At 50.0% G+C, this 115,343-nt stretch carries 93 protein-coding genes, 2 tRNA genes and 1 other RNA gene (1 of these 96 running past the window's edge); 45 read left to right on the top strand and 51 right to left on the bottom strand.

Going from position 1 to position 115,343, the window contains the following annotated elements; translation table 11 throughout:
• Positions 1 to 816: the end of a translocation/assembly module TamB domain-containing protein gene (locus AC3WQT_RS25765; RefSeq protein WP_492708382.1), read on the top strand. 3,396 nt of this gene lie to the left of the window's left edge; only the last 816 of its 4,212 coding nucleotides appear in the window; its start codon lies beyond the left edge, outside the window; its stop codon occupies positions 814 to 816.
• Between the two features lie 98 nt (positions 817 to 914).
• Here the strand turns inward: AC3WQT_RS25765 and AC3WQT_RS25760 are convergent, their stop codons facing one another.
• The gene (locus AC3WQT_RS25760) at positions 915 to 3,776 is read right to left on the bottom strand and encodes a M16 family metallopeptidase (protein WP_492708380.1); all 2,862 of its coding nucleotides are present in this window, start codon (positions 3,774 to 3,776) and stop codon (positions 915 to 917) included.
• A gap of 128 nt (positions 3,777 to 3,904) precedes the next feature.
• Positions 3,905 to 4,324, bottom strand: coding sequence for a hypothetical protein (locus AC3WQT_RS25755; RefSeq protein WP_492708378.1), 420 nt, complete (start codon positions 4,322 to 4,324; stop codon positions 3,905 to 3,907).
• 170 nt (positions 4,325 to 4,494) lie between these two features.
• Here AC3WQT_RS25755 and AC3WQT_RS25750 point away from each other — a divergent pair, with 170 nt between their 5' ends.
• Complete coding sequence (locus AC3WQT_RS25750) at positions 4,495 to 5,250, top strand: ATP-grasp domain-containing protein (protein ID WP_492708377.1); 756 nt, start codon at positions 4,495 to 4,497, stop codon at positions 5,248 to 5,250.
• Between the two features lie 23 nt (positions 5,251 to 5,273).
• On the opposite strand, the gene AC3WQT_RS25745 is transcribed toward AC3WQT_RS25750, so the two are convergent.
• The 7 genes from AC3WQT_RS25745 to AC3WQT_RS25715 all read right to left on the bottom strand — a co-directional run bounded on the left by AC3WQT_RS25745 (position 5,274) and on the right by AC3WQT_RS25715 (position 13,407).
• Positions 5,274 to 6,068 carry a UCP032817 domain-containing protein gene (locus AC3WQT_RS25745; RefSeq protein ID WP_492708375.1) on the bottom strand — a complete coding sequence of 265 codons (795 nt, stop codon included), beginning with the start codon at positions 6,066 to 6,068 and terminating at the stop codon, positions 5,274 to 5,276.
• Between the two features lie 130 nt (positions 6,069 to 6,198).
• Positions 6,199 to 6,708: a DUF2867 domain-containing protein gene (locus tag AC3WQT_RS25740; protein WP_492708373.1), complete on the bottom strand. Its 510-nt coding sequence runs from the start codon at positions 6,706 to 6,708 to the stop codon at positions 6,199 to 6,201.
• Complete coding sequence (locus AC3WQT_RS25735) at positions 6,705 to 7,094, bottom strand: DUF6463 family protein (RefSeq protein ID WP_492708371.1); 390 nt, start codon at positions 7,092 to 7,094, stop codon at positions 6,705 to 6,707. Before AC3WQT_RS25735 ends, AC3WQT_RS25740 begins: the two co-directional genes overlap by 4 nt.
• Positions 7,078 to 8,430 carry an ABC1 kinase family protein gene (locus tag AC3WQT_RS25730; RefSeq protein WP_492708369.1) on the bottom strand — a complete coding sequence of 451 codons (1,353 nt, stop codon included), beginning with the start codon at positions 8,428 to 8,430 and terminating at the stop codon, positions 7,078 to 7,080. Before AC3WQT_RS25730 ends, AC3WQT_RS25735 begins: the two co-directional genes overlap by 17 nt.
• Entirely contained in the window at positions 8,427 to 9,170 is a 744-nt protein-coding gene (locus AC3WQT_RS25725; RefSeq protein WP_492708367.1) for a TetR/AcrR family transcriptional regulator, read from the bottom strand. The genes AC3WQT_RS25730 and AC3WQT_RS25725 overlap by 4 nt, the downstream gene beginning before the upstream one ends.
• Positions 9,171 to 9,445: 275 nt before the next feature.
• Entirely contained in the window at positions 9,446 to 11,704 is a 2,259-nt protein-coding gene (locus tag AC3WQT_RS25720; RefSeq protein WP_492708365.1) for an ATP-dependent DNA helicase, read from the bottom strand.
• On the bottom strand, positions 11,701 to 13,407 hold the full coding sequence (locus AC3WQT_RS25715; RefSeq protein WP_492708363.1) for a VRR-NUC domain-containing protein: 1,707 nt from the start codon (positions 13,405 to 13,407) through the stop codon (positions 11,701 to 11,703). Before AC3WQT_RS25715 ends, AC3WQT_RS25720 begins: the two co-directional genes overlap by 4 nt.
• 268 nt (positions 13,408 to 13,675) lie before the next feature.
• Between AC3WQT_RS25715 and AC3WQT_RS25710 the strand changes: the two genes are divergently transcribed.
• Positions 13,676 to 14,041 (top strand): hypothetical protein, encoded by a 366-nt coding sequence (locus AC3WQT_RS25710; RefSeq protein WP_110257271.1) that lies wholly within the window; start codon positions 13,676 to 13,678, stop codon positions 14,039 to 14,041.
• A 60-nt stretch (positions 14,042 to 14,101) separates the two neighbouring features.
• On the top strand, positions 14,102 to 15,040 hold the full coding sequence (locus AC3WQT_RS25705; protein ID WP_492708361.1) for a DUF5655 domain-containing protein: 939 nt from the start codon (positions 14,102 to 14,104) through the stop codon (positions 15,038 to 15,040).
• A gap of 49 nt (positions 15,041 to 15,089) precedes the next feature.
• On the opposite strand, the gene AC3WQT_RS25700 is transcribed toward AC3WQT_RS25705, so the two are convergent.
• From AC3WQT_RS25700 to AC3WQT_RS25685, 4 genes are read right to left on the bottom strand one after another with little or no spacing between them, the layout of a single operon-like run.
• Positions 15,090 to 18,407 (bottom strand): type I restriction endonuclease subunit R, encoded by a 3,318-nt coding sequence (locus tag AC3WQT_RS25700; protein WP_492708359.1) that lies wholly within the window; start codon positions 18,405 to 18,407, stop codon positions 15,090 to 15,092.
• A 41-nt stretch (positions 18,408 to 18,448) separates the two neighbouring features.
• The gene (locus tag AC3WQT_RS25695; RefSeq protein ID WP_492708358.1) at positions 18,449 to 19,786 is read right to left on the bottom strand and encodes a restriction endonuclease subunit S; all 1,338 of its coding nucleotides are present in this window, start codon (positions 19,784 to 19,786) and stop codon (positions 18,449 to 18,451) included.
• Entirely contained in the window at positions 19,783 to 20,802 is a 1,020-nt protein-coding gene (locus tag AC3WQT_RS25690) for a PDDEXK nuclease domain-containing protein (RefSeq protein ID WP_492708356.1), read from the bottom strand. The genes AC3WQT_RS25695 and AC3WQT_RS25690 overlap by 4 nt, the downstream gene beginning before the upstream one ends.
• Positions 20,799 to 23,132 carry a type I restriction-modification system subunit M gene (locus tag AC3WQT_RS25685; protein WP_492708354.1) on the bottom strand — a complete coding sequence of 778 codons (2,334 nt, stop codon included), beginning with the start codon at positions 23,130 to 23,132 and terminating at the stop codon, positions 20,799 to 20,801. Before AC3WQT_RS25685 ends, AC3WQT_RS25690 begins: the two co-directional genes overlap by 4 nt.
• Between AC3WQT_RS25685 and AC3WQT_RS25680 the strand changes: the two genes are divergently transcribed.
• Complete coding sequence (locus AC3WQT_RS25680; protein ID WP_492708352.1) at positions 23,131 to 23,367, top strand: hypothetical protein; 237 nt, start codon at positions 23,131 to 23,133, stop codon at positions 23,365 to 23,367. The two genes, AC3WQT_RS25685 and AC3WQT_RS25680, sit on opposite strands and share 2 nt — an antisense overlap.
• Positions 23,368 to 23,391: 24 nt before the next feature.
• Here the strand turns inward: AC3WQT_RS25680 and AC3WQT_RS25675 are convergent.
• The 4 genes from AC3WQT_RS25675 to AC3WQT_RS25660 form a co-directional block, all read right to left on the bottom strand.
• A tRNA-Leu gene (locus AC3WQT_RS25675) sits at positions 23,392 to 23,476 on the bottom strand.
• A 93-nt stretch (positions 23,477 to 23,569) separates the two neighbouring features.
• Entirely contained in the window at positions 23,570 to 24,994 is a 1,425-nt protein-coding gene (locus AC3WQT_RS25670) for an MATE family efflux transporter (RefSeq protein WP_423010814.1), read from the bottom strand.
• Complete coding sequence (locus AC3WQT_RS25665) at positions 24,991 to 26,715, bottom strand: ArnT family glycosyltransferase (protein ID WP_492708350.1); 1,725 nt, start codon at positions 26,713 to 26,715, stop codon at positions 24,991 to 24,993. Before AC3WQT_RS25665 ends, AC3WQT_RS25670 begins: the two co-directional genes overlap by 4 nt.
• A gap of 183 nt (positions 26,716 to 26,898) precedes the next feature.
• The gene (locus tag AC3WQT_RS25660; protein ID WP_186955279.1) at positions 26,899 to 27,165 is read right to left on the bottom strand and encodes a type B 50S ribosomal protein L31; all 267 of its coding nucleotides are present in this window, start codon (positions 27,163 to 27,165) and stop codon (positions 26,899 to 26,901) included.
• Between the two features lie 599 nt (positions 27,166 to 27,764).
• Here AC3WQT_RS25660 and AC3WQT_RS25655 point away from each other — a divergent pair.
• Entirely contained in the window at positions 27,765 to 28,394 is a 630-nt protein-coding gene (locus AC3WQT_RS25655) for a trimeric intracellular cation channel family protein (protein ID WP_492708348.1), read from the top strand.
• A 21-nt stretch (positions 28,395 to 28,415) separates the two neighbouring features.
• Here AC3WQT_RS25655 and AC3WQT_RS25650 read toward each other — a convergent pair whose 3' ends face one another.
• Entirely contained in the window at positions 28,416 to 29,099 is a 684-nt protein-coding gene (locus tag AC3WQT_RS25650; protein WP_492708346.1) for a TetR family transcriptional regulator, read from the bottom strand.
• A 719-nt stretch (positions 29,100 to 29,818) separates the two neighbouring features.
• Here AC3WQT_RS25650 and AC3WQT_RS25645 point away from each other — a divergent pair.
• From AC3WQT_RS25645 to AC3WQT_RS25635, 3 genes are all read left to right on the top strand, one after another.
• The gene (locus AC3WQT_RS25645; protein WP_492708344.1) at positions 29,819 to 31,114 is read left to right on the top strand and encodes an efflux RND transporter periplasmic adaptor subunit; all 1,296 of its coding nucleotides are present in this window, start codon (positions 29,819 to 29,821) and stop codon (positions 31,112 to 31,114) included.
• A gap of 106 nt (positions 31,115 to 31,220) precedes the next feature.
• Entirely contained in the window at positions 31,221 to 34,376 is a 3,156-nt protein-coding gene (locus AC3WQT_RS25640; RefSeq protein WP_492708343.1) for an efflux RND transporter permease subunit, read from the top strand.
• A gap of 2 nt (positions 34,377 to 34,378) precedes the next feature.
• Positions 34,379 to 35,821, top strand: coding sequence for an efflux transporter outer membrane subunit (locus AC3WQT_RS25635; protein ID WP_492708341.1), 1,443 nt, complete (start codon positions 34,379 to 34,381; stop codon positions 35,819 to 35,821).
• Positions 35,822 to 35,885: 64 nt separating this feature from the next.
• Here the strand turns inward: AC3WQT_RS25635 and AC3WQT_RS25630 are convergent, their stop codons facing one another.
• From AC3WQT_RS25630 to AC3WQT_RS25615, 4 genes are all read right to left on the bottom strand, one after another.
• Entirely contained in the window at positions 35,886 to 36,518 is a 633-nt protein-coding gene (locus AC3WQT_RS25630; protein ID WP_492708339.1) for an SCO family protein, read from the bottom strand.
• Between the two features lie 2 nt (positions 36,519 to 36,520).
• On the bottom strand, positions 36,521 to 37,276 hold the full coding sequence (locus AC3WQT_RS25625; RefSeq protein WP_492708337.1) for a formylglycine-generating enzyme family protein: 756 nt from the start codon (positions 37,274 to 37,276) through the stop codon (positions 36,521 to 36,523).
• A gap of 98 nt (positions 37,277 to 37,374) precedes the next feature.
• The gene (gene nirK, locus AC3WQT_RS25620) at positions 37,375 to 38,874 is read right to left on the bottom strand and encodes a copper-containing nitrite reductase (RefSeq protein ID WP_492708335.1); all 1,500 of its coding nucleotides are present in this window, start codon (positions 38,872 to 38,874) and stop codon (positions 37,375 to 37,377) included.
• 168 nt (positions 38,875 to 39,042) lie between these two features.
• Positions 39,043 to 39,510: an RrF2 family transcriptional regulator gene (locus tag AC3WQT_RS25615; protein WP_492708333.1), complete on the bottom strand. Its 468-nt coding sequence runs from the start codon at positions 39,508 to 39,510 to the stop codon at positions 39,043 to 39,045.
• Between the two features lie 298 nt (positions 39,511 to 39,808).
• Between AC3WQT_RS25615 and AC3WQT_RS25610 the strand changes: the two genes are divergently transcribed.
• From AC3WQT_RS25610 to AC3WQT_RS25600, 3 genes are all read left to right on the top strand, one after another.
• On the top strand, positions 39,809 to 42,097 hold the full coding sequence (locus AC3WQT_RS25610; RefSeq protein WP_492708331.1) for a nitric-oxide reductase large subunit: 2,289 nt from the start codon (positions 39,809 to 39,811) through the stop codon (positions 42,095 to 42,097).
• A gap of 90 nt (positions 42,098 to 42,187) precedes the next feature.
• Positions 42,188 to 42,451, top strand: a complete 264-nt coding sequence (locus AC3WQT_RS25605) for a DUF2249 domain-containing protein (protein WP_492708329.1) — start codon at positions 42,188 to 42,190, stop codon at positions 42,449 to 42,451.
• A gap of 51 nt (positions 42,452 to 42,502) precedes the next feature.
• On the top strand, positions 42,503 to 42,841 hold the full coding sequence (locus tag AC3WQT_RS25600; protein WP_492708327.1) for a cupin domain-containing protein: 339 nt from the start codon (positions 42,503 to 42,505) through the stop codon (positions 42,839 to 42,841).
• 80 nt (positions 42,842 to 42,921) lie between these two features.
• Here AC3WQT_RS25600 and rho read toward each other — a convergent pair whose 3' ends face one another.
• Complete coding sequence (rho, locus tag AC3WQT_RS25595; protein WP_110257254.1) at positions 42,922 to 44,184, bottom strand: transcription termination factor Rho; 1,263 nt, start codon at positions 44,182 to 44,184, stop codon at positions 42,922 to 42,924.
• 241 nt (positions 44,185 to 44,425) lie between these two features.
• Positions 44,426 to 44,752: a thioredoxin TrxA gene (gene trxA, locus AC3WQT_RS25590; protein ID WP_423031160.1), complete on the bottom strand. Its 327-nt coding sequence runs from the start codon at positions 44,750 to 44,752 to the stop codon at positions 44,426 to 44,428.
• A gap of 275 nt (positions 44,753 to 45,027) precedes the next feature.
• On the opposite strand from trxA, the gene AC3WQT_RS25585 reads away from it, so the two are divergent.
• From AC3WQT_RS25585 to AC3WQT_RS25550, 8 genes are all read left to right on the top strand, one after another.
• Complete coding sequence (locus AC3WQT_RS25585) at positions 45,028 to 47,778, top strand: PD-(D/E)XK nuclease family protein (protein ID WP_492708325.1); 2,751 nt, start codon at positions 45,028 to 45,030, stop codon at positions 47,776 to 47,778.
• The gene (locus tag AC3WQT_RS25580; RefSeq protein ID WP_492708323.1) at positions 47,778 to 51,095 is read left to right on the top strand and encodes a UvrD-helicase domain-containing protein; all 3,318 of its coding nucleotides are present in this window, start codon (positions 47,778 to 47,780) and stop codon (positions 51,093 to 51,095) included. The genes AC3WQT_RS25585 and AC3WQT_RS25580 overlap by 1 nt, the downstream gene beginning before the upstream one ends.
• A 114-nt stretch (positions 51,096 to 51,209) precedes the next feature.
• Positions 51,210 to 51,431, top strand: coding sequence for a DUF904 domain-containing protein (locus tag AC3WQT_RS25575; RefSeq protein ID WP_492708322.1), 222 nt, complete (start codon positions 51,210 to 51,212; stop codon positions 51,429 to 51,431).
• Complete coding sequence (locus tag AC3WQT_RS25570; RefSeq protein ID WP_423010778.1) at positions 51,428 to 51,754, top strand: cell division protein ZapA; 327 nt, start codon at positions 51,428 to 51,430, stop codon at positions 51,752 to 51,754. Before AC3WQT_RS25575 ends, AC3WQT_RS25570 begins: the two co-directional genes overlap by 4 nt.
• 67 nt (positions 51,755 to 51,821) lie before the next feature.
• Positions 51,822 to 52,002: non-coding RNA, 6S RNA (gene ssrS / locus AC3WQT_RS25565), on the top strand.
• A gap of 136 nt (positions 52,003 to 52,138) precedes the next feature.
• Complete coding sequence (locus tag AC3WQT_RS25560) at positions 52,139 to 52,600, top strand: EVE domain-containing protein (protein ID WP_492708320.1); 462 nt, start codon at positions 52,139 to 52,141, stop codon at positions 52,598 to 52,600.
• Entirely contained in the window at positions 52,597 to 53,598 is a 1,002-nt protein-coding gene (ybiB, locus tag AC3WQT_RS25555) for a DNA-binding protein YbiB (protein ID WP_492708318.1), read from the top strand. Before AC3WQT_RS25560 ends, ybiB begins: the two co-directional genes overlap by 4 nt.
• 10 nt (positions 53,599 to 53,608) lie before the next feature.
• A complete protein-coding gene (locus tag AC3WQT_RS25550) occupies positions 53,609 to 54,145 on the top strand; it encodes a hypothetical protein (protein ID WP_492708316.1) in 537 nt (178 codons plus the stop codon).
• A gap of 508 nt (positions 54,146 to 54,653) precedes the next feature.
• Here the strand turns inward: AC3WQT_RS25550 and AC3WQT_RS25545 are convergent.
• From AC3WQT_RS25545 to AC3WQT_RS25535, 3 genes are all read right to left on the bottom strand, one after another.
• Positions 54,654 to 56,924 (bottom strand): TonB-dependent receptor, encoded by a 2,271-nt coding sequence (locus tag AC3WQT_RS25545; protein WP_492708315.1) that lies wholly within the window; start codon positions 56,922 to 56,924, stop codon positions 54,654 to 54,656.
• 517 nt (positions 56,925 to 57,441) lie between these two features.
• Positions 57,442 to 58,308, bottom strand: a complete 867-nt coding sequence (locus AC3WQT_RS25540) for an SDR family oxidoreductase (RefSeq protein ID WP_492708313.1) — start codon at positions 58,306 to 58,308, stop codon at positions 57,442 to 57,444.
• A 37-nt stretch (positions 58,309 to 58,345) separates the two neighbouring features.
• Positions 58,346 to 59,005: an O-methyltransferase gene (locus AC3WQT_RS25535; protein WP_492708311.1), complete on the bottom strand. Its 660-nt coding sequence runs from the start codon at positions 59,003 to 59,005 to the stop codon at positions 58,346 to 58,348.
• Positions 59,006 to 59,418: 413 nt separating this feature from the next.
• Here AC3WQT_RS25535 and AC3WQT_RS25530 point away from each other — a divergent pair, with 413 nt between their 5' ends.
• The 8 genes from AC3WQT_RS25530 to AC3WQT_RS25495 all read left to right on the top strand — a co-directional run bounded on the left by AC3WQT_RS25530 (position 59,419) and on the right by AC3WQT_RS25495 (position 69,377).
• Positions 59,419 to 60,051 (top strand): TetR/AcrR family transcriptional regulator, encoded by a 633-nt coding sequence (locus tag AC3WQT_RS25530; RefSeq protein WP_492708309.1) that lies wholly within the window; start codon positions 59,419 to 59,421, stop codon positions 60,049 to 60,051.
• Between the two features lie 79 nt (positions 60,052 to 60,130).
• Positions 60,131 to 61,330, top strand: coding sequence for a BaiN/RdsA family NAD(P)/FAD-dependent oxidoreductase (locus AC3WQT_RS25525; RefSeq protein WP_492708307.1), 1,200 nt, complete (start codon positions 60,131 to 60,133; stop codon positions 61,328 to 61,330).
• A gap of 271 nt (positions 61,331 to 61,601) precedes the next feature.
• The gene (gene rpsU / locus AC3WQT_RS25520) at positions 61,602 to 61,814 is read left to right on the top strand and encodes a 30S ribosomal protein S21 (protein ID WP_005877634.1); all 213 of its coding nucleotides are present in this window, start codon (positions 61,602 to 61,604) and stop codon (positions 61,812 to 61,814) included.
• A 216-nt stretch (positions 61,815 to 62,030) separates the two neighbouring features.
• Positions 62,031 to 62,477 (top strand): GatB/YqeY domain-containing protein, encoded by a 447-nt coding sequence (locus tag AC3WQT_RS25515; RefSeq protein WP_422638820.1) that lies wholly within the window; start codon positions 62,031 to 62,033, stop codon positions 62,475 to 62,477.
• Between the two features lie 43 nt (positions 62,478 to 62,520).
• On the top strand, positions 62,521 to 64,314 hold the full coding sequence (dnaG, locus tag AC3WQT_RS25510) for a DNA primase (protein ID WP_492708304.1): 1,794 nt from the start codon (positions 62,521 to 62,523) through the stop codon (positions 64,312 to 64,314).
• Positions 64,315 to 64,865: 551 nt separating this feature from the next.
• Complete coding sequence (gene rpoD / locus AC3WQT_RS25505) at positions 64,866 to 67,625, top strand: RNA polymerase sigma factor RpoD (protein WP_492708302.1); 2,760 nt, start codon at positions 64,866 to 64,868, stop codon at positions 67,623 to 67,625.
• 180 nt (positions 67,626 to 67,805) lie between these two features.
• Positions 67,806 to 67,883, top strand: a tRNA-Ile gene (locus AC3WQT_RS25500).
• 6 nt (positions 67,884 to 67,889) lie between these two features.
• Positions 67,890 to 69,377: a DEAD/DEAH box helicase gene (locus tag AC3WQT_RS25495; protein ID WP_492708300.1), complete on the top strand. Its 1,488-nt coding sequence runs from the start codon at positions 67,890 to 67,892 to the stop codon at positions 69,375 to 69,377.
• Between the two features lie 153 nt (positions 69,378 to 69,530).
• Here AC3WQT_RS25495 and lhpI read toward each other — a convergent pair whose 3' ends face one another.
• A complete protein-coding gene (lhpI, locus tag AC3WQT_RS25490; protein WP_492708298.1) occupies positions 69,531 to 70,475 on the bottom strand; it encodes a bifunctional Delta(1)-pyrroline-2-carboxylate/Delta(1)-piperideine-2-carboxylate reductase in 945 nt (314 codons plus the stop codon).
• Positions 70,476 to 70,911: 436 nt separating this feature from the next.
• Between lhpI and AC3WQT_RS25485 the strand changes: the two genes are divergently transcribed.
• Entirely contained in the window at positions 70,912 to 71,244 is a 333-nt protein-coding gene (locus AC3WQT_RS25485) for a DUF3579 domain-containing protein (protein ID WP_492708296.1), read from the top strand.
• A 57-nt stretch (positions 71,245 to 71,301) separates the two neighbouring features.
• Here the strand turns inward: AC3WQT_RS25485 and AC3WQT_RS25480 are convergent, their stop codons facing one another.
• Complete coding sequence (locus tag AC3WQT_RS25480; protein ID WP_492708294.1) at positions 71,302 to 72,213, bottom strand: LysR family transcriptional regulator; 912 nt, start codon at positions 72,211 to 72,213, stop codon at positions 71,302 to 71,304.
• A 102-nt stretch (positions 72,214 to 72,315) separates the two neighbouring features.
• Here AC3WQT_RS25480 and AC3WQT_RS25475 point away from each other — a divergent pair, with 102 nt between their 5' ends.
• The 5 genes from AC3WQT_RS25475 to AC3WQT_RS25455 all read left to right on the top strand — a co-directional run bounded on the left by AC3WQT_RS25475 (position 72,316) and on the right by AC3WQT_RS25455 (position 77,452).
• Complete coding sequence (locus AC3WQT_RS25475; protein WP_492708292.1) at positions 72,316 to 73,047, top strand: histidine phosphatase family protein; 732 nt, start codon at positions 72,316 to 72,318, stop codon at positions 73,045 to 73,047.
• A gap of 29 nt (positions 73,048 to 73,076) precedes the next feature.
• The gene (locus tag AC3WQT_RS25470) at positions 73,077 to 73,841 is read left to right on the top strand and encodes an SDR family oxidoreductase (protein WP_492708290.1); all 765 of its coding nucleotides are present in this window, start codon (positions 73,077 to 73,079) and stop codon (positions 73,839 to 73,841) included.
• 30 nt (positions 73,842 to 73,871) lie between these two features.
• Entirely contained in the window at positions 73,872 to 74,321 is a 450-nt protein-coding gene (locus AC3WQT_RS25465) for a PaaI family thioesterase (protein WP_492708288.1), read from the top strand.
• 49 nt (positions 74,322 to 74,370) lie between these two features.
• The gene (locus AC3WQT_RS25460; RefSeq protein ID WP_492708410.1) at positions 74,371 to 75,597 is read left to right on the top strand and encodes an acyl-CoA dehydrogenase; all 1,227 of its coding nucleotides are present in this window, start codon (positions 74,371 to 74,373) and stop codon (positions 75,595 to 75,597) included.
• Positions 75,598 to 75,751: 154 nt separating this feature from the next.
• The gene (locus tag AC3WQT_RS25455) at positions 75,752 to 77,452 is read left to right on the top strand and encodes a long-chain-fatty-acid--CoA ligase (RefSeq protein WP_492708286.1); all 1,701 of its coding nucleotides are present in this window, start codon (positions 75,752 to 75,754) and stop codon (positions 77,450 to 77,452) included.
• Between the two features lie 82 nt (positions 77,453 to 77,534).
• Here AC3WQT_RS25455 and AC3WQT_RS25450 read toward each other — a convergent pair whose 3' ends face one another.
• From AC3WQT_RS25450 to AC3WQT_RS25435, 4 genes are all read right to left on the bottom strand, one after another.
• Positions 77,535 to 77,711 carry a hypothetical protein gene (locus tag AC3WQT_RS25450; protein ID WP_492708284.1) on the bottom strand — a complete coding sequence of 59 codons (177 nt, stop codon included), beginning with the start codon at positions 77,709 to 77,711 and terminating at the stop codon, positions 77,535 to 77,537.
• Between the two features lie 556 nt (positions 77,712 to 78,267).
• On the bottom strand, positions 78,268 to 79,728 hold the full coding sequence (locus AC3WQT_RS25445) for a TIGR01777 family oxidoreductase (protein ID WP_492708282.1): 1,461 nt from the start codon (positions 79,726 to 79,728) through the stop codon (positions 78,268 to 78,270).
• Positions 79,725 to 80,372, bottom strand: coding sequence for a DUF4166 domain-containing protein (locus AC3WQT_RS25440; protein ID WP_492708280.1), 648 nt, complete (start codon positions 80,370 to 80,372; stop codon positions 79,725 to 79,727). Before AC3WQT_RS25440 ends, AC3WQT_RS25445 begins: the two co-directional genes overlap by 4 nt.
• Positions 80,369 to 80,833, bottom strand: coding sequence for a cell division protein (locus AC3WQT_RS25435; protein WP_492708278.1), 465 nt, complete (start codon positions 80,831 to 80,833; stop codon positions 80,369 to 80,371). The genes AC3WQT_RS25440 and AC3WQT_RS25435 overlap by 4 nt, the downstream gene beginning before the upstream one ends.
• 151 nt (positions 80,834 to 80,984) lie before the next feature.
• Between AC3WQT_RS25435 and AC3WQT_RS25430 the strand changes: the two genes are divergently transcribed.
• The 5 genes from AC3WQT_RS25430 (at position 80,985) to AC3WQT_RS25410 (ending at position 85,132) form a co-directional block, all read left to right on the top strand.
• A complete protein-coding gene (locus AC3WQT_RS25430) occupies positions 80,985 to 81,647 on the top strand; it encodes a response regulator (RefSeq protein WP_492708276.1) in 663 nt (220 codons plus the stop codon).
• On the top strand, positions 81,644 to 82,969 hold the full coding sequence (locus tag AC3WQT_RS25425; RefSeq protein ID WP_492708275.1) for an ATP-binding protein: 1,326 nt from the start codon (positions 81,644 to 81,646) through the stop codon (positions 82,967 to 82,969). Before AC3WQT_RS25430 ends, AC3WQT_RS25425 begins: the two co-directional genes overlap by 4 nt.
• A gap of 178 nt (positions 82,970 to 83,147) precedes the next feature.
• On the top strand, positions 83,148 to 83,675 hold the full coding sequence (gene pal, locus AC3WQT_RS25420; RefSeq protein WP_492708408.1) for a peptidoglycan-associated lipoprotein Pal: 528 nt from the start codon (positions 83,148 to 83,150) through the stop codon (positions 83,673 to 83,675).
• A 178-nt stretch (positions 83,676 to 83,853) separates the two neighbouring features.
• Positions 83,854 to 84,690, top strand: a complete 837-nt coding sequence (locus AC3WQT_RS25415) for a serine hydrolase (protein WP_492708273.1) — start codon at positions 83,854 to 83,856, stop codon at positions 84,688 to 84,690.
• Between the two features lie 100 nt (positions 84,691 to 84,790).
• The gene (locus AC3WQT_RS25410; RefSeq protein WP_492708271.1) at positions 84,791 to 85,132 is read left to right on the top strand and encodes an NIPSNAP family protein; all 342 of its coding nucleotides are present in this window, start codon (positions 84,791 to 84,793) and stop codon (positions 85,130 to 85,132) included.
• Positions 85,133 to 85,192: 60 nt separating this feature from the next.
• Here AC3WQT_RS25410 and AC3WQT_RS25405 read toward each other — a convergent pair whose 3' ends face one another.
• Positions 85,193 to 85,558, bottom strand: coding sequence for a winged helix-turn-helix transcriptional regulator (locus tag AC3WQT_RS25405; RefSeq protein WP_492708269.1), 366 nt, complete (start codon positions 85,556 to 85,558; stop codon positions 85,193 to 85,195).
• 140 nt (positions 85,559 to 85,698) lie between these two features.
• Here AC3WQT_RS25405 and AC3WQT_RS25400 point away from each other — a divergent pair, with 140 nt between their 5' ends.
• Both AC3WQT_RS25400 and AC3WQT_RS25395 read left to right on the top strand, forming a co-directional pair.
• Positions 85,699 to 86,244: a nuclear transport factor 2 family protein gene (locus AC3WQT_RS25400; RefSeq protein ID WP_492708267.1), complete on the top strand. Its 546-nt coding sequence runs from the start codon at positions 85,699 to 85,701 to the stop codon at positions 86,242 to 86,244.
• 49 nt (positions 86,245 to 86,293) lie between these two features.
• Positions 86,294 to 87,151 (top strand): SDR family oxidoreductase, encoded by an 858-nt coding sequence (locus AC3WQT_RS25395; RefSeq protein WP_492708265.1) that lies wholly within the window; start codon positions 86,294 to 86,296, stop codon positions 87,149 to 87,151.
• 89 nt (positions 87,152 to 87,240) lie between these two features.
• Here AC3WQT_RS25395 and AC3WQT_RS25390 read toward each other — a convergent pair whose 3' ends face one another.
• From AC3WQT_RS25390 to AC3WQT_RS25340, 11 genes are all read right to left on the bottom strand, one after another.
• On the bottom strand, positions 87,241 to 88,056 hold the full coding sequence (locus AC3WQT_RS25390; RefSeq protein ID WP_492708263.1) for an alpha/beta hydrolase: 816 nt from the start codon (positions 88,054 to 88,056) through the stop codon (positions 87,241 to 87,243).
• A 287-nt stretch (positions 88,057 to 88,343) separates the two neighbouring features.
• On the bottom strand, positions 88,344 to 88,823 hold the full coding sequence (locus tag AC3WQT_RS25385; protein ID WP_492708261.1) for a NuoB/complex I 20 kDa subunit family protein: 480 nt from the start codon (positions 88,821 to 88,823) through the stop codon (positions 88,344 to 88,346).
• A 38-nt stretch (positions 88,824 to 88,861) separates the two neighbouring features.
• Positions 88,862 to 89,743: a helix-turn-helix domain-containing protein gene (locus AC3WQT_RS25380; RefSeq protein WP_492708260.1), complete on the bottom strand. Its 882-nt coding sequence runs from the start codon at positions 89,741 to 89,743 to the stop codon at positions 88,862 to 88,864.
• A 76-nt stretch (positions 89,744 to 89,819) separates the two neighbouring features.
• Positions 89,820 to 90,416, bottom strand: a complete 597-nt coding sequence (locus AC3WQT_RS25375; RefSeq protein WP_492708258.1) for a hypothetical protein — start codon at positions 90,414 to 90,416, stop codon at positions 89,820 to 89,822.
• Positions 90,417 to 90,573: 157 nt separating this feature from the next.
• Positions 90,574 to 93,090, bottom strand: a complete 2,517-nt coding sequence (locus AC3WQT_RS25370; protein WP_492708256.1) for a diguanylate cyclase domain-containing protein — start codon at positions 93,088 to 93,090, stop codon at positions 90,574 to 90,576.
• Positions 93,091 to 93,466: 376 nt separating this feature from the next.
• Complete coding sequence (locus tag AC3WQT_RS25365; RefSeq protein WP_492708254.1) at positions 93,467 to 94,072, bottom strand: response regulator transcription factor; 606 nt, start codon at positions 94,070 to 94,072, stop codon at positions 93,467 to 93,469.
• Positions 94,069 to 95,184 carry a sensor histidine kinase gene (locus AC3WQT_RS25360; protein WP_492708252.1) on the bottom strand — a complete coding sequence of 372 codons (1,116 nt, stop codon included), beginning with the start codon at positions 95,182 to 95,184 and terminating at the stop codon, positions 94,069 to 94,071. Before AC3WQT_RS25360 ends, AC3WQT_RS25365 begins: the two co-directional genes overlap by 4 nt.
• A gap of 35 nt (positions 95,185 to 95,219) precedes the next feature.
• The gene (locus tag AC3WQT_RS25355) at positions 95,220 to 97,040 is read right to left on the bottom strand and encodes a CIA30 family protein (RefSeq protein WP_492708251.1); all 1,821 of its coding nucleotides are present in this window, start codon (positions 97,038 to 97,040) and stop codon (positions 95,220 to 95,222) included.
• 186 nt (positions 97,041 to 97,226) lie between these two features.
• Positions 97,227 to 99,083, bottom strand: a complete 1,857-nt coding sequence (sppA, locus tag AC3WQT_RS25350) for a signal peptide peptidase SppA (RefSeq protein ID WP_492708250.1) — start codon at positions 99,081 to 99,083, stop codon at positions 97,227 to 97,229.
• 33 nt (positions 99,084 to 99,116) lie between these two features.
• Positions 99,117 to 100,130 carry a S1/P1 nuclease gene (locus AC3WQT_RS25345; RefSeq protein ID WP_492708249.1) on the bottom strand — a complete coding sequence of 338 codons (1,014 nt, stop codon included), beginning with the start codon at positions 100,128 to 100,130 and terminating at the stop codon, positions 99,117 to 99,119.
• 143 nt (positions 100,131 to 100,273) lie between these two features.
• Positions 100,274 to 100,975, bottom strand: a complete 702-nt coding sequence (locus tag AC3WQT_RS25340; RefSeq protein ID WP_492708247.1) for a hypothetical protein — start codon at positions 100,973 to 100,975, stop codon at positions 100,274 to 100,276.
• A 260-nt stretch (positions 100,976 to 101,235) separates the two neighbouring features.
• On the opposite strand from AC3WQT_RS25340, the gene AC3WQT_RS25335 reads away from it, so the two are divergent.
• The 4 genes from AC3WQT_RS25335 (at position 101,236) to AC3WQT_RS25320 (ending at position 105,350) form a co-directional block, all read left to right on the top strand.
• Positions 101,236 to 102,912, top strand: a complete 1,677-nt coding sequence (locus AC3WQT_RS25335; protein WP_492708246.1) for a peptide chain release factor 3 — start codon at positions 101,236 to 101,238, stop codon at positions 102,910 to 102,912.
• A gap of 293 nt (positions 102,913 to 103,205) precedes the next feature.
• On the top strand, positions 103,206 to 103,520 hold the full coding sequence (locus tag AC3WQT_RS25330) for a hypothetical protein (RefSeq protein ID WP_492708245.1): 315 nt from the start codon (positions 103,206 to 103,208) through the stop codon (positions 103,518 to 103,520).
• A gap of 233 nt (positions 103,521 to 103,753) precedes the next feature.
• On the top strand, positions 103,754 to 104,560 hold the full coding sequence (locus tag AC3WQT_RS25325; protein ID WP_492708407.1) for a cystine ABC transporter substrate-binding protein: 807 nt from the start codon (positions 103,754 to 103,756) through the stop codon (positions 104,558 to 104,560).
• A 130-nt stretch (positions 104,561 to 104,690) separates the two neighbouring features.
• On the top strand, positions 104,691 to 105,350 hold the full coding sequence (locus AC3WQT_RS25320) for an amino acid ABC transporter permease (protein ID WP_492708244.1): 660 nt from the start codon (positions 104,691 to 104,693) through the stop codon (positions 105,348 to 105,350).
• A gap of 12 nt (positions 105,351 to 105,362) precedes the next feature.
• Here AC3WQT_RS25320 and AC3WQT_RS25315 read toward each other — a convergent pair whose 3' ends face one another.
• The 6 genes from AC3WQT_RS25315 to AC3WQT_RS25290 all read right to left on the bottom strand — a co-directional run.
• The gene (locus tag AC3WQT_RS25315; RefSeq protein WP_492708242.1) at positions 105,363 to 106,820 is read right to left on the bottom strand and encodes a M48 family metallopeptidase; all 1,458 of its coding nucleotides are present in this window, start codon (positions 106,818 to 106,820) and stop codon (positions 105,363 to 105,365) included.
• A 7-nt stretch (positions 106,821 to 106,827) separates the two neighbouring features.
• Complete coding sequence (locus AC3WQT_RS25310; RefSeq protein ID WP_492708240.1) at positions 106,828 to 108,936, bottom strand: hypothetical protein; 2,109 nt, start codon at positions 108,934 to 108,936, stop codon at positions 106,828 to 106,830.
• Between the two features lie 67 nt (positions 108,937 to 109,003).
• Complete coding sequence (locus AC3WQT_RS25305) at positions 109,004 to 109,741, bottom strand: YoaK family protein (RefSeq protein WP_492708238.1); 738 nt, start codon at positions 109,739 to 109,741, stop codon at positions 109,004 to 109,006.
• Between the two features lie 139 nt (positions 109,742 to 109,880).
• Positions 109,881 to 111,395, bottom strand: a complete 1,515-nt coding sequence (locus AC3WQT_RS25300) for a tryptophan halogenase family protein (RefSeq protein WP_492708236.1) — start codon at positions 111,393 to 111,395, stop codon at positions 109,881 to 109,883.
• A gap of 191 nt (positions 111,396 to 111,586) precedes the next feature.
• Positions 111,587 to 114,322 carry a TonB-dependent receptor gene (locus tag AC3WQT_RS25295; RefSeq protein ID WP_492708234.1) on the bottom strand — a complete coding sequence of 912 codons (2,736 nt, stop codon included), beginning with the start codon at positions 114,320 to 114,322 and terminating at the stop codon, positions 111,587 to 111,589.
• 739 nt (positions 114,323 to 115,061) lie between these two features.
• Positions 115,062 to 115,343: hypothetical protein (locus tag AC3WQT_RS25290; protein WP_492708232.1), on the bottom strand; the 282-nt coding region annotated here is incomplete at its 5' end.

Raw genomic sequence — 115,343 nt, 5'->3', positions numbered from 1 at the left:
AAGGCCGTGGCTAAAGCCGTGGAGGCTGACAGTAATCGAAAAGGCTTGAAGACCCGTGTTGATGTCAGCTTCGACATGGGGCCACGTTTTGTTTTCGTTGGCCGTGGTCTCGATACCGGGCTGGAAGGCAGCCTGCGCCTGCGCTCCAGTGATGGCAGCCCTTTGCAGGCAAATGGCTCCATACGCACTGTGAAGGGCGTTTATGAAGGCTATGGCCAGCAATTGGCGATAGAGCGCGGTATATTGAATTTTCAGGGGCCACCTGCTAATCCCGGCCTGAACATCCGTGCCCTGCGCAAAGGTTTGCCAGTTGAAGCTGGTGTGGAAGTGTTCGGTACGGTCACTACGCCGCAAGTCAGGCTGGTGTCTGAACCGGACGTGCCGGATGCAGAAAAATTGTCGTGGCTGGTATTGGGACGCGGTTCAGATCAACTCGCCAGCGGTGATGCATCGCTGCTGATGTCGGCAGCTACCGCGATATTCGGTGGTGACGGCAGCCGCAATGTGCCGCGCGATATTGTGCAAGGTCTGGGTTTTGACGAGTTCTCCATAGGCTCATCCTCGAACGGTTCTACCAGCCGCCTGCCAGTGCAGACCATTGCGGGTTCCACAGGCACGAGTAATGCCAGCACTGATCAGGTAGTCAGCGTCGGCAAACGCATCATGCCGGGGCTGGTATTGTCAGTAGAGCGAGGTTTGTCTGATGCCAGTGGCGGCATCAAGCTAAGCTGGCAACTGACCAGACGTATCAGTATCACAGGCCGCACTGGCACTGAGTCTGCGGTGGATGTGAATTACACCTTCTCCTTCAATTAAAGCAAGCTGAAAAAGAAGCGGAGAGGCAATCTCGATGGATTGCCTCTCCGTGTTTTATGTTGCCTATGCTACCGAAATTATCGACCTTGCTTCCGATTTTACTTGGCCTCTTTTTTCTGCTCTGGATACATCACGATCTGCGCATAATTCTGGAAGTTAAAATAGCGTTGCGCTGCCTCTTTGATCTGCGCTGGTGTAATCGCACGTATGCGTTTTTCCACCGTCAATATCGCTTCAGCTTCGGTTTTGTAATAGACGGCATTTTGCAAATGGTTCAGCCAGTTTTCATTGCTGCGCAATTCTTGCTGGTGATCTTTCAGCCAGGATTGCTTGACCTTGTTCAAATCTTCCAGCTGCGGGCCAGATTGTTGGATTTTTTTGATCTCTGCAAATAAGCCTGCAATGACTTTGTCCACATTCTCAGGACTGCAAGGCAATTCAGCATCTATGCTGTACCTGCTTTGTGGAATACGCTCAAAAGAACCATTCAGACCACCACTGTAAATCAAGCCCTGCTTTTCGCGCAGCACATCAATGATCTTCAGGTTCAGAATGTCCACCATGGCATGGAAGCGGGCATTTTCCTCACGCGTGTAGGTTGATGGCCCGGTGAAACTCAATACCACGGTACTCTTTTCTTCATTACCAGCACGAACTTCTTTCTTGACGATGCCTTGTACAGGATTGATATGCAAGTCCTGATACTCGGTCTTGATGTCAGTATTAGGCAGGCTGGCAAGATAAGTTGCAATCAGTGGCCTGATCTTGTCCAGTTCAAAACTGCCAACGAAAATAAAGTGCATGTCCTTGGCGCTGCCAAAGCGGGATTGATAAATTTCTATACTGCGGTCCAGCGAAATTTTGTCAAAATCCTCGACCTTGGCCAAGTGGGCAACACGTGGATGGTCTTTATAAATAGTCGTCGTAATCGCTTCTGAGAAAATCGCTTCGGGACGCGCCCAGGTATTTCTTGCCAATTCCTTTTGCGAACTGATCAGCGACTGGAACAGGGCTTCATCCCTGCGTGGGCTGGTCATGCGCAGATACAGCAATTGCAGCATGGTTTCCACGTCGTTGCTGCTGGATGCTGCACCTATGCTCTCAGAATAGTTATCCATGCTGGTTCTGACATTGGCCGACTTGCCAGCCAGGGTTTCCTGCAAGTCTTTCTGGCTGAAATTAGCCATACCCATGCCCCAGACCACAGGATTACTATAGTAGACATTAAAATAATCCGCATCAGAGAACAAGGACATGCCGCCCGCACGGCGTGCACTCATCAACACCTGGTCGTTCTTGAAGTCGGTCTTTTTTAAAGTCACTTTCACACCATTCGACAAAGTCATTTCCACCAGACCCAGCAGTTTGTTTTCTTTTTCAGAAACGATCTGTCCGGGTTTAGGAAGTGTTGTCATCAGGCTGGCACTGGGCGCTTTTTCTGTGCGGGCTTGCAATGGTTTTTGCTCTGCCAGCGCAGTCATGTTCAGTAAATCTGTTTCGCTTGGTATGGTCTCGCCAGTCTTGTTTGAACCTACGTAAAACGCCAGTCTGATACTGTCATCCGGCGTTGCTTTTTTTGCGAACTGGTTCATTTCTTCCAGCGAGATACCTTCAGCAAATTCCTTGAAATACAAGTATTCATTCTTGATGCCAGGGATAGGTTCATTGGTCAGGAAATTACGTATGTATTCAGCTGCGAACGTCGCAGAATTGGACTTGCTGCGCTCATTGAACATGCTTTCATATTCACGGGCTTCGATCTTCTTGGCACGGTCAAACTCAGCTGCTGTAAAACCAAATTGACGTATACTGTTTTTCTCCTGCATCAAGGCATCCAGCGCTGGCTGTATGCCAGCCTGTGACAACATCGCCGTTGAGATGAAGGAATCATAGCCCGGCACTACTTGCTCACTACCGGCAGATGCCCCAAGGAAAGGCGGACTGGCTTGCTCAGTCAATGCTGCCAGGCGACGGTTCAGCATGGATTTGTAAAAACCGGCAATGATATCTTGCCTATAGTCGGCGATAACATCATGTGCAGGCTGTTTTGCCAGCGGGTAGCGCAGCATCAGCAAATTATTGGTGGCTTCTTTATCCGTAATCACCATCGCTTTGGAAACGGTGTTTTTAGGGATACTGATTTCTGGTCTGACGCGGGCAGGCACAGGATTTTTCAAACCGGAAAAATATTTGTGTATCATTCTTTCAGCCTCTGCAGGCTGTACATCGCCAATGACAACGACTGCCATCAGGTCTGGCCTGTACCAATCCTTGTAAAAGCGGCGCAGGGCATCATGCTTGAATTGCTTGATGATGTCTTCTTTACCTATGGGCAGGCGTTCTGCGTATTTTGAACCATTGAATACCTCAGGCAAAAACTGGCGCATCATGCGGTCATTGGCTCCTTTGCCCAACCGCGCTTCTTCAAGGATAATGCCACGCTCCTTGTCGATATCAGCAGCCTTCATCTCCACGCCTTGCGCCCAGTCTGCCAATACCTGAAAGCCGGTCTTCAGATAAGCAGGTTTGTCGGTAGGAATAGGCAGGATATATACCGTCTCATCAAAACTGGTATAGGCATTCAGATCAGCACCAAATTTCACGCCTATCGACTGCAGGTAAGAAATCAACTGATGTTTTTTGAAATGTTTGGAGCCATTGAAGGCCATGTGCTCAGTAAAATGCGCCAGGCCTTGCTGATCATCATCTTCCAGCACCGAACCGGCTTTCACCACCAGGCGTAATTCCACTTTCTTTTGTGGATTATCATTTTTCTGGATGTAGTAAGTCAGGCCATTTTCCAGCTTGCCCCGTTTCAAATCGGGGTTGATGGGCAGAGGATCACTCAGGCTTATTTCTGCCAATGCGGGTAAGCTTATGGCCAGCAAGAGCAGGCTGGCTACCAGCCTTTTTGCTGGAGTGGATGATTTTGCTACTGAAGTATCAAGGGTATTCGGCATAAATAGCTGAGCAGGCTGGACAAAAAATGCCAGTGTACCCTGTTGGCGGGATGCAGGTGAGGGAGGCTTTGTATCGATTTGCTACAGTTTCCCAGTTTTTAGCACGCGGCTTTCCACCTTGTGCATAGTCAGGGCTTGTCCACTTCTTCAATCTTGAATGAAATACTGCGCTCTGAGCCAGATCCGGTTTTGTTTTCTATCGGGGCTGACATCATGATGGCGTAGCTTTTTCCGGCCTCCAGATAACGTGTCAACACCGTATCTGCATAGCTATAAGAAACGCCACTGTTATACCTGAACGTAAATTTGTGTATGCCTGCAGGCAAAAACACCTGATGCAAGGTGGAATTAGCTGCGCCTGAATTTGGCAAAAATACCTTGTTATCAATCTCAGTGACTTTAAGTGCATGAGAAAACTTGATGCTCGCCATTTTTTGTGGTGGGTCAGTTTCGGCGACGCCAAGGTAATACCGGTTACCTACCGCACAGCCGCTGACAGTTATTGCCAGCAGGGTAGTTAAAATTACTTTCATATTCAATAAATTCATTTCTTTACTCTTTATCGCGATTTTCTATTTGGTCTATCATTGGCTCACAGCCTCAAGCTGTACATCCATTCGTAAGCTTGGCCCAGTTTGTGATAATGGTAGCATTGCGAGGTTTACTGCTCCAGTTCTCTTTTTTAAATTTGCAAAAAATTTTATATTTCAGGTGTGATATGCATTGGGTTATACAGCGCAGTATTTTTAAACCAGGCAATTATGATTTGCTAGTGCAAGCGCTGGACATCTTGAATGTCGAACATACCAGTGTGGCGCTCAAGCCTGGAACATATGATATGGAACCCGATGTCAGTCTGACCGGGAAAGTCTATATCTGCGGTGCTATCAAGCTCGCTAAAATAGCAAATGATCGTGGCTGGTTGCCTGGCAGTTTTTTAAATCAAAATTTCAACTTTGATGTCTGGCAACAGCATTTGGGTACAGATCTGCTTAACCACGCAGTGAGTACAGGCAAGCTGGCTGATATTGATACTACGTGCTACAAAAAATTCTTTATACGCCCGCTGGAAGACAACAAAGCCTTTGATGGTGCCGTCATCGATAATGAAATGCTGGCAGACTGGCGCAGCGATCCGGCGAAAAGTAATTTGTTGCAACTGGATGTCATGGTGTCACCAGTCAAAGATATTTACCGTGAATACCGCCTGTTTATTGTGAATGGACAAGTCATCACTGGTTCGCTCTACAAAATGGCAGGCCGACCGCACGTATCTGCCGATCTTGATGATGAGGTACTCGCTTATGCACAAACCATCATCCGCAATTGGGTACCAGCACCGGCTTTTGTCATGGATGTTTGCTTGTCTGAAGATGGCTTGAAAATGATTGAATTTAATAACATCAATAGCTCGGGATTTTATGCCTGCGATGTGTTGAAGTATGTTGATGCGATACAGCATGCCTTTGCTTAGATGGCTGACAAGCTATGGGAGTATTAACTGCCACCGCAACCTCCGCCACAGCCACCACCGCCGCAGCTTGACCCTCCGCCGTCGCAGCTGGCACTGCCAGAGTCGCAACTACTGCTGCCGCAGCTACTACCAGTGCTACCGCAAGACGAGCCGTTATTGGCAGCCTGGGCTTGTTTCTTCATTATTTCGTCATACGCCAGGGTAGAAATCAGGCCAGCAGCCAGCAACTGGGCTGCATCAAAACTTTCCGGGTAGATGGATTTGCCCACCCCTACACCGCGTGTACTCATGTTCTGGAAACCGATGCGGGCAGTAGTGCCAAAGTAAGAATAACCAAGCGGCATATGCAGTTTGCGGTCCAGGGCAAACAGGCGGGGTACTGACGAGCTGCCTGGCACGCTGCCTTCTGCCAGTTGTGCCGTGATCAGGCAGTTTGCCAATGCAGCATCCATTTCGCTGGTCATCTGTTCTGCTTCCACATGCGGTATCGTGCGTTTGAAATGTTTGAGGCAGAAGTTATCCAGGTTGATGGAAGACCAGCTGTTCCATGCATGCCAGATAGAATCTGCCGCCTTCGAGGGCAGGGCGCAGGCTTGTTTGCTACGGCTGACATAATCGAAGAACATCATCAAGCCTTCAGTCGCGCGGGCAAAAAAAATGGCATCACAAGGGATGCCGGGGAATTCATATTTTGCTTTTGCCTGCCAATGCAAGAATACGCCATTTGGAATATCAACTAACTGACGCTTGTAGTCGGAAAATTCAGTGATATTTCTCGCCCGCATCATTTGGTATTTTTGTTTTAATTTATTTAACATCGTCTTTAATCTCCTTTTCTCTTTTGTTTTAGTGATTTCATCTTAGAAGAGATTTATGACAAATGCATGACAAAAATGATGAGGGAAAATACGTATATGGTTTATCTCCGACTTAACAGAAAATTCTATCTTACGCTCTGGCTAAAACGGCGGGTGCAATGATTTTATGCGCCGGCCCGACGAACAGCATATACGCCCGCCCCAGATTATTGTGTACATGCACCACCGTGCTGAGAGCGATAAAAGGCTGGCCATCCCTGGTTTGCTTGGAGACCGATACCTTGACATCCAGATGCTTGTCAGAATCGCAGAGTATGACTTCTTCATCTGATTTGTACACCAGAGAAAATATCCCGGCCTTGTCACCGACCTGATAGGCTTCTGCAGGCTTGCTCTTGTTCAGTGCCTTCATCCCACCTACGTTTTTTAAACCAAATAAAACCACCACGCGATTACGTATGCCCATCATGGCATTGACCCAGTCTGGTGTTTTGGCAAAGGTATCCATATAGATTTGCATGGCGCTCAAATCCGCATGAGGGAAGGGTGTTTGAAAGCAGTCATAAAAATAAGCGCCGGGTAGATCTTCAGCGATCTTGCTGGATGTTGGAATTGCTGTTTCCATGATCTTGTTTTTCATGCTACCTGCCCTTGGTTTGCGCGTATGTTCATCAATGCAATTGCTGCAGGCATGGCCAGCCAAAAACCGGACGTGGGCATCAGTATCACCGCAAAGATGCAGCAGAGCAGGAGACCCAAACCCAGCGTACGGGCTTCAGTAAAATCAGGTTTGCGTTCCAGGCTGTTGATGGCCATACCCAATAGCAGGAACGGACCACCAAACAGCAAGAACCATGTCGCCGCCGACCGTAAAGGGTCACGATTGACGGTATTGAATACTCCTCGCTCCAGCATGCCCATCAAGACTGGCCCAAAGAGTAGAAAGGCAGCTATCGTGTGCAGAGCTGCAACGGCGATCAGATAACGACCTATCCAGATTTTCCGGGGTTTAGTTTGTGCTGACATGAATTGCTCCTTGCCTGGTCCAGGCTATTTGTGTATTGACGACCGCACCCATTTTCTTGAGCATATTCATTAGCCCCAGATAAGCGCGGTCAAAATAAGGTACGTCTTCATGCCAGCCCGCCAGGATGCCCGACAGCAGCTTGCTATGTTCTGCGTTGATGGTCTTGGGGTAGGGCGATTTATTGCTGAAGTCAAACTGCTTACTTTGAAATGCTTCCATCTTCCAGGCATGCAAGTCGGCGAGTGCAGTCATGACACTATGGTCAAATTCATCTTGCGTGACTGCATCGGAAAACAGGCCCAGATCTATATATGCCAGGCGCAGAAGTCGATTGCGCTCCACTTCATTCCTCATCAACAGGGCGCGCCAGCTACGTGCCATGGCATCACAAAAGCTGAGCGAGATTTTATTGGTGCAACCAAAATCCAGTACCGCCAAACGACCGCCCGACATGAATAAGAAATTGCCAGGATGCGGGTCTGCATGCACGCGGCCCAGTTCGCAAACGCTGAACCAGAACCAGTCAAACAACAATTGTCCAAAGTGATTGCGCTGTGCCTGATCGGGCGCTGTCGCCAGCCATGCATCCAGGTGCAGGCCATCGAGTCTTTCCATCGTCAAAACCCGCTTGCTCGACATCTCGTCCAGGCACTTGGGGATAACGATGCCAGGCAAATTCACATGCTCATGAAACCAGTTAAGCTGCATGGCCTCATGCTCATAATCAAGCTCTTCCCCCATCTTGACTTCAAGCTCGCTCATGAAGCGGTCTATGACCTCTTTACGCGGCAAGATGGTGGTACCCATGGCCAGGGTTTGAAAAATGCCACGCAGCATGCGCAAATCACTGCCTATGGCAGATGCAATGCCGGGGTACTGTACCTTTACCGCCAGTTGCTGACCATCTGCCAGTTGTGCATGATGCACCTGGCCCAGGCTGGCTGCGGCAAAGGCATGCGAATCAAACTGCGCATACAGGTGTTCTGGTGCCTTGCCAAATTCACGTTGAAAGACTTTATGGATCAGGGCACGATTCAAGGGCGTGACCTGGTGGCAGCCTTTCGCTAGCTCGCGGCGTATACCCTCCGGTAAAAAATCGGCTTCCATGCTCAGCAATTGCGACACCTTGAGGGCACTGCCTTTTAGCTGGTTGAGCGCCTTGAAGAGTATGCGCCCCAGCTCAGCTTCATGCCGTTCTTGCGCAGCCTGCTTGTCATCATCGCTGCGCAGCATTTGCCGCGCCTTGTGCCCCAGCTTGCTGGCACCAGCCTGCGCCAGTGCCAGGCCAGTGATGGCAGTTCTGCCCAGCTTGCTGGCGGGCGGTGCCTTGTTCATCGCGCATCCCCCAGGCCACGTCCCAATCCATTCTGCACGAGCTTGACCATCTCCAGCAAACCAGAACCATTTTGCATGATGCGCGACAACTGGTTGCGCAGCATGAAGCTGGCAAGTTCAGTTACTTTATTGACGATGCCGCTCTTCAAGGCCATCACCAGTATCGCCAATGTCATGTCCACCAGTTGCGTGGTATTCGAGAATTCTTCTGAATCATCCTTGAGCCAGTAAGCGATGACAGCAAACAGATAATCGCCAAACAAACCGCCGATCAGGTTCTTGAAATCGCAAGGGGAGATATCGCCACGTTGTTCTGCCTCTTCCAGCAGGCTGATAATTTCCTGCTTCAGGGTTTGCTGACCTGGCATATTGTCACGCATCATCAGCAAGGGTGATTTGCCAAAGATATCACGTGTAATCTCTACAAATTCACGGTCGCCCAGCAAGAGTTCCAACAAGGCATCCACCAGCCTTTGCAGCTTTTCTTGCAGTGTAAACTCTTCCCACCCCGGCGTTTCTTGCGCTACTTCGAGAGTGATTTCTATGCACAATTCGTAGTAAGCCAGCAGGATTTTCTCCTTGCTGGGAAAGTATTTGTAGATCGTCGCATCACCTATACCCGCCTCACGGGCAATCTGCTTCATGGTGGCGGCGTCATAGCCTTTTTCCGTAATCAGATCGACCGCAGTACGTATCAGGTTACGCCGGGTTTGCTCTTGCTGAGACTTGGAAGTTTTCATAATCGAGACGAGCTTCTATAAAAATGGTGATTGAGTTCCATTAATATATACATTGTTTCGTTAAATAACAAGGTTTACTTGTTTAATGGAGTGTTTGTATTGATTGTGGGGTGAGCGGGGCGTAGGTTGGGCTGGGCCTCGCTAGGCTACGTTTCACCAGCCCAACACTGGGCTTTTAAATAACGTATACGTTTGCAGAGGCCCAGTGTTGGGCTGATACCCCGTAGCCTAGCGAGGCCCGGCCCAACCTACGAAGGCGCAAAGACACAACTGTTTCAATCCACCACCCACCACCCCGGCAACAAAGCCCGCACATCGCTTCGCCCGAACCGGTCATCAATCAAATACACCACACCCCTGTCATCCGTCTGCCGTATCACCCGCCCGGCTGCCTGCACCACCTTTTGCAAACCAGGGTAAAGATAAGCATAGTCATACCCCGACCCAAAAATCTTGTCCATGCGCAGTTTGATCTGCTCATTGACGGGATTAAGTTGCGGCAGACCTAAGGTAGCAATAAAAGCACCAATCAGCCGCGCACCAGGCAAATCTATACCTTCACCAAATGAGCCACCCAGCACAGCAAAAGCAATACCCTGACTATCCTCAGTAAACTGCGCCAGGAACTCTTCACGATCGGCTTCATTCATACGCCGGGTTTGCAAACGCACAGGGATATCAGGATGCGCATTGATGAAGCTGCTGCTGACCTGCTCAAGATAATCAAAGCTGCTGAAGAACGCCAGATAATTGCCCGGCTGTGCATGATACTGCCGCGCCATCAGGGCGACGATAGGTGCAACAGAACGGGCGCGGTCGGCATAGCGGGTAGAGACGCTGTCCACCACATGCACCTGCAACTGATCCGCAGAGAAGGGCGATTCAACATCCACCCAGGCAGTGCCCTCAGGCATGCCTAGCGTGTCGCAATAATAATTCCAGGGGCTGAGCGTGGCCGAGAACAGCGCTGTCGTATGGCTGGCCGCAAAACGCGGTGTCAAAAAAGCTGCGGGCACGATATTGCGTATGCATAGCGTCGATGTGCCATGCGCTTTGCTGACATCAAATACAGAATGATCAGCAAAGCTTTCTGTCAGACGATTGAATAGCAAGGCATCCAGATAAAACTGCTGCAAATCCGGTGCTAACTGGCTGGGATTATCTGCAAAGTAAAGACCAATTTCTGTGCATAGACGCGTCAACGCTGTCAGGAATTTTTCTGGTATCTCGGCATGAGGCTGATAATCAGATTCCTGTTCTTTTTCCAGTTGCAACCAGGCGCGATACAAGCTGTTCAAAGTTTTCTTGAGCGTTGGCGGCGGTGCCTTGCGCAAGCGTTTCAGGCTATCGCGCTGCAACTCCGCGCTATACATTTGGCGCGCCCGCGTCACCATATTGTGCGCCTCATCCACCAGCACGGCGACACGCCAGTTATTTACTATCGTTAAGCCATGCAGCAAAGCGTAGATATCAAAATAATAGTTATAGTCGCCGACGATGACATCAGCCCAGCGCGCCATTTCTATACCCAGATAATAAGGGCAAACCAGATGTGCGAGAGCGATACTGCGCAAACCTTCCTTGTCCAGCAATTGCTGTTCAGCAGCGGCAGCACGCGCAGCAGGCAGGCGATCATAAAAACCCTTGGCCAGTGGACAGGCATCACCATGACAAGCCGCTTCAGGGTATTCACATGCCTTGGTCTTGGCAACCAGTTCCAGCGTGCGCAAGCCCAGGCCAGGCGTACTGCTCTGGATGTTGTTAAGCGCATGCAAAGCCAGTTGCCGCCCCGATGTTTTTGCCGCCAAATAAAAAATCTTGTCCAGCTTGTGTTCTGCCGCAGCCTTTAACAACGGGAACAAACTGCCTATGGTCTTGCCTATGCCAGTCGGTGCTTGCGCCAGCAGGCAACAGCCGCGCTTGCTGGCCTTGTACATCGCTTCAGCCAGCTGCCTTTGCCCTGGCCGAAAAGTCTCATGCGGAAAAACCATGTCCTCCAAAGCCAGATCCCGTGCAGCACGGTGTGCCACTTCCTGCTCTGCCCACGCAATAAATCGGCTGCACAGCAAGGCAAAAAAATCGGCCAATTCACCAGCACCTAAGTCTTGCTGCACCACCGTCTCTTTCTGGCTTTGTATATTGAAATACACCAGTGCCACACTGATTTTTTGCAGGCCCAGCTTCTGGCATAGCAAATGCCCATACACCTTGGCCTGCGCCCAATGCAAATGCCGGTGGTTGTCTGGCATGGCATGCAAGTCACCCAGGTAGGTCTTGATTTCTTCGACTCGCTGCATATCAGGATCATAACCATCAGCACGGCCACGCACATGCAATCTGCCATGCTGGCCTTCCAGCTTCACCTCGCGCTGGTAACTGCTGTTCCTGCGCAAGGCTACCGTCGCATGTCCGGCCATACCTTGCTCGGCAGTGGGCGAGGGGGTAAAGCGCAAATCCAGGTCACCTTGCTTTGCCGTGAATTCGCACAAGGTACGCACGGCGACGGTATAGCTGGCTGAGCTTATTGCACTCACTGCTCAGCCTCTCGCCACTCCAGGTAACAAACCGCCACCGGCATATCATGCATGGCACAAAAATCCAGCCAGCGCTTCTGGTTATCCTGCAGTTTATCGCCAGGTCCTTTAACCTCTATCATCTGGTAGCGCTGCTCTTGCGGCCAAAACTGTATCAGGTCAGGAAAGCCATTACGGTTGGCCCTGATGTCGAGCAAGATACGCTCAAAACTATGCTTTAGATGCTGCGCCGGTATGCATGCCAGCGCCATCTCCAGCAAGTCTTCAGACAAAGTACTCCAAAACACAAAAGGCGATTGCAAGCCAGACTTGGCCGCATAATTTTGTCGCATGGTCTGGCGATAAGCGCCCGTATCAAGCTGCGCAAAACAGGCCGCAAAATCATCCGCCCGCCGCGCCTGAAAATCAACACTCAATAAATCCGCAGGCCCACGCTGGAAAGGGTGAAAAAACGCCCCCGGTATCGCCTTGAAAATCACAGGCCAGCACAACAAACCAAACAGGGAATTGATAAGCGCATTCTCCACATAAAACACTGGCGCATCATCTGTATGCAAATGATCGCGCACCACATACTCGGCCACGTAATCTTCTTGCGGAAAGGGCAGGCGCAAGGCTAGCTCTGTCGGTGGCTTGCTGGTCGCCTTGGCGGCTTTAGCCAGCCCAAGCTTGCGGGCAAGACGCGGTGCAATACGCAACATCTGCTGATGTTCAGCCTCACTCTCAGGCGCTTGCTGCGCCAGCGTCAACAAATCATACGCAGCCTGCGTCTGCTCACTTTTCTCCAGCACACGTATGGCCCGCAAGCGAGCACCAGGGTAAGTGCAGCCCGCATACACCTCCTGCGCCAGCGCCCAGTCCTTTTGCTTTTCCAGGTGCTCACCAATCTGGTACAGCAAGCGGTTACGGCGGCTGGCCAGCCAGGCATTGTCCAACTTATGCAAACAAGTGGCTGCCAGTTGTGCCAACACCTCAGGCACAGGCTGCTCCGCATGAAAAGCCTCGCGGCAGGCATGCAAAGCCAGATAAGCGTCGATATCCGCCCGCTTGCCAAAGCCACGCGAGGCAGCAGAAAACTCCACCTTCTCATACTGGAAAATACCCAGGTCAGACAACACAAACTCAGACCAGTCCTGATACAGATTGCCAAAAAACAGCAAGCGCAAACGGTCACACACATCCTTGTTCACAACCTGATAAGCCATATCATCCACTGCACCCATAGCGCCCGCACACCAGGCAGAAAAAGCCTGGCTACCCGTATGCCGCAAGCTAAACAAACCCAGTTGCTCAGCCTTGGACAATTTCTTTTCAGCAGGCATCATCGCCAGCGCCAGCGCCAGCTCAGGCTTTTGCAACAAATCAAACAAGCCAGCAATATCGACAACAGGATCAGCCTGCACCCAGCCCACATCCACCAACGCCTGCATGGCCGCACAAGTCTCACCAATCTCCGCATACACCAGCTTGCTGGCCCTGAACACGCAACCCTTGCGCATCACCATACGCACAAACAAAGCCCGTGACGCCTGCGGCAGGCTGCCAAACTGCGCAATAAACGCCTGCTCGTCATCAGCCAACAAATCCGCATAACGCCCACCCACCCAGTCCAGCACGGCCTGGAAGTTTTCAAGGTAGTAAAAAGGATTATCCAGATTGGCAAGCATGGGGCAGGGGGAGCGTTTAAATAACTGTATATGCATACAGTTTAACGCAATGTGGCATGAAGGGTAAACGAGAACTGCGTCCAATTCCGTCTGTATTGAAGCTGCAACGGTTAAAATACTGCTATAACTCCCTCCACTTCAAGGGGATATTTGTGGGAATTCGCAAAACATGTTTTGCGCCACAAATATCTAAGCTGCATACTTGCAGCGCAGTGGAAGGTTGGGATGGGGATGGGTTTCAGTCGAGCACCCAAGCAGCAATTTTGCTAACTACCCCACCCAAAACTCGCAAAGAAGACAAAAAATGAACAAAGCCGAAGCCATCCAAATCGCCAACGATTCCCTGCAAGCCAACGTCCTCAACGAAGGCAACACCCAATTCTCCCAAGTCGTCCGCTACGGCAACGACGAAGGCTGGTGGCTCAACATCCCCCTGACCAACTTCAGGAAAGAAAACCACTTCCTCATCTGCAGCGAAAAAGCCAAAATCATCCGCCACCTGATGATCAAAGCCAACAACATTTTAAGCCCAGCCACCAAGTTCCGCGTCAAGGACGGCATCGCCGACATCTTCATCTCATCCGCCAACCCCAAACGCCTGACTGATGTGCTGCAAGGCGGCAGCAAGTACAGCTTTAATAAACATTTGGTGGATGAGCATAGGTATTGAGTTATTGGCGCTTCGCTCTGATAATGCGTCAATTGCTACTTTAATTAACAACAAAATACTATGAGTGAAATCAGCTTGTTCCGCCTGTGCGATGGCAAAGCCACCATGTTGCAAGGTGATGCATCTGGCCTTGAACGACCCCTGCAGACCCTGATAGAAAATAACCTGAGCAACCTGCTGCGCATACGTTTTCTGGCATCTGAATACAGCACCGGTAAAACACATGGCGGACGTATAGACACGCTAGGTCTGGATGAAAACGCCTGCCCAGTGATTTTGGAATACAAGCGTTCTGTGTCCGAGAACGTCATCAATCAAGGCCTGTATTATCTTGATTGGTTGATGGATCACCAGGCAGAGTTCCAGTTATTGGTAGCTAAAAAATTGGGTGATGCCGCCGCAGCCAGCATAGACTGGAGCGCCCCACGCCTGGTTTGTATAGCCGCTGACTTCACCAAGTTTGATGCACATGCAGTACAACAGATAGATCGCAATATCGAGTTAATACGCTATCGCTTATTTGGTGAGGATTTACTGTTATTGGAACAAGCCAATGGTGGCAGCAATCCAACATCAAAAGCCATCAACAAAACTGTCAATGAGGTCAGTCCAGCCAATCGATCCAGAAGTGGCGATAAATCATATGCAGAATGGCTGCATGAATTGTCACCACCCCTAAGGGAATTATTGACGACAGTCGAAGACTTCATTGCATCACTCGGTGATGACGTAGAGCGAAAAGAACTCAAGCTCTATGCTGCATTCAAGCGCTTGAAAAATTTTGCCACTGTTGTTTTGCAAAAGAATCGCATCGTGCTGTATTTACATATCGACCCAGCGCAGTTGGCTGTCATACCTGCTAATTGCAGGAATGTGAGTAATAGCGGCCACTGGGGAACTGGCGATTTGGAAGTGTCGGTTGCAAATAGCGATGACTTTGAAAATGCTAAGCAGCTTATATTGCAGGCGTATGAGGGTAGGGTGACTAAACCTTTTTGATTCAGTTCATCAGCGCAATTCTCTCCGCGATGTGAAGAGAATTGGGAACTCACGGCGCTGGTCGCGTCAATAAATCAAAAATCACTTTCGCAAAACCAGCATTGCGTTTAGGGTCAGACAGTAGCTGCATCATTTGATTTTGATGCACTTCGCTGCTGTCCAAAATTGCGTCATCTACTGCCTTGGAAAAATCACCCAGCATGGCTTGTTCTGCGCTGTTGTTGGCGATTTGTTGCATGACGATAGCATTTTCCCTGACCTTGTCGCTGATGGTATAGGCGTAATTGACCATATCCTGGTCACTCAACTGGTCAGTGATGAACAGCTCATTGAGTCTATGCACTATCTGCGACAAGAATTCGGTTTTCTTGTCCTTGGCCTTGGCGGTGCCTGCGCCTTCACCCGGCAACAGTTGATATTCTTCCTGATCCTCTTTCAGCATCAAATGCTGCTGGCGGATTTTGGATACGCGATAGTGGCTCAAAGAGATAGTCGACAAATCGATATCGTCTTCGTCGATGATGGTTTCTCGCAGCATGGGGCGCAGGTTGCGGGCGTACAGGCTGAGTTTTTCCAAATCCTTGTCGTCATAATCAACGATTTGCGACATGAATTCATAAAAGCGCACGAAAGTACCCAGGTCTTTTTTGAAAATCTCCAGCGCATCCCTGGCTTTTTTGCAGTCTTTGAGACTGTTCTCCGCATTGGCAATCAGTACCGCGTCGTTGAATTTCTTTGTGCGTTCAAACATGTCCTTGGCTTGCTTGTAAGCCTCTACCGCATGCTTATAGCGCTTTTGCCAGCGCTCTACGGCGGGTTTGCAGATGTTGGCAATGGCGGCATTGCTCTTGCTTTGCACAAAGAAGGCTTTGCAGAATTGTTCTACCTCTGCCCAGTAGAAAATATCCGCAGTGCGCAATTTATCAAACAGGTCAAAAATCAGGTTGGGGTTGGATACGTCTGCCAGTTCTGCCGTCTGAAAATAAGGCTGGAAAGAGGACAGAATATCTTCAGGCTCATTAAAAAAATCCAGTACAAACGTGCCCGTCTCTTTTTTGCCGGGGTAAGTGCGGTTCAGGCGCGACAGGGTTTGCACACATTCCACGCCGCCCAGCTTTTTATCCACATACATGGCGCACAGCTTGGGTTGGTCAAAACCAGTTTGAAACTTGTTGGCGACGATCATGAGCTGATAATCATCCGTATCAAAAGCCTTGCGCATGTCACGGCCTTTTAAGGCCGGGTTCATATTCGACTCTGTGAATTTTTGGTCCAGCAGGGCTTCGACGTTCGGGTCTTTGTCGTTAAATTCCACCTCTCCTGAGAAGGCGACCATGGCTCGTATCTTTTGATAGTCAGGCTCGCTCTCGGTTTTCTTGGCAATATAGGTGTCAAAAGACTTTTTATAGCGCACAGCCTCTTTGCGTGAGCTGGTCACCACCATGGCCTTGGCTTGCCCACCTAATAAGCCCATGACATGCGTTTTAAAATGCTCGACGATGATCATGACCTTTTGGCTGATATTGTGATCATGCAGGCGCACCCACTGGTTGAGCCTGACCGTAGCTTTCTTGCTTTCCACCTGTTGATCAGCATCGTTGATACGCATTGCCAGGTTGTAGGCCACCTTGTAATTGGTGTAGTTTTGCAATACGTCAAGAATGAAACCTTCTTCTATCGCCTGGCGCATGCTATATACGTGGAAGGCCGCAGGCTTATTGGTTTTTGAAGCCTGTTCTTCAGGGCGCGGGAGGCGGCCAAATAATTCCAGCGTCTTGGTTTTTGGCGTCGCAGTAAATGCCAGATAGCTCAGGTTTTTGGATGCGCGGCGCGAGGCAACCGCAGCGTCGATGATATCGTCAGAGGTGATTTCATCTTCATCACTGGCGCTGCCATCCACCATCAAGACTTCTTTCAACTTGCGCGCTGTTGAGCCAGTTTGCGAAGAATGCGCCTCATCTGCAATGACCACATAGTTACGCTCTTTCAGGCTCACACTGTTTTCTATCGCCTGCAATACAAAAGGGAAGGTCTGTATCGTCACGATAATAATTGGCTGTGAGCTTTCCAAAGCCTTGGCCAATTTTTCTGATTTTGAACCATCACCTTCCTGGTTATTGATGCGACCAACCACGCCATCGGTATGTTCAAACTGGGCAATGGTGTCTTGCAGTTGTGCATCCAGCACAGTACGGTCTGTCACTACAATCACAGAATGAAATTGCTTATTGCCCCGTTCATCATACAAAGACGATAACTGGTGCGCCACCCAGGCAATCGAATTTGATTTGCCTGAACCCGCACTATGCTGTATCAGGTATTTATGCCCCGGCCCTTCAGTACGCGCCGCTTCCAATAATTTATTCACCACATCCCACTGGTGATATCGCGGGAAGATCAGGCTTTCTTTTTTATACTTGCGGCCTTCCCAGTCTTCTCTTTCTTCTATCTGCAAATGCACATAGCGGCCCAAAATCTTCAGCAGATTGTCTGGCAATAAAACTTCATTCCACAAATAATCAGTGGCGTATTGTGTGACATCTTCAGGCACATCATTGCCAGCGCCACCGTCATGCGTACCCTTGTTAAAAGGCAAGAAGAAAGTATCTTCACCTTCCAGCCGGGTCGTCATATAGACTTCGTACTGGCTCACTGCAAAATGCACCAGCGCACCACGCTTGAAAGTTAGCAGAGGTTCAGGCTTTTTGGCGACAGGGTCAATGGGCAAGCGCGTAGTGCGGTACTGGCGCATCGCATTGTGCACCGCCTGTTTAAATTCCGACTTCAATTCCAGAGTCGCAACCGGGATGCCATTGACGAACAAGACCAGGTCAATGCGCCAGGCTTTTGCTTTTACACTGTTTGCCTCATCCGTATCCGTAGCGCCGTCATTCCCGCGCAGGCGGGAATCCAGCGGCGTACCATCAACGTCCTTCACCCAGGGGCTGTAAACCAACTCAGGCACCACACGCAAACGATTCTGCTTATAACGCGCCAAGGTATCCGGGTTCAAATCATGTTCCGGCGCAAACTGGCATAGCGAAAAGCGCGTTCCACGGTCTTTCAGCTCATGCCGCAAGACACCCAGGGTGCCAAAGGTACGCATCTCTTTATTTGCCGCATTCGGGTCGGCCTTGTTGAGCTGCTGTGCCAAACGTTCCAGGAATTTTTGTTCAGGCTGCACCGGATACAAGGCACAAAACTTTTGCCATTGCTCATCTTGCGTGTCTTTGACAAAACCCAGCACATCCTCAGGGTACAAAGCCAGTTCACGGTTGTAATGCTCCGCCTTGCCGAGCAGCCAGCCATTGGCTACGAGCTGGCTTATCATATCGTTTTGAAAGGTCAGTTCGTTGGCTTTGCTCATATAGAGGTTCTCTGTTGAAGGCTTGGTTTAGTCACACGCTATCAGGCTGCTAAGGCTGTTTCGCTTGGCACTTGCCAGTCGCGCACATTGATCTTGCCTGTGACGGCTGCGGAGATTAGGGCTGTGCGGCGTTCTTGCATTAATTGAATAGCAGATTCTGCGTTCATCGTTAAGTCGTCGAATTTGCAATTTATTTGACGCAGCTCTCGTGCAATGGCAATTTGCTCTTCATAAGGGGGCAATGCAATCGTAAAATTATTCACTACATCGGTAGGTACACGTTTCAATCCACCCGCACCAGTCATAGCACCAGTTCCAATTGCCATAAATTGATCTTCCTGAAGGCGGTAAAACAAAAACTGATTATTAACTATAGACTTCATTCTTAGTACATAAATTTCTGATGATCCAAAGCCAATTCCATTTGCCATATTTCTAGCAATAGCAATATTCTTATTCTCAAAGCAGGGGGTAACTTTAGCCATCAAGATATCTTCGTTTTCGAAATAGGTATATCCGTCATACACTTCGCGAATTAACCTCGTTTCATCTAATATAAGTGAGTCGGTTTTTAACTTCTCCATTGGAATAAAATTACATTCCAGATTTTTTCTGTCTTCGATCTGCGACTTTGATGGACTGAGTTCAATAACGTACTTTAGTTGTATGGTGACCCAATGTTTAGGCACTTCGCCTAGCCACTCCACGCCAGAGTCGCGCATGGGGGCGTTGGGGTTGAGGCCTTTGGTGACGGCATGACTAATTACCGCCTGCCGTTTTTCTTTCAGCAGCTTAATCAACTCTTGCTGCTTCGCGATCAGGGTATCGATTTTGGCGGTTTCGTGGTCGAGGAAGTTGGCGATTTTCGCTTGCTCATCAAGTGGCAATATTGGTAATCTAACTTGAATGAAATTTGCATATCGTAACGCCTGCCCGTCGCGAACTAAATTTGTAGTGCTTTGCAGAGCTTGGATATATGGTGCAGATTTCAAAAAATATTTATAGAAACTATTGCAAACGGCTTTCTTTGCAAAGAGTGGTACATAAGCAGAGCTAATTGATCCAGAATATGGAGAAAATTCGATTCCACCTTGAAAACTTCTCATACTAATTACAAAATCATCTTGTTCAACGCGCTTTAAAATTTCCTGCCCCTTCAATACTTGAACCACGCGCTGTTGTTCGACTTCCATGAATAATTTTTGCGGTAAGATTCCATACTTCTGAGATGCTGTTAATTGCTCATCATTCACTGATGCTTTCTCATTTCTTTCTTGAAATAAAGATTTGCTGTAAACAATATCCCAATGAATAGGTATCGTCCCTAACCATTGAAGACCAGAGTCTTTATACTCCGTATACGCCTTATACCGACTCATACCCCTTCCTCCAGCGCCAGATTCAACAGATAAAACTCATGCAGCTTCGCTTGCAGCAGTTTTTTATCGGGTAACTGGGTTTGATATTCAGCAATCATGGCGGGAGAAAGGCTACGGCTCAGTGCATATTCGACCACTTCATCATCTTTGCTCGCGCACAGCAGTACGCCGATGGCGGGGTTTTCGTGTGGTTTTTTGTGTTCGCGGTCCAGGGCTTCCAGGTAGAAATTGAGTTTGCCTAAATGCTCTGGCTGGAATTTATCCACTTTGAGTTCGATCGCCACCAGCGCGTTTAAACCGCGATGGAAGAATAAGAGATCGAGTGCAAAGTCTTGTTTGCCGACTTGCACAGGATATTCGCTGCCGACAAAACAAAAATCACGCCCAAGTTCGAGCAAGAAATGCTTTAATTTGGCGAGCAGGCCCTGGTGCAAATCAGCCTCGCTGTGTTGCTCTGGCAGGCTTAAGAAATCAACGATGTAGCTGTCTTTGAAGACGTTCAAGGCTTCGGGATGTAATTGTGTCAGCACTGCTGACACTTTTGGCGGTTGCAATACCGTACGCTCAAAAAGCGCGGTATTGAACTGTCGTTCAAGATCACGACTAGACCATCCCTCTTGTACAGACATCCTTAAATAAAATTCACGCTCTTCGCTTACTTTGCTGCGACTGAGAATCGTCAGGTTATGTGTCCACGGCAATTGTCTCACCAGTGGTGCGACAATTTTATCATCTTGATAAGCTTCATAAAACTGGCGCATGCGGAACAGATTGCGACGTGTAAAGCCCTTCAGATTAGGCTGCGTGATGGCTAAATGTTTTGCCAGCGCATCGACTACACCATCACCCCATTCTGCGGCCTTGATTTTATTGCTGATGTAGGCACCCACTTGCCAATACAGTTCTATCAGGGTGGTGTTGACGGCTTGATAGGCGTGCTGGCGTGCGGCGGTGATCAGGTGTACTACTTCGGCAAAATCGGGCTGCGCGACATTGCTCAGATTTGATTTGCTCATGAATGCACCTCTTGCAGCAGCTTCATGATTTCTGCACTGACTGCATCCAGATCAGCATCAATTTCAGCCAGGTCGCGCGGGGGCTGGTATTGGTAGAAATGGCGATTGAAGGGGATTTCATAGCCGACGATGCCAATTTGCTGGTCTTTATCGTCTTTTTTGCTGGCATCTATCCAGGCGTCTGGCACGTGCGGTTGCACTTCTTTTTTGAAGTAGGCTTCGTTGATCTCGTTGACTGTTTCGGATGGAGCTAGGGCGACGTTTTCAAAATCACGCAGGTCGCCATCGGCTTTGTACTCTATGGTTTTGCCATCCACGTTAAACAGGCCATAGATAGCGTCGGCTTTAGTTTTGTGGATTTTTTTGATGACGGGCAGGGCGGCTGGGTTTTTCCAGCTTACTGCTGCTTCGATGACTTTTTTGTCTTTGGCGTCCAGGCTGATGGTGGCCAGCTTGGCAGCTTTGACAATTGCGTCGTCGTAGTCGTTCATGTCATCAAACTGTGCCTTGCCTATCTGCGCTTGCAGGGCCTGGGCTTTGAGCATGCTGGCTTTGCCGCTTAACCAGGTATCGCGGTTGAGCAGGTCTTTGATTTGTTTTTCTTTGAGGTCGGCAAAATGTATTTTGATATAACGGCGTATCGCATCTTCATGCTGGCCAAGCTCACCATAATGCAGGCAATCTGGTGCATCGCTCCAGATAGCGCCTGGCAGAGTGGCGAACTCTGCATATGCCCATTGCATGATGCTGTTCAATGCGCCTGATTCAAAGCGCAGCGTGGCAATGCGCTCGTCAGAGAACTGGTAAGATTGTCTTAATGGGCGCTCTATCGTAATGCGGCGGTAGCCAAATTCATGGGTCTTGAAAATCTTGGCGGCAAAGGTCTTGGCTGCCTCAGTCTTAGTGTTTGCTGATTGTCTGCCGCGATTACTTTTTTGTTCGGTAGGTTTATCCAGTTCACGCGCATCAACGGCTTCAAAATCACCGAAGCAGCGGATGATGGTGGCGATGTCGTCGGCACTCATTTCATTGCGCTTGCTGCCCAATGACTTGCGCATTTTACTGTAGAGGTTGCTGCCGTTGATCAGTTGTACCAAGCCCTTTTTCTCTTCTGGCTTTTTGTTGGAGAGTATCCATACATAAGTGGCGATGCCAGTGTTATAGAACATATCAGTCGGCAGGGCGACGATGGCTTCCAGCAAATCTGCTTCCAGAATGTAGCGGCGTATTTCTGACTCACCCGAACCTGCACCGCCCGTGAACAGGGGGGAGCCATTCAAGATAATGCCTATGCGGCCACCGCCTTCTTTGGCATCACGCAATTTACTGATGAGGTGCAACAGGAACAGCAAAGAGCCATCAGAGACTCTGGGCAAGCCTGCGCCAAAGCGGCCATCGTAGCCTTTTTGCGTATGTTCATCGCTGATTTCTTGCTCTATCTTTTTCCAGTCAACACCAAAGGGAGGATTGGATAGCATGTAGTCAAACTTGGTGGAGTAGAGCTGATCATTCGACAGTGTATTGCCAAGCTTGATATTGTCCACCTTTTGCCCTTTGATGAGCATGTCTGCTTTGCAGATGGCATAGCTTTCAGGGTTCAGCTCTTGGCCAAAGGCGCGCATGACTGCCTTGGGGTTTAATTCATGCACATACTCCATGCCTGCCGACAAGAAGCCGCCAGTACCTGCTGTAGGGTCATAGATGGTACGGATAATACCAGGCATGGTTAGTGCCTCGTCGTCCTCCATAAATGCCAGCGAAGTAGTCAGGCGCACGATGTCACGTGGGGTAAAGTGTTCTCCAGCGGTATCGTTTGAGCTTTCAGCAAAGCGGCGTATCAGCTCTTCAAATACCAGGCCCATATCGTGATTTGAGACGGCTTCAAGACTAAGGTCTATCGTACGCACCTTTTGTACGACTTTGTAAAGCAGGTTGGCATCATTCAATTGGCCGATGAATTCTGAAAAATTAAAATATTCAAATATCTCGCGTGCGTCTTTGGAGAAGCTTTGGATATAACTTTCCAGATTAGCCTTGATGCCGCTCTCACCTAATTTGGACAAATCCATTTTGGACGTATTGAAGAATGATAGATCCTGGAAAGCATGCAAAATCATTTTCTCTTGTGCTTCTTCTGGTAAATTCATTGCCAGTACTTTTTGATACTTAGCCAGCACCGCTTCTTTGCCAGCTTCTAACACGCATTCCAGGCGGCGCAGCAAGCAAAACGGCAAGATGATGCGGCCATACTGGCTTTGTCTAAAGTCACCACGGAGCAGGTCGGCAATTGCCCAGGATTCGGCAGCGAGATTATTGGATGTTTGTGTCATGGATGATACTTGGTTCTTTAAAATCGTTGAGCTGAAGCAGTTAAATCTCTGCTTGCGAATGTGCGGTGCAGACAGGCGAGATGTTTTCGCTTGCATGCATTTGTTTGATTTGTATCTTACCCGACTGGCAAGGGGCTGCCTATGGGAATGCGCTTGGCGTAGCTCAAAAAAAGCTACTGAAGAAGGGGGAAGGGATAAAGAAGAATTCCTGGCCAAAAACCAAAAAAGCCCTTGAATAATCAAGAGCTTAATCAGTATTTGGTGCCGAGAGCCGGAATCGAACCGGCACGCCTTGCGGCGCGGGATTTTGAGTCCCGTGCGTCTACCTATTCCGCCATCTCGGCAACGCAGAACGAAATTATGACAGAGCCGTCAAAATTTTGCAAGCGGCCTGCTGCTTTTGCCGGGTTTGCTGGTTTTCTTATTTTTGTTATTCATCATGGGTTTCTGCCTGGTTGGTCGAAATTCACGTTCCTGCGCCACATGGCGGGGGTGGGGAAGCGTTTTTGGACTATGCGCAAGTAGTACCACAGGCTGAAGGCGACGATGGCGAGGCTGGTGCTATTGGCCATCCAGAAGCCTGCTGCGCCGTGCAGGAAAGCGGGGCTGATGTTGTAAGGGTCCAGGCCCAGCATGACGCCGCCGCCGAGGCCGCAGCCCCATAGGGCGAAAGCGTAAAGGATGGTGGGTACGATGGCGATTTTATAGGCGCGCAGGATGAAGGCGGTGGTGACTTGTATCGCATCAAAAATCTGGTACACCGAAATAAAAGTGAACAGCGGGAAGGCTGCTGCGATGATGATGGGGTTGGATGTGTAGGCGTGCAAAATCAGGTCGCGGGCGAACCAGATGGTGATACCTATGGGCACAGCCAGCATGGCTGCGAGGATGATGCCAGCATTGCCGGTGACGCGGGCGGCCTGCATTTGTTTGGCGCCTATGGCTTGCGCGACCAGGGTGCCGGTGGCGCTTGCAATCGACAGCGGCAGCATATACAGGATGGTGCCAAAATTGGCGGTGAGCTGGTGGCCGGATACTGCCACTTCACCAAGACGGGCGATGAACAGGGCCATAAAGGCAAAGGCGGTGACTTCGATGAGGTAGCTCAGGCCCATGGGTATGCCGAGGTGTAGCAGGCTGCGTAAGGCTTTCCAGTTGGGTTTGACAAAGCCTGTGCCAAACAGGGCAAACAATTCATAATATTTGACGTGCTTGAGCATGAGCCAGCCGGTGATAAGCATGAGCCAGGCATTGACAGCAGTGGCAGCCGCGCAGCCAGGGCCGCCCATGGCGGGTATGCCGAGGCCACCGAATATGAACAGGGTATTGAGCGGGATTTTTATTGCCAGTGCGGCGAGTTGTATGGCCATGACCATCTTGGGGCGGCCAACGGCATTATTGAGTGCGCCGTAAATCCTGAAGCCCAGCGTGGCGGGCAGGGCGATGGCCAGTATTTGCAGATATTGTGCGGCCTTGTCATTCAAGGTCGGTGAAGCTTGTGCGATAGAGAGCAGGCTATTCGGGAACAGCAAGATCAAACAGCCTATGCAGGCGAGAAAGCCGCCCAGCCATACACCTTGTTTAATCTCTGCGCCTATTTTTTTGAATTTGCGTGCGCCAAATAATTGGCCGACAACGGGGGAGATGGCTTGCAAAATACCGTTGAGGCCGACGAAGATGCTGACGTAAATCGAGATGCCGATGGAAAGTGCAGCCAGGTCAGTCGCCGAGAAGCGCGATGTCATGGCTGTGTCTATCACCCCATTGCCCACCACGGCCATCTGACCCACCATCATGGGCCATGACAGTGAGGCGATGCGCTTGATGTTGCCGCGCAGTGTGCTGGGGTGCTCGGTCTTCATTGCTGCTTGCGCTGGTACAGGGTAAACAATTCATCATTGTCGGCAGCGCGGTGGCCAGACCAGAGAACAGTCCAGTTTTCTTGCTTGTATTCTGGCGGCAGCACGCTTTCATGCAGGGATTTTTTACTGTTTTGTACCAGTAAAAGCTGGCATCCATGGTCAGAAAATCCAGCGAATTGCAGTTTGCCAAAATAAGCGAATGAAGCGCGTTGTGACGGGCCTACGTGGGCTTGTATGCAGCCCATATTGGGTGGTACTTTTTGCGCGAGTTCTTTGGCCAGCGGTGCATAGCTGATTCTTTGGTCAAACCATGGCAACCACAGGCTTTGCATCAGCAGCCAGCATAAAATTACACCACCGCTGGATAGCACTACTGCGCGCCACAATACGGCAGGCTGCCTGGATATGCGCCAGTATATGAGTTGGAACCAGGCGACCGTCGTCACCAGGGCGATGATGAAGACAAAAATATTGAAACTGGATTGGTAGCCTGGCACCATGTTGCCGGGTTTTTTTGCCATGCCAACTGGCCAGCCTGTCTGATCTGCCAGCCAATACAGCCAGATAAAAGCGGCCGCTGCCGTGAAGACAATGACAGAGAACCAGTCAACGGCGTTGATGGCACTGCGCTTCATGGTCGGCAAGCCAAAGGCGGCGAGTATCGCCAGTGGTGGCAGTATCGGTAAGAGTAATGCTTCTTCAGACTGGTGATTGAGTATGGCGAGTACGCCAAAGCAAATCAAAAAACTGACAGGCAGAGAGATGTGCATGGCCTTTTCTTGCTTGCGCCATGCAAAGATGGCCCAGGCAGCAAACGGCCAGGCGGGCCAGCTAAACCAGATGCCGTAGCGGAACAGGTAGCTGATACTGTCGAATTTTGGGAAATTGAACTGACGATAGTTCCACAGCATCCATGCCTGATAAGGCGAGCTGTCGTAAGGATGTGCCAGGTTGATGGTGAGCAGCCAGATGCTTGCAATAACGATCGCCAGCGGCAGGGTAGTGTTGATCAGGTATTTAAGGGGTTCGCGTTGCTGGCGATAAGCACAGACAGCCAGCAGGCTGATCCATAAGCCTGTCGGTAATACCCAGCCACGGGTCAATACCAGCAAGCCAAGTATGCCGCCGATTTTGGCTGCGGTCAGCCTGCCCGGTTCATCCAGCAGGCGCACACATAAGTACAGGGTGCAGGCGATCAGGGATATTTGCAGGGCTTCTGCGCTGGTTTCGTGACTGCGTAACAGCAGGCCCAGACAGCCAAGATAAATCAGCAAGGCACCGTCGGCCAGGGTGCGGCCAAAATCCCGCGCTTCGGGCTGGCCGCCAAAGGCCAGCTTCAGGGGTTGCGCTTCTGGCCTGCGGCCCAGCAGATAAGTGGCATACCAGACCGAGAGTGAGCCGAGCAGGAAGAATATTCCGGTACTCAGGCGGGCGGCCATGGGTTCACCCACCAGCCAGCCAAATAATTTAATGCATATGGCACCGAGCCAGAACGCCAGCGGGCCTTCTTCTGGCATGGGCAGGCCGACGATGTGCGGCCACAGCCAGTCAGCGAGGTTGCCGTGTGCCATCGTCCACATGATGCCGAAACCGGCGGCGTCATCACCTTTCCACGGGTCACGGCCTATCAGGCCGGGCAGGATATACAGGAGACAGAGGGCGATGATTCCCCAGCGCGGTAGCGCAACTGTTGCGGCGGCAGGAAGTCGTACTGGCTTCATATCTGGGTGGTGGAGGGAAAGGATGCTTATTGTAGGGTAAAGCTTTAGTAAAAAAGGCAGCCTGAGCTGCCTTTTTTACTAAAAATTCTTGGGAACCACAGACGGTCTTGCGTACTCCGCGATTTTGTATTAGCAAGGATTGCCCCGCTAATACATGACACTGATCTGTGCTTCCCTGGCCGATTAGTTGGCGACAGAAGTCTTGGAACCGACTTTGCCGAACTTTTGGCGGAATTTTTCAACGCGACCGGCTGTATCCACGATTTTGTGTTTGCCAGTGTAGAAAGGATGAGATTCTGCAGAAACCTCGATCTTTACCAGTGGGTATTCTTTACCTTCAAACTCACCTTTGTCTTTGGTGTTGATAGTTGAACGTGTGATGAATTTGAAATCGCAAGAAACGTCGTGGAACAGAACTTCGCGATAATTTGGGTGGATGCCATCTCTCATGCTTGCCTCGAAAATAGTGTAGGTAGCCAATAAGCACTTCGTCGGTCGTCTTGCTTCTTGACCCGATTGCATTATCACTTGCCAAAGGTTAAATAATTACCTGGATTTTGGATGTCCAAAATGCCAAGCCGATGATTATACAATGAAAATTGGGGTTTTTGCGATGGGATGTTGTAGGGGATGGGGGCTTATCGCAGATAAATTTGAGGTGAATAAGGTGAGCTTGAGTGAGATGGTGTTGTTTATTACATATGTTCTCTGCTCTTTTTGTTGCGACTTATTCTAGTTTGCTACGAACGCCGCTGGAGCGCCAGCCCGGTGGGTTCCTGCCTGCGCAGGAACGACGAATTTGAAGGCGTTTTCTTTGCGTGAACTCCTGGCCTTCTTCAATTTTTCTTTGTTCTTCTCTATGGTGTAGTAAGGAATTCAAGCAACATATTGCTTGCTTACGGAGCGATGATCTTTTGCAAAAGATTATTCCTCTCTCTGCGCCTCTGTGTTGAAGGGTCTTGAATTTAAAGAACCATAGACTATCAGGCCCATAACCACCCTTAACTTGATAAAATCCTCATTTTTGCCCCAAATCCTGAAGGAGAAGCATGACGACGAACTATCTGGGTATGAGTTCGATGCTGCATACCATTGAAGTCGCCGGGATACTGGCTTTTGCCAGTTCAGGATTTATTGAGGCGCGGCGCAAGCGTATGGATGTGGTGGGGGTGTTTACGGTGGCCTTTATCACGGCTTTTGGTGGCGGCACGCTGCGTGATCTGCTGCTTGACCGCAGGCCGCTGTTTTGGGTGGAGAATCAGGAATACCCTATCCTCATCTTTGTCATGTCTATCATCGCCATCCCGTTTTTGCGGCATTTGCGTAATGCGGTGACCGAAAATGCCATCGTGCTGGCTGATGCGCTGGGGTTGGGTTTGTTCAGCGTAACCGGGGCATCTTTGGCGCAAGAAGCACAGATGCCTATGTTTGTCTGCGTCATGATGGGGGTCATCACCGGGATTTTTGGTGGTGTCTTGCGCGATATTATTTGTAATGAAATACCGCTGGTGTTCAGGCGCAGCCATTTGTACGCGACTTGCGCCTTTGCCGGGTGTTGGGCTTATTTGTTGCTGAACTGGCTGCAGGTCAATGAAGGTGTTGCCCTGGGTTTTGGGGTTGGCATATGTTTCGTACTGCGCATGATGGCAGTACGCTTTGACTGGAAATTGCCGGTTTAGCCGGCATTTGCCTGACTTTGCTTAGTCCTGGTTATTTACGACCAGTTGCAGGCCGCATTCTTTTTCTGATGGTCTGGCTTTTTTCAGGGGCGGGCGGGCAACCAGGCCTGCCAGGAACATGTCTATCATGTCTTCGGCATGCAGCATCAGGCAATAGGCCGACGAGTCTTCCAGCCATTCATGGACTATTCCTATGACATAGGCGTGGATGGCTTGCATGGCGATCCAGGTGTCGGTATCGGGATGTAATTGCCCCTGGTCAACAGCCTGCTGAATCATGACTTGTACTTTGGCCAGGCATTCAACCCGTTTTTCGCTTTCGGCACTGAAGAAGATCAGGTCACTGTTTTTTTCACAGCGATGAAAAATGATGTCAAAAACATTTTGCTGGCGTGCATTGCCAGTGACCAGATTAAGGAAGTGGACGTTCAATTGCTTGATGCCGGCCAACGGGTCTTTGTGCGGTGTGGAAACAATTTCATTGAGCAGAGCTTCCATAGGGAGGAAGGCGCGGTCGCACATGGCTTGAAAGAGGGCGTTCTTATCCTTGAAGTGCCAGTAAATCGCGCCGCGCGTCATGCCTGCTGCCGTGGCAACATCATTGAGTGTGGTACTGGTGACACCTTTTTCGGCGAATACTTTTTCTGCTGCGTCGAGCAGAGTATTATAAGTTTCTTGCGCTTCTTCTTTCGTCTTTCTGACCATTTTGTTTCCTTTGCGTACGTTGCAAATTCTTTATTGCTACGTACAATTTTTTTGCTGTCTCTTCGTTATTGTATGTGATCACTGCAGAACGAAAATTGCAGAAAGCTGGAAGCTTTCTACTATTCGCCGCTGCTGAGTAAAAGCATTGAGCAGGCATCTCGTTATTTATCTGCGTTTTCAGCAGACCTTATACAGCGTTACTACTTTGTGAGCCTGCATTGTTACGCATTGATACTGGTGCTTTTTTAAAAAAATTGAGCTGATTCAGATCAAATTTATTGCTTCAAAGCAGAAAATTCTTGTCTGCTTTATACTTGTTTTCTTGCTTAAGTAACTAGCCTTCATCAATCTACGAGATCAGGTTGTCATCAGGCTTTAATCAGGCAGGACTATAAATAGCTGGAGATACCTGAATTCAGCGCTTGTTATGCTTATGCATGGTCGATTCTTGTTAATTTGAAAACGACTCACGAAGAGTCATATAAATATGGCCAGCGAAAAACTTCACCCGCTTGCGGTGGTTTTTCATAGACCAGAATAAATTCAGATCTCACCAAAATCCCTGTTTTACCGTAGGGCTGTTTAAAAACTTTATTTACAAACATTCGTGAATGTATATAATAGCACACCGCCTTTCCTTTTAGAAGAAAGAATCTCCTATGCGCTCCCCTGCAAAACCAATAACAAATGTATTAAAGCTATCTTCGGTAACCATTCATATGACTCAGGCTTTGCCTGCTTTGCGTATTGCTGCCATCAGCCTGCCTTTGCTGGTACTGGCTGCTTGTGGTGATAAAGGTGCAGCAAATGCTGCAGGCCCAGGCAAGATGCCGCCTCCGGAAGTGAATGTGGTTACTGTGCAGCCACGTAACCTGGGTCTGGATTTTGAATATGCAGCGCAAACAGCAGGTTCACGCGAGACAGAAGTGCGTGCTCGTGTTGCCGGTATTTTGGAAAACCGTCTGTATGAAGAGGGTTCGCGCGTCAAGGCAGGCACTGTCCTGTTCCAGATCGACCCAGGTGCCTACCGCACACAACTGGCATCTGCAGAAGCAGCGGCTGGTGTGGCAGAAGCCAAGCTGAACCAGGCCAAGCGCGAATTTGCCCGCCTGACGCCATTGGCAGCAGAAAAAGCCATCAGCCAGAAAGAATTTGACGATGCCAAGTCTGCGCTGGAAACAGCAGAAGCCAGCTACAAGCAAGTGCAGGCACAGGTCAATGAAGCCAAACTCAATGTGGGTTATACGCGCGTTGTAGCACCTATTGACGGTGTTACCGGCGTTGCTGCCAAGTCCAACGGCAGCCTGGTAACTGCGGCAGACAGTTTGCTGACGACCATCGTGCAAACTGATCCTGTGTATGTCAACTTCAGCGTACCGGAAGCGGATTACCTGAAACTGGGCAAAGATGTTGGTGCGGGCAAGATTGCCTTGCCTGGCAAGAAAACCAATAACGGCAGCCTGGCTTTTGATGTGCAGTTGAAGCTGGCTGATGGCAGCATGTCTCCGCTCACAGGCAAGATGAATTTTGTCAGTGAAAAAGTGAATCCTGCAACCGGTGGTTTTGATGCGCGTGCCCAAGTGCCTAATCCTGAAGGTACGTTGCGCCCAGGCCAGTTTGTGCGCGTGATACTCAGCGGTGCAACCCGCAGTGCTGCCATTGCGATACCACAACGCGCGGTAATCGACAGCCCTATGGGCAAGATCGTGTTCACGGTTTCACCTGACAACAAGCTGGTGCCAAAACCGGTTGAGCTGGACGGCTGGTCTCACGGTGAATGGATAGTGACCAAGGGTTTGCAAGGCGGTGACCGCGTATTGGTGGATGGTTTCATTAAGGCACATGATCCAGGCATGACGGTAACACCAATTGCGATTACGGCGAAGGCCGCGTCTATGCCAGCAGCGCCAGCGGGCGCACCTGCCGGTGCTCCAGCGGCTAAAGCCGATGCCAAGCCAGCTTCCAGTGCATCTGCTTCAGCACCGGCAGCCGCCAGTGCCGAGGCAAAACATTAAGCCGTAATTGCGCCCGGTATTAAGCCAAAGTATTAAGCCCCTAATAAGCTGAAAATTAAGCTGAAAATCCGCTGCATAACAAAGCTAAGGCTACAAGGAATAATTCATGTTCTCAAAATTCTTTATTAACCGGCCGATCTTCGCGACTGTCTTGTCGCTGATCATCGTGCTGGCCGGTCTGGCCGCCTTGCGCGTCCTGCCGATTTCGCGCTATCCGGAGATTTCTCCGCCGGTAGTGAACGTGACTGCTTTTTATCCTGGCGCTTCTGCCGAGGTGATAGAGCGCACAGTGGCAGCACCTATTGAAGAACAAATCAATGGTGTTGAACATATGCTGTATATGGATTCGGTCTCGTCTGCCGATGGCCGTGTATCCATCAGCGTGACATTTGAAGTGGGTACCGATCTGGATATTGCCGCAGTTAACGTCAATAACCGGGTACGCCAGGCAGATGCCAAGTTGCCACAAGAAGTCCGTCGCCAGGGTGTGACGGTTTCCAAGAGCTCATCGAACTTCCTGGTAGTGGCTGCGTTGTTCTCGCCAGATAATCGTTATGATGCCTTGTTCCTGTCCAACTATGCGACCCAGAATGTGCTGGATGCATTGAAGCGTGTGCCAGGTACTACCAACGTGCAGATTTTTGGTGCCAAGGATTATGCGATGCGTATCTGGATGCGTCCTGACCGCATGGCGCAACTGGGCGTGACGGTAGGCGACATCTCGAATGCGATTACCGAGCAAAATGCACAGTATGCTGCTGGTAAGGTAGGCGCACCACCAAACAACACGGAAGAACTGACGATGACAGTAACGGCCAAGGGCCGTTTGCTGGAGCCGTCTGAATTTGCCAATATCATCGTCAAGTCAGCCAAGGGTGGTTCTGCCATCCGTGTCAGTGACGTGGCACGTGTTGAACTGGGTTCCAAGGATTACAATCTGTATGGTCGCGTCAATGGTCACCCATCTGCCAACATTGGTGTGTTCTTGCAAACCGGCGCGAACGCACTTGAAACCCGTAAAGCAGTAGAAAAAACCCTGCAGGACTTGAAAGCCAAGTTCCCGGAAGGCATGGAATACACCACACCGTATGATACGACACCTTTCGTGACAGAGTCGATTGCCGAGGTCTTGAAAACCCTGGGTGAAGCGATGGTGCTGGTGTTCATCGTGGTATATCTGTTCCTGCAAAGCTGGCGCGCTACCATCATCCCTACACTGGCGGTGCCGGTATCACTGATTGGTACCATGGCTGGCCTGCATTTGCTGGGTTACAGTATCAATACCCTGACTCTGTTCGGCATGGTGCTGGCGATTGGTATTGTGGTGGATGACGCGATCGTGGTGCTGGAAAACGTCGAACGCCTGATCAATGAAGAAGGCATGACACCAAAAGATGCAGCGATTGAAGCCATGCACGAAGTGACTGGCCCGGTTATCGCGATTGTGCTGGTGCTGGTAGCTGCGTTTGGTCCTATCGCTTTCCTCGGTGGTCTGGCGGGTGAATTGTATCGTCAGTTCTCGGTCACCATCTCTATCGCTGTGGTCTTGTCCGGTATCGTTGCGTTGACACTGACACCGGCACTGTGCGCGATCTTGCTCAAGCCTGGTTCAGAAAATCACAACCGTTTCTTCACCTGGTTTAATGCAGCCTTCCTGCGTCTGACCAAACGCTATACCGATGGCGTTACTTTCTTCATGAAGCGTGCTGTGCTGGGTATTGCACTGGTGCTGGGCATGGTGGCCCTGACTGGTCTGTTGTGGAAAAATGTACCAGGTGGTCTGGTACCGGATGAAGATCAGGGTTATTTCATCGGTGCCGCCATCATGCCTGATGGTGCTTCGCTGGACCGTACTGATGCAATGGTGCGTGATGTTGAATCCATCATGAAAACCAACAAGAATATCGATACGACCTTTGCCCTTGTCGGTCTGGATTTCCTCGGCGGTGGTGGTTTGAAATCGTCTGCTGCAACCATGTTTTTCCCTCTTAAACCTTGGGAAGAGCGTCACCAGTCTGCGCAACAACTGGTGGGTGAAAGCTATATGAAAACTGGCCGTATCAAGGAAGGCTTGCCACTGTTCTTTGCCCCGCCTGCCATTCAGGGCCTGGGTCAGACAGGTGGTTTTGAGTTCTACCTGCAGAACGCCGGTGAAGGTGGCGTCAAGCGTTTGGCTCAGATCTTGCCTTTGCTGATTGCGGAAGCCAACAAGCAGCCAGAACTGGCTGGTGTGAAAACCTTGTGGCAAGCTAATTCACCACAATTGTTTGTTGATGTGGACAATGAAAAAGCGCGCTCCATGGGCGTAGCCCTGTCTGATGTGTATAACACTCTGGCTGCAACCATGGGTAGTTACTACGTCAATGACTTCAACAAGAACGGCCGTATCTATACCGTGCAGTTGCAGGCAGAAGGCCAATACCGTGCCAAGCCGGATGACATAGGTAGCATGTATGTGCGCTCCAATACCGGGCAGATGATACCTGTGCGTGCATTCACGACCATCAAGTTCATTACTGGTCCTGATTCTGTACAGCGTTTCAATGCCTTGCCTGCGATTAAATTGCTGGGTGATGCCAAACCAGGTTTCAGTTCTGGTCAGGCGATTGCAGCGATGGAAAGAGCGGCGAAAAATGTTCTGCCTGCTGACGTAGTCTACGACTGGGGCGGCGCTTCCTTCCAGGAAAAACGCAGCAGCAATGCCGCAGGTTTGGCACTGGGTGCTGGTGTACTGATGATTTTCCTGATCCTGGCTGCTCAGTATGAAAAATGGTCTTTGCCATTCTCGGTCTTGCTGGCCATGCCTTTCGGTATTTTCGGTGCCTTGCTGGCGGTGTACCTGCGTCACTTCAATAATGACGTGTACTTCCAGATTGGTCTGGTGACGCTATTGGGTTTGTCGGCGAAGAATGCGATTCTGATTGTGGAATTCGCGGTCATGAAAGTGCATGAAGGTTATGCGCCGGTGGCGGCGGCACTGGAAGCAGCTCGCTTGCGTTTCCGTCCTATCCTGATGACTTCGCTGGCCTTTATTTTGGGTGTGGTACCACTGGCTTTCTCGCACGGCGCAGGTGCTGCCGCGCGTCAATCCCTGGGTACTGGTGTATTGGGCGGTATGCTGGCAGCGACTTTCCTGGCGATCTTCTTCGTGCCTTTGTTCTTCAAGCTGATCAATGACAGGCGCTTGAAAACAACTGAGCAGGATTTTGAACATCCTGTCCATATTTTGCACAATGCGCCTCAAGCAGATGTGAAGGAATAATGATGTCTGGAACAAAATTTATATTAACAACGCTGGTCGCCAGCATGGTGCTGGCAGGCTGTGCCTCGGTAGGGCCAAATTACCAGCGTCCTGCGCTGGAAACACCAGCCAGCCTGGGTGTAATGACAACACAAAACAAACAGGTCGCAGTGGACTACGCCGCCTGGTGGAAAAGTTTTCAAGACCCGGTCCTGGATAGCTTGCTGGATGAAGCCAGCAAAAATAATCAGGATTTGGCCCTGGCGGCTGCCCGTATAGAAGAGGCGCGTGCTGTTGCGGTAGGCGCCAATTCAAATCGCTTCCCCAGCGTAGATGCCAATCTGGGTGGCACACGTACCCGCACCAGTGAAAATGCCGGCAAGCTGGGCACGGGTGCCAGCCCTTATGGTAAAGACTTTCAACTCAGCCTGACAGCTTCGTATGAAGTTGATTTCTGGGGCAAGCTGGCACGTGCAGATGAAGCCGCTCGTGCACGTTTGCTGGCGCAGGAAGCCAACCGTGGCCTGGTGCAAAGCGGTCTGTATGCGAATGTTGCGCAAAGCTATTTCGCCATGCGTGCCGCCGATGCGCAACTGGCTCTGGCTGATTCGACCTTGAAAACCCGCCAGGAAAACCTGCGTTTGCAACAGCGCCGTTTTACAGCGGGTGCGACCAGTGAACTTGATTTTCATGTGGCTGAATCTGAAGCTGCTGCTGCAGAAATCAGTTTTGCGCAAGCCAAGCAGTCTTTGTCGAATATAGAATCGACACTGGCGGTCTTGCTGGGCCGTTCTGCCAGCGCTATCGCACAACCTGTGATTGCCCGTGGTAACGAGATCGGCAGCTTGCATCAGCAATTGATCATGCCGGCTGACTTGCCATCCGATCTGCTGAACCGTCGTCCGGACATCTTGTCGGCAGAGCAGGCGCTGGTGGCTGCCAATGCAGACATTGGCCAGGCCAAGGCACAATATTTCCCCAGCCTGAAACTGACAACCACGGCTGGTTATGAATCCAAGGTATTCGAGGACTTGATTAATCCTGCGTCGTTGTTATGGAGCCTGGGCGCCAGCCTGGCGCAGCCTGTATTCCGTGCAGGTGCAATTGCTGCGGTAGTGCAAGGTGCTGAGGCCCGCAAGAACCAGGCACTGGCGCAATATGTGCAGGCAGTGCAGGGTGCTTTCCGTGATGTGCATGATGCGCTGAACAATACGGCTGCCAATGAGCAAGTCAATGCAGCTTCTGAACGCAGGGTCACTGCATTGAAAGATTCATTGCGCCTGGCGGATTTGCGCTACAAGAACGGCTATAGCAGCTATCTGGAAGTCTTGAATGCGCAACGTGATTTGTTCCAGGCACAAGCCAGCCTGATCGACAGCAAGCGCGCACAATTGTCGTCTGTGGTCAGTATTTACAAGGCTGTGGGTGGTGGCTGGAGCAAGCCTGAGATTTTGGCTGGCAAGTAAAACTGATTTATGATGTGATAAAAAAACGGCCCTTTGACAGGGCCGTTTTTTGTGGGCCGAGGCCCTATTGCTTAGAATTGCCATCAAAGCTTTTGAGCGATGATCTTACTTTCTGTAGAAAAGCATCATCCACTGTTCCCAGTGTGCCACTGCGGGCGAGAATGCGGCCATTTTTATCCAGTAAAATCAGGGCACTGGTATGGTTGAATTCGCCGCTCTCCATTTGCCTGTATTGAATATTCAATACTGCAGCTAGTTGGCGTACGGATTTTTCACTGGTGCGTGCCAGTACCCAGTGCTGCTTGTCCAAATCTCTGGCTTTGACGATGGAGTGCAAAGTCGTGATATCGTCCCTGGCTGGATCGAGTGTGACCAGCAAGACGGATAAATTTGCTTTTTCATGTGCATTCAGTTTTTTCTCCAGCATTCTTATGGTGTCTATCAGCATGGGGCAAACATATTCACATGAGTTATAAAACATGCTGGCGATCACTATATGTCCAGCCTGGCTCTCCAGCTTGAACTTGTTGGCTTGCTGATCTTCTAGTGTGATTGCTAATTGGTAGACGGAATCACCCGGAAAAGTTTGTGCTTGCTGTGTGGCTTTTACGGTCTCGACAGAACCTGCATGTGCATTTAACGCAAACAGGAAGAGGGCGGCGGCAATTGCCTTGCATGCGTTCAATGTTAATTTCATTTTCATTCTTCCTTCAAGTCACGGGCACAGCGGAATCCAAGATTGTCAGTGGTACTTGAACCCGTCAGCGATGACAACAGGGCTACCCTCATCAAGATTGCATAGTTCTCTTTATTTTGCAGACTGATAGCTCCGGCTCCACAAAATTGCAACTTATCCGGATCACCCTGAGTGCGACTGTCAGCGCTGATCAGCAAGGCATTGAAGTCGCTGACCCATTCCCATATTGTGCCGTGCATATCTTTGATGCCGTAGTAATTGGGAGCCTGACTGATATTGGTTGACGATAAAGTCGACGATACTGAATACCAGAAAAGTATGCGTGCACGCCAGGCTGGATCACTGCGGGCATCTGCATGTTGCTCATCTGCTGCGGCGACCAGTTCCCATTCATACCAGTTAGGCAATCGCGCATTTTCGGATTCGCAATAGGCCTGTGCTGCGTGCCAGCTGACACTGGTGACTGCCAGTGGTAATTTTTGTGCATCACCGGTTTCGCTTGGCGATGCCCATGAATGCAGGTAACTGGCGTCTGCAAAAATAGCAGGTACCTGATTTCTTTGCCATTCAGGATGGGCCTGCAGGAACTGAAGATAATCACCATTCGTTACCGGACTGGCGCGCATGGCAAAGGCCTTGACCTTTGCCTTGTCTTTGGTATCTGGCCCTGACAAGACGCTGGCGAGCTGATTGCCTGGAATAACGAAGTAATCAGCAGCATCGGTTGCAGATGAAAAGAGCAAAAAAGCTGCGCTCAACAAAACCTGCCGGTAAGTTGATTTGCAATTGTACCTGTAGCGATTCGCCATAGTCTTCATAAGCAACACTGATCAGTCTATCGTATGGGATGATGTGATTAATGTGCCGCTGCTTTCGCAGGTACGGCCCTGGCACGTTCAGCCTTGACATCACTGGCCAGTACGCGCCCACCCTTATTACCCCAGCTATTCAAGGTATAAGTCAGGATATTTGCGACTTCATCGTCATTCAATTGATTCATGGCAGGCATGACGGAATCAAATTCTTTTCCATTGACGGTGACCTTGCCACTGAGACCCCGCAGCAGCACACCGATGGATCTTTGTGGGTCTGCATTCAGATAATCAGATTGTGCCAAGGGAGGGAATACACCAGGCAGTCCCGCGCCATTTGCCTGGTGACAGACTGAGCAGGTACCTGCAAACAATTGCCCGCCTGCGTTGACCTGATCCTGCACCGTCAGCGTGCCGCTCTCTGCTGCCCTTGCTGCTGTGCTGACTGCAGATAAATTGGCTTGCGCACGGTCCCCCAGATAGACTGAATCCAGTTCCTTGCCTGAATAGATATCTTTCTTCTCCGGGCCATCGACTTTCATGATGGCCAGTGCACCTTTATTGAATGCGCGGAATATAGAATGATCGACCAGTACATAACTACCCGGTACCTTGGTCTGGTATTCAACAACCGCTGCGCCACCAGCCGGGATGAGCGTAGTTTGTACATTTTTCTGGACGTTGCTGCCGCCTTCAAAACGTACTTTATCGAAAATGGCACCAATCACATGGAAGCTCGACACCAGGTTAGGACCGCCATTGCCGACGAACAGGCGAATTTTTTCATCCGTCTTGGCAGTCAAGGCTTTATCACCTGTCATGGAGCCTTCGGCACCATTGAACAGGACATATGTCGGTTTTTCGTCTATGGCTTTTTCCATGTCGAAAGGCTGGTAACCTTTTTCACGGTATTTTCCCGTTGTATAAAAATCACCTTGCATGACATAGTATTCGCGGTCTACAGGTGGCAAACCTTGTGGTGGTTCAACCAGAATCAGGCCATACATGCCGTTGGCAACGTGCATGCCGACAGGTGCTGTCGCACAGTGATAGACGTAAATGCCTTCATTAAGTGCCTTGAAGGTAAATTGTGATTCATGGCCGGGTGCTGTGAAACTGGATGATGCGCCGCCACCAGGGCCGGTCACTCCATGCAGGTCGATGTTATGTGGCATCTTGCTGCTTGGATGGTTCTTGAGATGGAATTCAACTGTGTCACCCTGGCGCACGCGAATGAAGCTACCAGGCACGGTACCACCGAAGGTCCAGAACATATATTTTACGCCTTCTGAGATTGCCATTTCCTTTTCAAGGACTTCAAGCTCGACAATAACTTTCGCTGGATGATTGCGGCGTATCGGCGGCGGCACAAATGGTGGGCTTGTCAATACAGCGTGGATAACCGGGCCCTTGGGTGGCCCAAAATCGCCCGTGCCTTTGCTGCTTTTAGTCTCTGCTGCTTGTGCTGACAAAGTCAGGAACAGGGAGACGATTAATATCCGTGAAACCAGGGATGCGGAGAAACCTCTGAACATGTCTTTCATAAGTACACCTTTTGTATGTGAAGGTCGGAAGCCTGAAGGAAATCTCATCGCTATTCACAATACTGGGGTATTTCTCAAAGATCATTGATATGAAATAAGAAGTTAGAAGTTTTCCCTGGAAGTGATCATTTTTTTGACGTCTGATGACGGACAGGCGCAAATGGTGTCCTATGTGGTGCTTGTTTTTCGTTTTATTTTACTGACTGGGAAAATCTGTATTTTTTTTGTGTTATTTTTTTGTGCGACCAAATCTGCAAGCGTCACTGCATCAAGTACTGACAGATATGAAGCGGTTGCCTGGCTTAGCACTCCTTTTAAAGTGCATGCACTTGCATAGGTGCAAGTGTTGCTGCTGCGGTCAAAACACTCTGCCATATAAAAGTCAGATTCGGCATCGCGTACTACATCACCTATATTGATTTTTTCAGGTGGCAGATTCAGTTTCAAACCACCATGACGACCACGTATGGTTTCCACTTTGTTTGACATCCCCAGTTGATGGACAACCTTGGTCAGATGGCTTTTTGAAATGCTATGCAGCTCAGCAATTTCCTGGATGGTAACCAGCCTGTCGTCATGTTGTGCCAGATAAATCAGGGTGCGCAATGTGTAGTCGGTGAATGCGGTTAATCTCATATTGATTCCAAAAACATAGCTATGTCATTGAGCGTGTCTGGTCTAAGTGTTTTGACACAATTCAATAACTAATTAAGATACATATAGTATAGATGTTTATGAATGTCGCCTGGCTTCTGGCAAAGATTTGATTCTCATCAAGGGTTTTGCATTAAACATCCATTCTATTTGTATCTTTAAATACATGTATATAAAATGAATCTTTAATGAATCAAGCTTGTTTCGCCGACAAATTCAGTCAGATGAAACATAGCCTTGGGCCAGCTAATTTTTCACTTCACCAATAAGGAAACACGCCATGCATGCCACGCGTAAACTCTGGACTTGGCTCGCCGTCATCTGTGTCTTGTCTTTTGCCGTCCTGGGTTGGGTAGGCACAGAAATTTATCTGACGGCACCGCCCATTCCCAAACAAGTCGTCAGTAACGACGGCACCGTCATATTTTCAGAAGGGCAGGTGCCACTCGGCCAGGAGGCCTGGTTATCTGCAGGTGGGCAGCAATTAGGTTCGGTATGGGGGCATGGCAGTTATGTCGCACCAGACTGGTCTGCCGATTGGCTGCACCGTGAATCTTTGGCCTTGCTGGAAATCTGGGCACAAAAGGAAGCGCGGACATCGTTTGAGCAACTGAAACCAGGGCATCAGGCAGAATTGAAAGCGCGCGTGAAGCTGGAAATGCGGAGCAATACTTACGACACATCTACCAATGTTATCACGCTCAGCGCAGACCGGGCCAAGGCAGTCCAGCAAGTTGCGCAACATTATATTGCCCTGTTTGGTAATGATCCTTCGCTGGAAAAATTGCGTGAACAATATGCGATGAACCGGGGTACTTTGCCAGAAATCAAGGATTTGCAAGCCTTGCCTGCATTCTTCTTTTGGTCGGCCTGGTCTGCTGCAACAGACAGGCCAGGCGCAAAGGATCTCAGCTATACCAGTAACTGGCCGCATGAACCACTGGTGGACAATACACCAACTGCCGGAGCTGGTATCTGGTCCATCGCCAGCATCATACTGATGATCGCTGCCATTGCCGGTATGATTTTTTATCATTCCATCAGCAAGGAGGAGGGCGACCCGGTACCACCCAAAACCGATCCCTTGTTTGATCTGAAGCCCACACCTTCGATGCAGGCAACCAGGAAGTATTTTTATGTCGTGATAGGCCTGATACTTGCGCAAGTCGGCATGGGGGTGATTACTGCCCACTATGCTGTCGAAGGGCATAGTTTCTTTGGTTTTCCTTTAGCAGATATTCTTCCATTTACAGTCAGTCGCACGATACATACGCAATTTGCCGTATTGTGGATTGCTACTGCCTGGTTGGCGACGGGTCTGTACATAGCGCCTGCCATTTCGGGTCATGAACCGAGGTTTCAAAAACTAGGGGTCAATGTCCTGTTCTATGCCTTGCTCTTCATCGTGGTCGGTTCTACTGCATCTGGCTGGCTGGGTAGCCTGCAACACAAAGGCAATGAATTCAGTTTCTGGATAGGTAATCAAGGGCTGGAATTCACCAGCATGGGCCGGGTCTGGCAAATACTCTTGTTCGTTGGCCTGCTGTTCTGGGTGACTTTGCTGGGGCGTGGTTTATTGCCCGCACTGAAAAAACCGTCCGAGAGCCGTGGCCTGATTGCCATGGTATTTCTCGCAGCGATGTGCATAGGTGGTTTCTATGCCACCTCATTGACCTGGGGCCCGCACACTCATTACTCCATGATTGAGTACTGGCGCTGGTGGCTGGTCCATCTGTGGGTAGAGGGCTTCTTTGAAGTGTTTGCTACGGCAGTCATCGCCCTGTTGTTCACCCGCCTGGGCTTGATACATGCAGCGACTGCCAATAGCGCGATTATCCTGGAAACCATCGTTTTCCTGTTCGGCGGCATTTTGGGAACCTTGCATCACCTGTATTTCACCGGGACGCCAACTTTTGTCATTGCCATCGGTGCCATGTTCTCTGCATTGGAGGTAGTGCCACTGGCCATGATAGGTGTAGAGGCTTTCCGCAACTATCAGCGTTCGAAAGCTGCACCTTGGGTGCAGGCATATAAGTGGCCGATACTTTGCTTTATTGCCGTTGGGTTCTGGAATACCGTCGGCGCAGGCTTGCTTGGATTTTCCATCAATACACCGATTGCGCTGTACTACATGCAGGGCTTGAATATGACTGCGGCACACGGTCATGCTGCGTTGTTTGGTGTCTACGGCATGCTGGGCATAGGCTTGCTGTTGTTCTGCCTGAGAGGCTTGTCTGATCGTGCCCTCTGGTCCGATAAATTATTGCAAGCGATGTTCTGGCTGCTCAATATAGGCTTGGCAATGATGGTGTTCATGTCGCTGGTGCCAGCGGGTATTTATCAGGCCGTAGCCAGCGTTACCAAGGGCATGTGGTTTGCACGCTCACCAGATGTCATCCATTCTCATTTCATGGAAACACTGGTGTGGATGCGGGTACCCGGTGACATCGTGTTCTCGATTGGTGTTGTTTGTCTGGCTGTATTTGCCTTGCGTTTGCTCATTGGCAAAAAGCGCGTGCAAATGAGCGCGATTGATATTGGCTACGCCAAGGTTTCCAACAAGCTGTAGTTATTTCTTAGTTATTTATTTAAGGGAGGGCAGAAAAAGCTCTCCCTGTAATTTTTTCTTATTTTCATCTATATTAAAAGGAGTTTTATCATGGCTCACGATTGTTCCATTCCCGTATTGGCGGAAGGCGTTTATGAATTTGATGCGCGTGGTGTCGCCAAGCGTTTTCGTCATGCAGCGATTTTTGGTGCCTTGTCGGCATTGAAACCAGGGGAGACCATGCGTTTTTGCAATGACCATAATCCCTTGCCCTTGCTGGCACAAATCGGACAACACTTTGGCACTGGTGTGAAGGTGGCCTATGTTTCACAAGAGCCAGGCGAAATCATTATTGATTTTCATGTGGCAACTTAATCCATTGCTGCTCATGTCACTGTGCCTGATTGCAATACGAGGAGAAATAAAATGGCCATGCCACACTTGCGCTCAGGAGAAATGACTAATTTGTTGTTGTCCGAGGGGCAATTACTGACAGTACCGGCGCACGCCTTGTTTAAAGACGAGTATCTTGAAGTCATACTCATGAACCTGGTACAGGGAAAGAGCCTGCCTTCACATCACGTCAATGGTCCCATCACCATACAGTGCCTGTCTGGTGATGTACAAGTTGAAATGGCGGAGGGTACCAAGACCATGCATGCAGGTGATTTGCTGTATCTGGCTGCCGGTTTGCCGCACGCAGTTGTGGCGATGAGCAATACTTCTTTTCTGGTGACGATAGTTTTATTGAAAGCTCTAACGTAGTAAACCATTAGGTCGGAGTAAACATAAAAAAGCCGTCACAAAAGTGACGGCTTTTTTAGCCTGAAAACAGGAGCGGAAATTTATCCGCCTCTACGCATCATTTCAAAGAATTCTGCGTTGTTTTTCGTGGCTTTCATCTTGTCGAGGATGAACTCCATCGCTTCGATTTCGTCCATGCTATACAGCAATTTGCGCAAGATCCAGATCTTTTGCAACTGATCCGGCTTGATCAGCAATTCTTCACGACGGGTGCCGGATTTGTTGAGGTTGATGGCTGGATAGACGCGTTTTTCAGCAAGGCGGCGTTCCAGATGAACTTCCATATTGCCCGTGCCTTTGAATTCTTCATAGATCACGTCATCCATGCGGCTGCCGGTTTCAATCAGGGCAGTGGCGATGATGGTCAGTGAGCCGCCTTCTTCTACATTACGTGCTGCGCCGAAGAAGCGTTTTGGACGTTGCAGTGCGTTTGCATCAACACCACCAGTCAATACCTTGCCAGAAGCAGGGATGACGGTATTGTAGGCACGTGCCAGACGGGTGATGGAGTCCAGCAGGATGACCACGTCTTTTTTCATTTCTACCAGGCGCTTGGCTTTTTCCAGCACCATTTCAGCAACTTGTACGTGACGGGTGGCTGGTTCATCGAAAGTCGATGCTACCACTTCACCGCGTACCGAGCGCTGCATTTCTGTTACTTCTTCCGGACGTTCATCGATCAGCAAAACGATGAGGGTAACGTCAGGGTGATTGGTGGTAATCGCGTGTGCCACGTGTTGCAGCATGACGGATTTACCGGATTTTGGGGATGCTACCAGCAAACCACGTTGGCCACGGCCGATAGGGGCGATCATGTCGATGATGCGGCCAGTGGTATTTTCTTCGCCGCGCATTTCGCGTTCGAGTGTCAATACCTTGTTCGGGTGCAGCGGCGTCAGGTTTTCAAACAGGATGCGGTGCTTGGATGCTTCTGGCGATTCGCCATTGACCTTGTCCACCTTCACCAATGCAAAATAGCGTTCACCGTCTTTTGGTGTGCGCACTTCACCTTCGATGGAGTCGCCAGTATGCAGATTGAAACGGCGGATTTGCGAAGGAGAGATATAGATGTCATCAGTCGAGGCCATGTAACTGGCATCTGGCGAGCGTAGGAAGCCAAAGCCGTCAGGCAATACTTCAAGGGCGCCATCGCCAAAAATTTGTTCGCCTGATTTTGCACGTTTTTTGAGGATCGCGAACATCAATTCCTGCTTGCGCATACGCGCAGCGTTATCGATATCGAGTCCTATGGCCATTTCCAATAAAGCGGATACGTGTAAGGCCTTTAGTTCAGATAGATGCATGGTGAGTGTCCCGGGATGGGATTATGGGGTGGGGGAGTGAGCAGAGGTACTACGGATTAAACAGGATAGAAAGAATTTCTGTCTTGGTTTCGTTTTATTTAATATTACTTAACTCGGGCCTGAATTTGCATGCAGCAGTTGAGGGTTATCAACCGGGGCAGCTGTCTCTTCATTTTCTCTACTTTAAGGCTGCTAACAATCTTGTTGTTGGCAGCCTTAAGTTTCAGACCGCAATAATACCTTAAATATTACTGTCAATGAAAGAGGTTAATTGGCCTTTTGCCAATGCACCTACTTTTTGTGCTGCTGCAGCACCGTCTTTGAACAAGATCAGGGTAGGGATGCCACGGATACCAAACTTGGCAGGAATTGCCTGGTTTGCATCTACATCCATCTTGGCTACGACGATTTTGCCATTATATTCTTTGGCAACTTCTTCCAGTATAGGGGCGATCATTTTGCAAGGACCACACCATTCAGCCCAGAAATCGACCAATACAGGTACGTTAGATTTTAATACGTCTGCTTCGAATGAAGCATCGCTTACATATTTGATGTTTTCGCTCATGGAATCCTCAACGAGAGGGAAAAATTAAGGGGTAACAGCGCCACTGAATGTCGGTATTTTGGACAGCGCCGCATTCTGATTTGAATCTGGGGGTGATAGTCACGAATTCAATGGTGTTGAATAGTGCTGCACCATGACTAAAGCAAAATGAGTCAGGCGTGGTTAGCTATGCGGTAGATAATAACCTATTTTTTAGAAAAGTGTCATGCTTGAGCCTAAAATGCCAAGGCTACCGCATAGTATACTTGCTCTACCGGCAAAACCAACTATTCTTGATGCTACATAATCCCCTATTGATACCCGCTGGCCCTTTATTCTGGCAACAGGCTGCCGAGGCGTTTTTGCGCGCAGCCAGGGAGCAAGGCTGGGGTCGCCAGCAAGAGAGGGATTTTTCTGCGGTACGGGTTATCGTACCTACCTATCAGCATGCCCATCTCTTATTAAGAGCATTGGGGACGGTATTGCAGGGTAATTTCATCCCGCCACGCATACAAACCCTGTTTGCCTTGCTGGAAATGCAGTCGCCGGATGCTGCACTGCAAGGTAATGCGGGCGGCGATGCCAGTGAAAGGCTCATGGGCTTGTATGCTGAACTACGGCAACATCCCTGGTTAAAGAAATTATTCGGCGCACGCCGCAATACTGACTTATTGCCGCTGGCACAGACCCTGTTGACGCTATCTGATGAGTTGACTGCCGTCTTATTGCCTGCAGTTGGCAAAGACAAGAGTAAACTGGAAAAAGACTGGCAAGCGGCACTGGCGCAATTGCCCGCGCCTGCGCAGGCCCTGTTATCAGAAGAAACGCAACTGGTGTGGTCAGTCTGGCAGAGCCAGCTTGATGGCAATGACCCACAGGTAAAGCGTTATGCGCAATTGCTGCAAATTGCCGCCCAGGCCAACGAGCCTTTACTATGGATAGCACCTACCCTGCCTAACCCCATGGAAAACGCATTTCTGCAAGTTTGGGCTAAAAAGCAAAGCGTATTGCAAATCAGCCTGGACTGGCGCGCGCATACCTTGCCGCAGCCGTATTACCATGCCTGGCCGGGTTTACAGGATGTAGGTAGTCAGCACCAGCAAGCGCTGACCGAATATGTAGACACCTCCCATATCCGCCTGTGCCGCGCCACATCGCTGGAAGATGAGGCAGTGCAGGGGGCGCAAACCATCATCAACTGGCTGCAGGCAGGCAAGCAAAGCGTGGCCGTGGTCGCGCAAGACCGCGTTGTGTCCCGCCGCATACGCGCCTTGCTGGAGCGTGCGCAAATCATGGTTGCGGATGAAACCGGCTGGAAACTGTCTACCACCCGCGCTGCGGCCGCCATCGCCGCCTGGCTGGAAGTGGTGACGACAAGGGCCGATACCATAGCTTTGCTGGATTTTTTGAAATCACCTTATTTGCACTGGAAAGACCCGGACAATACTGAGCCTGAGCAAGATGCCATTGCCGCCAAGGCTGACTTGGTCATGCGCATAGAGCTGGTCTTGCGCCGCGCCAATGTGCTGGGTGGCTGGGAATCGGTATTGGCGGCGCTGGATGCGGGCAAGGATACAGCGCCAGCCAGCCGCTGGATCAGGTCCATGTCCCGGCAGGCGGGCAATTTCACGGGCAGGCGCAGCTTGTCTGAGTGGAGTGCGTTGAGCCTGCAGGTGTTCTTCGACCTTTCCATGTTCAATGCCTTCCAGGCAGACCCGGCTGGCGCGCAAATCATACAGTTGCTACAGAAATTGCAGCTCGCCTGCCAGGACTTGAAAACGCCGTTCACCTTTGCTGAATGGCGTGCTTTGATGAATCTGCAACTGGAGAGCACAGCATTTGTGTTTGCACATACCGACAAGCGCGTCGTCATGTTGCCACTGAATGGTGCTCGCCTGCGTCCCTTCGATGCGGTCTTGTTGGTCGGTGCCGATGCTTCTCACCTGCCATCGCAAGCCAGTGAGATTTTGTTTTTTGCGAATGCAGTCAGGCGTGAATGTGGGCTGGAAACCCGCGAGTCGCGCCAGCAACAGCAATTGCGTGATTTTGCCGAACTCTTGCTAAGTAACACTGACATCGTTTTATCCTGGCAGGGGAGTTTGAATGGCGAACATAATCCCGTCAGCCCCTGGCTGGAGCAACTGGGTTTGACACTGGAACGTACCCAGCAAGGCGTGCTGGACAGTCACCCTCTGGATTTACCGGTCAGGACCATGCAAGTCAGCACTCAGCATATGCCCACACCCTCTGCGGCTGCGCTGTTGCCAGCAACTTTATCTGCCAGCGCCTACACCAGCCTGGTGGTGTGCCCTTACCAGTTTTTTGCTGGGCGCATGCTGGGTTTGAGTGCGCTGGATGAACTGTCTGATATGCCAGAAAAGCGTGACTATGGTGACTGGTTGCATGCCATCCTCAAGCGTTACCATGAAGAGTTGAAGGTGGTTCAGGCGATACAACCCGGTATGGATAAAGAAGCGTTGCTGCGTAACATATCCGCTGATTTTTTTGCCGATGTCTTGCAAAAAAGCCCGGCGGCACTAGCTTATAGCGTACGCTGGGATAAAGTCATCCCCGCCTATGTCGCCTGGCTGCAGGCGCATGAAGAAGCTGGCTGGCAGTTTGACATGGGTGAAATCAAGAATGAAAAGGCGCTGGAATGGCAGGGCGGCCAGATCATGCTGAAAGGTCGTATAGACCGCATAGACAGAAATATGAATGGTGAAGTGGCGGTACTTGATTACAAGACTAAAAACCTGAATGACCTGCGCAGGAGACTCAAGGAAGGTGAAGATCATCAACTGCCGTTTTATGGCTTGCTGACGGATTTGCCGGTTAGCGCAGGCAGCTATGTGGCGCTGGAACTGAGTCAGGGCAAGGCTGGTGACGTAGCTGCCGACGATTTTGAGCGCTGGGTTTCAGAGCTGGCACTGGCGATTAAAATCAGCATGTCTGCTATACAGAAAGGCGCTAGCTTGCCAGCTCATGGTGTGGAAGCAAATTGCCAGTATTGTGAAATGCGTGGCCTCTGTCGCAAGGGGGCTTGGTGATGACCGAACCCCTGCAATACTCTCAGGCTTATGAAGTCAATGGCCAGGCAGTCAGCCATGCCCACTTCACGGCAACTGCCTGTGACCCGCGCCATAGCGTGGTCGTCGAGGCCTGTGCTGGCAGCGGCAAGACTTGGCTGCTGGTGTCGCGCATGCTGCGCCTATTGCTGGCTGGGGCGGAACCGGCAGAATTATTGGCGATTACCTTTACCCGCAAGGCTGCGCAGGAGATGCGCGAGCGCCTCATGGATTTGTTGCATGAACTGGCACTGGCGGATATCGCTCACGTGCGGCAATTGTTGACTGAGCGCGGCATTGCCGAGGCTGACTTGCAGAATGTCATACCACTGGCACGTGGCCTGTATGAAAAAGTATTATCCAGTCCGCAATCCTTATCACTGGACACGTTCCACAGCTGGTTTGGCCGACTGATACAACTGGCGCCGCTGGCATCAGGGGTGCCACATGGCTTTAGCCTGGTGGAAGCCAGTGGCGACATACAGCGCGAAGCCTATGGCCAGCTCATGCAGATGCTGGCGCAGGAAGAGCATACCGACATCAAGGAAGCACTGCTATTCCTGTATCAGGAAATCGGTGACTTCAATGCCCGCGAAATGCTGGAAGCCTTTCTCGACAAGCGGGCAGAGTGGTGGGCCAGCAACCAGCAAATTGAACTGGGCGGCCCGCTGGACTGGTTGCGTGATTTATGCGGCGCAGACCTGTATCAGGATGCACGGCTCAACATCTGGGAAGATGCCCAGCTATATCAGCGCATTGCTCACATAGCCCTGATATTGGGGCAGGGTTCAAAAAATAACCAGACCAATGCCAGCAAGATAGAGCAGGGTCTGACGGATGGCCCCAGTCTCGAAGCCTTTGCCATTATTTGCGAAGGTTTCATCAATGGACAAGGCAATATCCGCTCGCATAATGTCAAGGTCAAGGCGCTGATTGCGTCCATAGAAAAACATCTGGGCATGGACCAGATCAATGCTTTTGAAGACGAATGCGAAGCGATAGTACAGGCGCTGAATCAGCTGCAAAAACGCAGTGCAGAGAAATTGGTGATGCAAGTCAATGAGGCCCTGTTTGCTGTCGGCACAGCTTATCTTGAATGCTATCAAAGCCTGAAGTCAGACCAGCGGGTATTTGATTTTGCTGACCTGGAATGGCAGGCATATAGACTGCTGAGTAATGAAGAATATGCCGCCTATCTGCATAGCCGTCTTGATGCACGTTACAAACATATCTTGCTGGACGAATTTCAGGATACCAATCCCCTGCAATGGGGCATAGTGCAGGCCTGGCTGGAAGCTTACGGCGACGATGGTGCCAAGCCCAGTGTGTTCGTGGTGGGTGACCCCAAGCAATCCATTTATCGTTTTCGTCGTGCCGAACCGAGAGTGTTTACCGCTGCGCAAAATATGCTGGCAGCTCAGGGGGCACGGGTTTTGCGCACCAACCAGACACGCAGGAATGCACTGGCGATTGTTGATGTACTTAATGTCAGCATGCATGGCAATCCGCTGTTTCATGCGCAGACTACTGCTTCAGATGCCGATGGTGCAGTCTGGCGTTTGCCATTGATAGGCATGGCCGCGTCAAGTGATATAGACGAGGTAGGTGAAGAAGAGGTTGCGCCTGCACGGTTCCCGCTGCGCAATCCGCTGACAACCCCACTGGAAGAAGCAGAAAACCAGCAGCGCTATGAAGAGGGCAAGCAAGTCGCACAAGCCTTGCTGGGCATACGTGCCGCGCAGGGTGCAGATAGCTGGCAATGGAGTGACGTGATGCTGCTGGTCAAGCGTCGCACACATTTGTCCGCCTATGAAAAAGCCTTGCGCGAAGCAGGCATCCCTTTTGTGTCCAGCCGTCGGGGCGGCTTGCTGGATGCGCTGGAAGTGCTGGATTTGATCGCACTATTAAATTTCCTGATGACGCCAGGTGACAACCGTGCATTGGCGCATGTGTTAAAGTCGCCCATCATGGCAGCCAGTGATGACGATCTGATTGCGCTGGCCATGCGAGATGAAGCTACATGGTGGAAGCGTTTACAGGCTTTGGCCTTAGCTTCGAAACAGGATGAGTCTTATCCAGTTCTGCAACGCGCTGCAAAACTGTTACAGCAATGGATGGAAGCATCTTATTATTTACCAGTGCATGATTTGCTTGACCGCATCCTGCATCAAGGTGAGGTCTTGCAACGCTACGCGCAAGCATCTTCTGTCGCACAGCGTAGCCAGGTCATGGGCAATATCCATAGCTTTACCGAACTTGCCCTGAACCTGGATGCCGGGCGTTATCCAAGCCTGCCAAAATTTATCGCTGCACTGGGTGCCTTGCGTCGTGGTGGCGACAGTGATGCGCCAGACGAATCTGCAGTTGATAGTGCTGCCGATGCTGTACGTATTTTGACTATTCATAGTGCCAAGGGGCTGGAAGCAAAGATCGTCGTCATGCTCGATGCCAATCACAGTGAATCCATGAAAGACAGGATAGGTGTCTTGTGTCAATGGCCTTTGCAGGCTGGTGAGGAAAGGCATTTTTCTGTGTTTGGTAAAAAGGACCAGCGCGGCGCTGCACGCGACCGTTTTTTTGCGCAGGAAGAAGCCCAGGCCACACAAGAAAACTGGAATCTTTTATATGTCGCCATTACACGTGCCAAGCAGGTATTGATACTTAGTGGAGTGCAGAATGGAAAAAAGCAGCCTGTCCCTAGCTGGTACAATTATCTGGATCATGTAGAAGAAAAATTGCCGGATGCTGCTAATGTTGAGAATGAAGTAGAGCAGTATCAGTCATTCAGCATGGCGGTATTTGAGCCTCTTGCCATGCCCGCTGAAGAAGTCATGCTGGAGGTAAGCAGTGACGAACAGTTGGAAGGCATAGCCCTGCACACCTTGATGGAGCGTTTGAGCAATAACGCAAATACCTGGCCTGTAGCAGTACCAGATGCTGAAACTATCGCAGCCTGGCTGCCCTGTTCCGGCACAGTGGCAGCGGCAATACGTAAACAGGCTGAGTGTATATTCAGTAATTCTGCATTGCAGAAGTTCTATGATACTGCCGCATATATATATGCACGTAATGAAATGGATGTGCTGGTTGAGCAAAAATTATTGCGTCTGGACAGGGTTGTGGTTTTTTCGCATGAAGTCTGGGTGCTGGACTACAAGCGTCAGCTTCTGCCCGGGCAAGAGGCAGGCTATCGTCAGCAATTGCTGGGTTATGTAGACGCCTTAAAGCAGGTATTTTCTGATAAAACAGTCCATGCTGCACTTATTTTAAGCGATGGTAGCCTGATAGACCTGCTCTGAGAGAAAATTTACTCGTATAATTAAAGATCGCATTAACATCGCATTGTTGACTGCCTTATTGGCTACCTTATTGACCATATTAATGAATGCGTTGCATACCCCTTAAACTGAGACATGATGATTTCCGAATTTGAATTGCTTTCTGAAAAAGTGAAGCAGCTTGCCGTGCTGGCACATACCCTGCGTAGTGAAAACGCCAGGCTACGTAATGACGTGGTGTCGCTGGCGACACAAAATACAGACTTGCAACAACGCATGCACCAGGCCCATGACCGTGTCTCTGCCTTGCTGGCACAGTTGCCGGCAGAAGTATTGAATGACAAGGAAGCGGCATGAGCGAAGTAAAAGTAATACAAGTCGATGTCAATATCATGGGCCAGAGCTACAAGCTCAGTTGCCGTGAAGGTGAAGACCGGGCGCTACGCGAAGCCGCAGCTTACCTTGATGGCAAAATGTCGGCCATACGTGATGCCGCCAAAGTCAAAGGTACTGACAGGATAGCTGTCATGGCTGCGTTGAGCATGACAACCGAGTTATTGGCTACCAAATCACCTGAAGGTCCGTTATCTGGTTTGTCTCTGGCGGAGGTAAAGCAAAAGATCCAGGAAATGCATGAAACGATGGATCAGGCTTTGACTCCACAAGAAAAACTATTTTGATCAGCCATCTTATTATTTAATTTAATCAAAATAGCTGGCGACGCATAGGTGTTTCAGGGTACACTTTAGTTCCCTGCCGTGTTCGCCAGTGCCATATATTCCTTGAACCATTTATGTGCATAGGCTGTGGAAAATTATTCGATGGGTGTGAGCGTCGCTAGTCCGATGAACCCGAAATTGAATTGACCGTGGCCAACTTGAACCGCTTAGGTTCAGGATGCCGGCATAGCGGCATCGGTGGGGACTTATTCTGAACGGCTGTCATTTTATATGACAGCCGTTTTTTTATGTCTGATCAATCCACTATGTTTATCGTTCTCATGTGTTTGTGTCGTCGCTACATAAATGTGCGACAATTTCCTTTTGACTTTGCAGGTGTTCAACATGGCATATTGGTTGATGAAGTCTGAGCCGGATGAGATCAGTATTGACGATGTTCTGGCATTGCCGAGCATCCCCTGGTTTGGTGTGCGTAATTACCAGGCGCGTAATTTCATGCGCGATGGCATGAAGGTCGGCGATGGCGTGCTGTTTTACCATTCCAGTTGTGCCGAGCCTGGCATCGCTGGTCTGGCAGAGGTAGCCAGCACAGCCTATCCTGATCACACGCAGTTTGAAAAGGACAGCAAATACTTTGACCCCAAAGCGACGCAAGAAACGCCACGCTGGATGATGGTGGATGTCAAGGCCAAACGTAAGACTCGCCTGCTGAGTCTGGCGGAACTCAGGACTTACCCTGAACTGGCTGACATGACAGTGCTGCAAAAAGGCAGCCGCCTCTCTATTACGCCAGTCAAGCCAGATGAGTGGCGCTTCATACAAAAATTGTTGAAGGGCGACACTTGAAATTCTCCCCATTTACTACAAATTCTGCAACAGAATCGGTCGAGCCTCTTGCCGCTGCCAAATTCATCAAAGAAATAGGACGCGGCAAAGATGGGGCGCGCAGTATGACGCAAGCTGATGCCGCAATGCTCTATACCGCCATGCTGGCCGGACGGGTCTCTGATCTGGAGCTCGGCGGCATCTTGCTGTCCATGCGTATCAAGGGTGAGTCCATAGAAGAAATTTCGGGCTTCCTGCAGGCGGCTCAACCCTATATTTTGCCGCTGCAGGCACCTGCAGATAGTTCTTATGCTCCGGTAGTGATACCCACATATAACGGCGCACGCAAGAAAGCCAATCTGACGCCTTTGCTGGCTTTGCTGCTGGCACGACGGGGCGTACCTGTACTGGTACATGGCGTGCGCACAGATGCCGGGCGTGTAGCTACCGCTGAGATATTCCAGGCCCTGGGTTTGCCTTTGGTAACAAGCCCTGAGCAGGTCCTGGAGCAGATGCAGCAAAAGCAGCCAGCCTTTATGCCCATAGACGCATTATCACCCGCGATGGCGCATTTGCTGAGCCTGCGTCGTATTCTTGGCGTGCGCAATTCCACTCATACACTGGTCAAACTCCTGCAACCTTTTGTCGTACCCGCCTTACGCCTGAGCTCTTATACTCACCCTGAGTATCTGTTGATGCTGCAAGCCTATTTTTCACGCTGCGCACCATCCGAAGCAGGGGATGTGTTCCTCATGCGCGGTACCGAAGGAGAGGCAGTTGCCAGTACCGGCCGGGCTCAGCAGATAGACTGGTTCCATGCAGGACAGGGCACTACGCTGGTGCCTGTTCAGCAAGAGCCTTTGGCAGAAGTACCTGCGGTTCCTGACAGTATAGACGCTGCTACAACAGCGAGCTGGATCAGCTCAGTGCTGGCTGGTGATATTGCCGTGCCTGAAAATATTGCTGCACAAGTTGAGCATTGCGTCAGCATTGCTCAGCGTTTGCGACAACAAAGCTAAGGTTATATCCATGATGGAAACCAGTTTTGCAGAAATCAGTCCTGATGTGCGTGACGATCCGCGCCTGGAAAAAGTGCTCGACTTCCTGAGCAGGATAGGTATCACCATCATAGAGCGCGAACTGCGACATGCGACGTTTTTGCCTGGCCTTGACCTGGGGCCTGGATGCATGTACGTGGATTACGACAAACTCAAATATCCAGGCGATATGGTGCATGAAGCGGGACACCTTGCAGTAACGCCACCTGCTAATCGTGCACTCATTGGTACCGATCAGCAAGACAAAGACTGGCCACCGCAAGGTGAAGAAATCGCGGCTATTTTATGGTCACTGGCGGTGGCCAGGGAACTTGATTTGCCAATGGATTTTGTTTTTCATCCTAACGGCTACAAGGATGATTCAAGCTGGTTGATAGAGACTTTTGAATCAGGTAATTTTATTGGCTTGCCATTCTTGGAATGGGCGGGTTTGAGTTTGGGGCCGGTACGGGCGGAGAAAGAGGGTAAGCCAGCGTTTCCCAAGATGTTGAGATGGATGCGGGAGTAGCTTGGGGTTCATTATGTTGCCCGGTGAAGTTGAGCTTCGAAGATGTACGCCATGATCTTGCGTTTTTAGGTACTTACCAGAATTAGATGGCTAATAAATTCGGGACAACCCTATTAACCTCATTCCAACGTGTCTTTGGCTGGAATCCACCGGGCTGGCGCTTCAGATGCGTTTTCGGCGACTATTGCGTGAATTAATTTCAGATTCGTATTATTTTTCGGCCCTATTTTTTCAAATACGTGCATACGCCATTTGAGATCGCAGGCCGATGGTAAACCAGCAGCTACACACCTTTTTGCTTCGCCAAAAAGTTTCCATTTTCTGTACAGTACAAACGGCGTCGACACATGGGAACTGTCAAAGTCAAAGTCAAAACCAACGGCAACTTCAAAACCAAGCCTAGTACAACCATCGACCATATTTCAACGCACTTTTGATCATTCTTCAAATTCATTACCCATAAAAAACGCCGGATCACTCCGGCGTTTTTAATCAGCTTAACAAACAATCAGAAGTTAGCCTTGAACTGCACACCGAAGTTGCGTGGTTCGTTCAGGATGCCTGTCAGGTTGTTGAAGTCGATGGCGGCAATGACTTGTTGCTTGTTGGTGATGTTGCGACCATAAGCAGCCAGTTCATATTTGCCGTCAGCCCACATGTAGCCTACACGCAAACCGCCTTCGAGCATGGACTTGGCTTTGTATTCCTTGGCTTCATACAAGAACATATTGTAAGTATCTTTGTAAGACCAGTCGGTATTGGCATACAGCGTGCCTTCGCCGATTTGTGTGGAATAACGCAGCGAGAAGTTGCCTACCCATTTAGGTGCGCGTGGCAGTGGGTTGCCACCAATCAGGACCGTGCCGGCTACCGGGCCAGCTGGGTTGGTGACTGTACAGCCATTACCGCAAGGAGCGACGAACAGTTTGCCATCCCTGATTTCAGTATCGTTATAGCTGATACCTACTGTGGTTTTCCAGTTGCGGCTCAGGTTGGCTTGCAAATCCATTTCAAAGCCCTGGCCAACAGCCTTGTCCGCATTGACCAGTTTGTTCTGGTTCACTGCACCACTGCCTGCGGTCAGTTGCAAGTCTTTGGCCGTGTATTGGAATACGGTGGCGCTGATACGTGCAGTATTATCCAGGATGTCTTTCTTGATACCGGCTTCGAAAGACAGGGTTTTTTCAGAGTTGGCTACAGAGATGCTGTCGCCGAACAGGACGCGACCCTGGATGCTTGGTGCACGATAACCAGTTGCTATACGGGCAAACACGGATGTTGCTTTATCCAGTGTGTAATTGGCACCCAGATCCCAACTGATATTGGTTGCTGATGGATTGGCGCGCAATACTGGCGTACCAGGTGTGCCGAATGCCGTGCCTGGTGTCCAGGTACGCTGTGCATCAAAATCTTTCTTGTCGCTGGTGTAACGGATGCCACCACGCAGCTTGAACTGGTCATTGACTGCATAGTTCAACGTGCCGAAAGCGGCCCAGGATTTGGCATTCTGATGTTGAACAGCATAGCCATCTTGTGGATTACCTGGCGCGAAGGAATTGTAGTCAAAGCTGTCAACTTGCAGGTCTTCACTGAAGTAGTACAGACCGGCAATCCATTGCAACGGGTCTTTGGTATTGGACTCGACGCGGAACTCTTGTGTGATCTGTTTCAGGCTAGGCAGACCATCTGCGGTTTCAGCAGGGAAGGGAATGAAGCCAGGGCCCATGGTCGGCATGAAGGATGCACCATAGCCACCGTCCACGTCTGCGCGGCTATAGAATTTTGCCTTGTCATACGCGGTGATGGAATGCAGACTCATGCCTGGCATATCCCAGCGCAAACGCAGGCTGCCGCCGGACGATTGCAATTTTTGGCTGTTCAGGCCATCAGTAGGATAGCTGCCATAGTCAAAGCCTGGTACCAGTTCATTCGTGCCTTTTTGTATGATATTTGCGCGGAACAGGGTGGCATTGCCAGTCATGTCGCGGCCATGCAAATTCACCAGGGCGCTGAAGTCGCCGTTTTTATACGAGAATTGCAGGCGTGCTGCATTGTCGCGGTAACCTTCGAGGTTTTTCTCGCCGGTAGAACGTGGATTGGTGACACGGTCATCACGTGTTTGTGATTGTGCCGAGAAGCGCATTGCCCAGTCTTGATTCAACGGGACATTGATCGCACCTTCCAGGTTGATAGCTTTGTAGTTACCAAAGCCGATATTGCCGTAACCTTCAAGGCGACGGGTAGGTTTGGCAGAGTCAAACTTCAATACACCAGCAGGCGAGTTGCGGCCAAACAGCGTACCTTGCGGGCCACGCAGAATTTCAACCTGGTCAACGTCAAATACCGGGAAACCCTTCAACATCGGGCTTTCTTGTACCACCTCGTCATATACCAGACCAACTGGCTGGGATGCATTCAGATCGAAATCGGTATTGCCCAGGCCGCGAATATAGAAACGCGGGAAAGAACGGCCAAAGTCAGATTCGACGTTCAGGCTGGGAACGCGGGCTGCGAGGAAGCGAATATCCTGGCCGCTGGCATTGTAAGTATCGAGAGCTTCACCCTTGATAGCAGAAATAGACATCGGTACTTCCTTGATGTTTTCTGCGCGGCGGTTAGCAGTAACGATAACGGTTTCCAATTGCGTACCGTCATTTTTGGCGGCAGGCTTGGCATCCTGAGCCCAGACAGCCTGCATGGGGAAGGCTGCAGCGACCGCCAGGGCGATCACGCTCAGGCTGACTCCCTTATGCAATTGCTGAGAAATAGTTTTGCGCATGTTAAATTCCCAAGTTGATGTTAATCGATGGTGTTCTGAAATGGTGCACTTGCACCATCCCTGAAATGGGGCGTGGTGAAATCGGGGATTTCGCTACGAGCACCACCGCAAACGTTTGCGTAATCGTTTGCGTGGCGGCGAAACTGTTATCTCTCTAGCCAGCAAACAAGTCAAGAATTACTTAAAGTCAAATAAGGAAATGCGGTTTTTGCTGCAAGAATGTTGCTAATTTCAAACAGTAATGTTGCTGAACAGAATTCTCGGTTTGCTGATTTTTCATGCTTGAAAATGGGGCATTGAAAAAGTGTGGTTCGCCAAGTGGACTTGATGCAAGCAGGAATTGCCATGAAAATTTTCATGACATATCAGGTATTTGAAAAAAACTGGTCTGCTCGACGACACTGTCAAGCATCAATCGCTGTGTCGTCGAGAAATAAAATCAACTCAAAAAACTTGGTGGCCGCACATGTCAGCACATCAAGAAAATATTGAATTTGTTGTTGAGTTACATGACTGATCAGGCAGCGTAATAAGCAGCTTGATCCAGATCGGTAAGCAAAGATGGACCTTGAGGTTCCCATGCCAGCAGTTCTCTCGTCCGCAAACTGGAGGCAGCCATGTCAGCGCCTGCCATTTTTGCAAACCAGCCAAAGTGCTCAGCGTCCCGCGATTCGACTGGCAAGCCCAGGTGGCGGCCTATCATTTCGGCGATTGTTTTGAAGGAGATGCTCTCGTCAGCGACTGCATGGTAGACCGATTCGGTCACCCCTTGTTCTAATGCCAGGCGGTAGACACGTGCAGCGTCTTGCCGGTGTACCCCAGACCAGCAATTCTGGCCCTCGCCAAGATACGCCGAGACAGCTTTTTCCTTTGCCAGGCGTATCAGCAATGGTACAAAACCATAATCACCAAGGCCATGAACTGACGGCGCCAGCCGGACTGTCGCCGCACGTATACCGCGTTCTGCCAGTGCCCGGGCAGTCGGTTCGGATTTGCGCGGTGAACCTGGATTGGGCAGATCCAGTTCGCTTGCTCCACGCGTCATTCCCAACAGGCCCGAGGTAACGATCAACGGACGGTCGGATCCCTCCAGGGCACTTCCCAGTGCCTCAATGACAAGACGGTCTTGTTCGCAATTCTCAATGAATTTGGAAAAATCATGATTGAACGCGGTATGAATGACAGCGTCTGCCTTGTCTGCAGCTGTTCGCAGTGCATCAAGATCTTCCAGTCTGGCGAGCAAGACCTTCGCCCCCGTTGCAGCAAGTGCTGCCGTCTTTTCGACAGAGCGGGCAAGCCCGGTCACCAGGTGACCTGCGTCTGTCAATTCTTGAACTACTGCAGAGCCTACCCAACCCGTGGCGCCAGTGACAAATACATGCATGTTATTTTCCTTGAAATTAATAATAGTTTGTGAGAGTTCAGTCCAGCCACATCGATACTTCTACATCTCCACCAAACGGCAGGGACAGATAACCGCTACCTGGTGCACGTATCTGCGCCAGGTAATCCGGGCTGTAATCCGCGTTGTCAGCGATGATCAGTGCGCCAGGGCGCAAGTGCTTTTCGATGAGCATCAGGACATCGCTATAGAGTGCCTTGGCACCATCAAGCAATAGCAGGTCGATAGAGCCGGGAAGATCTGTTGCCAGCGTTTGCAAGGCATCGCCTTCGCGTATCTCGACTAGGTCGGCCAGGCCACCTTCGTCCAGATGTTTGCGAGCCTGCGCTACTTTCGATGGTTCAAACTCGCTGCTGATCAGGTGACCACCGCCGTTATCGCGTAGTGCTGCAGCCAGGTGCAGGGTGGAGATGCCGAAGGAAGTGCCAAATTCAACGATGTTGCGTGCATTGCCGCTGCGCGCCAGCATGTAGAGCAGTACGCCAGTCTCGCGTGACACGGGCAGCCAGAGGTCTTTCAGCAAGCTATAGAAATCCAGATATTCTGTTTTGCTGTGCATCAGGCGTTCGCGCTCTTCACGCGAAATGCTGGCGATGGCTGGGCTTGTCGCCGCTTCAGCTTGTCTGAACAGACGCTCAAGCAAGGGCGCCAGTGTGGGGGAAGTGAGTGTATTGATCATCAATGTATCCGGTTCTGAATTGTGTGTAAATGTGAGTGCCACTGCCGTGCAGGTGGCTACAAATGAAACGCGATTAATTCGTCGCATTGGTGAAAAATGATACGGGCAATGATTTGCGTTGACTAATCGCATTGGGCCTCGCGTTTTTGCCCAGGCTTGCGCTATTGGATAAGTCTTTGATTCGCTATGAGAATTTGCGTGTCGTGTCGCCGCCACCGAGGTCTTGAATGGCATTTCATCAGATCAAAGCTCAGGTTTTGCTTTGGCGTGAAATTATTTTCATTGTAATGATTCAGGTAGATTGCAAGCTGATTGAGGGATGACACAGCTTGGGTTAAGATGTGACGAATTCATCGCATTACGACAGGATGGGTTTGCCATTTCTTTGTTCGTTTCCGACTGTTTATTCCTCTATGACCACCCGCCGTCGACCCCAGGTTTCCACTCGCAAGCAACCACAACAGGTCCGTTCGACCGGGCTGGTAACTGCAATCCTGCAGGCTGCTGTTCAGGTATTGGCGCAAGAAGGCGTGACGCGCTTTACTACGGCGAGAGTGGCAGAGAGGGCAGGGGTCAGCATAGGTTCGGTTTATCAATATTTCCCTAACAAGGCAGCCATCCTGTTCCGGCTGCAAACCGACGAGTGGCAACAGACCACTGAGATGTTGCGTCGCATTCTTGAAGATGGCAGCAAGCCCCCACTTGAGCGCCTGCGCACACTGGTTCACGCTTTCATACGCTCAGAATGCGAGGAGGCCGAAACGCGTCTGGCGCTCAGTGACGCCGCACCGCTTTATCGTGACGCGCCTGAGGCGCAGGAGATACGGGCTTCGGCAGACCGGACTATTGAGCTATTTATGGTGGAAGTGCTGCCCGCGGCATCTGCTGCTACGCGCACGCTTGCTGGTGACCTGGTCACCACTACCTTGAGTTCAGTAGGCAGCAGTTTTTCTGGCACACGCCGTAAGCAGGCAGAGATCAAAACCTATGCTGATGCCATGGCAGATATGTTTTGTGCTTATCTCAAGGGTATTCAGCAAGATTGAGCTGGGTTGGCAGATTCATTACGCGTGCCATAAGCTACAATCTCGCCTGAATTTTTTGAAAGTACCGAAAGTAAATGCCATGAGTAATCAATTTGATCTTGCCGTGATAGGCGCTGGCGCAGCCGGAATGATGTGTGCTGCTGTTGCAAGCCAGCGTGGCAAGCGCGTGGTATTGATCGATCATGCCACCCGTTTGGCAGAAAAAATCCGTATCTCCGGCGGTGGGCGATGTAATTTCACCAACCTGCATGCGGGTCCGAACAATTTTCTTTCTGAAAACCCGCACTTTTGTAAAAGCGCCTTGTCGCGCTATACACCGCAAGATTTCTTGTCTCTGATGAAGCGCTATCAGATTGCGTGGCATGAGAAGCATAAAGGCCAATTGTTTTGCGACGATAGTGCGGAAGATATCATCCAAATGTTGAAAGCCGAATGTGATGCTGGCAAGGTGGACTGGCGCATGGGCTGTAAAGTCAATGAGGTGCAAAAACAGGAGCAGGGTGGTTTCTTGCTGCAAACCAGCGCAGGTGTCATCCGCACGGCGCAAGTGGTGATAGCCTGTGGTGGTTTGTCGATTCCTAAAATTGGGGCGACGGATTTTGCCCATAAAGTAGCGCGCCAGTTTGGCCTGAAAATCATAGAGCCACGACCTGCCCTGGTACCTTTGACATTTGATGCTAAAGCCTGGGAGCCTTTCGTGCCCTTGTCTGGTATTTCGCTGGAAGTTGATATAGAAACAGGTGAGAAAAAATCACGCACGGTATTCCGTGAAGACTTGCTGTTCACTCACCGTGGCTTGTCTGGTCCGGCGGTATTGCAGATTTCCAGCTTTTGGGAGCCAGGCAAGGTTATACGCATCAATCTTTTGCCAGAAGTGGATGTGGCAGAAGACCTGGTTGGCAATAAATCGACCATCAAAAAGAATCTTGCCAATCATTTATCGCAATACCTGCCAGCGCGCCTGGTTGATGGCTTGTTGACTGCCCATGGTTTTGCCGGCGATGCCAGGGTGGCGGACATGCAAGACAAGCGCTTGCGCCTGCTGGGCGAAAAATTGAATCGCTGGGAGCTGATACCCAATGGTTCTGAAGGCTACCGCAAGGCTGAAGTTACCCGTGGTGGTGTGGATACGCGTGAGTTGTCCCAGCAAAGCATGATGTCAAATAAAGTAGCTGGCCTGTATTTTATTGGCGAGGCAGTTGATGTGACGGGCTGGCTGGGTGGCTATAATTTTCAGTGGGCCTGGGCCTCGGGTACAGCGGCTGGACTGGCCATATAAGTGTGTTGTAAGGGCGTTGTATTTTTGCCTGTTATAATACACGGTAGCAGTATGTTGAATTGCATTTCATTTTTTACTCTGTAGTAAGTGATATTCAGATGCATACCCCTGTAAATATCGAAATTTCCAGCTAAAAGTGGACGCGAATTTGATGATCTTGTTGCGCCTTGTACAGGTTTTTGCGCAAGATTTAATCATCTTCCTTCCATTAATTTAATTTTCCTGTTAATATCTCGGTCTTCCTATAAATCTTTCCATGGTTTGAACTTACATGACCACAATTCGCCTTAAAGAAAACGAGCCGTTCGAAGTTGCCATGCGCCGCTTCAAGCGCACTATCGAAAAGACCGGTCTGTTGACCGAATTGCGCGCTCGCGAGTTCTACGAGAAGCCAACAGCAGAACGCAAGCGCAAGTTGGCTGCTGCTGTTAAGCGTCACTACAAACGTATTCGTAGTCAGCAATTGCCTAAGAAGATGTACTAATCCAGCTGTTGTGTCCGGCAATTTGTCGGGTGCATCGCGGTTAGCGCATTAAACTTAGGTTTGCATGCCCGCTCCGGTCAGCCGCAGCGGGCTTTGTTGTCTTTGTTTCGAGCATTGTGCGGGCATTGCATTTGCCAGATTCTATGCGCCCGGACCGATATGCGATTCCAGTGCAAATTTGCGCGGAATTCATTTAAATAATTTCAGGAGCAGCTTATGAGTTTGAAAGAACAGATCACCGATGACATGAAGGCTGCCATGCGTGCCAAAGAAACAGTCAAGCTGGGTACTATCCGCTTGCTGACGGCTGCCATGAAGCAAAAAGAAGTGGATGAGCGTGTAGAGCTGGATGATGGCATGGTATTGGCCATCATAGAAAAAATGCTCAAGCAGCGTAAAGATTCCATCACCCAGTTTGAAGCGGGTGGCCGCCAGGATCTGGCTGATATAGAAAAAGCTGAGCTTGCAGTCTTGTCTGTCTACATGCCAGCTGCAATGTCGGATGAAGAAGTACAGGCGGCCGTGGCTGCTGCCGTGGCAGAAACTGGTGCTGCAGGCCCGCAAGACATGCGTAAAGTGATTGATGTATTGAAGGTAAAACTGGCTGGCCGCGCCGATATGGGCAAGGTCTCTGGTCTGGTCAAGGCGGCATTGTCCAAGTAATTCGTCTTAGACTTTTGTTTTATCCTTTAGCTGGCGTCCTGCTTTGATACCACAAAGTTTTATACAGGATTTACTGGCCCGCGTTGATATTGTCGACGTGGTGGGTAAATACGTGCAGCTCAAAAAAGGTGGCGCAAACTACATGGGTTTGTGCCCCTTTCATAACGAAAAATCCCCCAGCTTTACTGTCAGCCCGACCAAGCAGTTTTATCACTGTTTTGGCTGCGGCGCACATGGCAGTTCCATTGGTTTTTTGATGGAATATTCTGGTCTCAGCTATGTTGATGCCATCCGCGACCTGGCGCAAAACAATGGCATGATCGTGCCGGAAGAAGACAGGCTCTTGCCCGCGCAACGGGCAGAAGTCACGGCAAAAAGCCTGGCCTTGTCTGAAGTCATGACCAAGGCCGGTGAATACTATAAACAGCAATTGCGTACCGCACCGCAAGCCATCGCTTATCTTAAGAAGCGTGGTTTGACTGGTGAAATAGCGGCGCGCTTTGGTCTTGGTTTTTCGCCGGATGCCTGGGATGGTTTGCGCAGTGTTTTCACTGATTACAATGTGCCAGCTCTGGTCGAAGCCGGTCTGGTCATTGATAAAAGTGAAGAAGAAGGTGGTGGCCGCAAGCGTTATGACCGCTTCCGTGACCGCGTTATGTTCCCGATACGTAATACCAAAGGCCAGATCATTGGTTTTGGTGGCCGCATCATGGAGCAAGGTGAGCCCAAATACCTGAACTCGCCAGAAACCCCCTTGTTTCAAAAAGGCCTGGAGTTATATGGTCTGTTTGAAGCGCGTCAGGCTATTCGTGAAGCTGGCTATGTGCTCGTCACTGAGGGTTATATGGACGTGGTGGCGCTGGCGCAAATGGGGTTCCCGCAAGCGGTGGCAACCCTGGGAACGGCTTGTACGCCTACCCATGTGCAAAAACTCTTGCGCCAGACGGATCACGTGATTTTCAGTTTTGATGGCGACAGTGCCGGTCGCCGTGCGGCCAGGCGTGCGCTCGATGCTTGCCTGCCCCATGCGAATGATGACAAGGTCATCAAGTTCCTGTTCTTGCCCAAAGAGCATGACCCCGATAGTTATATCCGCGAATTTGGCACGGATGCCTTTGAGCAAGAAGTGCGCGACGCCATGCCCTTGTCGCAATTCTTCATGCGCGAAATGATAGGTGACAACGATTTGACGACGGCAGAAGGGCGTGCCCGCACTCAGTTTGATGCCAAGCCCTTGTTGCAGGCAATGCAATCATCCGGCATGCGTTTGCAACTGGTGCGTAATCTGGCACAGGTCACGCAAACCAGCCCGGCTGAAATTGAAGCCATGTTTGAACTCAGTCAGCCGGTGGCGCGCATCAAGCAGGCGCCGCCCAAAAGCAAGCGTAATGCACCTGTTGGCCTGGAGCTGCAGATCATGCGCATCCTGGTTGCTCACCCTTCATTGGCAATGATGCTTGATGAAAGCGTGCTGGCGGATGCAGCCGCGCTGGCTCCTGATGGTGCCAACATGCTGCGCAGCCTGGTATTTACCGCGCAAAGCATGGGAGAGGGTGCTCAGTTTGCAGCGCTTGCCGAGCAATTGCGATCCCTGGGCTCTGACTTTGATGCATTGATTGCCGAGATGGCTGAGCAGGCCGAAACGGATATTGATATTGTCAGATTGGAATTGGCCGGTGCCTTGCGTCAGATGCGTCATCAAGTCTTGCGTGCCGAGGCAGAAAACCTTGCGCTGCGCGGATTGCGTACCCCGGAAGACATGGCGCGCTACCGTGAAATTACCCAGTTGCAAGATCAGCTCAAGAAGCAGGCGGCGGCTGAAGCTGCTTTGCGTTGAAATAAAGACAATCTCCAATTTTGGAACTTTTTCTCGTACATGGCTGTCATGGCAGTTTGTATCGGGGTCTTGTTATTTTCAGTTTTGGCGTCATTTCTGCTATGGAGATTCAGGCGGGCATCAAATTATTTAATTATTTACCAAGTAATTTGACAGGCCAGTGTGGCGTGATGTGAGTTTTTTACCTGTTTTTTCTTCAGTATTTGCCTAAAAATTATTCACTAAATTGTCGTTAAGTTGATATATGCACAGTCTTAGGCTGGAGTAAAGTACGTTCGCATGGTATAATTAAAGGCTTTCGATTCAAGGTCTTAGGTTGTTTCATTCTGGGCGAAGCTTTTTGCATTTGCACAGAATGTGTTGTTTAGGTGAGCGAAATGCTCCTCCGAGTAACCCAAAACACTGGCGCTGAGACTCGGGAAGTCTGCAACAAACCAGATTTTGCTCTGCGATGCCGATCAACAGATCTGCTGGCAGCGCATTTTCTTTTTTGTGAAGTACCCACAGGCGACTTCCTCAGTTCCGGATGGTTTGATTCAATGGCTAGCGCAATGAAGAAACCCGCGAAAACCCTGAAGTCCACTACGGTAACAAAAGCCGTGGCAGCCGCGCCCAAGAAAGCGCCAGCCACTGCGACGAGCAAGACGGTAAAAGCTGCTGCAAGTGCCGGTACCAAGGCAAAAACAGCTGTGCAGGCTGTTGCACGGAGTACGAGTAGTAAGACTGTGAACGTCAGTAAAACCGACAAAACAGCGGAGCAAAAAGGGGTTGCGAAAGATGTTAAAGCGCCTAAAGTGATAAAGACCTCACTGGCAGCCGAGACAGTTCAGGCGAAACAGGCAACAAGTAAAGCAGTATTGAAGGCGGCAACAAAAGCCAAAGACACGGATGCAGTATCCGCGTCTGCGACAAAAACGGCTGGTAAGGAAGTGAGCGGCAAGAATGCGACACCACCGGCAAAAAAAGGGACTCAGCCAGCAGAAGTGGCCGAATCCCAGCTCAGTGGAAAAACCAGGAGTGCATCTGCAGCCCGGCCAGAACCAGTATCCGTATCATCGAAAGCTTCTGTGACAATTAACAAAACCGATTCAAAGACAGTGACTAAGCCAACCAAGAATTCAGCGAAAGCTGCACCAGAGGTGCAGGAAATCAAAACCGGTTCTGCGCCTACCGTAAGCCAGACGACCGATGCTGCGGTGCTTGCCGCAATCGACACCTCCGGCTATGTTTTGCCTGGGGTGAAGGTGCCTGGTCGCCGTGGTCGCAAGCCAAAAGAATACCAGCCTGAGAATGAAGAAATCGCGGCGCTCAATGCAGTAGAGCGTGCCGAGATGAAAGCCATCGACAAGGCCAAGGCAAAAGACCGCAAGGCCAAAGAAAAGGCTTTGCTGAAAGATGCCTTCTCTTCTGACCCTGAGGCTACTGAAGAAGAACTCGAACGTCGTCGCCAGAAACTGAAAACCCTGATCAAGCTGGGTAAGGACCGTGGCTACCTGACGTTTGCAGAAATCAACGATCACTTGCCAGAAAACGTTGTTGATCCTGAAGCCATTGAAGGCATCATCGGTACCTTCAACGACATGGGTGTGGCCGTCTATGAGCAGGCACCTGACGCTGAAACATTGCTGTTGTCGGATAATGTCGTCACTGTCACGACCGATGATGATGAAGTTGAAGCCGCTGCTGAAGCTGCACTGTCTACCGTTGACTCTGATTTTGGTCGTACCACTGACCCTGTGCGCATGTATATGCGTGAAATGGGGTCGGTTGAGTTGCTGACGCGCGAAGGCGAAATCGTCATTGCGAAGAAAATCGAAGAAGGCCTGAAAGACATGATACAGGCGATCTCTGCCTGTCCAACCACAATTGCAGAGATCCTGGCTGCGGCTGACCGTATCGCTGCCGATGAAATCAAGATTGATGAAATCGTCGATGGTCTGGTTGACCCGAATGCAGACGAGCAGGCTGCACCGGTAGTTGTGGTGGCTGCCGAGGAATCGTCTGAAGAGGACGAAGAAGAAGAGGAAGAAGAAGAGGAAGAAGAAGACGATGACGGCGGTGCTGCTGGTGCTGCTGCCATCTCTGCTGAGCAACTCGAACAATTGAAGCGCGATGCTTTGGCAAAATTCGAAATTATTTCCACGAATTTTGACAAAATGCGCAAGTCCTACGAAAAAGAGGGCTACAACTCCAAGACCTACGTCAAGGCGCAAGAAGCGATTTCCAGTGAGTTGCTGGGAATACGTTTTACAGCAAAAGTGGTTGAGAAGTTGTGTGACACCCTGCGTGGCCAGGTTGATGAAGTGCGCCATGTAGAAAAGCAGATACTGGAAGTTGTCGTCAATCGTTGCGGTATGCCACGTTCTCACTTCATTAAAGTTTTCCCTGGCAATGAAACCAATCTGAGCTGGGTTGAGGGCGAAGTGAATTCCGGTCATTCCTACAGTGCAGTGTTGGGGCGTAACATCCCTTCAGTGCAACAACTGCAGCAAAAACTGATCGATCTGCAATCTCGTGTAGTCCTGCCTTTACCTGATCTGCGCAACATCAATAAAAAGATGTCTGCCGGTGAAATGAAGGCACGTAAAGCCAAGCGTGAAATGACTGAGGCCAACTTGCGTCTGGTGATTTCCATCGCCAAGAAATATACCAACCGTGGTCTGCAATTCCTGGATCTGATCCAGGAAGGTAATATCGGCTTGATGAAGGCCGTGGACAAGTTTGAGTATCGCCGCGGTTATAAATTCTCGACCTATGCAACATGGTGGATACGTCAGGCCATTACCCGTTCTATCGCTGATCAGGCACGCACGATCCGTATTCCTGTGCATATGATAGAAACGATTAATAAAATGAATCGTATCTCCCGTCAGATTTTGCAAGAGACAGGTGTAGAACCTGATCCGGCAACACTGGCGATCAAGATGGAAATGCCGGAAGATAAAATTCGCAAGATTATGAAGATTGCGAAAGAGCCAATTTCCATGGAAACACCGATAGGCGACGATGATGATTCCCATCTGGGCGACTTCATTGAAGACAATCACACACTGGCACCGGCTGACGCTGCTCTGCACGCCTCCATGCGCAATGTGGTCAAGGATGTACTTGATTCCCTGACCCCACGTGAAGCAAAAGTATTGCGCATGCGCTTTGGTGTAGAGATGTCGACCGACCATACTTTGGAAGAAGTGGGCAAGCAATTCGACGTGACCAGGGAGCGTATTCGTCAAATAGAAGCCAAGGCTTTGAGAAAATTACGTCATCCTTCACGTTCTGATAAGCTGAAGAGCTTCCTAGAAGGTAATTAATGTTGTACAATGGGCGTCGGTTTTTTCGGTGCCCATTCAATTGATATTGTGCTGAGTTGTTTTAGTTTTCGGCACAGTATTTTGCAGGTGGCAGCATCGGGCTTTTCCTGCAAACCTGAAGTATTTGTCCAATCCTGGATTATCCTCAGATTAAAGCAGGCAGAGCTTGCAGAAAGAATTGGGCCTCTAGCTCATGTTGGTTAGAGCAGCGGACTCATAATCCGTTGGTACCGTGTTCGACTCACGGGAGGCCCACCAATTACCATGACTGATATCAAGTCCCCAGCTATACCTACCACTGAGCAAACTACACCAGACGTGAAGTTTGCCGATTTCGGCCTGGCGCCGGAAATCTTGCGTGCCCTGACAGATCAGGGTTATGTGCATCCAACTCCCATTCAGGAACAGGCAATCCCGGTTGTCTTGCAAGGTCGTGATGTCATGGGCGCTGCCCAGACCGGCACCGGCAAGACGGCAGGTTTTTCTTTGCCTATCATCCAGTTGTTGCTAGCCCATGCAAGCACCAGTGCTTCGCCGGCACGGCACCCTGTACGCGCGCTGATCCTGACGCCGACACGTGAACTGGCTGACCAGGTTGCAGAAAACGTTAAAGCCTATTCCCGTCACACGCCCTTGCGTTCTACAGTCGTATTTGGTGGAATGGACATGGCCCCGCAGACGGCAATCTTGCGCAGTGGTGTTGAGATCGTGATCGCCACGCCTGGCCGTTTGCTTGACCACGTACAACAAAAAACCGTCAACCTGTCACAGGTCCAGATCCTGGTCATGGATGAGGCTGACCGCATGCTCGACATGGGCTTCTTGCCTGACTTGCAGCGCATCATCAACCTGTTGCCCAAGAAACGCCAGAACCTGATGTTCTCTGCGACTTTCTCGCAAGAGATCAAAAAGCTCGCTGCCAGTTTCCTGACCAATCCGCAAACCATAGAGGTGGCGCGCAGTAATGCTACTGCTGATAATGTTACGCAGATTTTGTACAAGGTATCGACGGAAGAAAAACGCGATGCTGTGTCCTTCATCATCCGTGAGCGCGGCCTGAAGCAAGTCATCGTGTTCTCCAATACCAAGATAGGTGCGTCACGCCTGGCTGTGCATCTGGTCAAGCAAGGTGTAAAAGCATCTGCCATCCATGGTGACAAGTCACAGCAAGAGCGTATGGCTGCACTCGAAGCCTTCAAGCAAGGTGAAGTTGAAGTGCTGGTGGCGACTGATGTGGCCGCACGTGGCCTTGATATTGCCGAACTTCCTTGCGTCATCAATTTTGATTTGCCATATAATGCTGAAGACTATGTCCACCGCATAGGCCGTACTGGCCGTGCTGGTGCCAAGGGTGATGCTATCTCTCTGCATACGGACCAGGATGAGCGTCTGCTGATCGACATAGAAAAAATGATCAAGCAAAAAATTGTGCGCCTGCATCTGGCCGGTTTTGTGGCAACATCCGTGCATCAATCAGAACACCGTGCGCCGCGTGAGCGTGGTGAATCCAGTGATCGTTCAGGTGGCCGCGACCGTTCTGACCGTGGTGAAAGAAGTGAGCGCCCGGCACGCAGCTATCAGCCACCAAAAGAAAAAGTTGATCCCTGGTTCCTCAAGCCTTACGAACCGAGCTCTGGTGCCAGTTCAGTCAGCAACAACACGACAGCTTCCATGGCATCGCCATCGAATAGCAGTACAGCAGCCAAGCCACAGAAACGTGCGGCTTTGTTGGGTGGGTTTCCTAAGAACTAAAATCGGGTATAGCAAGGTCCATGGCTTTGTTGAGTGCATATGAAATATCGTAGGTTGGGCTGCGCTTCACCAGCCCAACACGGGGCGTTTAAATGACGTGTACGTATATTAAGGCCCAGTGTTGGGCTGATGAGGCGTAGCCCAACCTACTTATTAGTCATCGCTTCCCCACACCAAATTGGCCGCACACAAATCCTCAATTGCCGTCCCCACCGATTTAAACACAGTGATCTCTGCATCACTCTTGCGCCCAGCATGTTGACCAGCGCACAGCTCAGCCAGTTCAGCAACAATCGCTGACTTCAATAAACTGCCATTCGCCAGCGTCTGCGTAATATCCCCAGCTTCCGCCAGCGCACCCGCATAAGTATCGACAAATACCGTGGCCCTGCTCATCAGTGCATCATCCACTTCACGCATATCCGGTTTGAATCCACCAACCAGATCAAGATGTGTTCCTGCTCTGACATAGTCACTCAACACTACCGGCGTCTTGCTGGTCGTCGCGCAGCAAATGATGTCGGCTGCATGGCAAGCAACGGCCAGATCTTCAACAACATGCAATCTGACATGCGCTGGAAATTCTGCGTGCTCACGTATCACTTGCGCTGCCGCTTCCGACTTCTCTGTCGATCTGCCCCAGATGCTGATGTCAGTAATCGCCCTGGTCTGGCAATGTGCAATCGCTATGTGAGGCGCCAGGCTGCCATTCCCTACTAAAAGTAGATGTTGTGCATCGCTACGTGAAGCATAGGATGATGCAAGAGCAGAGGCTGCAGCAGTGCGCCGCAAAGTCAATTCTTCACCGTCCATCAAGGCCAGCGGTGCGCCTGTCCTGGTGTCAAATAAAACAAAGATTGCATGCACAGTCGGCACATCTGTATTCCTGGGTGTTACTGTTACCAGTTTCACACCCAGGTGCCCTTGCGGTTGCCAGACCGGCATCAGCAGCAGACTGGAACTGTCAGCTTCTGACACGGTATGTGCATGTCGCTTGGGAGCGATCATCTCTTCAGTAAATGCCTGCTGTAGCGCTGGTATCAGTTTTACATAGGGCAGGGTTGTGCTGACTTGTTCTTTTGTGAAGTAGGGAATCATGGGGGTGCAGTCTGAGGCTTTTGTTGGATGGACTTTAATCTGGAGAATAATCTTCAGTCGCTTTAAAATTGTAGTGCGATGCATATTTTCTTACATTCGATTATGGAATGTTTGAAGATAGTCAGCACATCATATTTTTGATAAAACGCCAGATTTTTTCATCTTGTATTTTTCATTTTGTGTGCCCTGACAGGCATAGAGCTTGTCAATCAAGCAAAGCCATATCCTCACTTTTCTTTACTCCCTTACAAAATGCACTATATTGGTCCAATAAGCGGCTGAGTAAGATTGTATGCCATGCATCAAAACCAGATATATCAGCGACGCCAGTTTTGATTCAAGTCTTCTATAAGATATAATATGGAAGTATATTGAAAGCTTGGTGTCACATAATGATGTTAAGCTTAATTCACTCTTGCTTCAGCAAGCCGAGCACATGGCCGATTCCACAAAAACGCAACAAGTCCGCGAATTTTTCATCCAGGGTATTACCAGTGATGGAAAACAATTTCGCCCCAGCGATTGGGCAGAGCGCCTGTGCGGAGCCATGTCCTGTTTCAGTCCTGACGGCGGCAGGAATTCACATTTGCAATATTCACCCTATGTACGCCCGATATTGTTGAATGGCGTGCGTTCTGTCGTGGTGAATGAAGCGATACGTGAAATCGAGCCGCTGGCGTATCATTTTGTCCTCAGCTTTGCCAAGGATAACGATTTGCAAATTATCGATGCATGCTTATTGCCGGATGAACCCAAAGTCAACAAGTAACAACAGCGAGTTTGAGGCTGGACGACGCCAGTCGTATTTTCTCTCCTCCTTGCGATATCACACAGTCTGGTTTTGAAACGCCTCTATTACTTGCTGCCTTAGCCAGCGATTAGCTGGATCATTCTCCACATTCTGATGCCAGTACAAATACACGTCCCATGAGGGCATGGCCGCTGGCAGCGGCAATATCTGATTATTGAATTGTTCGTTCGCAATGCGCGCGTAACCCTCTGGCATGGTCAGTAGTAAATCAGTCTGGCTGACTACCCGGCAAGCGGCAAAATAATGCTGGCAGCGCAAGCGTATGCGTCTTTGCAAGCCCAGGCGACTCAGTTCAAAATCTTCCAATCCCATGCCTTTGCGTCTTGAGCTTGCCAGTATATGTTCGGCCTGCATATACGTGTCCAGATTGAGCTTGCCCTGTATGACAGGGTGATCGCGTCTCGCGAGTACGACAGTGTTGCCTTGCACTACCTTCTGACGGTGTATCTCATTTGGCAGCGGCAACAGCATATCAATCGCCAGATCCAGGCTGCCCGCCGCCAGTTCACTGACCAATTCTCTTCTTTCTACTTGTATCGCTGCCAGATTGATTTGCGGTGCCTGCCTCGTAATGCTTTTCATTAACGGTGGCAGGGCAGTGGATTCCAATACATCCCGCAAGGCCAGGTTGAACTGCTTAGTAGCCAGCGCCGGGTCAAACTTGTCATTCTCGGTCAGCGTCACTTCCAGCCCGCGCAGGGCTTGCCGCACCGGTTCTATGATGCTGCGCGCCAGCGGGGTCGAGACCATCATCTGTCCCTGACGTACAAACAACGGGTCATTGAACAATTGCCGCAGGCGGTTCAGTGCATGGCTGATGGCAGGCTGGGTCAGGTTCAGTTGCTGGCTGGCACGGGTCACGCTGCCCTCGGTATAGATGGCAACAAAGACGGTGAACAGGTTTAAATCGACTCTGGATAAATGCATGGGATTAATTAATTCAGATAATAACTATTCATTTGATAAATTATAGGCGCGGGCATACACTTTGTTTATTGTTTTTACTGAAGTTTATTGATTGAGGAACTAATGGCAGCTTTATATCTGGTCAGGCATGGGCAGGCTTCATTTGGTAACCAGAACTATGACCAATTGTCTGAACTGGGCGAACAACAGGCGCGACACTTAGGTAACTGGTGGGCAGAGCGTGATATGCAGGTTTCACGGGTTGTCACCGGTGCGCTGAAAAGGCACCAGCAAACCGCACAAGCCTGCCTGTCCGCAATGCTGCAACAAGATGTTGATGCGCTGGATGCATCTGCCTGGCATTGCGATGCCGGGTTCAACGAATACAATCACCATGAAGTCCTGGCACGGCATGTACCGGCTTTTGATGACCCTGCAGCGGTCAAGCATTTCCTCATGAATACGCCGAATGGCAAGCAAGCCTTCCAGGATATTTTTGCACAGGCCATCAGTCGCTGGATGTCGGGTGAGCATGATGCTGAGTATGTGGAAAGCTGGAATGCATTTCGCCAGCGCTGCATTACTGCCATGCACAAGCAACTGGCGATAGCAGATGATGCCAAGAACATCGTCGTGTTCACTTCTGGCGGCACCATTTCGGCCTTATGTCAGCATGTACTGGGTTTCCCTGATCCACGCTTTGCTGAACTCAACTGGTCATTGGTGAATAGTGCAGTCACGCGTTTTCATTTACAGCCGACAGCAGAAGGTGTTTTGCGTCCGGCACTGGCTTACCTGAATAATTTTTCACATCTTGAAGTATTGAATAACCCCAAAGCAATTACCTACGTTTAAAAAAACAAGAGAGACGAGAGAGACAAGACATGACAGCAATGTTTGATTTGACCGGTAAGGTCGCACTGGTCACCGGTGCCAGCCGTGGCATAGGTGAAGCCGTCGCCAAAACCCTGGCAGCCAATGGTGCCTATGTCATTGTGAGCAGCCGCAAGGCTGAAGCCTGCGAGGCCGTGGTGGCAGCAATCATCGCTGCCGGCGGCAAGGCAGAAGCACGTGCCTGCCATATTGGTGAAATGGCGCAGATTGATGCCTTGTTCGCCGACATTATAGCGGCCCACGGCAAGCTGGATGTCCTGGTCAATAATGCCGCCACCAACCCGCATTTCGGGCATATCACCGAGACCGATGTCAGCGCCTTCCAGAAGACAGTCGATGTCAATATACGCGGCTATTTCTTCATGTCTTCAGCCGGTGCCAAACTCATGGCAAAACATGACGGTGGCAGCATCATCAATGTGGCTTCTGTCAACGGTGTAGTGCCAGGTGCCATGCAAGGGATTTATTCCATCACCAAGGCAGCTGTCATCGCCATGACCAAATCCTTCGCACAGGAATGTGCACCCATGGGCGTGCGCGTGAATGCCTTGCTGCCAGGCGCGACCGATACCAAGTTTGCCTCAGCTCTGTTCCACAATCCCGTGATTCTCGAAAAAGCACTGTCCCGCATACCCATGAAGCGCATTGCCGAACCTGACGAAATGGCGGGCACGATCTTGTACCTGGCATCGAATGCTTCCAGCTACACCACGGGAGCATGCATCAATGTTGATGGTGGCTACTTGGTCAGTTAAGACAAAAAGGACAAGAGACAGGGCGCGATCATGAAACCGGCATATGTGGCAAGCAATCCAGATTACGCAGCGCAACTGAAGGGCCTGGTCTTGGCCATGCCAATGGCGAAATGGCTGGGCATAGAGTTTGTGAAGGTGGAGCCGGGTGAAGTGGAACTGGATATTGCCTACCGCGAAGAACTTAGTTTCGTACCCGGAAAAATGCAGGCCACAGCCATCTTTGCAGCAGCAGATTTTGCCGGGGTCTCTGCCGCTGGCACACTGCTGCCAGCAGGCTGGATCAATGCCAGTATCGATTGCAATTTGAAGATAGTCGCCCCTGCCGATGGTGAAAAACTGCGGGCACGTGGGCGCGTGGTTTCAAACGGGAAGTTGTTGACCGTCAGCGCCGCAGAGGTTTTCTCTGTACGCAACGGCGAAGAAGTTTTATGCGCAACAGCATTGCTAACGGCGCGCAATATTGAGCTACAAAGAAAGTAAAGCGGACATATTCATGTCCATCTGGACTAACAAGGAAAAAGGAAACAAAATGGATTTTCAATACAGCCCCAAAGTCAAAGATTTGCAGGCACGCCTGATCGCCTTCATGGATGAGCACGTCTATCCAAATGAAAAAACTTTCTTTGGCGAGATAGCCGCCAACCGCAAGGCAGGCAATGCATGGATACCGACCAAGGTCGTTGAGCAACTCAAGGCCAAGGCACGCGATGCCGGTTTGTGGAATCTCTTTTTGCCAGAGTCTGGTCATGGTGCGGGTTTGACCAATCTCGAATACGCTCCGCTTTGCGAAATCATGGGCCGTGCCGTCTGGGCACCAGAAGTATTCAATTGCTCTGCACCCGACACTGGCAATATGGAAGTGTTTGCCCGCTATGGCACGCCTGAACATCAGGAACAATGGCTGAAGCCTTTGCTGCGCGGTGAAATCCGCTCCTGCTTCGCCATGACAGAACCGGCAGTCGCCTCTTCTGATGCCACCAATATTGAATCATCGATAGTGCGTGATGGTGACGAGTATGTCATCAATGGCCGTAAATGGTGGTCGTCCGGTGCCAATGATCCGCGCTGTAAAGTGTTTATCTTCATGGGCAAGAGCGACCCGAGCAATCCTGACCGCCACAAGCAGCAATCCATGATCATCGTGCCGCGTGATACACCAGGCGTGACTATTTTGCGTGCCTTGCCGGTATTCGGTTATGACGATGCACCGCATGGTCACGGCGAAGTGCTGTTTGAAAACGTGCGCGTTCCCGCATCCAATATCTTGCTGGGCGAGGGCCGCGGCTTTGAAATTGCCCAGGGGCGCCTCGGGCCTGGCCGCATCCATCACTGCATGCGCCTCATCGGTCTGGCAGAACGCGCACTGGAAGATATGTGCAAGCGCTCTTTAACACGCGTGGCCTTTGGCAAACGGGTAGCCGATCAGGGCGTGACACTGGAGCGTATTGCCAATGCCCGCATCCTCATCGACCAGGCACGTTTCCTGGTCTTGAATGCCGCGCAGATGATGGACACGGTAGGCAACAAGGCAGCAGCCAAAGAAATCGCCATGATCAAGGTGGCTGCACCGACCATGGCTTGCCAGGTCATCGACTGGGCCATACAGGCGCATGGCGGTGGTGGCGTGTCGGATGACTTCAACCTCGCTTATTCCTACGCACAGGCGCGCACCCTGCGTCTGGCTGATGGCCCGGATGAAGTGCACAGAAATCAAATCGGCAAGATGGAGTTGAAGAAATACACGGATAAGAAATAATTGGAGAAGAAATAAATTATTAATCGCTTCATGAGTTTGATTGAGCAGTAGTGCAGGGCAGGCCCTTTCCTTTTTGAGGACGGGGCTTTTCCTGCGTTAACTCCCACCTGTTGGCTGACATTTTCAAATTATTCTTATAAATAGAGAGACAAAAATGCGCGACACACCCTGGATCAAGTCTTACCCCGCAGGCGTACACTGGGACGCCGACCTGCCCATCAGCAGCGTGCCACAATTACTGCATGATGCCGTTGCCAAATGGCCAGACTTGCCCGCCCTGGAATTCATGGGCAAGAAAACCAGCTACGCAGAATTACAAAAACTGGTGAACCAGGCCACCAAAGGTTTCCAGCAACTGGGCGTAAAGCCTGGCATGCATGTGGGCCTGTATCTGCCGAATACACCACATTACGTCATCAGCTTCTTTGCGATTTTGCAGGCTGGTGGCACAGTGGTGAATTACTCACCACTGGATGCCGAGAAAGTGCTGGAGCATAAAATTGCCGATAGCCATACCGACATGCTGGTGACACTGGATATGGTCATGCTGTATCCGCAAATGGCCAAGATGCTGGGACATACCCGGCTGCAAAAACTCATCATAGGAAATATCCCGGAGATGACGCCTTATCCGGATGCCGTCAGGGCGAACCTGGACAAGGCAGGCCAGCTCAGCGCAATTCCCGATGATGCGCAGCATTTACTGTTCGCAAAATTGCTGGACAATGATGGCGACTACACCCCCGTCCCGGCAATTGACCCCAAAGAAGCCATCGCTACCTTGCAATATACTGGTGGCACTACAGGTTTACCCAAGGGGGCAATGCTCACGCATGGCAACCTGACTACGGCTTGCAGCCAGATCATGGAAACCACCAATATCGAGCCGCGTGTGCTGGAAGAAGGAAAAGAAAAATTGCTGGCCGTGCTGCCGCTATTCCACATCTATGCACTGACGGTGGATATGTTGTTTGGCATACGCATGGGTGCAGAAATTATCTTGCATACCCGCTTCGATGCCGATGCCGTGGTCAAGGATCTGGCGAATAAAAAAATCACGGTATTCCCCGGTGTACCCACCATGTACACCGCCATTATCAATCATCCGCAGATCAGGGAATATGATCTCAGTGCACTGAAGTTCTGCAATTCCGGTGGCGCACCCTTGCCTACAGAAGTGCTGCAACAATTCCAGTCCTTGACAGGTTGTACCCTGCTTGAAGGCTGGGGTATGACCGAGACTTCACCTACAGGTACATTTACGCCACTGGGTGGTGTGCGCAAGGCTGGTTCCTGTGGTTTGCCTACACCAGGTATTAGCTTCAAATTTGCCAACATTGATGATGCTCGTCAGGAAGTGGCTTTGGGTGAGCGCGGAGAAATCTGCGTGGCTGGCGCGAATATCATGAAAGGCTACTGGAACAAGCCAGACGCTACTCGTGAAGCTTTCACTGCCGACGGCTACTTCCGTACTGGCGATGTTGGTTATATGGATGCGGATGGATTTGTGTACATCGTCGATCGTACCAAGGACATGATCTTATCTGGTGGTTTTAACGTTTATCCACGCAATATAGAAGAAGCGATTTATGAACACCCTGCCGTGGCCGAAGTCAGCGTTATCGGCATCCCCGACGCATATCGCGGACAGGCGGCCAAGGCCTTCATCAAACTCAAGGCGGGGCAGGTAGCCTTCAGTTTTGATGACTTGAAAGACTTTCTCAAGGACAGACTGGGCAAGCATGAAATGCCGCAAGCCATGGATATCCGTGCAGAGTTACCGAAAACCCCGGTAGGGAAATTATCGAAAAAAGAATTGTATGAAGAAGAGGCCAAGAAGAGGGCAGTTGCCTGATCAATTCTTATCTATCTTGATTAAATAAGTTTTTGCGCGTTTCTGCGGCTTTCTGGTTCCCTCCAGGAAAGCCGCAGTTTTTTCATTTCTCCTTGCCAGCTACATTGGCCTTGAGCTGAATTTGCAAAGCCTGCAAATCTTTCGTGCTATGTTCAACAACAATAGTCCTGGTGTCAGTCACCTGAGACTGGCTGCTGACTTGTAGTTCTGGCACGGCTTTTCTTGGCCTTACAGGCTGGGGATGGTGCAGGAAGAACATGGCTTGCTCCTTGAATTTATAGAGCCAGATTGAGACTTAATTTCAGATTTCAAGTGAGGACACTTTGCATGACAGCTGAACGCTTCGCCGACTTTCCCTAAGCGGATCATGAGGTTTGCAATTGCCGCCAGTTCTGACACTGTATATTTTTCCCAGGTCCGTCATCAATTTGGCAGTGACAGTGTAATGGTCGCCCAGTACAGAGCGAAAATAGTGCAAATGTGCTTCACACTCAGGCTGAAAATCAATCTCTATTGTTGCTGCCTTTAGCCAGTCTTCTGGAATACCTTGCTTGTTCATGATTGCACGCAACTTCACTTTATAGTCGTGCATGACAGCATTGAACTCTGAGCTTGCCGGAGTGCAGATGATATTCAGCAAATCCAGCGTAAGCAAAGTAATAGAACGTTCATGTACAAAGTGGCAAAGCTTGCCTATGGCCCAATAGCCTGCAAGATCATTATTGCGGCTGTTAAAGCTATCCGCAATTCCTGCTGCTATCGATTTGAGTTGTCTCCTGCGCGGCATAGGCATCTTTGCATCTTAGTCAGTCTGCTTAGACCAGGTTTATCAGTGCGTTACGCAAATCTGGATAATCAAAAACAAAACCGTCTTCCAATAGTTTTGCTGGCATCACGCGCTGGCCTTCCAGTAATAAATCAGCTTGCTCACCCAGCACAAGGCGCATGGGCCAGCCTGGAGTTGGGAAGAAGCTGGGGCGATGCAAGACACTGGCGGCAATAATACTGAACTGTTTTTGCGTGACTACTTCAGGCGCAGTGAAATTATAAGCACTGTCCAGCGGAAGGCTGGTTTCATGCTGCCACAGGTGGGCAATACCACGCAGCACATCGTGCACATGTATCCAAGATTGCCATTGCCTGCCACTGCCAAGAGCACCGCCCAGACCCAGCTTGATGGGCAGGAGCATCATGCCCAGTGCGCCTTGCTGGCCAAGGACAACGCCGAAACGCATCCTGGCGACCTTGACGCCGTAAGCGCTGGCAAGCTGGTTGGCCTGCTCCCAGTCCTGGCACAGTTCAGACATGAAGATGGATTGTGGGGCTGCGCTTTCAGTCAGCTTCCTGTCATCACCCAATGCCTGTATGCCGTAATAGCCGATGGCTGAAGCTGCCAGCAATAGCCTGGGTTTGCTTTCTGCACGGGCAATCCATTCAATGATCTGTTTTGTCAAACCAGTGCGGCTGTGGCGCAATCCTGCCTTGCGTTTTTCTGACCAACGCCAGCCCAGTATGCGTGCACCTGCCAGGTTGATGATGACATCTACACGCTGATTTGCAGGTAACTCCTGCATCGATGCAATCACTCTTACCCTGCCATCAAACTTCCAGCTTGCCTGTTTTGGGTTGCGGCTGAGTATCGTTACTTGCTGTCCATCGACCAGCAAGGCTTTGACAAGCAAGCTGCCGATAAAGCCGGTGGCCCCGGTGACCAAAATCTGCTCTGATTGATCGCTGAAATGAATTTTGGATACCTGCGTTTCCTTGTCAGCCAGCTTGCTCAGCCGTAGTGCAGCCAGCCCATCACGTATGCCGGAGAGGCCTACGCCTATACCACATAATGCCAGGAATATACTGAGCGAGCCCTGTGGCTGCCACAGCATTTGTGTAGGGGCGGCAAACCACTCAGGTGTATTCAAGATCAACAAGGTGATAAAGGCTCCACCATTAATCGCGAGTACGGTATGTGTCACACGCTCTGTGGCTGGCAGCAGGCGGGTCTGGTCTTCAATCACGAAGTCCCATAAGGTCAGAACGATCTCGACACCAAATACCAATAGCAGGACGATGGACCAGGCACCGTGCCATGCCCATGCTGACAAACCTATGAAGAGCAAACTGTAGATGAGTGCGCGGGTGGCATGTATCCCCAGTTCTGTGCGGGCACTTGCGCGCTGTGGCAAGGCTTCGGTCAGCTCATGGTGGTAGAGGGTATCGAAAGCGCCGAGCAAGCCTTGTGCTGCCATTAATTGCAGGGCGATTAAATGAGTGTTCATGATGCTACCTCAGTATGAATTTCCTTGAATACGCCTATCTGGGTAAAGGTACGGCCAAACAGGGCATGTTTGATTTCTATGCGGATATTGAATTGCTCAGGGTTGTCATTACGATGGCACAGGTAAGTTTTGCCCGGCGTGAAAATACCGGGTATGGGAATGCGATAGCCCAGTACATCCCAGAAGTAACCATCGCTGGTGAAGTAGAGATTACCTTCATGCACGTGCAAGATCAGTTTCATGCCCAGACCCATGCCTACATATTCCAGCACGTCGCCTTTTTCACTTTCCTGCATATACGATGTGAACTGTATCGGTGGCCGGTTGTGCAGGCGGTATATCCTCTGCTTGAAGATGGAAGGGCAATCCGGTTTGGAATACACCATGATATCGACAGGAAAGTCATGATCGGTATAGGGGATCAAGGCCCCGGCTATCATGGGTTTAGTCAGGTGGCCGAGGAGCTTGCCAACTCTTGAACAGCTTAATTCGCTGAGCATTCCTGTGTAGTACAGTGGTTTGTCAGGCGCTGGATTTTTGGCAAACCTGGCCTGGATATCCGGGTGCAGTTTCAACCATTCCTTGCCCAGGATTTTCCTGAATAATTCGCCTTCGGATGGAGCAGGTTTGATGTTCTGGCTCATGCTTTTCTTTCAGTTACAGGTGCATCCATTTTCCATAAGAGCAGCAGAGGAGGGATCATGCTCAATACAGCAAATGCATCTATCCAGACATTGATCAGCATGTCTGCCTGCATGGAAATCAGCATGTCCTGCGGTGCCCATACCAGTATGCCTATCATCAGCCATAGCCAGGCAAAGCGGCTACGGTGTTGATTGCCCAGGTAAATCAACGCACCCATCCACAGGCCTACTGTTTGTACGGTGGCACCAAACAGGCTCATCCACCAGATTTGCATATTGCGTGCCGCATCAGGGGCGGCCTGTGGCCAGAAATGGCTTTCTATGAGCTGGTGATAAATCTCGACCAGACCGGTGCTACTGATCCACGGTAGCAAGAGTCCGATAGTGAAGTGGGCAAAAGCGGCAGCGTACAGCCAGCGTATCAGCCAGGGTCTGAGAGAATTTTGTTGTGCATAAGACATTTATTTTCCTTTATTTCTTTAATTTCTGTCGTTACAGAAATTAAAGATCAAATGAGTGTGTATGTCAAGTGATTTGCGGCATATCTTTCAGGCCTGCCCATGACGTACAATCCACGCAGCATTCATCTTCCACATACCAAGCGCATAAAACATGAAAGTCCTGCTCGTCGAAGACGATCCCATGATAGGTGAAAACATACAGATCGCCCTGGAAAGCGAAGCCAATCTGGTCGATTGGCTTAGCAATGGTGAAGCAGCAGAGGCTGCGCTGCAATTCCATAGCTATGATGTGTTATTGCTGGATCTGAGCCTGCCTCAGCGCGATGGCATGGATATTTTGAAAGCCCTGCGCAAGCGTGGCGATGCCTTGCCCGTGCTGGTCATGACTGCACGCGATGCGGTGCCAGACAGGGTACGCGGCCTGCATGCAGGTGCAGACGATTACCTGGTCAAGCCTTTTGATCTCGATGAGTTGATCGCCCGCATGCATGCGCTGGTAAGGCGCTCGCATGGGCGTACCGATACTTCCTATGTATGCGGCGACGTGGTCGTCAATACTACGACGCGGCAAGTATTTAGCGGTGCAGAGCAGGTCATACTCTCTTCGCGTGAATGGACGATACTTGATGCCCTGGTAGCACGCCCCGGGGCGATATTGTCGCGCAGCCGCCTGGAAGACCAGTTGTTTGGCGCCACCTCAGAGATAGAAAGCAATGCGGTTGAAGTGTATATCCACGGCCTGCGGAAAAAACTGGGTCAAAAATTCATCGTCAATGTGCGTGGCGTTGGCTATATGGTAGAGAAAAGCACATGAAGTCTTTGCGCCTGCAAATGATGCTCTTGTTTGGTATCGCCATTCTGGCTGCGGCAGCCTTGCAGTTTGCCAGTTCGCTGCATGCGGCTATCGGTGAAGCGAACAAGCTGTTTGATTACCACATGCAGCAAATGGCACTGGCCTTGCAGGACGGTGATTTTGACCAGGTTGACTGGCATAATCTGCCTGGCACGGAGATTGATGATTTTGATTTTGTCGTGCAGGTCTGGTCTGAAGATGGTGCCAGGGTTTATCAGTCACGCCAGCACCGCAGCCTGCCCAAGCAGGCGGCTCTTGGCTATTCAACAGTGACGCTGGAAAACGGCGACTGGCGCGTGTATGCCGCAGAAGAAAACAAGCGCGTCATCCAGGTCGCCCAAAAAATGGGGTCACGCAGGGATCGCGCAATATCCTTTGCACTAAGCACCCTGTGGCCAGTGATACCTGTGTCCCTGCTCCTGTTTTGTGCCGTCTGGTGGGGCATCAATTCTGTGCTGGCTCCTTTGAACCGCATAGGTAGCGAGCTGGCCAACCGCAATGCCAATTCCACTGATCCGGTATCGTCAGACGGCGTGCCAAAAGAAGTATCGCTACTGGTGACGGAATTGAATTCTCTGTTGAGCCGCATGGGGCTGGCGATACAGTCGCAGCAGCGTTTTGTTGCCGATGCCGCGCATGAGCTCAGGTCACCCATTACTGCCTTGCGCCTGCAGGTGCAAAATCTCGGCAGGGTCAAGGATGAAAACAGTCATGAACAAGCCATCAATCGCCTGCTCGGCGGTGTCGACAGGGCCTCTCGCTTGGTAGAGCAATTGCTGGCGCTGGCCAGACAGGATCCGACTTCACAAGCCAGCCTGAGCTTTCAAAGCATTACCCTGAACACCTGTATAGAACAGGCTGTCAGCGATGTCATGCCCTTTGCGCAATCCAGGAAAATTACCATCAACGCAGAAATGCATGAACTGTTTGAGCTGCAAGGCGACAGCGAAAGCCTGCGCATCATGATACGCAACCTGCTTGACAATGCCGTGCGCTATATACAGGACGATGGCAGGGTGAAAATCAGTCTCAGTCGTGACAAAGACGGTTTGCGGCTTGACATTCAGGACACTGGCGATGGCATAGCGCCGGAAGAGCGTGAGCGTATTTTTGACCGTTTTTATCGCGTTGCAGGGACGAATAAAAGCGGCAGTGGCCTGGGCCTGGCCATCGCCAAGGCGATTGCTGACCGCCATCATGCCAGTATCAGCCTGGCAGATGCGGAGTTGGGCGGGTTGGAGGTGATTATCCTGTTTCCTGCTTTACATAACCTGCCAGGCTGAAAAAATGCTCACATTCTTGACAAAATACCTTGTTTGATTGGTGGCGGCGCAGTTTTTTAAGATTCGCCTAAGTTTCCTGAGGCAAGATGGCGTTGCTTCATACTACCTGGTAGCGTCTCGCTTATGCACCAGGTTTGAATCGACCAATTAAAATTCAGAGGGTATTTACATGCGTGCAATCAACACAATCAAAAACGCCGCCGGTCTGGCAGCAGTCGCAGTTTTATTGGCAGCTTGCAGTACGCCAATCAAAGCACCTGAGCAAACACCACCACCTCCGCCTGCCAAAAAGGAAGAGCCTGCCGCTAAAAATGATCGTGACATAAAATCCGTCGTCGTAAAAGATGAGCTGGATGATCCTAATAGCCCATTGGCAAAACGCAGCGTCTATTTTGACTTTGACCAATATGTCGTCAAAACTGAATATAGTGGCACGGTTAACGCTCACTCTAAATACCTGAGTTCCAACAAAGGCAAAAAAATCCTGATCCAGGGTAATACTGACGAACGTGGTGGCCGCGAATACAATTTGGCACTGGGACAAAAACGTGCAGAAGCCGTACGTAAATCCTTATCACTGCTGGGTGTGCCTGAGACACAAATGGAAGCAGTCTCTCTGGGTAAAGAAAAGCCAAAAGCCACAGGCAGCGATGAAGCTTCCTGGGCAGAAAACCGCCGTGCAGACATAGTATATTCCGGTAAGTAATTCTTAGTATTGCTAAAACCAGCTTGCATCCGGCTACAAAAATTTGACGCCTGTATGCAAGCTGGTTTTTCTCTATAATGCTGACACAAGATTGTTACGATCTGCTGTTATTGCATAACGCTAGCAATTTTGCGTCAGCCTTATTTGTTTAATTCCGCGACAGAATCGATGTGTCCAGATGTTGAAGCCCAAGCTGTTAGTTGTCCTGATGTTGTACTGTGGCAGCCTGTCTGCCATGCAATTGAGTTCTCAGAACGTCATTGTTGTTGATGAGCGTAATGGTCAGGTTTTGCTGGAAAAAAATGCCGATGTGGTCGTACCCATTGCCTCACTGACCAAGCTCATGACGGCTATGGTACTGCTCGACAGCAAAGCCAATATGGATGAGAAAATCTCCATAGAAGAAGAGGATAAAGACCAGCTCAAGCACAGCCGCTCGCATGTCCCAATAGGCTCAAGCCTGACGCGCAGGGAAGCTTTGCAACTGGCACTGATGTCTTCCGACAACCGTGCCGCCGCTGCATTGTCCCGCACTTACCCTGGCGGTCAGGGCGCATTCATGGTGGCCGTTAAATCCAAATTGCTTGCTTTGGGTATGGGACATACCGTCATTCGTGAAGCGACTGGCTTGTCGCCAGAAAATACCTCGACAGCAGCTGACCTGGTTAAGATGGCGCAAGCAGCATCACGCTATCCAGAAATTGCCGACATCACGACCGACAGTGAAGACAGCGTCACCCTGAAGAATGGCCTCAGCCGTGAATTTCATAACACCAATCGCCTGATCGGTAAAAAGGGCTGGGACATCCTGTTGTCGAAAACCGGGTTTACCAATGAAGCGGGTGCTTGCCTCATCATGCGTGTCAAACTGGCCGGTAAAAAAGCTACCATGATTTTACTGAATGCCAGAGCAGGATCAGCACGCTGGACGGATGCCTTGAATATTGGAAAGTTGCTGGGCTATAAAGAAGAAATTAAAGCCAAGGTCGTCAGAAGACACAGGCGCCATCGCTGAAGCGCTTTCAGTAAATAACATTGTGCTGGTTTGATGGCATGTGAAATTTCAACGGGCATGCTAGCATGCCTGTTCTTCTATGAACCCTGACAGGTAAAACATGTCCCGCTTAGTCGAAATCCGTACTTATCGCCTCAAACCCGGCGTTGCCGATGCCTTTCATCACGCCGTTCATACAATTGCTGTGCCCATGCTGAAAAGCAGGAATATGGATGTCGTAGCGTATGGACACTCCGACCATGAAGAAGCGACGTATTACATGATACGTTCTTATGCCAGCCGTGCCGCTTTGGAAGCAGAGCAAGATGCCTTCTACAGTTCCAGTGCATGGAAAAATGGTCCCAGGGCAGAATTGGTCGACCGCATTGAAACCTATATGAATACCCTGATCTGGTTGTCGGACGAAGCTGTCGACAGCATGCGTGAGCTCAACAAGGCTTAGATATCAAGTACAAGATAAGACAAAAACAAGACCACAAATCCTGCTGATTGAATGCAGGCTTTAAGCAGAGCTATTATCCTGGTCAAAAGTCTGCCTCGATAATTTAATTTTCTCGAAATTCTTTTCCGCCCAATTCACCAGCGCGCCCATAGGTATCATGACCGAGGCACCGAGCGGTGTCAGTTCATATTCCACGCTGGGTGGTTTGGTCGGGAACACTTTACGGCTCAATAAACCATCCCTCTCCAGATCACGCAAAGACTGCGTGAGCATACGCTTGGATATGTCAGGCACCTGTTTATGCAATTGACTAAAGCGCAGAGGGCCATCTTGCAGCGTCAGCAAGATCAGCGGCGTCCATTTGGTGCTGATATGGTCGAGCACATTCCTGACCGGGCACATCGCAGTATCAAAATCCGATGCCATTCCCACTGCTTTAGATGGGTTCACTTTGGGTAACCTTGACACGAAAAACTGCCTCCTTACAATTTTTAGACATAGTCTCTATTATAGACCTTGATTCGGCCTCTGTTGCGAGCATGTCGAAATAAAGGAGAGATTTTGTCATGAGAAAACAGATACGAGAACAGATACATCGCTTCAAGAAAAGCCTGGTTTTGGGAGCAATGGTGGCATTTACGCTAACTACATTGTCGATTACCTTGTCGCCCAACAGCTACGCCCAGGAGCCGGTCATCGCAGTTAATAATCCTGATGCGCTGTTCAGTAGCAGCGATCCCAAGCTGCATGCCAACAAGCAGGTGGTCTATCACATCGTGAAAGACTTGCTGGAAGCCGGGCACTGGGAACTGGCAGACAAGTACCTGTCCAAGCGCTACCTGCAGCACAACCCGAATGCGGCGTCCGGCCTGAATGGCGTGGTCAGGTATTTTGTCGAGGTAAGAAAGGTCCAGGCCAGACCTATACCGGAGAAGATGACAAAACCTGTAGTTGCCGTCATTGCCGAAGGTGACCTGGTAACGGTCATGTATCCCTTGCCAGTCAGGGATAAGGTCACCGATCAGCTTTTATACACAACCACCTGGTTTGATACCTGGCGGATAGTGGATGGCAAGGCAGATGAACACTGGGATTCTGCGCTTAAAAATTGATTGATATTGATGAATGTTGACGAATTTTGATCTAACAGGAGAAGTAAAAATGATCGCAGTTACAGGTGCAAGTGGGCAATTGGGACGGTTGGTGATACGGGCTTTGTTGGACGCAGTTCCGGCCAATCAGGTTGTCGCCATCGTAAGGAATACCAGCAAAGCAGAAGATTTGCGCGTTGTTGGTGTGCAAATTCGCCAGGGTGATTATAGCAAGCCTGAGACATGGGGTGCTGCCTTGCAGGGTGTGAAAAAGCTTTTGCTGGTGTCTTCCAGCGAAGTCGGGCAAAGGCTGGAGCAGCACAAGAATGTGATCCTGGCTGCAAAAAATGCGGGAGCGGAATTAATTGCCTACACCAGCATCTTGCATGCAGATAGCTCACCGCTGGTGCTGGCCAAAGAACATATAGAGACAGAACAATTGATACGCGGTAGTGGCCTGCCTTTCGTTTTCCTGCGTAATGCCTGGTATATAGAAAACTATTTTTCTGCAGTGGGTACAGCGCTGCAAACCGGCAAGGTATTTGGTGCGGCTGGTGATGGTAAATTCTCGGCAGCTTCCCGCGTTGATTTCGCGGCAGCAGCAGCGGCTGTGCTGACTGGTAATGAGCAGGCCGGTAAAGTTTATGAGCTGGCTGGTGACCAGGCATTTACCCTCAGTGAATTAGCCGCTACCTTGTCAGAACTGTCGGGTAAGCCAGTTGACTATGTGAATCACACTGAGACTGAATATAAAGACCTGCTGGTGTCGTTTGGTTTGCCAGAAGGCTTTGCGTACATTCTGGCGCAGTCAGATACAGGCGCGGCGCAAGGTGGTTTGTATGATGCAGGCGGTCAGCTGAGCAAACTTATACGGAGACCAACGACTACTTTGCAATCGATATTGAAAGCGCATTTGTCATCCATTTAGTACAGTGTCGATTGGTCTGAATAAAGTGCGCCGGTGAAGCTGCAATTGTCAGCATTTCACCGGCGACTTCATCTTCGATACATCCTTTCTCAATCAGCCAAAAGGGCATTCACTTTACTTACCCATACTGTTGGATATTTAGTTGGCGCTTCCAGATGTTCGCCTTCATATTCCCAGAAAGTTTTTGCTGCGGTGGCATTGGCATACACCAGTTTTCCCTGGCTGATGGGGATGGATGTGTCACCAGCAGAATGCACTACTAACAGTTTGGCCTTGCCTATCTCCTTGATATCTTCTCTGGCCGAATAAGGCGAGATCAGGCTCGCACGTACAGCTTCTTGCATCTCTTTCGGAACATTGGCAACGGCGATATCTGTGAATGAACTCAAGCCACCATCCAGCACCAGCGCATCAATTTTGCCCGCATTTTTTTTGCTCAGATGCGTTGCAATCTGGCTGCCCATAGATGCACCGATGACTATCAATTTTTTACCCTTCAGCTCAGGTTTTTGCAGCAATTGATCGAACACCAGTTGACCATCGGCGGCGATATTCAGATGGGTAGGCTTACCTGTCGACAGTCCATAGCCGCGAAAATCGATCATGGCTACCTGAAAACCATCTTCTACCAGAGGTCGTATGAATTTAACGTAATGCGAGACATTGCCACCTGCACCGTGAAAATAAATGATGGTAGCCTTGGCTGCCTGCTGCGGTTTGATCCAGACGCCGGTGACTTCATCATCGCCTGCTTTAAAGCTCAAATTATCGTAGTTCAGGCCCTCGACTTTTGCCATCACTTTGGACGGGAAATAAAACCTTTCATCAGCTTGCGCGTATGCAGTGGACTGGACGGTGAGTGCAGCGATCAAGGTAAGTGTAGCCAACATCAATTTTTTCATCATGCGTCTTTCTATCTATCATTTCAATACGGATGCCTGGCCCGCGAAACGAGCACGGGTAAGTGGGATTTTGCAGGCGCATCATTTACTTGCTGCAAAAACCACATGCTAATGTAGATAAGATAGCTGGCTGCACTAATGTCGCCAAGTGCTAGTTTTGCTGGTTTATGGCCGCGGTTTATGGCGTCAACGGGAATTCGCCAGCCAGGCTTTCACCTCTGGCAGACGGAATAAGGCATTTGTTGCAGCACATACCCTGATGAATAAGCATGGATATGTGCAGTGCTTTGCTAGCGTGCAAAGCTGTTGCTGCGCTTGATTTTGTTCTGTAACTGTAGCAGGCCATAAATCAGGGCTTCGGCAGTCGGCGGGCAACCTGGGATATAGATATCGACCGGTACGATACGGTCGCAGCCACGCACGACGGAATAAGAGTAGTGGTAATAGCCACCGCCATTGGCGCAAGAACCCATGGATATCACATAACGTGGCTCTGCCATCTGGTCATAGACTTTGCGCAAGGCCGGTGCCATTTTATTGGTGAGTGTGCCAGCAACTATCATCAGGTCAGCGTGACGCGGGCTGGCGCGTGGCATGAAACCGAAACGGTCCATGTCATAACGGGCACTGGCGGCCTGCATCATTTCTACTGCACAACAGGCAAGGCCAAACGACAGATACCACATGCTGTTGCTCTGCACCTTGTTCATCAAATCATTGACGTTGGTGAGGATGTATGAATCCTGAAACAAACCTGTTTGCTCTTCCATGGATGGGGCTCCTTCTTTGAGATGCCCCGATTATGCATTCAGGCGATGATATGGTCTTGTACCGAAACGACATTGATTTCGTCAGAGGGAATAAACAATTTCCCCAATTCAGCTTCATTAAAGCTGAATGCCCAAAGTGCAGGATCTTGTGCTGCAATCCCACGCATGAGCTGGGCTGGTGTATGGCCGGTAAACCGGACAAAGTCGTGGTTCATGTGTGCCTGGTCGGCATAGCCAAAACTCATAGCGCATTCTGCCCAGGTCTTCGCTGGTAGTCTACCCAGCATGACTTGCATCAGGGATGCGCCGTAGCGTAAATGCTGTTTGTAACTGCGCAAACTGAGGCCAAAGCTGGCCAGAAAGCGCCTCTCAAATTGGCGTGCACCTAAACCCAGGCTGTCAGCCAATTCCTGTGCTGGTTTATTGATCCAGTGATAGGGAATGACCAGCGGAGCAATGCGAGGTTTTTCAAGCAAGCGCAAGCGTAACAACATGCTTTGTACTACATCCAATTGGGCTGCAGTGCCGCAGGCGGCATCCAGTTTTTCATTCACTTCCGTGTAGTGGGACAGTGGCAACACATCGGCCAGATTGATAACGGCGTCGCTAAATTCGTCTACAGGGTAACCTAGTATATTGCTGAGTTTCCCAGGGCGAAAAGTCGTTGACATGAAGCGTGAGCCAGGCTGGGCCTTGCCTCGCGAACGATGCCTGTTGGGGCCGACGATGGCGAAGCGGAACAGGGCCTGCCCATCTTCCATTTCCATCGCACCACTCAAAACGACGATCAACATCGGTAGTGGGCTGGCTGGCACGGTGTACCAGCACGATGGCACGTCCTTGACCAGAAAATGCATGCAGACATCCGCCAACAAGGGATGTGGGGCAAGACTGGCATGTGGTAAAGAAGAATCTTGCAATTGACGCTAGCTCTTATTGCGAAAGAAATTATCGCTATTGTAGCCTGTTTGCTTTTTGGGGTTTAACTAGGTGGCCTTATTCACTCTTGACTGCTTGCTCCTCGGCTTGATCTGGCTGGATATAACAGGTAGCGGGTAGTGCATTGGGCTTTATTTTATAAAGATAAGCTGCAGCCGGAGTCTGGGGAGTTGGTTTTAATTTTATAGTCTTGAAATAGCGTCTTCTCAAGTCGGCATTGGCGCGCAGATTCAGTGGGATATCTTTGAGGAGCAGCAGCGGATTGGCAGCGATGGGTGCAAAGTCTTCACCAGGGCGATATCTGGAAAAAGCAAAACCCAAACGCTTTACATACACGGGGAACATGGTCTTGCTTTCTTCCATGCCACAAGCCAGCAAGACTGCAATGGCCTGGTGCCGGGCAGATGCCTTCCATTTGCTGCTCTCGTAATAATACAAACCGGCATCATCATAATTTTCTATGGTGCGCCAACTGGTTTCTGGTAAATGACGAGTCAGTTTGAGTGCGGCTGCATTGAGTTGCAATGCCTTCTTCTGATTGCGATTCTTTTCAAATGCACTCATGGCAGCATCGCGCAGTTTGTCTGCCCTGGTTTCAATCGCTACCTGTGATGCATGGCAAAACAAGGGAAGACAAAGTGCGAGAAAGAGCAAGGATTTTCTCATAACGAGATTCTTTTAAGGGTCAGTATTTCAGTATTATAGACCCTGAACCCACAGGCATAGAGCAAGCCTTGACCCTTGAATGTGCAGAGGCTAAGCATGGTAATTAACAGTCTATAGTCGTGATTAAGGAGGTGCTAGAACAAGCTTAGATACTCCAGCGATTTTTTCCACTGTGCTTGGCCCGGTACATGGCATCGTCAGCACGGCGCAGCAAGTCGTCCAGATCTGATTCTTCATTCCCATTTTCATGGATAGCAAGACCTATGCTGGTGGTAATACTGATTTGATGCTCACCCAGTGAAAAACGGTCTTGCATGGATTTGATGATTTTTTCTGCTACTTCGCGCGTGTCGCGTTCAGGATTGTTCAAGCCTTCCAGGATGATGGTGAATTCATCGCCGGCAAGACGAGCGACGGAGTCGGTTTTGCGTACTGCCAGACACAAACGATTGCCAAACTCTTTCAGTAACTCATCACCTGCATGATGACCCATCGTGTCGTTGATGCTCTTGAAGCCATCCAGATCAAGAAACATCACTGCCAGTGCACTGCGTGTCCGGCTGGCACGCAGCATTGCACCTGATAATCTATCCATGAACAGGGCGCGATTGGGCAGGCCGGTCAACACGTCATACTGTGCCAGGAAAATCAATTTTTCCTCGAATTGCTTGCGCTCGGTAATGTCCCTGACTACGCCAGCAAAAATCCTGCGCGTATCAAACTGGATTTCACTGACCGTCAATTCCAGCGTGAATTGTGTGCCATCCTTGCGCAGCCCGGGCAATTCAATTTTGGGGCGGCCTATAACCTTGCTTTCTCCGGTTTGCAGATAATGTTGCATGCCTTGTTGATGGCGTTGCCGCATGTCGACTGGCATCAGGATCTGCAGGCTTTGCCCTATCACTTCATCTGGCTGGTAACCGAAAATCATGGCAGCGGCGTTGTTGAATGATTCAATATTACCTTTGTCGTTGATGGTCATGATACCTTCGCCAACACTGCTGAAAACCGTACTCATTTCCAATTGCTGCTCTTTTGCATGATTCTCAGAATCTGTCAGGCGTTTGGTCAATGGCTTGATCTGTGAACGCATTAATAGCACACCCATTGCCAGTATGAACAGCAATGCTGGCACCACGGATTTTAATTGTGCACGTATGGCAGCATATAACTCAGTCGTGTCTTGCTTGACCACCAGTCCCAGGTTTTTTTGTAGAGGGGCAAAGGCAGCCATGACATTATGGCCCTTATAGTCCAGGGTAGCGACCAGACCCGCTTTGCCATCAATGGCGAAACTCATGGGCAGGGGCTGGCCCGCAATATTGATTTTGCTGATTGTATAGCTCTTGCTTTGCCGTGCTGTCGGCAGACAGGTAAGGGTGTTGCCAGTACCTGCGCAAAATGCTATTTCACCAGTAGTACCAAGCCCGTTCAAGTCAAATAGCTGGGCTTGTATGAGTGGCAGGCGTTGATTGAGGTGCAGGCGTGCGAAGGAGATATTGTCTTTTCTTAAAGCTGTGTTTGTATGCAGCGTCAGTTCGGTATCCCATTCCAGTTCCGAAGTCAGATCGTCGGCATTCGCCAGGAGTAGCCTGGTACTGGCAGAGGTATTTTTCGCACCCAGGTGCAAGAGTACTTTGCCGTCAAGAGTGATGATGGATGCACTGCGCACGCCAAGATTTCTCATGCTGAGTAATTCTGACTGGATTTCTGCAAGGGCAGCTTTATTCTCCGGTTCAAGAGCCAGCTTATACGCCGGGGCCAGCAAATGCGTATTGTTGGCGATGCGGTCATTGCTGCTCAATGCCTGTGTCAATTCCGTGCGGATTAAATTGCGTTGATTATCCAGTTTGAACTGGAGTTTTTCGCGCAAAGAATCTTCCAGTATTGCTTGCTGAAACACGAAACCAGTCAGGCCCGCTGTCAGGGTCGCAACGCATAAAATCGCCGCACTCATAAAACTGATTTTTTCATCGAGTTGAAAAAAGCGCTGCATATGACGGCTATTGGTATGATGCCAGTTGGTCCATAGTGCGACCCCTGTGGCTATCATGCCTATTGCAGTATGGATTGCCATGCGGGCTGAACGTGCCCAGCCAAACAATTGGTCAGGGGATAGCAGGTATCCAATTAATCCGGTCAGGCCGATTGCCAGTACAAGAAAAATCAAAATCTGAAAACAGAGCTCTTTTGCTTTGCTATCAATACGATTTAGTAAACATAAACCGATGCCAGTGAACATGAAGCCAAGTGCTGTATTTGGCGCCATTCGCCCAGGGCGAATATTTCCATCGTGTAGCCAGGTGTGCAAAAAACCCCAGTCTATGTGCAGATTGATATCGAAAAGATGCTCGATTAAAACCAGTCCACATAAACTGAAAAGCAGGATGCCGACACAGGGCTGTATGAGCTTGAGCTGTTTTTGTAATAATCCAGGGAGCGCCAAAGCCAGGCCAGCCAGCGCAAAGCAGAGTGCGGTATTGAATACCATTGCCACAAAACCGAGACGTATTTCTACCATGGGCCGGACTTGCAACAACCAGCCACTCATGACGATCAGCCCAAGTGCCAGCAGCGCGAGTCCGAGAAACGTCGACAGGGATAATATGGGAGGAAATGCCTTGAAAGTATCGCCTCGTGATTTTTGTATATTTTTATTCACTTGGTTGTTTTGCTGTTCTTACATTAAAAGCGTATTTTTTTTGGTATCTGCTTTTAATTCATGGTAGCTCATTTTTTGATGAAAATAACAGAGTTCACAATGGTTAAAACAGCGCGATCCTGACAGCCTTTTCTATGTAGGTGAATAGAGACGGAGCCGGGTTGAAAAACATATGCAAATGTTTTTTTGACTAGGATTTTTGTTAACCTGAGTTGTTAATCTGAGTATCGCAGGACAAGGCTGGTGCTGCCTCTTAGCGGATATCGCGTGCAATTAACATGGAATACGAATGTAAATGACAAGAGGTTTGCATATTGCTACGAAATTGACTTCGGGCCAACGTGAAAACTGCATTCTCCTTGCTCGCCCCCTTCGTTTACAGCCAACCCTGATCGCGCGCCAGACGGTATGCATCTACGCGATTTTTTGCATGCAGTTTGCTGATCGCTTCTGACAGGTAATTGCGCACGGTACCTTCAGACAGATGCATGAGTTTGGCAATTTCTGTACTGCTGGACCCTGTGCCTGCAAGGCGCAGTACCTGACGTTCGCGTTCGCTCAGCGGGTCTTGTTCGCCACCCCAGCTTTCCATTGCCAGCTCTGGCGCAATGGCGCGGCCACCGCCATGGACTGTGCGTATGGCTGCCGCCAGCGTGTCGGCTGGCGCATCCTTGAGCATATAACCACGTACGCCACTGGCCATGGCACGGCGCAGGTAGCCGCTGCGGGCAAAGGTGGTCAGGACGATGACTTTGCTGGCCAGTTTTTTTTCTGCTATGGCTGCCGCCAGTTCCAGCCCTGACATGATGGGCATTTCTATATCGGTGACGAGTATGTCTGGCTGTTCTTTTTCACATAGTGCCAAAGCTTCCTGGCCATTTTTTGCCAGGGCGATGACTTGCAGATCGTCCTCCAGTCCTAGCAAGGCGGCCAGCGCACCAGATACCAGGGCCTGATCTTCGGCGATGATGATGCGTATCATGTTTCTTCTTTCATGGGCAAAGATAATTCCAGATGTAATCCTGTAGAAGTTGACGACGTATTGACCTGCAAGTTACCTCCCAGGGCTTGTACCCGTTCACTCATGCCTTTCAAACCGCTGCCTTTGCGTACAACATCCGTTTTCCCGGCGACGCCATTGTCGCTGATTTTTAGTACGACATGAGTATCTTGCCGGTAAAGCATGATATGACATTGGCTGGCCTGGGCATGCCGTATGATATTCGTGATGGCTTCACGCACTGCCAGCGCCAGAACATTTTCATGCGCAGATGGGATAGTGAATTGCTCAATCTCACAGATTAAAGTTACTTGTGCAGCATCCAATGTTTTTTTCGCCGATTGCAACTCATACCCCAGGCCAGTGGCACGATAACCAATGACGGCTGCGCGCACTTCTGCCAGCGCTTGCCTTGCCGTGTGTTCTATATCATTGATTTCTTTTTTACATGCCTCTGGATTTCTATCCAGCAGCTTGCCTGCCAATTCGGCTTTCAGAGTAATCACTGACAGAGTATGACCAAGCAAGTCGTGCAAGTCTCTGGCGATACGTTCGCGTTCAGCCAGGGCCGCCAGATATTCAACTTCTTCCTGTTTCTTGAGTAGGGTTTCATTGCTGCGTGCTAAGCGTTCGCCGATGATGGCACCGACACCGCTGGGTATGCTGAAGATAAGCGCCGGTATCCAGAAATAAGACTCCAGTCGCATCAGTGCACTGGCGACGACAATCACGATGCCGATAACACCTAATGTCACATAGGCCCTGCGTGTATCTGGCAGGCGCGAACACATGGTGGCGGCAAATATGCAAAAAGTGGAACCACCATAATTGTAAGGTGCCCAGATAATGCCAAAGCTGCAAATCAATACTATGCAGGCATAAATACGCCAGTCGGAATACCAGAAGCTATAAAAGTAAAAAGGCAGGAACACCAGCAAGCTCAATGCCAGATAAACTAATTCTTTGCTGGTGGGTGTTACGTACAAATACTTCCAGCCAAAAATGGCAAAAGAGAGCAGCCAAAAGTAAGGCGCTTTGCCATAGCGCGCTGGCACCCAGGGGAAAGAGAGTCTTGATAAGAATGATGTGGTCACGGCTTTGCCCTGAGTGCTTGCTTAAGAATGCAGCATTATTCCTTTAAAAGGCGGATATCTGCAATTTCAAATTGAAATTCTCCGGTTTGTGGCCCGGCATTGAATGCGAGAATACTGATGATGCTGGGGTCCATGCCCTTGAACCTGGAAAAAGGGATAGAGACTTCCTGCCATTCTGCCGTGGTTTTGAAGCGGACTGACACAGGGATGTAACTACCCTGTACGCTGATCGCGACGCTGTAGTCTTTGCCATCACCTTTGACGCGGAATTTAAGTGTGTCAGCAGCACTCAGATTGGCGGCTTCCATCGGTGCATTACCGGGTAAGAAAGCCAGGCCTGCCCAAGGATACGCGAAGCCGGCATTGATGCTGCCTGAGATCGATACTGCGTTTGCCGGAGTATCCGCATCCTTCGTCGGTTCAAGCAGTTTGATCGTCACGCTGGATTTGCCACCCATGGGTGCATCGGTGGATGGATGCCAGCCAAAGCCAAAAGGACTGGCCAGTTTGTCTTTGCTGAACAGGCTGATTCTGCCATCTGCCGGTATTTCCACCAGCAGATTTTTTTGCGCATTTTGTTTTGCGACTTCCTGTCGTTTCTGCTCACGTTGGGCAGTCACCCGTTCACCGTCCTTCCATACCTCGACGATATTGCGTGTACTGTTGATGTCCTTGTCTGGCTCGCCTTCGACCAGCAAGAGATCTGCCTTGTAGCCATTGGCGATGCGACCCCGGTCTTTCAACCTGAAGGCATTTGCAGGGACTGACGTCGCGGCTGCCAATGCTGCAGTAGGGCTCATGCCAGCGTCAACCAAAGCAACAAGTTCATGATGCAGGCTGATACCATATTGGGTGCCGGAATTGCCTGCATCCGTGCCAGTCAGTATGGGGACGCCAGCAGCATGCATGGCTGTCGTCATCATTTTGGGTACTTTAAGTAAATCGACATCTGGCTTGGGACCATAAGGCGTATTCAGTGCTTGCATTTGTGATTTGCTGAGCAAGCTGGTCATGCGCTTGTCTGACAATACATCCTGTTCTTTCATGCCTGCCATGCTTTCCAGTACCGCAAAAGTGGGGATGACGAAAGCATGTCTGCTTTTCGCACTCTTGACCAGGTCGCGCATGTCCTGGTCGCTGATTTGCCTGTCGTTAAACAGGTGCACCAGACCATCTGCGCCGGCAGCCAGCGCATCCTGTGCTTCTTTCAGCGTACCTATGTGCACTACCGCCAGCTTGTTGCGCAAGTGCGCAGCTTTGACCAGGGCTTTGACGGTGGCTGTATCCAGGCTATTGAAAGGACGCTTGTCACTGCCATGCTCAATCACAATCTTGATGAAGTGAGAACCTTCAGCAATGCGGGCATCTACCCAGGCTTGAGCTTCTTCCGGTTTGGTCAGCGTGGGTATGGTCATGCCATATTCGGTACCGTGACCACCAGGAGCGGTTGCCAGTATGCCTGCAGAAATGATGTCGGCACGGTCCCGGTTTTCACCCTTACGCATTTTTTCATTGATGGCCTTTACCAGCGTGACATTGCTGAACATATCGATTTGCGTGGTCACACCGTATAGCAGCGGTAGCTCCTGGTCCTGGTATGCATGCACATGGGCGTCAATCAGACCTGGCAGCAGTGTGCGGCCTTTGCCGCTGATGATGGTGGTATCTGAAGCTGGCTTGCCAGTGAAATTACTATCCTGGATTTTGCCATCGACGATGAAGACATTCTTATCTGTCAGGATTTTTTGACCGTCAAATACACGCACATGCTCAATCAGAAAACTTGCTGCCGTTGCCGGGAAATGGACACAGCCAGCGCAAACAGCCAGTGTCAGGGCGAGTGTGGTTTTGTGCATTTATTACTCCTTGTTGATGTATGTCGCCATCTTGCCTTGTCCTGCCTGGCTGGCACAGAAGCAAATGCCATCAGTTTGATGTGACATTTGTCATATAAGTGCATACATGTGCGTGCTTAATTAATCTGCCGCGCAAATAAAAATCCCGCAACGTGTGCGGGATTTTCTGAGGCAAGCACAAGCAGTTTATGGTGCAGTACACAGACAATGTGTCAGCGCTGTAAAGCCTTTACCTTCTTTATTAACTTCTGCAAGCCAGCTCAGGTCTTTCAGCACCTCGCTTGCGGCCGCTGGTGGCAAGCCAGTTGGTACAACGGCGAGTTTGAAGTTGTCATGCAATACCCTGGCGGCGGTAGCATCAAAGATACTCAGGAGGCGGTCTATCTTCGATGGTTCACGTTCTATATAGCTGATGCGATAATCATTGCCCAGTTTGGCGCGGGTAGACGCTGATTTCAGTGCATCGCCAAAATTACCTATGGTATCAACCAGGCCTCTTTCTTTGGCTTGTATGCCTGTCCAGACACGTCCCTGGGCAACTTCATTGATTTTCTCAGGCGTGGTTTTGCGTGCTGCCGCTGCCTTGGAAGTGAAGTCTGCATAAGTGTGGTCTATGCTGCTTTGCAAGACTTGGGCAAAACGTGCATTGAAAGGACGCAAAGGATTGAAAGGATCTGCCAGCCATGTGGTTGGTGAGCCAGCAGTGTGCACGCCGAGTTTGTCGGCAGCCTTGTCGGCGGACGGCAAAATGGCGATGACGCCGATGGAGCCGGTAATCGTGGCTTCATCTGCAATTACTTCATCGGCAGCCATGGAAATCCAGTAACCACCTGATGCCGCGACATCGCCCATCGAGACGATGACGGGTTTGCCTGCCTTGCGGGTCAGCTCCAGCTCCCTGCGTATCAGTTCAGAACCAAAAGCACTGCCGCCTGGTGAATCAACGCGCAGGACGAGGGCTTTGATGCTGTCATCTTCGCGTGCCTTGCGTATCATTTGCGATGTTGACAAACCACCGATAGAACCCGGAGGTGCCACGCCCTCGCTTATTTCGCCTGCTGCGACGATAACACCGACGGCATCGCCAAAGGCCTTGGTTTTGACTCTGGCCAGGTAGTCGTCAAAAGAAATCTGACGGAAGGTTTTGATCTGCTCATCCTTGATGCCGCGCTTGAGCATGATTTCACGCAATTCATCACGGGTTTTCAAACCATCGACCAGCTTGGTATTGACGGCCAGTTTGGCGATGTCACCGCCAGCAGCAACCAGCAGTTTGCTCAGGTCGTTGATGCCGCGCATGATGTCGCCTTCAGGCAGTTTGCGGGCTTTTTCTACGTCGGTGGTATAGGTTTTCCATAAACCATTGTACAAATAACTTTCTGCTTCAGCAGCTTCTTTTGAGGGGCCATTGGCAACATAGGGTTCGCCAAAGCTTTTGAAATTGCCGGCTTTGAGTACGTTGACTGTGACGCCAACTTTGTCGAGGGCATCGCGATAATAATTACGGTATTTGCCAAAGCCGGTAATCATCACTGTGCCCATAGGGTGCAGGTAGACTTCATTCGCATGGGAAGCCAGATAGTATTGACGCTGGTCAAAGCTGGAGCCCCAGGCCACGACAGTTTTGCCGCTAGCTTTGAAGCGGTCAATGGCGGTTGCCACTTCACGCAAAGTAGCCAGACCAGCGCCGCCCATTTCGTCCAGCAGCAATACTGCGCTACTGATTTGCGGGTCTTTGGCAGCCTGACCAAGCACAGCCAGAACATCGCGCAATTGCGTCGTTTTTTTGCTGTCGCCCCTGGCTTCTGCCAGCAATGCTTCGCGCGGGCTGCTTTCATGCTGTTCGACCAGCGTGCCTTTGAGGTTCAATATCAGGGCAGTTTTGTTTTCTATTTTTTTAACCCCACTACTGAAAATATTGACAATGATAGCGATCAGGATAGCCAGGATCAGCAAGTTGAAAAATACCCTGCGGCTGAAATCCAGCGCATTCCAGAGATACTTGAACCCTTTTCCTATCCAGCGTAGTGGAGTAAAAGCCATAACAAATTTTCCTAATGTAACAATAGAACTGAATTATTCAGGCCAGATGGTTTTTAATAACTGGGCCAGATGAGCACCTGCACGAGCCAGCGCATCTTCTTTCATATTCAGCATGGTTTTTTCATATTCGAGTGGTAAAGCAATAGACCAGCTATTACCCTTTTGGTTCGGTGTGCTTTTGCTGAATTGTGTACCGGCAAACAAAACTTTGGCATCACGGATGGCATCATTCGCCCACAAGACGGGCAATTCTTCGATAGCGCCATTAGTTGGCACGACCGCTTTTGCCTTTTTGGTCAACGCATCATTCATGCGGCCACGTTTGAATTGCTGTGGCAGATCATCCCACATGGAGTGCAGATTGCCACAGGGGCATTGCAGGGCATTGCCGCCTACTGTATTGCTGCCACGGTCATACTGACCTTCATCAGGATTAACGACCTTGCCGTCAGCATTCAGGAAGATGGAGCCTACATGCAGAGGCTGATGCAGGTCGCCGACATAGTGGGTCAATAGCATCAGGGCTTCTTGTTTGTCTTTGAAATTGAAGGGGGCAGGTTGAGGCTTGCCCTGCAAGACCAGGACAGCGGCGCGTATGGCATACACCACATCATGATCACTGGTGCCTACATAGCCCAGTTTGTACTGATCATGCTGCAAGGCCACGTCTGCATAATGATATTGCTTGTGGCAGTTCTCTTCATCAGAGGCCGGGTTACAGTTTGTGTTATTGCGTTTTACATAGTCGGCCATGGCTGCGATGCCTGCTGCCGTCTCGAAAGATGCACATTCAGGGTAGCGGCCAGTAGAGGTATAGGCAAAATCCTTGTCCGGTGCGATACCTTTGACGCAATCACCCCATACAGCTATTTTTTCCAGCGTATTGTCACCCAGCAGGGTTTTTACCTGGACACCGGCTTTGCTGCCTGCCAACAGGTTTTCAGCAATGGCACCTACCGTCTGGTGGCCATCGGCACCCCAGGCAAAACTCAGTTGCGGCAAGCTGGCTATTGCCAGCATGAAAGCGGATATCAGTAGCTTTTTCATAGAAATGTCAGATAAGGAATAATCAATAAGGAGTAATCAATACCAAAGATGGTCGTCATTCTGGTGGTTACGATGGTAAACCGCAAAGATGACGAGGATATAGCAAACCAGCTAAATTGTGTGCAGATCAGATATTGTGAAGATCAGAACGCATATTGCAGACGCATGCTGAATACGCCCGCATGCCGGGTATTAAGCTTGCCCATGACATAAGAAGCTTCATACTTGATGGCTTGCTTACTGTCTGAGGTATTTCCCAGCTTGAAACTGCCAGAAATCATGGGGCCTGCACGGTGCGATTGCTGGGCCCTTGCCGACCAGTTATCCCAGTCGCCTAGTTCACCAAAGCCCTGCAAACCAAATTCAAGCTCGGGCCGCAGACGGTATTTGCCTTGCCACTGGTATTTCATTTGCATGCGGCTTGCTGGCGTGACGCGGTAAGTCCTTTCCAGAAACACATTGGCATTCACCTGCATCCGGCCAAACTCAGTCTGCATGGCAGGGCCAAATTCAAAGTCCACGCCACGGCTGCTGTCTGTATTCTTGTTTAAACTGGTATGTAGAGCCAGATCAACAGGATATTGCCCATGAGTAAGAAGGAAGTCGTTTTGCCAGGTCCAGGCGCTATTTGCCAACGAACTTGCGCCACGCTTTGCCCAACTGACATAGACCTCGGTATACCAGGTCTTGTTGGGCATATAGCTGATGCCCAGTTCAGGCACGGTTGAAGTTGCCCGGTTTTCAGGAAAAGAAGACCAGGATTTGAAGTCTATGGTCTTTTCCCCCTCATTTTCATAGATACTGACCAGATAATAGCCAGAACCCGCCTGTGCAGGTATGGCCATCAATACGCAAAGAGAGAATGTTGCTGTAAGAGCAAATTTCTTCATGGTGAACTAAACTATGGTAGGTATCGGCATTCCCATATCATGGCATTGCCATGGGAAAGTGCAAGAAAATCTCTGAGGAATTGTTATTTCCTTCATTTTCCCGGAGGTGAGCCGTAAATTGCCCTGAATTTGGCAATGCTTGCATTCGACTTCAACCCCAATACCAGCTAAACTTGCGTGTTTTTCTTCTATTTTGCGGCATCAGCATGAACACCATGAATACATCCCCAGACGATAGCCTGGAATCCGGCCACGAGTCAGCCTCAGAGTCGACTACATCCAGCGCAGCATCGAAAGACCTGATCAGCCGCGAAGTGGCACGCCGTCGCACCTTCGGCATTATTTCCCATCCGGATGCGGGTAAAACCACGCTGACTGAAAAACTGTTGATGTTCTCGGGCGCGATTCAGCTGGCGGGTACGGTCAAGGCGCGCAAGAGCGGTCGTCATGCGACGTCCGACTGGATGGAGATAGAAAAGCAGCGCGGCATCTCTGTCGCCTCATCTGTCATGCAGTTTGAATACCGCGACCACGTGGTCAACCTGCTCGACACACCGGGTCACCAGGACTTTTCTGAAGATACCTACCGCGTGTTGACGGCTGTGGATTCCGCCCTGATGGTGATCGATGCTGCCAAGGGTGTGGAAGAACAGACCATCAAGCTGCTTAGCGTTTGCCGTATGCGCAATACGCCCATCATCACTTTCGTCAACAAGATGGACCGTGAAACCCGCGACCCGCTGGAATTGCTCGACGAGCTGGAATCGGTATTGAAGATACAGTGCGCACCAGTGACCTGGCCTATTGGCATGGGCAAGACTTTCCGTGGTGTGTACCACATACTCAAAGATGAGATTTTGCTGTTCACCCCAGGTAGCGAGCGTGCCGACCAGGAATTTGAAGTCATCAAGGGCATCGATAACCCGCGTCTGGTAGAAATGTTCCCGCTCGAAATCGAGCAACTGAAGATGGAAGTTGAACTGGTGCATGGCGCATCTCACCCGTTCAGCCTGGAAGACTTTTTGGCTGGTGTGCAAACGCCGGTATTCTTTGGTTCAGCCATCAATAACTTCGGTGTGCGTGAGATTTTGAATGCCTTGCTGGACTGGGCACCGGCACCACGTGAACGTGATGCGACCGTGCGTTCTGTTGAACCGAAAGAAACCCCATTCTCTGGATTTATTTTCAAAATCCAGGCAAATATGGACCCAGCCCACCGCGACCGTATTGCCTTCCTGCGTGTGTGTTCAGGCCGTTTTGAACGCGGCATGAAGCTTAAGCACTTACGCCTGAACCGCGAGATCAAGGTGTCTTCCGTCGTCACCTTCATGGCGTCTTCGCGTGAGCAAGTGGAAGAGGCATACGCTGGCGATATCATTGGCCTGCCCAACCATGGCAATATGCAGATAGGTGACAGTTTTTCTGAAGGCGAATTGCTGCAATTTACTGGCATCCCTTATTTTGCGCCTGATTTTTTCCGTACGGCACGTATTTTGAACCCGCTCAAAATCAAGCAATTGCAAAAAGGCTTGCAGCAGTTGGGTGAGGAGGGGGCAGTGCAGGTATTCAAACCCGTCGTCAGCAGTGACCTGGTACTTGGTGCGGTTGGTGTCTTGCAGTTTGAAGTCGTCGCCAGCCGTCTTAAAAATGAATATGGCGTCGATGCCGTGTTTGAAGGCACCAGTATCAGCAGTGCGCGCTGGATCAGTTGTGATGACAAGAAGATGCTGGCCGACTTTGAGCGCTCCAGCGCCGGTGGCAACATCGCCTATGATGCCGCAGGTAACATGGCTTATCTGGCGACGTCGGGTGTGAACCTGAAGTTGACGCAAGAACGTTGGCCAGGTGTAACTTTCCATGCCACGCGGGAACATGCGGCGAAACTGGGTTAAACAGGTTAAATTGAGCAATCTAGCGGCTGGCAGAGCGAAAAGCTTCTGTCAGCCGCTTTGCCATTGGGGCTAATAAATTTCACTTGAATGCGGACTTTAATTTGCTAACATGTTGATTTAAGGTGCTTTTTTTGCACGACATCATGACATATAGCTGTCATACTGAAGGTGCAAGATAAGGTATCAGGCAAGTACGCGAAGTATTCGTAAGCCAGAAATTAGCGCTGGCCGTTTGTATAAGTTATTCAATTTCCTTCCCGATTTTCTTTGCAACTTTGATGAGGAGCGTGATCATGGCATTATTTTTTATTGAAGCCGTCCGTTTTGATGACAGTGGACAGCGTATCGCCAAGGTACGCTGGGGCAAGAGCAAGGGGGGGCAAGTGATGCCGCCAGCCATGGTGGATGATCCTGAGGAAGCAGATGTGCAGGCGGTATTGGACACCATCGCTAATGGCGATGAAGTCTTGCCCAAGTTCCAGAGTGAAAACGGCATCATACTGGGGCCAAAAGTTGTAGGCATCTTGTATGAAGATGGCGCACATGGCTTGAGCACGGCCAGCAATGATGCCCCAGGTCATAACTTGAGTGACCTTCCTTCTTTCTGATTTCATCTGTACGCCATCGCCTTGCGGTGGCGTTTCTGTTTGCTCTGGTTCACTTCCTTGTTTTGCGCATATAGCCAGCCTTGGTATATGCAAATAAGAAATACTTCGTTGTCCTTCACCAGCCTGACTCCATATCATACACAGGTCGCCGGATAATCTTTCCATCCGGCATGTTTCAATGTATATGCCTTCATTCGCACGTGATGAAGGACAGAAAACCTCCAGGGAATATGATGAAAATTTCTACAAAAAAAACAATCTCTACTTTATTGGCCACTGTGGTGCTGGCTGGCGCATCCCTGACTGCTACAGCGGCTGATTTGCTGGATACGGTCAAGTCACGCGGTACCTTGAAAATTGCACTCGAAGGTACTTATCCTCCCTTCAATTTCAAAGATACCAAAACCAACGAACTGGCCGGTTTTGACGTTGACGTCGCCAAATTGCTGGCAGCCAAACTTGGCGTCAAGCCTGAATTTGTGACTTCTGAATGGAGTGGCATACTCGCTGGTCTGTCGGCTGGCAAGTTTGATGTCATCGTCAATCAGGTTGGTGTGACCGCCAAGCGTCAGGAAACTTTTGATTTCTCTGACCCTTATACAGTGTCGAGCGCCCAGCTCATCGTCAAGAAAGATGACAAGCGCGAGTTTAAAAGTCTGGAAGACCTGAAAGGCAAAAAACTGGGCGTAGGGCAGGGCAGCAATTATGAAGAGCGTGCCAAGGCCGTGGCTGGTATCGAAGTCAAGAGCTACCCTGGTGCACCAGAATACCTGCAAGACCTGGCCGCAGGCCGTGTTGATGCCGCATTGAATGACAGCCTGATGGTCGCCTATTTGTTGAAGACCAGCAATCTGCCAGTCAAGGCTGGTGCCCCCATCGGTGAAATTGCAAAAAATGGTATTCCCTTCCAGAAAGGTAATCCTAAATTTGCCGCAGCTTTGAATGTGGCCCTGGCCGACATCATCAAGGATGGTAGCTTTGCTAAAGTATCCAATAAATGGTTTGGCAAGGACGTCAGCAAAGCACCTTCAGCACAGTAAGCCACAAACTTGCTGATATTGCCTTGCAGCGTGCAATGTCAGCAAGATACGCTGTATGATTAAGTAGATGCACTCTACTTGATGTCACCATTATCCCCGTCCTGCGGGGATATTTCTTTTTAAAGTCGCCATGGAAATTTTCGAATTGCTGCAAATGGCCGCCCCGGTCATGTTGAAAGGGGTTGCCTATACCTTGTTGTTTGCCATTGGTGCCATGATCGGTGGTTTGATCCTGGGATTTTTGTTGGCGGTTGCGCGTATCTTGCCAAGCAAATTGATCAGCACCCCAGCGGCCATATATGTCAGCCTGATACGTGGCACACCCTTGCTGGTACAGATATTCGTGATCTATTACGGCCTGCCCAGTATAGGTATAGAGTTTTCGGCGACATCGGCAGGCATACTGGCACTCAGCCTGAATGCTGGTGCCTATCTCTCAGAAAGTATACGCGGCGCGATAGTGGGTGTCAGTCGTGGTCAGTGGGCTGCCAGTTCCAGCCTGGGTTTGAATTATGGACAGACGCTGCGTTACATCGTCGTGCCGCAAGCCATGCGTGTGGCCGTACCATCAATGAGCAATACCCTGATCAGCCTGATCAAGGACACCTCGCTGGTATCCGTCATCACTGTGACAGAACTGATGCTGGCGACCAAAGAAGTCATTGCCACCAGCTTTCGTCCTTTGCCCCTGTATATTGCTGCCGCTTGCGTCTACTGGGTACTCAGTCTGTGCTTTGAAGTCGTGCAACGGCGGCTGGAGAAACGATTGCAAAAGGCCCATCAAGTTTGATTTTCTGATCAATTAAGCTGGCGTTGCACTCTCTGCCTGCAATCCATTCAGATAGCTTACAGTCAGTTTCGATTGCAAGGCAGCCTGTAATAATTCGGATGGCATGACCCTGACATCAGCACGCGTCATGGTCAATGCCTGACCGGGCACCAGACTGGCTTTATAGCCATAGTGGGTCAGGCAGGCAGTGATCCAGGATTCCATGATTTCCAGCACATAAAAACGCTTGCCCATGGGCGATAAAAAGCTGACGCCTTCTGGTCTGAGGCGGCCCCATAACTCATTCGGATCCATCGCCATTTTCATCAGTTCATTCAAGGGCAGGGCTTGCGGGTCCATCCAGCTACCGGCAAATCTTTGTTTATTCTGTTCTTGTAATACTTCGGTGGCATAGCGGTCCCAGTCGCAGGTTTGCAATTTTTCTTTTTCAAACAGGGCGTACCAGGCATTCTCGGTTTCTTCTTCTCCCCCCAGTAAATGCAGGCATTGAGACAAGGGCGGGAAACCGGGTTTGGCACCAGGGACAACCGCTGCAACCCGTTCCTCCATACTGGGATGGGTATCAAATTCAGAGGTGGTATGCGACTCTGCGTAAGTAATTGCCGCCTGGATATCCGCCCGTTTTACACCGGGTTTGCAAAAGCGGCGAAAGCCTTCAAAGATGGGCATGCGGGCACCACGATTCAATGCTGGGCCTAATTCATAGTCAAGATAGCTGGACCACATCGGTGAAATCAAATGGACTTTCTCCAATGCGCTACGGGTAGCTGCCGGGCCAAACTTTTTTGCTGCCAGGGCATCGGCTGCAAATTCCTGTTCACGCGACACAGCGGCAGATAATTTCAAAAACCATTTGCCGTAATAGCGGAACAAAACATCCAGAAAAAACATGGAGTCATCCAGATCCGTCACGGTATAGGCGATAGAAGTCCGGGTACGGTATACCCAGGGCCCCAGCGACAAGTCACCAGCCACAAAGTGACCAAATTCATGGGCGATGACTGAACCCAGTTCAGCTTCAGACAATGTGCCCAGCAAGGGCAAGCCCAGGCCAACTTCAAGCTCTTTTACCTTGCCGCGCCAGTTTTTCTTGCCACTGATAAAGGCAGATGCCGCACCTATCAAATGGATGTTGACCGGTGCATCTACCTTGAGTTCTTTGGCGATGCGTTCGACCAGGGCATACAAGGGCGCGGCAGTCTGGCGTGACAAAGGTTTAATGGTATCGCCACTTTTTTTCTCTTTACTGCGTGGACGCAGCGAATATGCCAGCGTCAATGCGGCGATACCTGCAATCACACCAGAAAACTGCAGTGAAGAGCGGTGATTCATCTGGGTAATCGGCACCCATGCCAGCATGACGACCAGCCCAAGAGCGAGTATCCAGAAGCCCAGCCACAGAGCAACGACCAGGCCAGCACGGCGGGTCAGATTGGTTTTTTGCGGTTTGCGTTGATGTTCAGTTTTCATAATGGACTCAGCTTTGCCATTGCTTGATTGCAGTGCTGACTATACCTTGCAGCACATCTGTTTTTGCCGCCAATTGTCTTAGAGTTTGCCGTTCTTGGACTGGTAATTGTGAATTGCGCGAACGGATAAAATAAGCAGCGGCAAGCACATCAGTTTCAAAATCCATCTCATCCAGACTGACATTTTCACCACGCACGAACTGCTCAAAGACAGCAAGATCAGCTTTGCGCATAGGCATCATGTGTTGCAGTTTGTCTTTTACGGCTTTGTTATTGATACGGCTGGCTTCGCCATATAAGAGTGCCAGTTGATCTGCAGCCAGATACTTGCGTACCTGTATCGTGTTGATCTGCTTCACCAGATCCAGTGTCTGTTCTGGAGAATTGCACAGGCTTTGCGAAAGCTTGACCATAGGCAGGTCGCGGTTTGCCATATTGTTTGGGTACAGACCAGCTTTGGCACGGTAAATGTCCAGCACTTTGTCATTGTCATCCTCAGGCATGCTGCGCAAATATTTTTCAGGATCGCTGTTATTCACTTGTCGCGCAATTTCGCTGAATTCAAGCGCACGGGCGGCTCTTTCCAGGCCCTTGCTGTTGTTGATTGCAACATCCAATATCTTCAGGGCGTCACCTGCACGTTGTTGCGTAAGCAGCAGCTTGATTTGTGTATCAAATAAATAGCTGGCATTTTCGGGTGAGAGTATGGACAGTTGCTGTAAATCCTGTGCTGCGCCCCGGTTGTCACCATGGATAAATTTACGCCAGGTCAGGCTGCGCAAGATATTTGCATCTTGTGGGAATTTTTGCCTCAACGACTTCATGGCTTGCAAGCCCTCACTGCCACTCAGTAATGAGGCATACAGATATTGTTCAGATGAGGAATCGGCATGCTGAGCAGCGCGCTGAGCATATTCCTTGAGCATCATTTCATGCTCACCGATGTCATCGCGCAAATCCTGGGCACCACGCTCAAGCATCACATTATCTGGATATATCTTCAAGACTTTGCGGCTTATCCGCAGTGCTTCGGCATTGGATATGCTACGCGCAACATACAAGGCAATTTCAGTTGAACGTGAATCCCAGTTTTTTGTGGCGGCATACGCCTCCAGTGCGGCCAGCATGTCTTTTTCCTGACCATGCTCGAATGCGTAATTCAGGCATGACATCACGCCTGGCGTACCTGTCTGGTTGATGACGGTTAATTGCTTTACGCTGACTGAGCTTTCGTGCTTGCTCATGCTCATGGATTGCGGTGGTTCTGTGAACAGGTATTTGATGTTGGCAAATTCCATCAGGCGTTTGCCGCAATACACAGTCTGAGTACCTGCCTGATCAGGAGTAGCCGGTTTGACTTTCCTGTAGATGACGGTATTTTCTACCAATGGTGCGGCACCGGCGATATTCCATACACTGTAGCGGTCACTGCTTTCCAGCGTCTGGTCATAAGTATCGATGACGCCGGTTTTGTCGGCACTGGCTTCACCCTTTAAATGCCCCACTGGTAAAGTTAACGTGGCACGGCCTTGTGCTGCCACAGTCAGTACCTGCTCACCAATCTTTACTTTTACTGGTACTTCAAAGCCATTCAGTATCGTCAAATCCTGGTTACTGGCTTCATGATAACTCGCTGCAGCACCTGTCAAGACCATGATGACCAAAGCCAGCGCCAGTCCGCGCGTATATAGCCAGCCCATGATGCCCAGGGGCGCACGCGCATAGATTTGCCATTGCCTGTCACCAGTGCTGCGCACCACATACGACCCCATGGGGACGAGAGGTATGCCGAACAAGATGACAAACGCATGCAGGGCTATATGGCTGCCATCAGTATCCCGTTCCGATTCACCGACAAAGCTGAAGCCGACAGAATTGATTGTCCCCAATGATGGCGTACCTTTCAATGGTTTGGCAAACAGACGGCGTTCACTGGTCAGTTCTTTGAGCAAACTCCTGTGTTGTGGCAGACGGCGGAACAGGCGGGCCAAAACCAAAGAACGATAGACTTTGAATGGGTCACCGGACTCTATGGCCCGGCTGATTTGCGGATCATCGCTAAAGGTGCGCAACTCTGGCACACGTTGAAATAAATTGGCTGGATCAGATATGGACATGCTGGTTTAATTATTAAATAGCCAAAAGAATAGTAATGCGGATGTGCTGATTGTTGAAAGCAAATAATCAGGCTTTCCTGAACCGGGGTGCCAGCGACAAGACTACCAATGCAGTTGCGATCGGTAGTGTTGAAATGAAACCAAAATGTTTGAAACCATAGGCGCCGGTTAAAGCGCCAGAAAAAAACCAGAATACCAATAGAGCATGCAAGCGCAATTTTTGCAAATTGGCACCCACTTCGTTCTCATGATGAACTTCGTCTTTATTTCTATTCCAATAAATCATCTTACCCAGTTCTATACCTATGTCCGTGACCAGGCCAGTGACATGGGTAGTGCGTATTTCAGCATGGGAGATTTTGGTAATCAGGGCATTTTGCAAGCCCATCACATAGCAGAGCAAGACTGTAGTGAAAGAGACCGTGATTACTGCATGTTCCTGTAACTCAGTACCAACCAGACCAAACACCAACAACAACACGGCTTCCAGCAGCAATACCGGTGTATAGATGTAGCGAAACTGGTTACGCTTGGCATAGTTGACTATGAGGGCCGTGCAGGCCGCACCCCAGGCAAAGGCAATCAACATGAATAACGCGGCAAATGCGGGTAATAACTTACCCAGGACCAGGTCATCAGCGGCAGAAGAGAGCATGCCGGTCATGTGCGAAGTGTATTGCCCGACGGCTAAAAAACCGCCCGCATTCAAGGCTCCGGCCACACATGCCAAGCACACTCCCAGATGCAGATTAGACCGGGGAGTGCGCTTGGGCGAGGTCAGCTTGGCGAGATAATTGATGGGCATGCACGAAAAGGTATATTTTTTGCCAGTCTGACTTGAGTTTAGCCGAAAAACTGACAAAAAAGCATACCTGCTCGCATTTACTATTTTGATGCATGTTGTTTTACCTCACTGTGCTTCCTGTTCTTCAATGAGAAGGGGCTTACATAGTTGGCCTGTGAGTGGATAAGAAACTGCGGTGATCCTGGAAATTCAGGGCGCAGCGTTGGATAAAATCACCCAGAGGTTCCGACTGGTTTTGCACCGCATCCGTTGCTGCTTTGTCTGCTTGTGGGAATATGCCCATGCCAGCCAGTAATGAATACCATGACGCCACGGGATAATAAGTGTCGATTTTCTGACGGCGAATTTCGTCCCCAAGGTCGCGGCCTTCCAGCCAGGTGGCAAATACCTGTTTCAGTGAATCAGGTATGGTATGCAGATTTGCTGCATTGGCCTTCCAATAGTCGGTGTCTGTGCGGGTATTGGTTTTGTAGTGAGCGATGATGTAGTTGCGGTGCCCATCAAAGTAATCATTGATTTGCTGGTTATAGACATTTTGCGCTTGTTCGCTCAGATCACCTTTTTCCAGGAACAGGCAAAAGATCGCAGCAGTCATCTGCGTCAGGTAGAGTGCGGTTGCTTCCAGTGGCTCTAAAAACCCTTGGGACAAACCAACAGCCAGACAATTCTTGTTCCAGTGTTTTTCTACACGCCCCAGTTTCATCTTCAAATGGCGCGCCTGGGTATCAGATTCCAGCAAACCCAGTTTTTCACGCAATTCTTTTTCTGCCTGGTCTGCCGTGGTAAAGGCAGAGCTATACACATAGCCATTGCCATAGCGATTTTGCAGCGGTATCTTCCATGACCAGCCGTATTTCATCGCAGTAGAAATAGTTTGGGTAGGGATGGCCGCGCCTATGTCGGTTGGCATGGCAATGGCAGAATCATTCAAGAGATGATCGGCGTAACTGACAAACGGTGTTTTCAGTGCCTTGCCTATCAGGAGGGCAGCAAAGCCTGAGCAGTCGACAAAGAAATCCGCCTCCAGATTGTCGCCACCTTCGATGGCTACTGATGCAATATTACCTGTGGCGTCCAGCCTGGTATCGGTGATATGTGCACTGATATGGCAGATACCCATTTCCAATGCCTTCTTATGCAAAAATTTTCCCAGTAGCATGGCATCAAAATGATAGCCATATGTTGTAAAAAACGGGAAATTGTGAGACGCGATAGGTGCCAGATGGCTCTCTGCCAATTTGGAGGACAGGAAAAATTTATCAGGCAATGCGCATACATCTTCGCCATTCAGGCGCGCTTTCACATTGTTGATAAATACTGGCAGGGTTAGGTTATCTATCATCGTCACAAACGGATGAAAATAACTTTCATGACCAGGTTTGGTAGACCAGCCATCAAATGTGATACCGGATTTATAGGTGGCATTGCACTCAGGCATCCATTCAGATTCTCGTATGCCCAGGTTATCAAAAAACTTTTTCAAGACTGGTGTAGAACCTTCACCAACGCCTATCACCCCTACTGTGGGCGATTCTATGACGGTGACTTCTATATTTTTTTCTTTTACAGAGTGAGCGATAATCAGCGCCGCCATCCAGCCTGCGGAACCGCCGCCAACGATCATGATTTTCTTAATTGGTTTTTGCGTAGTCATAGTCAGGGGCCAGTGTCAGGATTAAATTGGATTACGATGTCGTTCTTTGCTTAAATGATGACACGTATCACATTAACAAATTTTTCTGAAGTTCAAACAAAAAAAGTGATGGGACCAGGTAGTCCCACCACTCTCAAGAACGGGAAAGGTGTATCCAGTGTCACAGATAAACCCTCCCGCAAGCGTAATAATTACATTTTGGCGTGCAGAGTCAGGAAGATTTGACGGCCATTTTTATACAGGGATGCTGGCAAATCTGCTGCACCTGGAGTTTTCCACACAGAGCTGACCAATGGATTATTGAGATCTTTGCCATCCAGAGAGATGGAGAAGCTGTCGCTGATCTGATAAGCCAATGTTGCAGACAAAGTGCCGATATCATTTTGGTAAGCAGCACTGTTACGGCTGGTACCATTCAAGAAACCGGAACGATAGCTGTATGTCAGACGTGCACTGAATTTACCATCTTCATAGAAAGCACCGATGTTGTATGCGTTCTTGGAAGTGCCAATCAGAGTACAGTCAGGAGCCAGCAAATCGCCGCACTTGGAACCAGGAGCTGCGCCTGTTTCTTTACCCAGTGTGTAAGTGTAGTTAGCATTGATACCAAAGCCAGCTGGCAATGCCTGGATGTATGCCAGTTCCAGACCTTTTACTTCAGCCTGGGTATTGATAGGCGTACTCATTGCATATACGGTGTTTTTCTTTTGGATCTGGTTGTAGAACGTACCTGTGCTTGCGCCATAAGTAACATAACCATCCAGAGCAGAGTAGAATACATCAGCAGAAACCATGGATTTTGGTGCGAAATACCATTCCACGCCCAGATCTACCGTATTTGCACGGATAGGTTTCAGGTTAGGGTTACCACCGTTACCTGTACCTTGTACGTCACGCAGATCCAGACCAGCCATTTGACCCAGTTCAGGACGGGCCATCGTGCGGGAAACACTAAAACGGGCAACCATGTCTTTGTTCAGATCCATGCGGAAGTTTGCACTTGGCAGGAAATCGACATAGCTGTTGTTATAGGTTCTTGGTTCAAAATTACCGGAAGCACCAATTTCATTACGTGTGACTTGTTCGCTGGTACGGGCAACACGCAAACCGAAATTGCCGCTGATGCCTTCACCTGCAAAATCAGCCATTACATACGCAGATTGCGTTGGTTCTTTAATGGAGAATTCATTTTGCAGCAAATGACCAGTGTAGTTTGTGTACTGCGCCAACCATGCATTCACAGAAGCTTGAGAGAAAGTCCAGTAACCTGCACCATTTGCACCCAGATCATTAAAGATATTCGGGAAAGCTGTCAAACCGGACATAGGCAGATTTGCTGCATTGCTCAAACCTGGCAAGGCATTATTACCGATAGAAGTCAGATCACGTTTGTGTTCGGCAGCACGGAAACCGAAGCGCAAAGTAGGGATGCTGGCGAGATCAGTTTTAAATGTGCCATCGATCTGTGCGTAATTTTCTTTATCGTTGGCAGTGACATGAGAGCCATATGTATATGGTGCGCCAGGTGTGCCAGGTGCGCCATTATTAAAGCCGCCGATAGAGAACTTGTCAGCACCAGGTGTGACATAAATCACAGGCTTGTCAGAACCCTGGACAGTATAGCTGCCGCCTGTCCATGGCATCCAGATACCCATAGCGCCACTGACTGTGTTGCCCAGGCCTTTGGTCGTACCGACTTTACCAGCAAGTGTCAGTTGATCATTGACGCGGAAAGAGCCATCGATGTTAAAGAACTGAGACTGGCTTTCTGCAACAGGACGAGAGAAAATTTCCTGAACAGAACTGGACATGCCACTGCAAGGTACGCAGCCAGCAGGATTAGTCACTGACAACTGAGTGATAACACCCTGGTTCAAGGTACCAGTCACAGCACTTGTCGGGTAGCCAGTTGTTGCCCATGATGGTCCAACGAAACGCCCCAGGGATTGCATGAAGTTGTGATTGACGTTAGGTGCGTCCAGATGAGACTGGAATGCAGTGACGTCTATACTCACATCTTTGGATGGTTTGAACTGGAAATCAATCAAGCCACCGTCACGGGTACGTTGTTGTTCAAACCATGCAGTGCCACCCAGATAGTTGGTGACAGCGCCAGAAGCTGGTGATGTTGCTGTGTTGGCTGTGCCTGCACCCTTGATAGCGCTATCGATAGGACTGCCGACATCGACCTTATCCCACCAGATCTGATTTTCCTGACCAGCGCGGCTCAGAGTACGTTTTTGATGGAAAGCCTGAACCAGGACACCCATAGTTGACGCGTCATTTTTCCAGGCAATCAGACCGCTCAATTGAGGGTCAGATTTGCCAGAGTTGGCAGAATTCACCAGGCCGATACTTGCCTGTGCATTGAATTGTTTCTTGAAATCCAGTGGCTTGCGTGTTTCGATATCCACAACGCCTTCTGCGCCGCCTTCAATCAGATTAGCCTGGGAGCCTTTATGTACTGTAACGCGGCCAATCAATTCAGATGGGAACAAAGAGAAACTGACGCTGCGGCCACCGCCGACGATATTGTCTGCAAACCAGTCGCCACTTGATACGGAATGACCATTGAGTGTTGTCAGTGTCAAGCCGAATGGTGTGCCGCGCAAGGCAACACGATCGTTCTCACCAAAGCTGCCTTCACCACCACCAGCTGCAGCAACGCTGACACCTGGTACACGTTGCAAGGAATCAGCAACGTTCTTGTCAGGCATCTTGCCGATGTCTTCAGCAGTAATCACTTCAACAAAATTGTCGGCGTTACGCTTTTGATTCAAAGACTGTTGCAGGGATGCGCGAATACCAGTTACGACCACTTCTTGAGCTGCGGCCGGTTTTGCTGCTTCTTGTGCTTGCGCTTGCATGGCGACGCTCATGATCAGTACCGCAACAGCGGACGCCACGGGCGTTAAATTGTTCCTCATTGGACTCATTTTATTTTGCATTTATTTCTCCTTCGGTTAAGACCTGTGAAAAGCTTTAGATCCGTGACAAAAAATTGCTTCCTCCCCCATACCTTACACACTTGATGTTTTGACAGTGAGTATTTTCGGTACAACCCGCTGCAGTAAAAAGTCATTCAAAGTTAGCTACCACTCGAAACAACAACACCGGATGTGAAGCACTTTAGTGGTGACTAAACAGGTTGTCAATCGGTATCTAAGTGGTATCTATGCGATGTTTAATTGGTTTTCATTTTGATAACTATATGATTGCTATCTAATTGTTTTTATTGGATAAATTATTCTTTTCAAATTGGGAAGAGTGGAAGTGGACTGATGTTTTATTCCCACATGTGGCCTTCAATTGTTCTTTTTTTAGACGGGAAAGTGGATTTGAAGTGGCTTTGAACTAAGTTTTTTAAATTAATTTATATATGTCTGAAATCCGATATGGACGGGTAAGTCAGATGCGCGCAAAACACCGCTGAAATTTTCCATCCGCTACCGGGAAATAGGATATCCACACGCTTTAAGTTGCAGTAATCGGGCTTGTTTATATTTTGGAGGATTAAGACCAGTTGTAAAAATATGACGGTCATTTGATATAAATGCTTTGCTGAATCGGAGCTATAAAGCCTGCTGATTTGCTGTCGATATTCGATAACTGTCTCAGTAAAACTAATTCCACATAGATACCTCTTGACAGCCAGTTATGAGGACACTAAAGTGAGCCGAATTCAAAGACAGATGGTCTCTCTCGCCGCACTGCATGAGCGGGAAGAGCAAGATGTACTTGAGTGGTATTTGCGTATTTTCCGGCAGAGGCAAAATTATGTGGCCGCCTGACCTGTCTGTTTTTGCTGAGTGCGACTGTGGAATTCAATGCGTGAAAAACGGATGGCGAAAATACCTTCACTATAATAAAGGGAGCAGTAATGGATTTTTCAAATCGCCAGCAAGAGCCGGGGAAGAAGTTTATAGGCTTAGGGCTGGTTATCGCATT

This window comes from Undibacterium sp. FW305-107, from assembly GCF_058788535.1.
Note: the sequence above shows the minus strand (reverse complement) of the source record. Positions and strands in the feature narration are given on the sequence as shown.

Excerpts from the sequence above, each read along its gene's own strand:
- AC3WQT_RS25480 (WP_492708294.1), bottom strand. The coding sequence starts at position 72,213 with ATGCATTTATCCAGAGTCGATTTAAACCTGTTCACCGTCTTTGTTGCC.
- AC3WQT_RS25525 (WP_492708307.1), top strand. The coding sequence starts at position 60,131 with ATGAGTAATCAATTTGATCTTGCCGTGATAGGCGCTGGCGCAGCCGGA.
- AC3WQT_RS25710 (WP_110257271.1), top strand. The coding sequence starts at position 13,676 with ATGAACAAAGCCGAAGCCATCCAAATCGCCAACGATTCCCTGCAAGCC.
- AC3WQT_RS25355 (WP_492708251.1), bottom strand. The coding sequence starts at position 97,040 with ATGCACAAAACCACACTCGCCCTGACACTGGCTGTTTGCGCTGGCTGT.
- AC3WQT_RS25550 (WP_492708316.1), top strand. The coding sequence starts at position 53,609 with ATGATGGAAACCAGTTTTGCAGAAATCAGTCCTGATGTGCGTGACGAT.
- AC3WQT_RS25395 (WP_492708265.1), top strand. The coding sequence starts at position 86,294 with ATGATCGCAGTTACAGGTGCAAGTGGGCAATTGGGACGGTTGGTGATA.
- AC3WQT_RS25460 (WP_492708410.1), top strand. The coding sequence starts at position 74,371 with ATGGATTTTCAATACAGCCCCAAAGTCAAAGATTTGCAGGCACGCCTG.
- AC3WQT_RS25340 (WP_492708247.1), bottom strand. The coding sequence starts at position 100,975 with ATGGCCATACCTGCACAGGCGGGTTCTGGCTATTATCTGGTCAGTATC.
- AC3WQT_RS25390 (WP_492708263.1), bottom strand. The coding sequence starts at position 88,056 with ATGATGAAAAAATTGATGTTGGCTACACTTACCTTGATCGCTGCACTC.
- AC3WQT_RS25610 (WP_492708331.1), top strand. The coding sequence starts at position 39,809 with ATGCATGCCACGCGTAAACTCTGGACTTGGCTCGCCGTCATCTGTGTC.
- AC3WQT_RS25410 (WP_492708271.1), top strand. The coding sequence starts at position 84,791 with ATGTCCCGCTTAGTCGAAATCCGTACTTATCGCCTCAAACCCGGCGTT.
- AC3WQT_RS25690 (WP_492708356.1), bottom strand. The coding sequence starts at position 20,802 with ATGAGCAAATCAAATCTGAGCAATGTCGCGCAGCCCGATTTTGCCGAA.
- AC3WQT_RS25365 (WP_492708254.1), bottom strand. The coding sequence starts at position 94,072 with ATGATACGCATCATCATCGCCGAAGATCAGGCCCTGGTATCTGGTGCG.
- sppA (WP_492708250.1), bottom strand. The coding sequence starts at position 99,083 with ATGGCTTTTACTCCACTACGCTGGATAGGAAAAGGGTTCAAGTATCTC.
- AC3WQT_RS25730 (WP_492708369.1), bottom strand. The coding sequence starts at position 8,430 with ATGAACAAGGCACCGCCCGCCAGCAAGCTGGGCAGAACTGCCATCACT.
- AC3WQT_RS25320 (WP_492708244.1), top strand. The coding sequence starts at position 104,691 with ATGGAAATTTTCGAATTGCTGCAAATGGCCGCCCCGGTCATGTTGAAA.
- AC3WQT_RS25715 (WP_492708363.1), bottom strand. The coding sequence starts at position 13,407 with ATGCATATACAGTTATTTAAACGCTCCCCCTGCCCCATGCTTGCCAAT.
- AC3WQT_RS25650 (WP_492708346.1), bottom strand. The coding sequence starts at position 29,099 with ATGGTCAGAAAGACGAAAGAAGAAGCGCAAGAAACTTATAATACTCTG.
- AC3WQT_RS25680 (WP_492708352.1), top strand. The coding sequence starts at position 23,131 with ATGGATGATACTTGGTTCTTTAAAATCGTTGAGCTGAAGCAGTTAAAT.
- AC3WQT_RS25315 (WP_492708242.1), bottom strand. The coding sequence starts at position 106,820 with ATGAAAACTGAACATCAACGCAAACCGCAAAAAACCAATCTGACCCGC.
- AC3WQT_RS25695 (WP_492708358.1), bottom strand. The coding sequence starts at position 19,786 with ATGAGTCGGTATAAGGCGTATACGGAGTATAAAGACTCTGGTCTTCAA.
- AC3WQT_RS25635 (WP_492708341.1), top strand. The coding sequence starts at position 34,379 with ATGTCTGGAACAAAATTTATATTAACAACGCTGGTCGCCAGCATGGTG.
- AC3WQT_RS25335 (WP_492708246.1), top strand. The coding sequence starts at position 101,236 with ATGAATACATCCCCAGACGATAGCCTGGAATCCGGCCACGAGTCAGCC.
- AC3WQT_RS25560 (WP_492708320.1), top strand. The coding sequence starts at position 52,139 with ATGGCATATTGGTTGATGAAGTCTGAGCCGGATGAGATCAGTATTGAC.
- AC3WQT_RS25485 (WP_492708296.1), top strand. The coding sequence starts at position 70,912 with ATGGCCGATTCCACAAAAACGCAACAAGTCCGCGAATTTTTCATCCAG.
- AC3WQT_RS25660 (WP_186955279.1), bottom strand. The coding sequence starts at position 27,165 with ATGAGAGATGGCATCCACCCAAATTATCGCGAAGTTCTGTTCCACGAC.
- AC3WQT_RS25295 (WP_492708234.1), bottom strand. The coding sequence starts at position 114,322 with ATGAGGAACAATTTAACGCCCGTGGCGTCCGCTGTTGCGGTACTGATC.
- AC3WQT_RS25605 (WP_492708329.1), top strand. The coding sequence starts at position 42,188 with ATGGCTCACGATTGTTCCATTCCCGTATTGGCGGAAGGCGTTTATGAA.
- AC3WQT_RS25545 (WP_492708315.1), bottom strand. The coding sequence starts at position 56,924 with ATGCGCAAAACTATTTCTCAGCAATTGCATAAGGGAGTCAGCCTGAGC.
- AC3WQT_RS25300 (WP_492708236.1), bottom strand. The coding sequence starts at position 111,395 with ATGACTACGCAAAAACCAATTAAGAAAATCATGATCGTTGGCGGCGGT.
- AC3WQT_RS25470 (WP_492708290.1), top strand. The coding sequence starts at position 73,077 with ATGACAGCAATGTTTGATTTGACCGGTAAGGTCGCACTGGTCACCGGT.
- AC3WQT_RS25735 (WP_492708371.1), bottom strand. The coding sequence starts at position 7,094 with ATGTCAGCACAAACTAAACCCCGGAAAATCTGGATAGGTCGTTATCTG.
- AC3WQT_RS25435 (WP_492708278.1), bottom strand. The coding sequence starts at position 80,833 with ATGTCTTATGCACAACAAAATTCTCTCAGACCCTGGCTGATACGCTGG.
- rpoD (WP_492708302.1), top strand. The coding sequence starts at position 64,866 with ATGAAGAAACCCGCGAAAACCCTGAAGTCCACTACGGTAACAAAAGCC.
- AC3WQT_RS25585 (WP_492708325.1), top strand. The coding sequence starts at position 45,028 with ATGCTACATAATCCCCTATTGATACCCGCTGGCCCTTTATTCTGGCAA.
- AC3WQT_RS25725 (WP_492708367.1), bottom strand. The coding sequence starts at position 9,170 with ATGAAAACTTCCAAGTCTCAGCAAGAGCAAACCCGGCGTAACCTGATA.
- AC3WQT_RS25305 (WP_492708238.1), bottom strand. The coding sequence starts at position 109,741 with ATGCCCATCAATTATCTCGCCAAGCTGACCTCGCCCAAGCGCACTCCC.
- AC3WQT_RS25700 (WP_492708359.1), bottom strand. The coding sequence starts at position 18,407 with ATGAGCAAAGCCAACGAACTGACCTTTCAAAACGATATGATAAGCCAG.
- AC3WQT_RS25685 (WP_492708354.1), bottom strand. The coding sequence starts at position 23,132 with ATGACACAAACATCCAATAATCTCGCTGCCGAATCCTGGGCAATTGCC.
- rho (WP_110257254.1), bottom strand. The coding sequence starts at position 44,184 with ATGCATCTATCTGAACTAAAGGCCTTACACGTATCCGCTTTATTGGAA.
- AC3WQT_RS25570 (WP_423010778.1), top strand. The coding sequence starts at position 51,428 with ATGAGCGAAGTAAAAGTAATACAAGTCGATGTCAATATCATGGGCCAG.
- AC3WQT_RS25445 (WP_492708282.1), bottom strand. The coding sequence starts at position 79,728 with ATGAACACTCATTTAATCGCCCTGCAATTAATGGCAGCACAAGGCTTG.
- AC3WQT_RS25705 (WP_492708361.1), top strand. The coding sequence starts at position 14,102 with ATGAGTGAAATCAGCTTGTTCCGCCTGTGCGATGGCAAAGCCACCATG.
- AC3WQT_RS25535 (WP_492708311.1), bottom strand. The coding sequence starts at position 59,005 with ATGATCAATACACTCACTTCCCCCACACTGGCGCCCTTGCTTGAGCGT.
- AC3WQT_RS25495 (WP_492708300.1), top strand. The coding sequence starts at position 67,890 with ATGACTGATATCAAGTCCCCAGCTATACCTACCACTGAGCAAACTACA.
- AC3WQT_RS25310 (WP_492708240.1), bottom strand. The coding sequence starts at position 108,936 with ATGTCCATATCTGATCCAGCCAATTTATTTCAACGTGTGCCAGAGTTG.
- AC3WQT_RS25440 (WP_492708280.1), bottom strand. The coding sequence starts at position 80,372 with ATGAGCCAGAACATCAAACCTGCTCCATCCGAAGGCGAATTATTCAGG.
- AC3WQT_RS25745 (WP_492708375.1), bottom strand. The coding sequence starts at position 6,068 with ATGTTAAATAAATTAAAACAAAAATACCAAATGATGCGGGCGAGAAAT.
- AC3WQT_RS25600 (WP_492708327.1), top strand. The coding sequence starts at position 42,503 with ATGGCCATGCCACACTTGCGCTCAGGAGAAATGACTAATTTGTTGTTG.
- AC3WQT_RS25540 (WP_492708313.1), bottom strand. The coding sequence starts at position 58,308 with ATGCATGTATTTGTCACTGGCGCCACGGGTTGGGTAGGCTCTGCAGTA.
- AC3WQT_RS25640 (WP_492708343.1), top strand. The coding sequence starts at position 31,221 with ATGTTCTCAAAATTCTTTATTAACCGGCCGATCTTCGCGACTGTCTTG.
- AC3WQT_RS25415 (WP_492708273.1), top strand. The coding sequence starts at position 83,854 with ATGTTGAAGCCCAAGCTGTTAGTTGTCCTGATGTTGTACTGTGGCAGC.
- AC3WQT_RS25575 (WP_492708322.1), top strand. The coding sequence starts at position 51,210 with ATGATGATTTCCGAATTTGAATTGCTTTCTGAAAAAGTGAAGCAGCTT.
- AC3WQT_RS25580 (WP_492708323.1), top strand. The coding sequence starts at position 47,778 with ATGACCGAACCCCTGCAATACTCTCAGGCTTATGAAGTCAATGGCCAG.
- AC3WQT_RS25330 (WP_492708245.1), top strand. The coding sequence starts at position 103,206 with ATGGCATTATTTTTTATTGAAGCCGTCCGTTTTGATGACAGTGGACAG.
- AC3WQT_RS25405 (WP_492708269.1), bottom strand. The coding sequence starts at position 85,558 with ATGGCATCGGATTTTGATACTGCGATGTGCCCGGTCAGGAATGTGCTC.
- AC3WQT_RS25665 (WP_492708350.1), bottom strand. The coding sequence starts at position 26,715 with ATGAAGCCAGTACGACTTCCTGCCGCCGCAACAGTTGCGCTACCGCGC.
- nirK (WP_492708335.1), bottom strand. The coding sequence starts at position 38,874 with ATGAAAGACATGTTCAGAGGTTTCTCCGCATCCCTGGTTTCACGGATA.
- AC3WQT_RS25760 (WP_492708380.1), bottom strand. The coding sequence starts at position 3,776 with ATGCCGAATACCCTTGATACTTCAGTAGCAAAATCATCCACTCCAGCA.
- AC3WQT_RS25630 (WP_492708339.1), bottom strand. The coding sequence starts at position 36,518 with ATGAAATTAACATTGAACGCATGCAAGGCAATTGCCGCCGCCCTCTTC.
- AC3WQT_RS25455 (WP_492708286.1), top strand. The coding sequence starts at position 75,752 with ATGCGCGACACACCCTGGATCAAGTCTTACCCCGCAGGCGTACACTGG.
- AC3WQT_RS25425 (WP_492708275.1), top strand. The coding sequence starts at position 81,644 with ATGAAGTCTTTGCGCCTGCAAATGATGCTCTTGTTTGGTATCGCCATT.
- lhpI (WP_492708298.1), bottom strand. The coding sequence starts at position 70,475 with ATGATTCCCTACTTCACAAAAGAACAAGTCAGCACAACCCTGCCCTAT.
- AC3WQT_RS25465 (WP_492708288.1), top strand. The coding sequence starts at position 73,872 with ATGAAACCGGCATATGTGGCAAGCAATCCAGATTACGCAGCGCAACTG.
- AC3WQT_RS25530 (WP_492708309.1), top strand. The coding sequence starts at position 59,419 with ATGACCACCCGCCGTCGACCCCAGGTTTCCACTCGCAAGCAACCACAA.
- AC3WQT_RS25755 (WP_492708378.1), bottom strand. The coding sequence starts at position 4,324 with ATGAATTTATTGAATATGAAAGTAATTTTAACTACCCTGCTGGCAATA.
- AC3WQT_RS25615 (WP_492708333.1), bottom strand. The coding sequence starts at position 39,510 with ATGAGATTAACCGCATTCACCGACTACACATTGCGCACCCTGATTTAT.
- AC3WQT_RS25515 (WP_422638820.1), top strand. The coding sequence starts at position 62,031 with ATGAGTTTGAAAGAACAGATCACCGATGACATGAAGGCTGCCATGCGT.
- AC3WQT_RS25400 (WP_492708267.1), top strand. The coding sequence starts at position 85,699 with ATGAGAAAACAGATACGAGAACAGATACATCGCTTCAAGAAAAGCCTG.
- AC3WQT_RS25450 (WP_492708284.1), bottom strand. The coding sequence starts at position 77,711 with ATGTTCTTCCTGCACCATCCCCAGCCTGTAAGGCCAAGAAAAGCCGTG.
- AC3WQT_RS25645 (WP_492708344.1), top strand. The coding sequence starts at position 29,819 with ATGACTCAGGCTTTGCCTGCTTTGCGTATTGCTGCCATCAGCCTGCCT.
- AC3WQT_RS25740 (WP_492708373.1), bottom strand. The coding sequence starts at position 6,708 with ATGAAAAACAAGATCATGGAAACAGCAATTCCAACATCCAGCAAGATC.
- AC3WQT_RS25385 (WP_492708261.1), bottom strand. The coding sequence starts at position 88,823 with ATGGAAGAGCAAACAGGTTTGTTTCAGGATTCATACATCCTCACCAAC.
- rpsU (WP_005877634.1), top strand. The coding sequence starts at position 61,602 with ATGACCACAATTCGCCTTAAAGAAAACGAGCCGTTCGAAGTTGCCATG.
- AC3WQT_RS25345 (WP_492708249.1), bottom strand. The coding sequence starts at position 100,130 with ATGAAAAAGCTACTGATATCCGCTTTCATGCTGGCAATAGCCAGCTTG.
- AC3WQT_RS25670 (WP_423010814.1), bottom strand. The coding sequence starts at position 24,994 with ATGAAGACCGAGCACCCCAGCACACTGCGCGGCAACATCAAGCGCATC.
- AC3WQT_RS25655 (WP_492708348.1), top strand. The coding sequence starts at position 27,765 with ATGACGACGAACTATCTGGGTATGAGTTCGATGCTGCATACCATTGAA.
- trxA (WP_423031160.1), bottom strand. The coding sequence starts at position 44,752 with ATGAGCGAAAACATCAAATATGTAAGCGATGCTTCATTCGAAGCAGAC.
- AC3WQT_RS25430 (WP_492708276.1), top strand. The coding sequence starts at position 80,985 with ATGAAAGTCCTGCTCGTCGAAGACGATCCCATGATAGGTGAAAACATA.
- AC3WQT_RS25325 (WP_492708407.1), top strand. The coding sequence starts at position 103,754 with ATGAAAATTTCTACAAAAAAAACAATCTCTACTTTATTGGCCACTGTG.
- AC3WQT_RS25475 (WP_492708292.1), top strand. The coding sequence starts at position 72,316 with ATGGCAGCTTTATATCTGGTCAGGCATGGGCAGGCTTCATTTGGTAAC.
- AC3WQT_RS25750 (WP_492708377.1), top strand. The coding sequence starts at position 4,495 with ATGCATTGGGTTATACAGCGCAGTATTTTTAAACCAGGCAATTATGAT.